This window comes from Kribbella sp. CWNU-51 (assembly GCF_054073265.1).
This window is the reverse complement of the sequence record NZ_JBSXMZ010000022.1, coordinates 1-113,802: the sequence shown is the minus strand read 5'-3', so window position 1 is coordinate 113,802 and position 113,802 is coordinate 1. Positions and strand designations below refer to the sequence as shown.

The following is a 113,802-nucleotide window of genomic DNA, read 5'->3' as shown; positions in this document are numbered from 1 at the left end:
GAGCCGCGGTTCCTGCACAGCGTTCGCGGAGTCGGGATCAAGCTCGCGGCGCCCGAGGGTGGCTGACCATGCGCCGCCGGATCCTGTTGCTATCGGTCGGTATGACCACGCTGGTCGTGCTGGCGTTCGCCGTACCGCTGATCATCTTGTTGCGGAGTTCGACGGCCAGCGAGGCGAAGGACGAGGCGCGGTACCGGGCTGAGGCTGCCGCGTACTACGTCGGCGACCCGAACCACACGGCCGACGACATCACGGCGTACATCGACGGCCTGACCAACAACGGCCCGGGGACGATCTCGGTCCGGCTACCGGACGGCACGACGCTCGGCCAACCCCCGCCCGGCGGGGTCCCGACGCCGAAGCCGCTGCCCGCCGACTACAACGACGGCGATGACGACAGCCGGAGGGGACCGCCGACGGTCGGCGACGCCGACTACCGCGAGGTCGGCGGCGGGATGGCGGTCGACGTCGCCGTCGGCACCCCGGCCGGCCCGGCGTCGGTCTGCCTCTTCCTGACCGCCGACGAGCTGTACGCCGGCCTCGTCCCACGGGTGCTGATCCTGATCGGTGTCAGCCTGCTCGTTCTGTTGCTCAGCATCGTCGGCGCCGAGCTCGTCTCCCGGCGGCTGGCCCGCCCCTTGGAGGAGACGGCCGGTACGGCGGAACGCCTGGCCAAGGGGGACATGGAGGCCCGCGCCCCGACGACCGGTCCGGCCGAGGTGGCGAAGGTCGGCGCCGCGCTCAACGGTCTCGCCGACCGCATCGACGAGGTGATCGCGGTCGAACGCGAAGCCGTCGCCGACCTGTCCCATCGACTCCGTACGCCGTTGACCGCGCTCCGGCTGCAGGTCGAGGCCTTGCCGGACCGGGAGAGCGCCGAGGAACTCAACACGCAGGTGACCAGCCTGGAACGCACGCTCACCGCGGTGATCAGCGCGGCCCGCCGACCGCAGCGTGAGGGGCGGGTCCCGCACTGCGACGCCGTCGAGGTCACCCGCAACCGCGCCGCCTTCTGGGAACCGCTCTTCGAGGACCAGGGCCGGGAGCTCTCCCTCGACCTCCCGACCCCGCCCGCGATGGTCCGCTCGTCGGCCGAGGATCTCGCCGCCGCACTCGACGCGCTGGTCGAGAACGTCGTCGCCCACACGCCCGACGGCACCCCGGCCCGGATCACGCTCACCCGCGAACAGAACGGCGTACGGATCGTCGTCGCCGACAAGGGCCCAGGTATCCCGCTCGGCGCGGGGGAGCGCGGCCGCAGCGACCGCGGCTCCACCGGGCTCGGCCTCGACATCGCCCGCCGCTGCGCCGAAGCCGCCGGCGGTGACCTCACCATCCACCGCAACGAGGTCGTGCTGACCCTCGCCGCGGGTTAAGCCCCTGTCTGCGCGGTCAGCTCGACGCGTCGCGTCGTACGGCGAGGAGCTGCAGGCCGAGCTCGGACTCCAGCATTTCTCCATATCGGTCACTCCGGCCTACCGTCGAAGGCATGAGCGACGTGGTGATCTGTGAGCCGGAGGCAGCCCGATGACCGCGATCGCGCACCGTCAGGAGAACGCATGAGTGTGGACAAGGTCGTCGCGACAGCGGCCGAGGCGGTCGCCGACATCGCCGACGGGACCAGCCTGGCGGTCGGCGGCTTCGGGCTGGCCGGCATCCCCTGGTTCCTGATCGAGGCGCTGCTCGAGCAGGGCGCCGGTGATCTGACCGTGGTGTCGAACAACTGCGGGGTCGACGGCGCCGGCCTCGGCCTGCTACTGGAACGAGGCCGGATCGGTCGCGTGATCGCGTCGTACGTCGGGGAGAACAAGGAGTTCGCCCGTCAGTACCTGGCCGGAGAACTGCACGTGGAGCTGACACCGCAGGGCACCCTGGCCGAGCGGCTGCGGGCGGGCGGGACGGGCATCGGCGCGTTCTTCACCCCGACCGGCGTCGGCACGGTCGTCGCCGAGGGTGGACTGCCGTGGCGCTATGGCCCCGACGGCACCGTGGCCGTGGCGTCGCCGGCCAAGGAGGTCCGGACGATCGACGGTCGCGAGATGGTCCTCGAGGAGGCGATCGTCACCGACGTCGCGCTGATCCGGGCCGCGGTCGCCGACCGGGCCGGCAACTGCGTGTTCCACGCGGCCGCGCGCAACTTCAACCCGGTGGCGGCGATGGCCGGCCGGTTGACGATCGTCGAAGCCGAGCAGGTCGTCGACGTCGGCGTACTCGATCCGGACGCGATCCACCTGCCCGGTGTCTTCGTCCAACGCGTCGTACCGCTCACTCCGGAACAGGCCGCGCGCAAGAGCATCGAGAAGCGCACGACCCGGCCGCGGTCCGACGCCTGACATGCCCTGAGCTTCGCGATGGAACTCGATTGACCGTCGGTCGGGTGGGTGTGAGACTCCGTGTCGTGTCCGAGGTCGCGAAGCTGCACGATGACGAGGTGGACATCGACGCGTCGTTGGTGGCGCGTCTCCTGGCCGAGCAGTTCCCGCAGTGGGCCGGTGCCCCGGTTCAGGTCGTCACGTCGTCGGGCACGGACAATGTGACGTTCCGGGTGGGTGCTGACCTGGCTGTCCGGCTACCTCGAACCGAGTCGACGCAAGGCCAGGTAGAGAAGGACCTGACCTGGATGCCGCGGCTGTCCCCGCACCTTCCGCTGGCGGTGCCCGAGCCGCTGGCGCTCGGTGTGCCTGGTGCGGGCTATCCCTTCAGCTGGGGCGTGTACCGGTGGCTGGAGGGCGAGCCCTTCCAGTTGGATCAGCTCCCCGACCCGATGACCGCGGCGCGCGAGCTCGCCGAGTTCGTGCACTGTCTGCAGACGGTCGACACGGCCGGGGCTCCGGTTCCACCGGACGACCCGTTCAGCCGGGGTACGCCGCTGGCGCCGCGGGACACGCTCTTCCGCGAGGCGCTGGAGGAGTTGCGCGACGAGTTCGACACCGGACTCGTGCTTTCCGCGTGGGAGGCGTCGCTGGCCGCGGACACGTACGACGGTCCACCCAGGTGGATCCACGGCGACCTCATGCCGGGCAACGTACTGGTTGCTGATGGCAAGCTTTCCGCGGTCATCGACTTCGGTACGGCGCGGGCTGCCGACCCAGCGGGGGATCTCCTGGCGGCGTGGTACTTGTTCGAGGGCGACTCACGACAGGTGTTCCGGGACGCGATGGACGTCGACCACGACACCTGGGCCCGCGCCCGCGGTTGGGTCCTGTCCCTGGTCATGATTGCGATCCCTTACTACCGGACCCGCAATCCCGCCATGGTGCGCGACGCCCAGCCCTTCATCGCCGAGATCCTCGCCGACTTCGCTGCGGAGCAGTGACCTACGTTTAGGTCATGATGCCGGTTCGGTCGCCGTACGGCGTGGCAGACAAAGCTGCGCGGCGAGCAGCCCGGCAGCACCGACCAGGATCCACAGCGCCCAGGGGCCGATCGCGTACACGGCGCCGCCGATGAGCGGTCCGGCGCCCGTGCCGATCGTGTATGCGACGCCGTACAGACCCTGGTAGCGCCCGGCCATCCGCGGCGGAGCCAGACTTCCCAGGTAGGCGGCGGCGACTGAACTGGACATCATCTCGCCGAGCGTCCAGATCAGCACCGTCGCCGACAGCAGGACCATGCCGTTCATGAACCCGGTCAGCGCAAGACCGGCACCGATCAGCAGGTTGCCGATGGCCAGTACGTAGTCCGGCCGGTACCGGGAGACCACGCCGGTGGTGGGCAGCTCCAGCACCAGTACCACCAGACCGTTGAGCCCGATGAGGAGACCGAAGTCGCGCGCGCTCAGACCCACGTCGCTGACGTGGAGGGGCAGGCCGACGGTGGACTGGATGTAGACGAACTCGCCGACCAGGGTCATCACCAGGAATCGCACCAGGGCGCGGTCGGCGAGCGCCTGCCGGTACCCCACCACCTGGTCCGCCTGTTCTTCCGCATCGTCATGGCCGGACCGCGGGTGGGGCGCATCACGCAGCAGCACCGCCACGACCACGCCGAACAGCAGGCACGCGGCGGCATTGCCCAGGAAGAGCTCCACATAGGAGGTACTGGCCAGCACACCGCCGATGACGCCGCCCAGGGCAGCGCCGATGTTCATCGCGAACCGGAACACCGCGAAGGCGGCGAGCCGTTGCTGGTTGGTCGAAACGGAGTCGAGCAGCACCGCGGCCGCGGCCGGCCGGTAGATCTGCGACGTCACGCCGATGAGACCGACCACCGCGACGATGGCCGGTAGTGGCCCGAGGGGAGGCACGATCGCCGTCAGCGCGGCGGTGGGTACGGCGGACAGCACGATCGTCCACCGCCGGCCGATCCGGTCGGCGAGGTAACCACCGATGGCGTTGCCGAGCACGTTGCCCAGACCGGACACGCCCAGTACCAACCCCGCGGCGCCGGCGGAATAGCCGCGCTCGGTCAGGTAGAGCACGATGAACACGGGCAGGAAGTTGCCGACCCGGTTGACGAGGATGCCGAGGCTGATGATCCACACCCGGCCGGGCAGGCTGCGCAGCGCGTCGCGGAATCGCGGCTCGCCGACGTCCGACCGGTCCGGCGGCGCGGAGCTCACGCGATGGGGTCGGTGCGCACGCGGATCGCCGCGGCCAGCCGCCTGCCATGGGCGATCGCTTCGGTGGCGGTTGCACCGCGGGCGACGACGTGACCGACCTTGTCCTCGTTCCCAGGTCAGCGGCGGTACTACGTCGCCCTGCCCCACCTTCAACTGGAGGTCGACGAACGCCGGGTCCGCGCGTACGGCGTCGACGCCGTACACCTCCACGACCCGACCGGGCTCCGGCGTGAGGAACCGGACAGCCGCCCCGCCTCGAGCCTCGGGCGACGTGGTCAGTGGCTCGACGAGGCCGAACCCGGCGCCCAGCGCGTACCGCTCCATGTCGACGCCGTAGGCGATCTCGGCCAGGTCGTTGATCCGGTCGCCGCCGATGCGGTTGTGCGACTCGACGATTCGTGGGCCGCGCGAGGTCAGCTTGACCTCGGTGTGCGCTGGTCCGTTGCGCAGTCCCACCGCGTCGAGGAACTCAGTCACCAACCGGGTGACGTCACCCAGCGTCTCCGCCGAGCAGGCGCTGGGCTGCGAGTGCCCGATCTCGACGAAGCCAGAGCCGCCGATCTCCTTGTCCGTCACCGCCACGACCACGTGCCGGCCGTCGAAGGACAGGGTTTCGACGCTGATCTCCGGGCCGTCCAGGAACTCCTCCATGATGAACTCGTCGAAGGATTCGGCGTCGGACAGGTCCCCGATGACCCAGTGCCCGTCGTCGAGGGACCGGTACCGTTCGGCGACGACGTCCACGTCGGCCTGGTCGCGGACACGGAACACCCCGAGGCTGCCCGATTCGCGGATCGGCTTGACGATGATCGGGAGCCCCTGCGCCTGGACGAACTCCCGAACGTCCCGTCCGGACCGGCCGACCGCCGAGGCCACCGGACTGATGCCTCTCGCGGCCAGGTGCCGGCGCATCCGCCACTTGTCCAGCAGGAGTTCCACGGTGGCGACGGACTCGCCGCCGAGACCGAGCGCCTCGTTGATCCGCGCCGCCGGCAGCAGTCCGAGTTCGAACAGCGACACGGCTGCCTGGAACGGGTACGTCTCGTGCAACGCGCGGACCAACGGCAGGAGCCGGTCGATGTCGCCGTAATCGAGTAGCAGCGTCTGATCGACGTACGACGAATGCTCGAACGCGTCCGGGAACTGGACGAGAACCACCTCCAGCCCGAGCTCCCGAGCCTTCCGCAGCTGCGCGAGCTTGCCGCCGACAACCAGAACGCGAGGCCGTCCGGTGCTGACCATCTGCTTCCTTCCGCTACGGGTCTACCTGCCGATGCCCCCGAATCTGCTGCTCTGAGGTAGGCCCACACATCGGAAGTCCTCCCTATCCGTGCTCGTCAGAAGGTCCCTAGGGAGTCCGGGGAACGGCTCATGGCGCATGGTGGGGACATGGATCTTCACTTGAGTGGTAAGACGGCACTCGTCACCGGTGCGAGCAAGGGCATCGGATTGGCGACGACACATGCGCTCCTGGCCGAGGGCGCCAAGGTCGTCGCGGCCGCCCGGACCGTCGACGGAGAGCTCGGCTCGTTACCGGTCGAGGCCGTTGCCGTCGATCTCAGTACGGCGGAGGGCCCGGGACGTCTCGTGGACGAGGCGATCTCGCGGGCAGGCGGTTTCGACATTCTGGTGAACAACGTCGGCGCGGTTCGGCCACGGCCGGCCGGAGTCACCTCGGTGACCGATGCGGACTGGCTCGAGACGCTGACTCTCGACCTGCTGTCGGCGGCCCGGACGACCCGGGCCGCAGTACCCGTCCTGGTCGAGCGGGCGGGCGCCATCGTCACCGTGTGCTCGGTGAACGCGACGCTTCCGGATCCTCTGGTGATCGACTACAGCGCTGCCAAGGCCGCCTCGCTGAGCTTCTTCAAGTCGTTGTCCAAGGAGCTCGCGCCACGCGGCGTCCGCGTGAACACGGTCAGCCCCGGCCCGGTGGCGACGGATCTGTGGCTGGGCACGGGAGGCGTCGCGGAGACCGTCGGCGGTGCGGTCGGCGCACAGCCGGGTGACGTCGCGGCCCAGGCCGCGGCCGCGTCCCCCTCGGGTCGGTTCACGCGGCCCGAGGAGGTCGCCGACGTGGTGGTGTTCCTGGCCAGCGATCGCGCCGGCAATCTGATCGGCGCCGACATCATCATCGACGGCGGTCTGACACCCACCATCTGAGGCGTGCGTTCGTTACCGGTCCGGCCAGGTTGCCTCGGTGACCTGGCCGCCGAGTACGTCGACGGTGAGGCGGACGGGTCCGTCCGGCAGGACGTACAGTTCGTAACGGCCCGTGGGGACGTCGGCGAAGACTGCCGAATGGACGAGGCGCCCGTCGGGGGATGACCGGGGAACCACCGCCACGTGCGGAAGACGATGGCCCCCGTGCGCGCGCCCGTGTCCATGTCCGTGGGTGCGCTCTTCGTCTTCGTATGCGGCTGGTGGATCCCCGGCCGGGCGGCGTTCGATCTCGGCGTCGTCCAGGTCGGCGGGAGTGGTGACGACGATCGCGCCGACGCCGTCACCGATATCGAGCAGGACCGAGGAACCCTTGCCGGCGTGGGGATTCTCCTCGGCGTTCGTGAGCGGCCTGGTCATGACACTGCGGGCAGACCGGGCGTGGACGAGTAGCCGCCGGCCGGCGTACCGAGGTACGGGAACCAGGTGAGGTAGTCGGAGTTCGTGTTCGACGTACCGTCCTTGATCGCCCCGGCCGCGTCGTCGGGCTTGAAGCCGGGATCGACCAGCGGAATCGTGAGGCCGGCGATCGCGCGGAGTTCGACGGTGACGACGTCGTCGAAGACCCGACGCCCGTTGGGGAAGCCGGCGGCGTCGCCTGCGACCAGGCCCAGCGGATTCGGCTTCTTCGCCGGCGGTACGGCGACGTTCAGCCGCAGCATGTCGGCTTGGACCGGGCCGGTGAAGTTCTGGAAGCCGGGAACGACGCCCTTCGGAATACCGGTCAGCAGGATCGCGGCCAGATCGGCCCTGGCCTTCTTGTACGCCGCCAGCCGCGGGAACACACCCGGGTAGAGCACCGGCAGCAGTCCGGCGAGCTCCGGCTTGGTGACGTACTGGGCGAAGGCCTTGTCGTCCTTGGGGGCGCGGGTGTTCCACTTGTCCTTCGCGGCCATCGGCACGATGACCTCGTTGAACAGTGGGTTGCCCAGCCGGGAGATCTGCTTGAAGGGGCCGTGCCAGATCGGAGCGCCGCCCAGGTCGTCGAGGATCCGGGACTGCTGACGGCTCGCGGTGGCGTAGACACCGATGACGGCTTTCGGATCCAGCACGTCCTTGGGAGTCTTGCCGTCGCGGGTCAGATCGCTGATCGGGACCTGGAGCGCGATCGTGTGCACGTTGGATCCCTGCAGCCCGTTCACACCCATCGCAGCGGCGGACGGGATCAGGTGGGCCATCTGGAACGGCCGCAGCGTGCCGAGGTCGAAGATGCTCCCGAGGTCGGCGAAGAACCCGTCGGCGCGCTGACCGGCGAAGACCTGGCGGTTGCGGCCGATGGTGTGGATCGCCGTCCGCGCCAGCTTGGCGTAGTTCGGCGTACTGCGGACTCCGACGTTGACCGGGGGAGCGGCCAGGTCACGCGCGAGGATCCGGGACCGGCCGTTCTCGACACGGGTGACCGAGTAGAACTGCGGGCGGTTCCAGGTCGGGTCCTTGAGCGAGGTGATCGGGCCGGTGTTGTACAGGAACGTCTTCTTGTTCCGGATCTTGGCCTGGAAGCGGAACTGGTAGCTGATGTCGGCGTGGCCCGTGCCGCTGTTGGAGATGTGTAGCTGGTAGAGCACGTCGTCGCCGAACTCGTAGAAGTTCGGGCCGCCGTACGGGTTCTGGAACGGGATGAAGTTGGCGATGATCGTGACCGTGTCCGGCTTGTCCGGGGACACGAACGCGTACACGTCGGTGTTGTCGGCGACCGGGTCCTTCGAGATCTCCGGCGCTTCGCGGTGCGAAGACATGACAGTTTCCTTCCTCAGGCTGTGGTTTTGCCGGCCAGGCGAGCGGCGAGCTCGCGATCGGTGACCAGGACCTCGCGCTGGTCGACCAGGATCGCCAGCTGTCCCTTCTGCACGTCCTTGACGTGGACGACGAACGACTCCGCGGTGGCCAGCTCGGCCGGCTCCAGCGGCTTCGCGGCATCCGCGGAATGCTCACCGAAGATCTTGGGTGCTGCGACCGCACCGACCGCGGCCGCGGTTCCGGCGCCCGCGAACACCAGGAATCCGCGGCGTGTGGCGTCACTCATGACTGTTCCTCCTTGTCCAGTGACCACCGGCATCCACCGGCCGTCGAGTGTCCTTCGACGCGGTCCGCCGCCTGGATAGGCCTGGAGGAGAAGGCAATCGCCACGAACCCTTGACCGTCCAAAGGTCAGGGTTCGTGAAGCGATCGTTTGTGTTGGTGCTGTGCGGTCAGTTGGTGGTGGTCACTGCCGCCCGTGGGGTGTCAGGGCTGAGGTTCGCGGCGTGGATGATCAGGAGGTTCGCGGCGACCGTGAGGACGAAGGTGGCGGCCACGACCCGGTGGTCGAGGCTCCACAACGCCAGGCCGGCCAGGCCGAAGAACGCGATCTTGACGATGGTCGTCACCACTGGGCTGCCGTAGTCCGCAGTCGGTGCGGCGAACAGGCCCCACACGATCGCCGCGGTCACCGGCAGACCGATCGTCAGCAACACCCGCAGCGCGAGGTGGTCGCCGGTGCGCCAGCCCCACCAGGCGAAGATGCCGAGGCCGGCGAGCTCCATCCCGAAGGCCACGCCGAGATTGCTCCAGCGCCAGATCTCGTCCATCGTCGTACGCTCCTCACATTTCCGAGAGCGGTGCTCTCTCTTGCTTCCAGTGTGGGCGATTCCAGCTGAGAAAACAAGAGCACTGCTCTCGAAAGTTGCCACCGCTCTCGGCCGCGACGACAATGAGGCAATGACGGAGACCGCACGGCAGCGCCAGCACCGGCAGACGATGGCCGACATCCTCCGGATCGCGCACCAGCAGCTCGCCAGGGAGGGCGCCGCCGCCCTGTCCCTGCGGGCGGTCGCTCGCGAGCTCGGCCTGGTCTCGTCGGCGATCTACCGCTACGTGCCGAGCCGGGACGAGCTGCTGACACTGCTGATCGAGGAGTCGTACAACGCCTTCGGCGACGCCGTGGAGGCGGCGGAGTCCCGCTGCCGCCGCGACGACCTGGGTCGCCGCTGGCTGGCCATCGGCCGTTCGGTACGCCGTTGGGCGGTCGCGAACCCAGCCGAATGGGCCTTGCTCTACGGCAGCCCGGTCCCCGGCTATCACGCGCCCCCGGAGCGGACCACAGCCGCCGGAAGCCGCGTACCCCTCCTGGTACTCCGCCTGCTCGCCGACGCAAAGCTCAAGCCGACGCCCGAGGATCCCCCGATGACAGCCGCACTCCACCGCGAACTGGACCGGCTGCGCCCAGGCTTGCCCGGCGACCTGGCCCCAGAGGTGCTCGCCCGCGGTCTACTGGCGTTCTCCTCGCTGTGTGGCCTGGTGAGCCTCGAACTGTTCGGCCAGTTCACCAATACCGTCACCCAGTTCGCCGGCCACCTCGATCACCAGCTAGCCCGCCTCGGCGCCGTGCTTGGCCTCCCCGACCCAGCCTGACCAGGCGGCTCATTCATATGCGGCGGCGTCCAGGACCGCGCGGGCGAACGCTTCCGGAGCCTCCTGCGGCGGGTTGTGCCCGATGCCTGACAGTTCGCGCCGATCGAAACCGCCGGTGAACAGCGGCGCGTCGACACTCGAGTCGTCGGCGCCGAGGCCGTCGGCGAGGGCGTCGAGCGCGATGGTCGGCACGGTGATGGCGGGCGTGGTCGCCAGCAGCTTCTCGAGGTGGTCGTAGCGGGGGTCGCCGTGGGCCGCGCCGCGACGGTGCTGGTAGGAGTGGATCACGGTGGCGACGAAGTCGGCATTGTGCAAGCTGGGCGAGGTCGCAGCAAAGGCGGCGGCACAGTTTGTCCAAGTGGGCGACCACTGCCGCCACAAGAGCCCGCAGAGCTCGTCGGTGTAGCGTTCCAGTCCGGCGCGTCCGCGTTCGGTGAGGAAGTAGTGCGTGTACCAGGCAGCGCTCTCGGCTTCCGGCGGCGCGGGCTCGGCGGACCGGGCGATGTCCTGGATGTTGTACCCGCCCACGGTGACCAGGCCGGTGACCCGCTCAGGCGCCACGGCCGCAGCGATGCAGGCCGCCCGGCCGCCCCAGTCGAAGCCGCCCACGACGGCCCGTTCGATCTCGAGTGCGTCAAGCAGGTCGAGCAGATCCTGGCCGAGCGCGCCCTGCTGACCGGAGCGCATGATGTCCGCGCTGCGATAGCGGGTTGGCCCGAATCCCCGGAGGTACGGGGCCACAACGCGCATCCCCGCATCGGCGAGGACCGAGGCCACCTCGTCGTAGCAACGCACGTCGTAGGGGAAGCCATGGAGGAGTACGGCGGTTGGACCGTCTGCCGGCCCTGCTGCGTCGTAGGCGATGTCCAGAACCGGTGTCGAGACAGTTCCCGACTTGTTCACACCGCTCGGATCCATCGAGGTCCTCCTCGTCGATCGACTGCTGCCCCAACTCCATCAGCCTCTCACTGACACCCGACCGGGAGGGTGGCCAGGTCGTGTCAGGCTGGCGGCGGAGTGGTGTCAGGGCAGACCGGGATGGTTGTCTGCATGACGAACAACAGCACTCCCTCGATCACCCTGACCGACCAGGACAAGCTCACCCTGGCGACCGCCGCGCACGGCGCTGTCGCGCTCATCGCCGCCGCCGGCGTGAAATCGGCCGGCAAGGTCGCCGTCGCCGGCGCCCTCGCCCTGGCCTCCGCGACCGGCCCGGTCGGGCACGCGCTCGCCGAGAAGCAGAAGGGCGTGAAACTGAACGGCAAGTCCACTGCCGAGCTGGCCGACAAGGTACTGCCGGCCCTGACGACATCCATGAGCCTGCTCAAGCAGCAGGACCCGGCCGAGGCCGCCAACTTCCGCAGCACCGTCATCACCTCGATCGACGCCGGCGCCCGCGCCGAGCGCGGCGGAACCGGCCCCGCCATGACCGAAATGATCCGCAAAATCACCCAAGCCCTCGACGCCGCCTGACGGCAACCCTCCCATGCCGGCATCCAGCACTGAAACCGATTCGGGGGCAGCTCCTCGAGCTGCTCCCGACGACCTTCGCGATGGTTGCGTTCGGCGTACTGGCGCCCGCCTCGACCGGCACTCTCACGGCTGCAGGAACCCCGATTCGAGGGTCGCGACATATATCCGGTGAGAGCCCCTCGTGGGGGACGATCTGGAGGTGGCGGAGTGACGGTGGTGGTGCTGGGGGGATCGGATGGGTTGCCGGCGACGATGAGCGATCGCGAGCTGTGGCGGCGCGCGGTGGACGGGGAGTCGGAGGCCTTCGGCGTCCTGTTCGACCGGCACGCCAGGACGGTCTACAACTTCGTCTTCCGCCGGATCGCCTCCTGGAGCGATGCCGAAGACCTCACCTCGTCGGTGTTCCTGCACGCGTGGCGCCGACGCGGTGACGTGGTCCTCGTCCACGACTCCGCGTTGCCATGGCTGCTGCGGACGGCCGACTACGTGATCCGCAACGAGAAACGCAAACAGCGGTTCCGATGGCTCAACACCTCCCGGCAGGTGCCGGCGACGGACGAGCCCGACCATGCCGACCGGGTCGCGGCGCGGATCGACGACGAGCGCGAGGCCAGGCAGTTGCGGTCGTTGTTGCGCAAACTGCCGCGGCACGAACGCGAGATCGTCGAGCTCTGCTTCTGGACCGGCCTCGATCCGCAGTCCGCGGCCGTCGCCCTCGACGTACCGCTCGGCACCGTGAAGTCGCGGCTGGCCCGCGCGCGCAAACATCTTCGCGAGCTCAGCCTCGCTGTCCCGGACGAGGCCGTGCGGACCGAAGCCTTGGAGAACCTGCCATGACGGATCTGCTCACCCGCCGGCCCGACCGGCCGCTGCCACCCGGGCAGCACGAGAAACGCCGCGCCGACCTGCTGGCGGCGATCGAGACCGAGGAATCCCGTACGCCGCGCCGCCCGTGGGTGCCGCTGACCGCGGCCGCGGCGGTGTTCACGGTGGTGGCCGGCCTCGCGGTCGGCGTACAGGTACTGAAGCACGACGACGCCGTCACGCCGGCCGGGTCGGCGCACCCGCAGCCTGCTACCCGGGAGCTGTCGACCGCCGAGACCAAGGCACTGCGGGCGCAATGCGAGGCCGAGGCCAACCGGATCACCGCCAACGGCATCAAGCACCCGTTCCAGGACTACAAGACGGTGCGGGCCTTCGAGATCACCGGCGTGAAGGATCCGAAGATCGTCACCACCTGGCTGATGGGGTCCGGCGAGCAGGTCTACAACAAGGGGCCGAAGAACATCAAGCCCAGGAGCGAGCCGGCCTACTGGTTCTGCAGCCGCACCGCGGGCGGGGTGATCAGTGAGTCGAGCGTCAGGTTCGGAACGAAGGCCATGCTGCTGGGCGGACCCGTGTTCGGGTTCGCCCGCAACGGCGGCGTCTACACGGCCCCGGTGGTCCGGGTGACGGTCCAGCCGAAGGGAAAGCCGGAGGTCGAGGCCGTTCTCCAGGACGGGTTCTGGTTCGCACCCACCGAGGGCCGCACGAAGTGGGGTCCCTACGACGCGGACGATCCCGCGCGCAAGGACTACGTTGTCCGCGGGTACGACGCGAACGACCGGCAGGTCTACGCGACCACCGATCCCCCGGACACCCGGGAGTGCACGCTTCCGTACACCAAGACCTCCCGCGACGGCACGACGACGACAGTCACCCCGACGGTCGCGCCCGTCTGCAAGTACTTCACCTGGCCGTCCTGATCGACCACTACGCGAGAGTCGCCGCGGTGGGCGGCGCTGGGATTCGCCGCAGGACGACCAGCGGGATCGGGCGGTCTGTCCGCGAGCCGAACCGTCCGACATCCGGGTAGCGGGCCACCACCTCCTGCCAGAGGTCGTCGCGCTCGACCCCGCCCGCTTCTGCCGCGTGCACCGCAACGACGTCGGAGCCGATCTCGACTGCGGCGTCCGGATGCGTCCGGAGATTGTGCAGCCAGGCGGGATCGCTCGGCTCGCCTCCGTTGGACGCGACGACGACCACGCGGTCGCCGGCATGGCAGGAATACACCAAGGGCGTGACCCGCCGCGTACCGGTTCGCGCCCCCACGTGGTGCAGGAGCAGGACGGGCGTACCAGCCAGGGGCCCGCCCAATCGGCCGCCGTTCGCGCGGAACTCGGCGACCACCTGGCTGTTGTCCGCAGCTGTCATGAGGCGAATCCGTAGGTCAGTGCCACCTTGCCACGGTCGAGCTGCCGTACGTCGAGCAGCTCGGCACTGCGGCGTGGTGAGGTCGCGAACAGCGCGGTGCTGTCCGTACCGGCGACGAGCGGGTACGTGATCAACCGCAGCTCGTCGACCAGGCCGACGTCGATCAGGGACGCCGTGATGCGCGCTCCACCGACGAGGTAGATGCCCTTGCCCGGTTGCTCCTTTAGTGCGGCCACGTCGTCGATCGAACGCAGGAACTTCGTGTTCGGCCACGACGTGGTCTTCGGCGTGCTGGACAGCACGTAGTGGGGTGTCTGCTTGATGAGGTCGGCCCAGTCCCGCTCGGCCGGCGTCGGCGGCTCGCCGGTGAGCCACACTGGCGTCTCCGGCTTGGTCTGGATCCCGGTCCAGTACGTCTCGTAGCCGGGGTACATACCTCCGCCGAGCAGGCAGGCGTCGATCTGCGGCGTCAGGCCGTAGTCCTCCGACCATGCCTCGACCCAGTCGGCGGTGCCGTCCGGGCCTTCCACCTTCGCGTCGAGCGACATCTTCATGGCGGCGATGAGCTTGCGCATTGCGTCCTCCGTCTGCTGTGCGGCCGCCCGTCGTCGGACGGCCCACACAGACAGACCCGCGCCGGTCCGCCGATTCGTCGTGCGCAGCGAAACTTCTATTCGGACGGCAGTCCGAACGCCGGGAACAGGCCGGGGTCCTGGAACGCGACCATGTGCGTGATCCCGGCGGGAGAGACGGTCAGCACGATCACCGCGTGCGCGCGGTGGACGCCATCGGGACCGCGTGAGTACACGCCCAGCGCGTCCTGATCGTTGGCCCGGGTCCGGACGGTGCGCAGACCACCGGGCTCGAGCAGCAGGTTGGCGCCGAGGAAGCGGGCCACCGGATCGCGGCCGGCGAACCAGGTGAGCAGTGGCGGCATCTCCAGGGTGGCGTCCGCGCGCAGCAACTCGGCCACCGCGGCGACGTCCGCACGCTCGATCGCTGCCGCGAACCGCTCGACGAGTCCACGCCGCTCCGCCTCGCCCGGCTCCGCGACGTCGTCGACGACCGGCGTCGACCGGGCCACATCGGCACGAGCCCGCCGCAGCGCGCTGTGCACGGCGGTCGGGGTTATCCCCAGCAACTCGGCAACCTCGGCAGCCGACCACTGCAGGACATCGCGCAGGATCAGTACGGCGCGGGACCGGGCCGAGAGATGTTGCAACGCGGCGACGAACGCGAGCCGGATCCCCGCTCGCGACATCGCCACCGCCGCGGGGTCGTCGGGGAGGTCACCGAGGAGAACGTCCGGGTACGGCTGAAGCCACGCCACCTCCGGTCCGGCCACCAATGGCACGTCCGGGTCGGTGCTCGGTGCGCCGAGACCCGATGGCAGCGGCCGGCGGCCCCGGCGCTCGATCGCGGTCAGGCAGGCGTTCGTGGCGATGCGATACAGCCACGTCCGCGCCGATGACCGGCCCTCGAAGCCGTCGTACGACCGCCACGCCCGAAGGTAGGTCTCCTGGACCACGTCCTCGGCCTCGTCGATCGAACCGAGCATGCGGTAGCAATGCGCGAGCAACTCGCGGCGGTACGTCCCGGTGAGCTCGGTGAACTCGACACTCGTCGTCACAGCTTCCCAGGCTACGTCGCGACTTGGTGGGCATGGACCGACCGGTTCGAGGGCAACTCGGCGAGCTGCCCTCGGACTTGTGTTCTACAGCGTCGGCTCGAGTTTGAAGTCGTGCTTGCGCTTGGTGAGCCAATCCTCGAAAGACTGGCGGGCGGGGTTGAGGTCGCGGACCATGTTGAGGTTGCGGTCGCCGGTGAAGCGGGCGGAGTCCAGGCTGCCTGCGCTGGTTGCTCGACCGCTACAGGGCAGTCCCCGCGCGTGTGTCCGATCTGGCGCCTTCGGCGCGCGGGCCGGGCTGCGGGGAGCGCATCGCAGGCACGGGTTGGCGAGCTCACTGTCCGCCGTGCATCAGCTTCGACTTCGACGGCCGATAGCCGCTGATCCGTCCGTGATGGCGTCATCCAGGTCGGCAGCGGCATGATGCGTAGCATGCGAGGTCCCTCAGCGCTCGGGCACGTGTCCTTGAGGCGTGCGGTGACGGAGACGTACCGCCGTGTGTTCCGGCCGCCGTGGGAGCTGCCGGCCGCGCTGATCGGCAACGCGCTGCTGATGACGGCGGCCTGGTTCCTCCTGCCGCCTCAGGTTCACGACTGGCTGTTTGCCTTGCACGGGCCGCTGGCCTTTCCGGTCCTCTTGGCTACCTGGATGCTTGCGGATACGCCGTCCACAAACGTCGTGGGCCAGGATCGCAGCAAGGCGATGTCAGTCCTGAACGATGGCGCGGCGTTCCGGACTGGGCTCACCGCCCGCTGCCTCGTGCTCGCATCCCTCGTTGGGCTACCGTGCGCTCTGATCGCTCTCGTCATCGGCGTCCAGGGCCAGCACCCCGTCAAGGTCGTCGCCGCCTCCGTTGTTCTGGTGATCCTGCCGCTCGGGATCCTGCCCGTGGCAGCCTGGCTCGGCCTCGTGTTCCCGTACAACCCGCGACCGCTGCGATGGCGCCGGCAGCATCGAAGCGATCGGCGGACGACGATACGCTGGGGGATCCTGTTGGTCGCTCCGTACCTGGTCGTGCCGGCGATCGCGGCGACGCTCATCCTCCCGTCGATTGTCGCGGCACGGTGGCTTTTCGAGGCACCCGAGCGTCAGCTGACGCAGCCGCAGTTCGTCGCAGACGCCCTGATGATCTGCGCGACGGCGCTCGTGGTCGGATGGCTCGGATTGTGGGTGGCCGGCCGACTGCGGCAGCGGCGCCACGACCGGTTGACGACATACCTGCTCGACTCCAACGCCGGCTGATTGATCACCAGCCAGGCGTGGAAGTCTCCACGGTTCCAGGGGCTGCGAGTTGCCGCCACATGGTCGTTTCATCTGCCGTTGGCATCGGCGGCCTGCTCCGTCGATTCGTGGTGCGGTTCGTGGTGCGAGATGGAGTCAACCTGTGGGCGCGCCGGCGCCGCCCGAGCCGCGTCAGCTGCATTGCGCCGAGCAGGGGCATGATGCATGTTGTACTTCGACAAGTAGCCGAGCAACGACGGTCAGCGTCGCGATTTCGTGAGCACGGGCGACTGGTTCGAGGGCAGCTCGTCGAGCTGCCCTCGCACCAGTTGGCTTAGAGCGTCGGCTCGAGCTTGAAGTCGTGCTTGTGCTTGGTGAGCCAGGCTTCGAGGGACTGCAAACCAGGGTTCAGCTCGCGGACCTTGGTGAGGTCGCGGTCGCCGGTGAAGCGGGCGGAGTCCTCGGCGTAGAACTGGAACTTCTCCGCGAAAATTGTCCGGAAGCATGCTCGGACGTCCTTCGTGATGCCTCTGCTGAGGCACGTTTCCGCAGGTCAGAGGTCAAGTTGGTGCTCTGAGTCCGGGGGCTGCAGGTCATGGTCCGCGAGGTGCTGCACCGGGGCCTGCTCCGTCACTGCTCCGTGAGCCGCGATCGAGAACAGCCGGCTCAAACGAGAGTCGATGGCCTTCCGCGATCGGTCATGTGATGACGGCAGCATGTGGGTATAAAGCCGAAGGGTGAACCCAGGGTCTCCGTGGCCGAGATACTCGGCGAGTTCCTTGATGTTGACTCCGTCCGCCAGCGAGATGCTCGCGTAGTAGTGGCGCAGTGCGTGGATGCCGGTGTCCCGGTTGGTCAGGTACTGGAGCTGTCCTCGCGCGTTGCGAGTTGGCGGCGGGATCACCCCGACTTTGGCGAGTATCGGCTTCCAGGCGCACTCGTCCCAGGCCCGTGACCGGATGTGTTGGCCATTCCGCCGGCTGAAGAGGATCTTCGCGGCCAGCGGCTTCCCGTCAGACTTCTCCCACGGCAGGGTGTATGGCCGCGGTCCGGTGGCGTCGATGTGGTCTCGGAGCGTCTGCGCCGCGCCTTCGGACATCGGCACGGTTCGCTCTCTGTCGTTCTTCGGTAGAGCGAAGACGAAGTGCCTCCCGAGCATCTTCACCTGTCGTCGCACGTGGATGACCATCTCGTCGAAGTCGATGTCCTCCTCAGCGAGCCCGAAGAGCTCGCCCTGACGCAACCCCGTCGCTGCGGCGACGATGGGGATCGGTCGGTACTGCACCGGATGGTGCTCGACAATCCTCTGCACCGTCTCGTCGCTCCAAACGGTGACCTTCCCGCCCTTCGGTGATGGCACCTTCACCACTCGAGCCTTGGCCGGATTGCGCTTGATCGTGTCGTCGTCCACGGCAAGCTCAAGCGTGCCGTGCAGTACGACGAACGCTGTACGCGCCGTCGCCGGACCGAACCGCCCGTCGAGGTCCGCCAGCCAGCCCGCGATCTCGGATGGCTTGATACTGCTCAACTGCCGGCGCCCAAACACCGGATCGACATGCAGCCGAAGTGCCGTCTCGTATCTGATCAAGGTGCTCGGATCAGCGATGCGCGACGTCAACCATCGCTGGGACAGGGGACCGAACCGAGCTTTCCCAGCCTGCGGATCGATGTACTCCCCACGCGCGATGTCGGTCTCCATCGCGTTGGCATACCGGGTCGCCTGGACCTTGGTGTCGAAGGCCTTCGACCTCTCCACCCCGCTCGGGTCGAGCCAGACCCCAAGCCACCGCTTCCCACGCCCCCACCGCTTCTCATTCCGCTCCCGCTGGACCGTCCCATCGGCCTGCTTGACGGCTCTCGTCCACTGATCTTTCGCAAACGCCACCTGTCGACCTCCCGGCTCGCTGACACCACCAACCGTGGTCAACGTGCGGGGACATGAGCGTTTGCGGCCGGTACCTGGGTGGACAACCGCAGCAGATGGTCGCCAAGGCTACGACCGGTGCTTACGTGCGCCGCCAGGAACTCGACCCCTGAATCCGCTGATTGGCAGGCTGCGGGTCGCTAGCCGCCGGCCGTCGCCCCGTCCCAGCAGGTCGAGCAAAAGCCAGGTCTTTGGGCCAGTGTGCGCCTCGTTCCCATTGCGACGACGCCTAAAGAGCACGACCGAGACGGTCTTGGGCGCGACCAAATGAGCAACCTGAACAGAAGCGACCTGGTCGTATACCTGCATGTGTCGCCTAATCGGTGGCGTGGACTGTGCCGGGCCAGGAAAACAAGGTCGACACCACGAACGTGCCCTCCGCCACGTGGTGGGAGACCTGGAATTCGAGGTGGACGAAGCCGACATCCTTGGGCGTGAACACATGGGTGCTGTAGCTGCGGTCGGTTCTGACGCGGCGGTCCACTCCGGCACGCCAATCCGTTGCAGCGGTGGCGGGGAAGCCCCACTCGGCTGCGTACTCGGCGATGAGCCGCTGGGTGGCATCGGGGTCGAGACCGGTCGCCGGTGGCTGCACCATCAGCCGGTCGGGATCGCTCACCGCTGTCGAACACAGCATCACCGCCTCCGCCGCCCGCGCGCGGTACACCCGCCCGCCTGGCAGCAGCACGCTGAGATCAAATGGCTGGCGGTTTGGATTCATCCAGACCCGGCTGTCCGCGTCCGCGTCGAACCCGGCTGAGTCGCGGCTAGGTGGGCTCCTCAGATCGATCGTCCGATCCTCGGTCAAGGCCTGAGTCAGTGGCTTCGTCGGTGGGATCGCGGAGACGTCTCCAGTTCGTCCGGCGCTGACGTCCACGTCCCACCGTGTGAAAGCGCCGGCGATGAGGCGGCCGGCGCGTTCGAGGAGCCGCTGGCCGACCGCGCGCTCGGACACCGGGGTGCTGGCCAGCTTGCGTGCCTCATCCGCATGGTCCCGGACGAACGCGAGGTACTTCGGCAGCGTGTCGTCCTCGATCAGCTTCCAGCGGTTGGCGAACACGGCGATGTTCCCGTTGGCCAGCGGTGTCCGCAGGCTTATCACGCCTCGCGGCAGGCGCGCGACCAGCGCGAATGGGAACCGCTCGGGGAAGGAGTGGACGCCGGGTATCGATGGTGCCCCGGCGAGCGTCAGCAGATACGTGAACAGCGCGCCCTCCGGCCGATCGTGCCGCAGCATCTGGAGGTAGAAACGGTCGATGATGTCGAACTGCTCGCGGAACAGCAGGGTGCGGTTGCCGCGATCGATGAGCGTCGCATCGTTCGTCGCCTGACCGCGGTCGATGTCCCGCCAGGCCTCGAGAGTGGCCACATCGATGATGCGCAGCTGGTAGAGCTCCTGGATCTTGGGCAGACCGCCGGCGACGTATGCCTCGTGCATCGTCGCCTGGTCCTCGAAGATCTTTCGCTGCATCCGGAGGAACGTCGTGGCATAGAATCCCAGATCGGCCACGCTGTGCTCGGTGAGGCGTCTGATCGGCCGCCCGAACAGAGCCATGGCCATCTTGCGGGCGGTATCGGGAAGAAATCCGAGATCCTTGAATCCGGCGTAGAACGACGGGCCGATCAGGCTCGCCATCCCAGCCCACTCGAGGTGCGAGTGCTCGACGAACAGTTTGCCGTAGTAGTCATAGACAGCCTCGACCGTCCGCCGGTTCGCGGCGAAGCCACGGGCCGGCCGCCACGTCGCTCGATCGATCCCCGCGCTCTTGAGCGCACGATCGAGCCAGGCCTCCTTCACCACATGGGCTTCCACAGACATTCCGTCCCCCGGACGTCACACGCCGACCAGACCCGCACCACCTCACGCACCCGATGATCCGGCATGACAGCCACCCGCCGGCCACCGCCCCAACGGCGCGCTACATCATCCAAGTCTCTCTGCCCCTACCTCAGATCCTCCTCCCGAGCCGCAGACCTGTGAAGGATCTGAACCACCCCGGGTTTGATGCACACCTCCTTCATTGCTGTCGACGCCCATAGCTGGGGCAGCACTAGGACGAGTTGGTTGGCCGGCCAATGCCGCCAGCATGGGCGGCTGTTAGCTGGCGGCGTTGGTTGCCCGCGGGCGCTCCTCCAGTTTGTCGGGGGCGGTCGCGCGGGTGAGGAGTATGAGGTTGATGATGATTCCGGGGAGCAGCACGATCCAGATCGGGATGAGCGCGTCCCTGGTGATCGAGGGTCCGGTTGACAGCTCACCCCAGCGTGCGATGGCGATCGAGGCTGCCAGCGACGCCCACAGGGCGGTCTCCAGACTTGCCAGCCACTCGCGGTTGCGAAGGTGGAAGCCGCTGGCCTGCAGGAAGACATGGCCTGCACACTGATCAAGGAATACACAGCGATCTGGACGCGGCGCATCACGCTGGCCGCCCTCTAACCGCTCCGCGAACTCGCAGACGTCTTCGCGAGCACCAAGATGGCCAGAATCCAGCGAAACGGACCTCATGGACTTGAACCTGACTGGACGCTGTGCGGGGCGCCATTGACGATCAAGACTCAGAACCTGCGCCGTGGTCACTACGGGTTGGGAGTCGACGCCGCGCCGGTTTCGGGCTGGCCAGCGCATTCGAGGAGCTCGGACTCGCGAGCTGATTGAGCCGACTATTCACCCCCGGGCCTGTATGCCCGGCGATCGTAGAACGCAACGGTGCCCTGACAGCTGCCCAGAGCGATTCCGGTCGGATCAGCTCTCGAGGGCGTGCGCCTCGTCGGGCTCCTCGATTGTGTCGGTGGCGCGGTCTCCGTGGCCGGGCCACCACGCGGCGTGTCGGATGAGTGCGGTGAGCGCCGGGGTCAGGAAGAGCGCCATCACGAACGCGGCCATGGCGATGCCGATGGAGAAGGAGAAGCCCAAGGATTTGAAGAACGTGCCCTCGGCGAGCATCAGCGAGGCGAAGGTGCCGGCGAGGATCAGGCCGGCGGCCGCGACTGTCGGACCGGCATGCTCGATCGCCTTGGCCGCTGCGGGCCGTGGCTCGAGCCCCCGTGCCTCTTCCCGCAGGCGCGCCACCATCAAGATGTTGTAGTCGGTGCCCAGGGCCACCACGAAGAGGTACCGGGCACTCATGCGCCTATCGAAGAAGTCCTCGTAGCGACGTCCCTGGCGATCTGACAGATTGGCTGAGATCGTCCGGTAACGGATCCGGCGCGCTCGGTGTGGCGCCAGTCGCTTGCCGAAGGCAACACTGGGCGGGTGGTTGAGCTGGCAGCCGATCTGCTCGGGCCGTTCGGGCCGGAACGGCGCGTTTGGCGGTGGCCTCGCGGTGCAGTTTGCTTGCTGTCTGCCCACGAACCAGTGGCCGCCACCGTTGGGGATGTTAACGAACTTGGGGTGACATCGACGTGCAGCAGCGAGCCGGGGTGGTCATGTTCGTAGCGGCGCAGCGGTTCGCCGGTGACCCGGTCGATCACAGACAGCCGGTTCAACCGGCACCGGACCAGGACGGCGTGGACGGTGGAGGCCGCCAGACCGAGCCGGCCGGCGATCTGCACGGTCCGAGCCGCTGGCGCCACCGTAACCGCACGATCCGGCGCACCACCTGCGGCGGAGTCTTGGCCGGGCAGTGCCGCGGCCGCGAACTGCGTTCAGCCGTCCCGCCCGCGCATTCGGGCCGCTACCGATCAGCCCACCTGCGGGCTGTCTTCGGGGCGACCATAAACATCACCGCCGCCGCGGAGTACGTCCAGCCCTGCTCGACGATCAGGCGCGCCAACCGCAGGTGTGCCACGGAGTCGAAGGCCGCGTCAGCGTATGGCACGAAGGCCTCCTGGTCGGTGAAGCGGTTCCTTAGACAGCTCCACTTCACAACCGGAGGCCTTTGCCTCGAAGCAGTGTGATGTGACGCATAGTTACGGTCAGATGAAGGTCGAAGAGGCGACCTGGTCGAGGCCGAAGAGGGACGGCGCCTGCTCATGCTGGGGCGCCGCAGTGTCAAAGAGGGACGTAAAGGGGACGCTGTAGACACGACGAAGCCCAGGACACTGTTGTGACCTGGGCTCTTGTGCGCCGCCAGGGACTCGAACCCCGAACCCGCTGAATTCCAACCCAGGTTAACCATCGATTGCCATTAGCAATCAAAATCTCTTGTAGATAATCGATTCAGCGGTTTCGATGGACGCATCAGCTCTCATCGGTACGCGTCGTTCCGTGCTGATTGAGGTGCGTAAAGAGGTGCGCAGGAGCCACACAGCGGTCTGCTTTGTTCGCGGCTGTCACGCCGCAGAAGCCCAGGAATTGGTGCTGGGCCGTGATGCGCGTCATCCGTTGGGACGACCAGTCGCAAAGATGACCTCGACCGCACTGTCGCCGCGTGGCTGGATCAGGCGGCCGCTGCAGGATCCAGGTGGATCCCGGTGCAGTGATCCGTCCTCGGTGTGCAGATCCTCGTCACACTGCCGGACACACGTCGTACATTGATCCACGCCGGCGAAAGTCGGGTGGTTGTCTTCGGCGAAACCACAGGCCGATGCCCGAGATGTTGAACAGGCTGTAGTTCTTGCTGACCACCGTGCCGGGGCTCGCCGACAGGTTGTAGACCGATCCGCCGTCGGCGAAGCGCGCCTTCGTGTTGTGCACGAGGTTGCCCTCGACGCGGTTGTCCTTGAGCGTGGTGGGTGTCGTGTACAGCGGGTTCCGGTTGTAGTAGCCGCGGTCCACGTAGTCGTTGGACCCGCCGGCGTCGTTGATGCCCCAGCCGTAGCCGGTGTCGATGCCGTCGTACGGGACGTCGGAGATCTCGTTGTGGAGGATCCTGGCATCGGTGACGTAGGCGTCGATACCGTGGAACAGGGTTGGCATACGTATGATGTTTGCGACAAGAGGTCGTACGCCGTGGATGTGCCTAGCTCGTCCGGGCGGGATCTGGTGCGAGACCGCTCGAGTGCAACTCCTCCCACAGCGCCTCCGGGATGTCCTCCCGGTACCGGTTCGCCGTACTCCGCGCGTGCTGCTCGGTGCGCATTCCGGTGACTACCGACACGACCGCGGGATGACGCAAAGGGTACTGGACGGCGGCCGTGGGAAGGCTGACACCGTGCCGTTCGCAGATCTCGGCGACGCGGGTGGCCAGTTCAACGACGGCTCTCGGTGCAATCCGGTAGTCGTAAGGCGCCGAGCTGTCCACCGTCGCAGTGCTCAGCAGGCCCGAGTTGTAGACCGCCGCAGCGACCACGCCGACACCGCGCTGCTGGGCGAGGGGCAGCAAGTCGTCAAGCGCTGACTGATCGAGGAGTGTGAGCCGCCCGGCGACCATGACGACGTCGACGTCCGTCTGCCGGACGAACTCGGCCAGCATCGCCGACTGGCTCATGCCCGCGCCGATCGCGCCGACAACTCCTTGGTCGCGGAGCTCAATCAGGGCTGTGATCCCGCTGGAGGAGGCCGCCTCCCAATGGTCGTCCGGACCATGCAGATAGGCGATGTCGATGTGGTTCCTGCCGAGTCTCGCGAGTGACTGCTCGACGGAACGGAGGATCCCGTCGCGACTGAAATCCCGGACCCGCCGCTTCGTCGCAGGTACGACGAACCCGTCGTCGTCGAGCCGATCTTCCGTCTCCGGGCTCTCTACCAGCAGGATCCCCACTTTCGAGGAGACGAGGACGTCAGTGTTGGTGTCGTCCAGGGCCTGTCCGAGGCGGTGTTCGGAAAGGCCCAGGCCGTAGTGGGGTGCGGTGTCGAAGTAGCGGATCCCTTCGTCGAGCGCGGCCTTGACGGCGCGCGTCGATCGCTCGTCGGTCGTCTCCGTGAACAGGTTGCCGAACTGCGCGGCGCCCAGGCCCAGCTCTGTGAGGTGGTGGCCGGTGCGCAGGCTACGGGTGGGCATCGGCTGCGTGAACGCGCCGGGAAGGTGGTCGCTGTGCATAGACGCGGAGTCTATCGCTTCAGCATACGTCTTATGTTTGCGCGATTCTGAGCTAGCCGCGCAAACCTGGCACCGACCTGCACGTGTTCCACGGTGACATGGGCGGCCGTGTCAGCAAGCCGGCGACCATCGGCCACGAGATGTCGGAAACGCGCACATCCGCCAGCATCTGGACTTCAACGGCATCGACAGCCCCGGCGCCCTAAGGCAGAACTATACGTTTGGTCTTACCGACACCCCGGTCGCGCGGCCGGTCGTTGGCCGGGCCGCGCGTACGGGGGGCGAGACTTGTTCGGCTCGGGTCAGGCTCGGGTGAAGGAACGGATCTCGACGCTATACGGCGCCGCGGACAGGACGTTGGCGCGGGTGTCGAAGGCCAGCTCGGCGACCGTTACCTGCGGTGGCTGGCCGACCCTGTTTGTTGCGTCGAGGGTGGTGCCGGTGAGTCGCCACAGCTTGCCGTTCGGGCGGGCGTTGAAGCCGTTGAACGAGAGGTCGATGTCCTGGGCATCGGCGGTCGCGTTGACGGTTGCCACGGTCAACGTACGGCCGTCGGCCGAGAGAGTCGCCATCATGTCGACCGGATAGGTCGGACTTCCGGCATTGACGCTCGGCTGGTCGCCGCCCGGCGGGAAGTTGGGCGCGGGCTCCGGCGAGCTACCGGTGATGTCGACCGGCGTGACTCCGAACCTCTCCCGGTAGAGCTTGAACAGCACACCGGCAGCGCTGTACGTCGAGTCGGTCTTGTTGTACGACAGCCACGACACCCCCATGGTGTACGCCGCCATCGTGATGAAATCGCTTGCCCGGAACATCTCGTGCAGCATCATTGCCAGGCCGAACAACTGCTTCATCCCGCTGGCCTTCTGGAAGCCCCACTCGTCGATGCTGACCTTGATCTGGTTCTGCTCGAGCTCCGGGAAGTCCTTCGTGTACAGCTCCCAGTTCTCACGCACGGACTTGATGTAGTTGGCGCCCCGCCGGCAAGAGTCCACCATCGACTCCGCCGGGCTCACGTCGACGTACTTGCCCTGCTCGAGGTCGAAACGCTGGGTGGTCCCGTAGCAGTGCTCGGAGATGACGTCGAACTTGCCGGAGCTGCTCGTCAGCAGCCGGTGGTTCCAGTCGGTCAATGAGCCGTACTCGACTTTCACCGGCGTGGGCTGCACGATCTGCCGGGTGCTCGGGTCGATGTAGTAGGGCAGTCGGTGGACCGTCATGCTAGCCGGGAAGGCGCCGACCGCGACGATGGCGATCGACGGGTCGACCTTCTTCATCGCGTCCGCGAAAAGGTTGTGCTTGATCATGTAATGCGCCGGCGTCATGTAGCCCAGCTGCCAGAAGCCGAACATCTCGTTGCCGACGGCCCAGTACTTCACGCCGTATGGCTTGTGGTGGCCGTTCGCGGCGCGCCGCTGACCCATCGGGGTGTCGGGCGCGCCGTTGACGTACTCGACCAGCAGGGCCGCCTCGCGGGCGGATCCGAATCCGGTGTTGACGCACGGGTACGGCTCGGTGCCGAGCAGGTCGCACATCGCCAGGAACTCGTCGGTGCCCACGTCATTGGACTGCGCCTGGTTGCGGTCGGGGTCGAACGTGGTCGGTCGCAGGTCGGAGTCACCGATCGCGTTCTGCCAGTCGTGGCCCGAGACGAAGTTTCCACCGGGGAACCGCCAGAAGCCGCCGAGACCGCGGAGCAGGTCGATGGTGTCCTTCCGGAAGCCCTTGACGTTGTCGCCGGGCATCAGCGACACGGCGCCGACGCGGAACGTGCCCGTACCGGTGCCGGAGATCTCCAGGCTGCCGGTCGTCGTCGCGGCGCGGCAGACGAACCGCAGCGGAACCGTTGCCCAGCCCTTCTTGACCGTGAGAGCCACGCTCTGGCTCTGTCCTGGTCCGTCGCCCCACGACAGCGTCGCGACGACGTGCGTGCCCGGGTCGCCCGCGATCACCACCCGGCCGACGTACGCCCTGGCGGCGAGGCCTAGTCCGGTCTGCTTGATGCCGCGGGTCTCGGACCGGCTCAGCGCGACCTTCGGCGACTGCTCGCCGACGTACGGGTCCTTGGTATCCATGGTGACATCGGCGGCCGGACCCACCGGCCGCCACTTCCTGGTGTTGGGGCTCTGCGTGTCGACCGCGAGGTAGAACTTCCGATCTGCCAGCACCTCCGACCAGAGACTGTCGTAGACGAGCGTGCCGATGTGCTCGATGAACGCGCCGTAAACGTACGGGAGGATCGGGGCGGACTTCTTCGTGGCGTCGATGCCTGCGCTGATCGCCGGATCGGCCGCGTACGCGGTGGTGCCGGTGGTGGCCGACAGTCCGGCCAGCAGACCGGCTGCCATGGAGGCCTGGATCACGGTACGGCGGGAGATCTCGCTGCTTTCGGTAGACGTGCTGTCCATCTGGTCCTCAACCTTCCCTCAAAGCTGGTATGGACGGGTCAATCTGTGCTGCTCGGACCACGTGACTGCTCATCGGAGCCGTACCGCGGTGGCGAGCCGATCGCGGGTCAGGCAGCGATCGAGCCGAAACGAGTCGGCGAGCTCTTGGACCTGCTCGATCCCGAGGCCGGCGAACGAGCGGGCGAACTCGTCGACCAGCGGTTCGGCGAGCAGGATGTGCCGGACCAGCGTCGCGATCCACTGGCGGCGGCCGAACGGAACCGGATCGAAGTCCGGGAACTCCCCGTCGAAGGTCTGCTCGATCGGGTCGAGCAGGTGCCGGACATCGGTGTCCACGGATCCCCACGCGTCGACGCCGAGTCGTGCCTTCTTGGCCAGCAGCGGCGCGATCTGCCGCAGGTACGGCGATTCGGGCGCGGCGTACGCGAGTCCCTGGAGTCCGATGTCCTTGTACGTCCACAGACTCCAGCCGGCGCCGTACCGGTCGTAGACCGCTAGTTGGTCATGAAGCAGGCGGTACCGGGACTCGTCCCGCACCTGGTTGCCCGAGTAGACCGGGCCGAACTCTCCGACCCAGATGGGTGTTCCGGTCTCACGCATGTACTGTGTGCGCTCCAGAAACTTCGCCTCGATCGTGTCCCGGTCGACGTAGCGGCCGCGTGAGATCCCCGGGTAGTCGCCGGCGTCGGCAAAGCCGGCCAGGGCGTAGTCGTGCACGCTGTACACGGTGTTCGGCCAAGGCTCGCCGAACAGACCGAACTCGGTCGCATGGCGGTTTCCGTCCAGGAACAGCACCGTCTCCGGGTCGATCGCGCGAACCGCCGTACGGAGACGTGTGTAGAACGCGCCGACGACCTCGCCGCTCGGGTCGGCCGGTTCGTTGAGCAGGTTGTAACCGGCCACCCAGGGGTTGTCGCGGTACCTGTCCGCCATCGCCTCCCACAAGTGCACCACTCGGTCCTGGAAGTCGCGGTGACGCCAGAACAACGAGATATGGGTCGGGTTGTCGCTGTGCCAGCGCTGGTTCTGGAAGCCAGGTGCGGCGTGCAGGTCGATGACGACGTACAGCCCGTGCCGCGCGCAGATGTCGACGGCGCGGTCGAGCAGCCGGAATCCTTCGTCCTTGAGGTGTCTGGGCCGATCGTCGTCCTCGAAGTGCCGATAGTTGATTGCCACGCGCACACAGTTGAGGCCCAATGACGCCAGGTACGCCGCATCGGCGTCGGCGAATAAGGTCTCGTAGAAGCGGTCGAAGAACGCGTCGTTTACCTTCTCGCCCAGCACCTCGCGAAGCGCCTGACGCTGGAGTTCCTCGGTCGCGGGGTACCCGGTGATGAAGCTCTCCATACTGAGCCATCCGCCCAGACCCACGCCGCGAAGCCGAATTGCTTGCCCCGCCCGCGTCACCAACTCGCTGCCGGACACGCTCAGCGCGACCCGGTCGCCGGGGATCATCGGCTGAACCCTGCGGTCAGGCCGGTGACGAGGGACCGCCGCCCGAGCACATACAGGACGACCATCGGCAAGGTCGAGAGCACGACGGCGGCGAGGATGCCCGGAATCTGCACTGTGAACTCGCCCTGAAACGCCCACAACGACAAGGGGAGTACGCGTCGGGACTCGCTCTGCGTCAGGATCAGCGGGAAGAGGAAGCCGTTCCAGGCATTCAATCCGTTGTAGATGGCCACGGTTACCAGGGCCGGCCGGACCAGCGGTAGCGCGAGGCGAATGAGCGTCTGCCATTCGGAGGCGCCGTCCATCCGCATCGACTCGAACAGTTCTTGCGGTACGTCGGCGGCGAAACGACGATTCATGACAAACCCTCTCCAACTGCGTACCGCGCTGCGGCACGGCCAACGGGAGAACTGCTGACGGCGGGCAGGCGCACATCGGGTGGTGCGCCTGTGTTGCGGGGCGCGGACGGAGGATGGGCCCGCGGAGCCGCGTCAGATGATCGGGGTGAAAGTTTCAGAATCTTTCGACTCGAACGCTAGGGTTCGGTTCGATCCGCGTCAAGATCTCGGCCGCGCCAAGGTGCGACCTTCGGCGGAAACGCGGCGACACCGGGCGCGTGTAAAATGTCGGAACGGGCCCCGAAAATTTCTGTTGGGAGTCACAGTGGCCAAGGCGGACCGCGTGAAGATCGCCGACATCGCCCGAGCCGCCGGCGTCTCGGCTCCGACCGTGTCGAAAGTTCTGAACGGCCGCGCGGAGGTGGCCCCGGAGACCCGCGAGCGGGTTCGTGAGGTGCTCCGGTCGCACAACTACCAGCGGCGGCCGAGCGGGAAGCAGCCTCGGGCAGGGCTGGTCGACCTGGTCATCAAGGAGTTGGCGACGCCGTGGTCGGTCGAGATCATCCGGGGTGCGGAGGATGCCTGCCGAGAAGCCGGCATCGGCCTGGTGGTCTCCGCGGTACACAGCGCTCAGGCTGACACTCAGCGTTGGCTGGACAACCTCGCCGGCCGGCACTCGGACGGCGTCCTGCTGGCGGTATCCGACCTGGGGAGCGCCGAGCGCGAGCGGCTGGACGCCTTGGGTGTTCCGCTGGTGCTGATCGATCCGATCGGCGATCCGGACCCGGACATCGCCTCGATAGGGTCGACCAACTGGGCCGGCGGCCTCGCCGCGACCGAACACCTGGTCCAGCTGGGACATCGGCGGATCGCGATGATCGCCGGCCTGCCGAACCTGCTGTGCACCCAGGCCCGGCTGGGCGGCTATCGCGCCGCGCTGGAACGAGCGGGGATCACCCCGGATCCCGAGCTCCTGCGCTTCGGCGACCACTTTCCGCCGAGCGGCCGGGCCGCGGCGCTCGAGTTGCTTGACCTGGCCGAGCCGCCCACCGCGATCTTCGCCGGAACGGACCTGCAGGCCTTCGGCGCCTACAAGGCCCTGCAATCGCGCGGTGTGCGCATCCCCGACGACATCAGCGTTGTGGGTTTCGACGATCTGGCCGCCTGCGACTGGGTGACGCCGCCGCTGACGACCGTGCAGCAACGCCTGGTGGACATGGCACGGATGGCGGTGCAGGTGATCATCGACGGTGGCGGCGAATCCGGCGAGGCCAGCCGCATCGAGTTGGCCACCTCGCTGACCGTCCGGGAGAGCACAGCACCTCCTCGGGCGTCATGACCGTGTCAGGCGCAGTACTCGAGCGGAGGGTTCGGGGCTGCTGGCGGTGACGGTGAGGGTGTCCTCGTTCCAGCTGTAGGTCCAGTCGGTGTCCTCAGTGGGGAAATGGGGCTCGATCCTCGATCGGGGGAGAGAAAGCGTGATGGTGGACGGGCCTGGGGTGCGGTGCCAGACGGTCAGGTAGGAGATATCTGGGCCGTTGAGGGACAGGGCGATCCAGTCATCGGTCCAGGTCGGGAGTCCGAGCGGCCAGGCGGGGACGAGCGTGTCGAGATCGTCGAGGATGGCGCGATGCGCGGCCAGGGCGGATCGGATCAGGTCGATCTCGGTAGCCGTCATGTGGTCGAGGTGGCCGGACAGGTAGAGGCGGCCAGGGATGCCGTTGACGAGAGCGAAGGTGAATTCCTCGCGGGTGCTGCCGCTGATCGGGTAAGCCCAGTGGCCGGCTTGTTCGGGGAGTACGGCGGCCGGCGCGGCTGCGGTGATCGGTGCGTAGAGCAACGGATGTTCCTGGTCCGAGGTCGATTGCAGGTGCAGCCGGGACAACATCGCGTAGTCCATCCGCATCGCCCCCGACGCACAGTTCTCGATCAGCAGGTCGGGGTGGCGCGTCTGAAGATCGTCCAGCCAGCGGAGAAGTGCTCGTTGGTGTTCGAGCAGTCCGTGGCCGAGCGACGTACCACGCTTGTCGGTGCCGGGACCCGTCATCGTGTTGTTGTCGAACTTGAAGAAGCCGATGCCGAACTCGCGGACCAGCCGGTCGACGGTCTGATCGAGGTGCGCCCGGGCGGCGGTGCTGCGCAGGTCGAGCAGATAGCGGCCGGATTCGGCGACCCGGACGCCGCGCCGGGTGAGGAACGCGTCGTCGGGTAGTTCGTGGCCTATCGGCGAGCGGACGCCGATCACCTCGGGCTCGAGCCAGAGGCCGGGAACCATGCCGTGGGAGTGGATCCGGTCGATCACCTCGGCCAGCCCGTTCGGGAAGCGGGTGGCCGACGGCTGCCAGGCTCCAACGGTGTTCCACCAGTCGCCTTCGGCGTACCAACCGGCGTCGATACAGAAGTAGTCCGCCCCGACCTCGGCCGCGGCATCGATGAGGGGGAGCAGCTTCTCCGTCGTCGGATCGCCCAGCAGGGTGTTCATGTAGTCGTTGAAGACGACCGGCGCCCGGTCGTCCACCGGGCGCCGGTGACGTATCGCGCGACGTTGCCGGGTCAGGGCAGCGAACACACTGTCCCGGTCCGTCCCGGCGACGAGCGAGACGGGCACTGTGGTGAACGGCGTGTCGGCGGTGAGCACGACACTCCATTGGTGCTCTTGGTCGGTCGGACCGCTCAGCAGGAGGTAGCCGCCGTACCGGCTTTCGCCGATCTCGTAGTGCCACGGTCCGTTGTGCTCGATCTGCCACCCGAGGGCGTACGGCGTGCTCCGATCCATGAGAACGCCCACGGGCAAATGCTCCCCGGTCGACCATGAGCCGGCGTTCGTCACCGTATGCCGGCTTCTGGCGACATGATTGTGCGCGTCGCTGACGATGTCCGCCAGCGTCTCAGAGCGCAGCGATCTGGCTGACCATCGGTTCTCCGCCATCCAGCTGTTGGCAGCGGAGTGCAGCTCGGCATCGACCGATGGGAGGCCGACGACCAGGGACGACAGGAACGTGAGCTCGAGCGTGCCCGGGCCTGTCATCGAGGCTTCGGACCAAGCACGTACGCCGGCCCGCGCCTCGAACACGCTGGTGACGCGCAGACCCGTACCTGGATCGTCCTGGACGATGCGCAACGTCGCCCCGGTCTCCTCGTGGCGGACGTAGCGCAACTGTTGCCCGAGGGTGGTGTCGACATGCCGGTAGGTGCTCGGCGAGAGTCCGTGTCCGACGGCGGACACCTCGACCAACGGCTGGCTGGGAACAAGATCCTCGCTGTCCGGCCGGGATGCTTCGCGTACGCCGATCAGTCGCACCGGACCGTGGTCGAGAGCGAAGGTCAGGGTCAACTCAGGGCTGCTCCAGCGCAGGAGATTCATCCACAGCTCTCGTCTTGTCGTCGGTTCCGCGGCGGGTCTCGAGGAGGTAGTCCTCGACCGTGAACAGGTGGGTGGCCATGCGGATCCGGGCCCGGTCGGGGTCGTGCGCCGTCAGCGCGGCGAGGATCGAGAGGTGTTCCGCGTGGGCCGTCTCGTCGGCGCCGGGCTGCGTGATCGATCGGCGCAGCCGGTCGCGCATCGTCCGTCCACCCAGCGCGTTGATCAGCGCTGCCAGAACCGGATTGTCAGCCGCGTCCGCGATGATGCGGTGAAAGGCGATGTCATTCTCGATCACGGTCTCGTGATTAGGCTCCTCGAGCCTCAGCTCGGCCTCGTTGTGACGCAACAGCTCGGCAGCGGCCTCGAGCTCTGCCAGTGCGATCTGTTGCGCTGCCAGCGCGGCGGCCTCCATCTCGAGAACGCGGCGTACTGCGTGCAGGTGATGCGTTCCGCTGCCGTCCTGCAGGTCGATGACGAATCCGATCGGTGCGAGCAGCATCGACGGATCCAGCTTGGTGACGTAGGTACCGTCACCTTGCCGGGTCTCGAGAACTCCCATCATCGACAGCGCGCGGACCCCTTCGCGCAGCGGATTCCTGGAGACCCCCAGTACCGCGGCGAGGTCCTTCTCGACGGGAAGCCGGTCGCCTGGCCGGAGCTGGCCGTCGATGATCATCTGCCGGATGCCCTCGACGACGACATCGGTCTGCGAGACGCCAGGTGTGCGAGATCTCTCGGCCAGCTTGCCGGGGGTCATGGAAGCGGGTCCTGTTCCGCGCGTGCCGACCAGTAGGTGCCGTCCGGAAACCGGTAGGTCTGAAGTGACTCCCTGTGCATCTCGGCACTGTAACCGGGGGCGGTCGGAAGCACGTACGCTCCGGCCCGGACCACGCAGGGGTCGACGAAGTGTTCGTGCAGGTGGTCGACGTACTCGGTGACGCGGCGCTCGAGACTGCCCGACACGGCGATGTAGTCGAAGACCGCGAGGTGCTGGACGAGTTCGCACAGACCGACACCACCCGCGTGCGGGCAGACCGGTACGTCGAACCAGGCGGCGAGGAGGTAGACCGCGAGTACTTCGTTGACGCTGCCGAGGCGGGCGGCGTCGAGCTGGCAGTAGTCGATGGCGCCGGCCTGGAACATCTGCTTGAACAGCACCCGGTTCATACCGTGCTCGCCGGTGGCGACGCCGATGGGTGCCACGGCCTTGCGGATCGCGGCATGACCGAGGATGTCGTCGGGACTGGTGGGCTCCTCGATCCACAGCGGGTCGAACTCGGCCAGCGCCTTGACCCATTCGATCGCCTCCGGAACGTCCCATACCTGGTTCGCATCGATCATCAGGTGACCGTCCGGACCGAGCACCTCACGGGCGATGCCGCAGCGCCGGATGTCGTCGTCCAGGTCGGCGCCGACCTTGAGTTTGACGTGTTTGTAGCCTGAGGCAACGGCTTCTTCGCAGAGCCTGCGCAGCTTGGCGTCGGAGTATCCGAGCCACCCGGCGGAGGTTGTGTAGCACGGGTAACCGGATTCCTCGAGCTGCTCGGTTCGTTGCTTTCGGCCCGCTTCTTGCCCGGCCAGGAGGGTGATGGCCTGATCGGGCGTCAGGACGTCGCTCAGGTAGCGCAGGTCCGCGACCTCGACGAGTTCCTCGGGTGACATCTCCGACAGCAGTCGCCACAGTGGTACGCCGGCCCGTCGGGCGGCGAGGTCCCAGACCGCATTCATCACCGCGGCCAACGCGAGATGGACGACACCCTTGTCCGGGCCGAGCCACCGCAGTTGGCTGTCCGACTGCAGCTCCCGGTAGATGCCGCCGAGGTCGCCGCAGAGCTCGTCGACGTCACGACCGACCAGCGGCTGGGCACGTTGCCCGGCCGCCGCGACGCACAGGTCGTTGCCCCGTCCGATGGTGAAGGTGAAGCCGTGTCCGGACAGGCCCGGAGCGTCGGTGTGCAGGAGGACGTATGCCGCTGAGTAGTCGCCGTCCTTGTTCATCGCGTCCGAACCGTCGAGGGTCAGTGACGTCGGGAAGCGGACGTCGACAACCTCGACCGAGGTGATGCGTGGCATGGCGGCCCCTCACTCCGTCCCATAGAGATGGGATCTTTCTGCTGGTTCAATAGCGTTCAGTATGGACCAATCGCGGCGACAGCGCTACGATCCCGGCAATTCGTGGGATTAATACCTCGTCTTGTCGACGGAGGACTGCAGTATGGGCAACCTGGTGAGCTCGGACCGGTCCGGCGTGCAGCGCTTGTACTACGACCGGCCCGCCGGATCGTGGTTGGAGGCGCTGCCGCTCGGCAACGGCCGGATCGGCGCGATGTGTTTCGGGGGTGTCGGCAGGGACCGGATCGGGCTGAACGACGAGACTCTGTGGTCGGGCGGTCCGGAGACCGCGCGGTTGTTGTCGACTCCGCTCGGTGCGACCGGCGCCGAGGCGGTGCAGACTCTGCGCGACGCGCTGAGGGCCGGCGACATCCGCCGGGCGCACGAGTTGGCCGGCGGTTTTCACTCCGGCTACTGCCAGGCGTACCTGCCGTTGGGTGACCTCCTCCTGGAGGTTCGTGTCGATGGCACGACGCCTGCGCCCGGCGATGTCGCGCAGTACCGGCGGGAGCTCGATCTCGACGCCGCGACCGCAACGGCGGAGTTCGAGGTCGGCGGAGTGGTGGTGCGGCAGGAGGCCTTCGTCAGTGCGCCGGACGGTGTTCTGGTTGTGCGAATGACGGCGTCCGAGCCGGTACTGGCACTGACGTGCCGGTTGACATCGCAACTGCAGTCGCGAGCACACGCAGTCGAGGACGGGCTCGGAATGTTGCTGCAGGCTCCGGCCGATGTCGCTCCTCCGCATCGCGATGTCCCGGAGCCGGTTCGGTACTCCGAGGGCGCGGATCGCGGCATGGCAGCGGCCATCGCGCTGCGGGCGTCGAGTGACGGGGAGATCCGCGCCGTCGAAGCCGAGCTCACGGTCGAGGACGCCACCGAAGTCACCCTGATCCTCTCCACCGGCACCGGGTACGCCGGGCCGTCGACCTCACCGACTCGATCGGCGGCGGAGTGCTGGGCCGCCGCGGATCAGACGGTGCTCGCGGCGCGCGATCGCGCGTACGGCGAACTCGTGGCTGATCATCGCGAGGATCACCAGCGCCTGTTCCGTCGTTCGTCGCTCGAATTGGCCGGCCCGGCGGGGCATGGTGAGCTGCCGACCGACCTGCGGGTCGCGGGCGCGGCCGACGTCGAGGACCCTGCGCTGGCTGCGCTGCTGTTCAACTACGGCCGCTACCTGATGATCGCGAGTTCGCGATCGGGTGGCCTGCCGACCAACCTGCAGGGGATCTGGAACGACATCCTGCGGCCGCCATGGAGCAGCAACTACACGGTGAACATCAACACCGAGATGAACTACTGGCCGGCGGAGACGACCAACCTGTCGGAGTGTCATGAACCGCTGCTCCGCTACATCGGTCAGCTCGCCCAGGCGGGACGGACGACAGCCGGCGAACGGTACGGCTGTGGTGGATGGACCGCGCACCACAACGCCGACGCATGGTGCTGGTCGTTCCCGGTCGAGGGGGATCCGCGGTGGTCGAACTGGCCGATGGCAGGTGCATGGCTGGCCCGCCATCTGTGGGACCACTACGCGTTCACCGGCGATCTGGAGTTCCTCGGCGAGTCGTGGCGCGTGCTGCTCGGGGCCGCAGAGTTCTGCCTCGACTGGTTGGTGGAGCTACCCGATGGCACCCTCGGTACGGCGCCGTCGACGTCACCGGAGAACGACTACATCGCCGACGACGGACAGCCGGCATCGGTGACCTGGTCGGCGACCATGGACCTGGCCCTCATCTCGGACCTCTTCCAGCGGGTCGAGCAGGCGGCCGAGCTGCTCGATGTCGTCGATCCCCTTGTCGGTGAGCTGTCCACTGCCCGCAAGCGGCTGCCCGAGCCATCGGTCGGTGCGCGCGGACAGCTGCAGGAGTGGGCGGCTGACCTGCTCGAAGAAGATCCCCATCACCGGCACATGTCGCACCTGGTCGGTCTGCATCCAGGCGATGCGATCACGCCGGACAGCACACCGGTCCTTGCGGCCGCGGCGACACGGACGCTGGACCTGCGGGGCGACGAGGCCACGGGCTGGTCGCTGGCGTGGAAGATCAACCTGCGGGCACGTCTTCGCGATGCGGTAGCGGCACACCGCCTGGTCCTGGCGTTCCTGAGGCCCGCGGACGACTCCGCGACCGGGAGACCTGGCAGCGGCGCGGGCGTCTACCCGAATCTGTTCTGTGCACATCCTCCCTTCCAGATCGACGGCAGCTTCGGTGCGACGGCGGGAATCGCGGAGATGCTGCTGCACAGTCATACCGGCGAGATCGAACTGCTGCCCGCTCTGCCCGCCGAATGGCCGAGCGGGCGGGTGACGGGTCTGAGGGCTCGTGGCGGGGTCACCGTCGACATCGCCTGGACGCCACGCGGCGTCGAAGCAGTCCTGACCGCGGATCGGGACCAGGAGCGGGTCGTACGCCACGGTGACGACCGGGTGCCGGTCCGGTTGAGCGCCGGAATCGGTCACCGCATGAGCGCGATCTGATCGCCGGCCCGGACGAGGAGATTTCATGGCAACCCTGACAACCATCCGGCCACCGGCCGGTGAGACACCAGCTCGGCCCAGGCGACGACGAGGGCGGGAGCGCCCCGGTGTCAAGGGGCTGCGGCGCAGCCTGCGACGGCACTGGACCCTGTACCTGCTGATGGTCGTGCCGCTGATCTGGTTCGCGGTCTTCAAGTACATCCCCATGTCGAACGCGGTCCTGGCGTTCAAGAGTTTCAACGTGATCAAGGGCATCTGGGGAAGCCCTTGGGTGGGCTGGCAGAACTTCGACCTGTTCTTCCACAACCCGGTGTTCTGGACCCTGGTGAAGAACACCTTCATCCTGTCGGTCTACACCGTCGCGGCGAGCTTTCCGATCGCGATCATCCTCGCGCTGGCACTGAACGAGATCCGCACCGGCGTGTTCAAGCGGACTGTGCAGATGGTGACGTACGCGCCGTACTTCATCTCCACGGTCGTGGTCGTGTCGATGACGATCCTGGTGTTGTCGCCGCGGTTGGGCATCGTCAACGAGGGGCTCGGGTTCTTCGGCGTTCCCGCGATCGACTTTCTCGGGAACCCGGACTACTTCCGGCACATCTATGTCTGGTCCGACGTGTGGCAGACCACCGGGTACTCCGCGGTGATCTACCTGGCCGCGTTGTCCGGCATCGATCCGGCGCTGCACGAGTCGGCCCGGATCGACGGTGCCAGCCGCTTGCAGCGGATTCGGCACGTGGATCTTCCGGGCATCATGCCGACGGCTGTGATCATCCTGGTGCTTGCCGTCGGCAACATCATGGCGATCGGCTTCGAGAAGGCGTTCCTGTTCCAGAACCCGCTGAACCTGAGCGAGTCCGAGATCATCGCCACCTATGTGTACAAGACGGGTCTGCTGAACGCGGACTTCAGCGGCGCCACCGCGGTCGGGCTGTTCAACTCGGTGATCAACCTGGTGCTGCTGCTGATGGTCAACACGATCGCCAAGCGGATCACCGGGAACGGATTGTGGTCATGAGCGCTCAGACTGAAGCGAGAACGCTGCCGAGCAAGAGAGGCGAGCGCCGTGCGGCGCGGGCACGCCGGATCCGCGAGCCGCGGACCGACCGGATCTTCCTGTTCTGTGTGTACCTGCTGCTGGCGGTGTTCTTCGCGGTCGTCCTGCTGCCGCTGCTGTACATCGTCGCCAGCTCGTTCAGCAGTCCGGCGGCGGTCTCGTCGGGGCGGGTGCTGTTCTGGCCGGTGGAGTTCTCGCTCCGTGGGTACCAGGCCGTGCTGAGCAACCCGCAGATCCTCCAGGGGTACGCGAACTCGTTGTTCTACACGGTGGTCGGGACGATCGTCAGTGTCACGCTGACGATCGCGATCGCCTATCCGATGTCGCGGCGCACACTGGTCGGCCGGAACGTCGTGATGACGCTGATCCTGTTCACCATGCTGTTCACCGGCGGCCTGATCCCGACGTACCTGGTGGTCCAGTCGGCCGGCCTACTGGACACCCGGTGGGCGTTGATCATCCCGCAGGCGATCGGGGTCTGGCAGGTGATCATCGCCCGGACCTACTTCCGGACGGCGATCCCGGAGGAGCTGGTCGAGGCCGCGGAGCTGGACGGCTGCGGTGACCTGCGGTTTCTCTGGTCGGTGGTGATCCCGCTGGCCAAGCCGATGATCGCGGTGGTCGCGTTGATGTACGCGATCATGCAGTGGAACTCGTACTTCGACGCGCTGATCTATCTCAAGAACCCGGACCTGTTCCCGCTCCAGCTGGTCCTGCGCAACATCCTGATCCTCAACACCACCGGCGGTGGGGCCGTCGACGCATCCGTCATGCTGCAACGTCAGCAACTGGCCGATCTGCTCAAGTACTCGCTGATCGTGGTGGCGAGCGTCCCGGTGCTGCTCATCTATCCGTTCGTCGCGCGCTATTTCACCAAGGGAATCATGATCGGCGCCGTCAAGGGCTGATCCTCCGCATCACCTCAACCCCTGTGAGGGACCTAATGTCTGTACAGTTCACAAAGCGGAGGCGTGCCGCGATCGCCGGCCTGAGTCTCCTGGCACTCACGCTCGCCGCCTGTTCCGGTGGCGGCGGATCGGACGATCAGCAGGGTAAGCCGTTGCCCACGATCACCGGGAATCCTGCGGTCACCCTCGATGTGTTCGCGCCGCAGTCGGCCGACTGGAACCTGGCCACGAACGACTTCACGAAGGCTGTGAAGGAGAAGTTCAACCTCACCATCAAATGGCAGAACACGACGTTCGACGGCGGCCCGGCCAAGGAGAAGCGGCAGATTTCGCTGGCCAGCGGTGACTATCCGGACCTGTATCTGCTGATCCCGTGGGTCGACCAGTTCACCCAGACCGACCTGCTGAAGCTCTCGACCCAGGGTGTCGTCGTACCGCTGAACCAGTTGATCGATCAATACGCGCCGAACATCAAGAAGGCGCTGGACGCCACGCCGGAGTGGAAGGCGATGGCGACCGCGCCGGACGGCAAGATCTACGGGATACCCCAGTGGGTCGACTGCTTCCACTGCACGTACCAGGACAAGCTGTGGATGAATTCGGCCTGGCTGAAGAAGCTCGGCCTGGAGCAGCCGAAGACCACCGAGGACATGCGCAAGGTCCTGCAGGCGTTCAAGACCCAGGACCCGAACGGCAACGGCAAGGCCGATGAGATCCCGCTCAGTGCTGACGTGCGGGACGTGCTGATCCCGTACTTCATGAACGCGTTCATCTACGACCCGCAGGGCACCAGCGGGAACAACAACTCGACACTGGTACTGAACGACGGCAAGGTCGACATCCAGGCGAACAAGGATGGCTGGAGGGCCGGTCTGAAGTACCTGAATTCGCTCTACAAGGAAGGCCTGATCGACAAGGGCGCCTTCACCCAGAACCCGGACGCCCTGCAGCAGCAGGGCAATCACGCCGGAACGGTCGTCCTCGGCTCCGCGACCGTGCTGCACCCGGGCATCTTCGTCACGACCGGTTCGCCGGACGGACGGGACAAGCAGTACGACGCCGTACCGCCGCTGACCGGGCCGGACGGCGCGAACTTCACCGGCTACAACTTCCCGAGCGCGCCGGGTGCGACGTTCGTACTGACCAGCAAGGCGACGCAGGAGGAGCAGATCCAGGCGATCAAGCTGCTCGACTACATCTTCACCGACGAGGGTCAGATCAACGGCCAGTTCGGCACCGAAGGCAAGACCTGGACCAAGCCGGCGACCGGCGATGTCGCGCTGGACAAGTCGCTGACGCCGATCTTCAAGCAGATCCCGCAAAAGGTCGGAACCAAGCCGCCGAACTCGGGTTGGGGCGCGCTCGCGCAGTACAACAACACGGCCAGGTTCCGGAACTCCGAGGCGATCAGCACCGACCTCTACTCCCAGGCGGGCTACGAGCGACGGCTCTACGAGGCGACCAAGCTGTACGCCGGCCACGAGGACAAGGCCAAGATCTACCCGTACTGGAAGGTGTGGATCGATCCGTCCCTGGCCAACGAGGTCGCGACGATGCAGACCAACATCGACAGCTACGTGCAGCAGAACGCACTCCAGTTCGTCACCGGTTCGAAGAACATCGACACCGACTGGGACGCCTACGTGAAGGGTCTCGACGGCCTCGGCCTCAAGCGCTACCTCGAGATCCAGCAAACCGCCTACGACAAGATGCCCAACAAGTAGATCAATCCTGGACCGGCCGGAGCACTCCGGCCGGTCCGCCCTCCCATCACCCACGAGGAGCGATCGGTGCCGTTCGACCCAACCTTCGAGTCCCTGGCCACGTTCGAGTGCCCTGAATGGTTCCGGGACGCGAAACTGGGCATCTGGTCGCACTGGGGACCGCAGTCGGTGCCGCGGTACGGCGACTGGTACGCGCGCCACATGTATCGGCAAGGATCGGACCAGTACCGGTATCACCTGCGAACGTATGGACACCCGTCGGAGTTCGGGTACAAGGACGTCGTACGGCTGTGGAAGGCGGAGCGGTTCGATCCGGGTGAGTTGATGGACCGGTTCGTGGCGGCCGGTGCTCGGTACTTCGTGGCGCAGGCGGTCCACCACGACAACTTCTTCAACTATGAGTCGTCGGTGAATCCGTGGAACTCGGTCAAGGTCGGGCCGGGCAAGGACATCGTAGGTTTGTGGAAGGCCGCCGCCGACGAGCGCGGGCTGCCCTTCGGGATCACCGAGCATCTCGGCGCCGCATCGACCTGGTTCGCGGTCAACAAGGGCAGCGACAAGCACGGACCGCTCGCCGGCGTGCCGTACGACGGGACCGATCCGGCCAACCGGGATCTGTACCTCGACAACAGCAGTCTGCTGCCTGCGGAGGACCACTGGCTCCAGGACCCGTGGTACTCCCAGGATCCTGCCTGGCACACCCACTGGCTCGAGGCAGTCACCGAGATGATCGACCGGTACCAGCCGGATCTCCTGTACTCCGATGGCCCGCTCCCGTTCGACGAGGCCGACTACAAGCCCGGTCTGAGCGCGGTTGCTCATCTGTACAACACCAGTGCGCGGATCCATGGAACGAATCGTGCTGTGTACCAGCAGAAGGATCGTCGGCCCGAGGTGAGCCGGGTCGGTCTGATGGACATCGAACGGAGTCAGACGCCTGGCATCCAGTCCTTGCCCTGGCAGACCGACACGTCGGTGGGCGACTGGTTCTACAACGTCCGCGATGTCTACAAGACCGCGGGACACGTGGTCGAGATGCTCGTCGACATCGTGTCGAAGAACGGCAACCTGTTGCTCAACGTACCGCAGCTGCCGGACGGCACGCTGGACCTCGAATGCACGCAACTCCTCGACGAGATGGGTGCCTGGATGCGGGTGTGCGGAGAAGGCATCCACGGCACGCGACCGTTCCGGGTCTTCGGCGAGGGCCCGTCCAGTGTCGTCATCGACGGATTCACCGAAGACCGGGTGGGGTGGACAGACTCGGACGTCCGCTTCACCAGCCGGGACAACACTGTCTACGCATTCCTGATGGCCTGGCCGAAGGACGGACGCGCGGTGATTCGCAGCCTTGCAGGTCACGAGACAGTGACCGGTGTCCGGCTCCTCGGCCACGGCCAGCTTCCCTTTGAACAGGTGCACGGCATTCTGGTCGTCCGGCTGCCTGACGCCTCTCCGGTCGACGCGGCCAACTGCCTGGCCATCGAGCTCGCCGGCTGACATGCTGCGCACGGTACGTGCCTCAGGCGGTCGAACGACACTGTCGGACGGATCGGCCAGGGACCGATGGTTGCTGAACGCTCGCTACCTGCGCAGCCTGACGGCAGACAACCTCCTGCGGCCCTATCGGGCCGAGGCCGGTCTGTGGAGCTATTCGGGCTCCTGGGGCACGACTGTGGGCGGCGGCTCGCCCGATGGTCCGGAGACCTGGCACTGGGGATGGGAATCGCCGACCTGCGAGCTGCGCGGCCACATCCTCGGCCACTGGCTCTCGGCGGCGGCCCGGGTCGGTGAGTACGACCGCGAGGTGGCGGCCCGGGCGGCCGTGATCGTCGACGAGCTCGCAGCCTGCCAGCGGGCGAACGGCGGGCAGTGGGCGGGTTCGATTCCGACGACGTACTTCGATCGCTTGGCCGCGGGTCGCGCGGTGTGGGCTCCGCACTACGTCCTACACAAGACCTTGATGGGCCTGCTCGACCAGTACCGGATCGCCGGCAACGAACAGGCGCTCGAGGTCGCCTCGGCCTTCGGAGCGTGGTTCCACGCCTGGACCGATGGACTGTCCCGGCAGCAGCTCGACGACATCCTCGACCGCGAGACGGGCGGCATGCTGGAGGTCTGGGCGGATCTCCTGTCGTTCACCGGCGATCAGACCGCCGCGGATCTGTTGGAACGCTACGACCGGCGCCGATTCTTCGAACCTCTCCTCGCCGGCGCCGACGTGCTGACCAACAAACACGCCAACACTCAGATCGCGGAGATTCTCGGGGCCGCCAGGGCATGGGAGGTCACGGGTGAGCGACGCTGGCGCGACATCGTCGAGACCTTCTGGGACTCCGCGGTGACCGCCCGCGGAACGTACTGCACCGGGGGCAGTAGCTGCGCCGAGGTGTGGCAGCCGATCGGCGAACAGTCCGCGCGTCTGCACGCCGTTCAGGAGCACTGCCTCGTCTACAACCTGATGCGCCTCGCCGCCGTTCTGTTCCGCTGGACCGGAGACCACCGCTACGGAGACTACTGGGAGCGAAATCTTGTCAACGGGATCTGGGCTCAGCAACACCCGGACACCGGCATGCCCGCGTACTTCTTGCCTTTGGCAACCGGAAGCCACAAGCAATGGGGGCGGCCGACCGAAGACTTCTGGTGCTGTCACGGAACCCTGCTGCAGGCGCACAGCGCAGTCGACGAGGCGGCGACGTACGTCGATGACCGCGGAATCACGATCTGCCAGTACCTGGAGTCCGTCACGTCCTGGACCGACCAGTTCGGCGGCCGCATCGAACTCGCGATCACGGCGGACACCGACGAGGGCGTCGCCCTCGGTCAACGACAGACCGCCCACGCTGCCGCCGGAATCCAGGAGCTCTTGTCGCGGCCGTTGCCGCCCCGTCGGCCGGACGACCACGTTCACGTCGTCGACCTACGGTGCGAGCGACCGGTCAGTTTCGAAGTGCGGCTCCGGGTGCCGCTCTGGGCAACGGGTTCGCCGATGGTCGAGATCGACGGGAAGCCGGTTTCGGTCGAGGTCCGGAACGGCTGGATCGTGTTGTCCCAGACATGGAGCAGGCAACGCATCCGGCTGACTGTGCCGTCGGGCTTGCGCACAGTGCCATTGCCCGACCGGCCGGAGATGGTCGCTCTGCTCGACGGCCCGGTCGTGCTGGCCGGTCTGACTGAACAGGAGACCATGCTGTCCGGCGATCCCGCGGAACCGGCGTCGTTCCTGACCCCTGACCGGGAGAGGCACCACAGTTGGTGGCAGCCCGGAAGATACCGGACCGTCGGCCAACCTACCGGCCTGCGCTTCATGCCACTCGCCGAGATTCGCGACGAGCCGTACACCGTGTACTTCCCTGTGCACCGATCAACCTCTCAGTGAACCCTGTGGCCCGAACCGGCGGGCGACGATCGCGACACCACGCCGGTCCGGCCCACATCCCTGTCGGGGACCCTAGCTTCCGTTTGATGCGTTGCCGGCAGTCGCTTCGACCACGTCGGAGGTGCGGTACTGGTTGGGCGTCGTGCCTGACCTGACCAGGACGATCTTCTCGCCCTTGTCGGTCTTGAACTTCAGCAGACCGTTCTCCGGAGCGATCAGCGTTTCCGCTTTGCGGCCGTTGCGGTACAGGACCACGTCGGAATTCCACGGGTTTCTGATCCGGGCAGTCTCACCGAGCTGCGATTCGATCTCCACGTACTGGATATCGCCGGACTGCATCGACGAAGACACCAGGAACCCGTCCTTGGCCAGCAGTTTGTACTTGGCGTCCCAGGCCTTGGGCCAGGCCGGGAACACGCGGATCACCGGGTCTGCTATCGGGGTCGGGCTCAGGCTTTGGTGAAGCGCCTGCTGCAGCGCTTCGGCAAACGTGCCGTAGCCTTCGGCCGAGTAGTAGTCCAGCTGGTTGAAAAGCAGGTTGGGGAACACACCGTAGGTGCTGAAGACGCCGTACTGCGTATTCAGGATCTGCACCATGTCGTCAGCCCGCCCGAGCTTGGCGGCGTCGACGTGGAAGCGGCTGGAGCCGTTCCGGTCGATGACCTGGTTTTTCACCTGGTTCAGGTAGCCGGGAGAGTGGAGGTACGTATTGAGTGCGATCTCCCAATCGCCGTTGTCCAGACCCTGATCTCTCGTCTCCAGGTTCAGCACATCGAACTTCTCGAGCATCTTGAAGATCGGGCTTTCGGTTCCGTGCAAGTCCCTGATGAGGTATGCCGGCCGCAGGCCCTGGGCCCATGCGGGCTCATCTGTCGCGAGTTGCGTAGCCAGCGGCGGATTTGTGCTGGCGGCCCAGAGGGCATTCGGGTCGGAGCGCAACGGGTACGCTGCGAGGTTGTCGCGGATGTCTTTCCACAGCGGCCGACTCGGCTTGTCGACGCCCAGTAGCTCCGAGGCCTTGACCGCGGCCGCGAAGACGCCTCTGGCCATGGACAGGTCATCGATCACGTCTTTGCCGGCCCAGATATGCTCGTGCAGGTTGGTGTTGTAGAAGTGATACTTGCCGTCGCCTTCTTTTCGCAGACCATCATAGGACTGGTAGAGATCCGCTGCGCCCTTGATGAAGGGGTAGGCAACTTTTCGCAGCCATTGGAGATCCTTGGTGTAGCAGTAGACACGCCAGTAGTACTCGGCGGTTTCCTGGGTCGCCATCATGGTGTGCGTGACATAGCTCGCCTGGTTGTTGCTGGTGCCGAACACGTTCCAGTTCCACGGGGGCAGGAACCTGTTCCGCCGCATGGTGAAGTCGGTGAAGTCCTGTGTGCGGGTGCTGGTTTTGAACGTGTAGTACTGCTGCATGGCGTCCGCGATACCGTCCGGCAGCGTCTCCCAGCCCAGGATGCCGTTCGTCTCGCCGATGAAGATGCCCTTGCTGCCCCACATCTGCCGGGCGGCCGTCGCGTACTGCTCGTAGCTGGCCTGCCGCATCTTGAACAACGGTTCCATGAGATCCAGGTGGTTGGCTGCCCACAGCGGCTGATACAGGCAATCCTGGTTCCAGTTCCAGTAGAAGCTGCCCCAGTCCCGGCGGTCTTCCTCGCCGATCCAGATACCGCCGTTGTACTTCGAGGGGTAGGAGCCCCGGCTCGATATGGCGGCCAGGTACATGTAGTAGTTACGGCGCTGTTCATAGTTGAACTGCGTTGGGAAGTAGACGTACGACCCGTTCCAGAAGTCGCGCCACCAGGCCTGACTCCGGGTCTGGATCTTGGCATAGTCCACGGACTTGGTGACGTTCGCGACGGCCTTGGTCTTCGCAGTACGACGCGCGTCCGTGGTGGTGTCGCCGCCGACGACGACGGTGAAGGTGCCTTTTTGTGCAGGTAGACTCAGCCGCAGTGTGGCCCGGTTGCCGATGGTGTTGTTGGTGACCCCGGAAACCTGCCGGCCCCGCACGGTGGCTGCAACGGCTGTGTTGACGTAGTGGTCATTGGCGGTGATACCGGTGTCGCACTTTTCCTGAACGACCTGCTCCAGCACGATCGTGTCGTTTCGAGACGACGGGCGTCCCTTGCCGGCGACCGTGGTGAGGGTGGATATCGCGCTGTGGGCGCCCCAGATCTGGTTCGCGTCGCGCAGCATCGCCAGGTCGACGGTGATCGCCTGGGGCGTGGCGCGTTCATCGGTTATCTGGATCGCGATGACATCTGAGTCCATGTCGGAGATGACGTCGACGCGAACTCCGGTGCCGTCGATGCTCAGTTTGCCGTCGTACAGCGACAGATGTTGCTTCGTCGCACTGTCGAAGACGGTATCCGTCCCGAAGCCGACATGGATCCGCCCGAGGGCGCCGCCGCCGGAGTTCTGGTGGTCCTTCGAGGCCGCGGAGGCATCGTTGAACATGAACATGTCCGTGTGGTTCAGCTGCATGACGAGCGTACTGCTGTTGCTCTGCCAGACGGGCCCACCGAACCGTCCGTTCGCGACGGACATTCCTTGGGTGCCGGTGGTGATTCTTCCCGTGTAGGTGAGATCGGACCGACCGATCAGCTTGCTGTAATCCGGATTGAAAAGAGGGGCTACAGCTGGGTGGCCGTTCGTCTGCGCCGGCAGCGGCGCAGACGTCTGCGATGCCATGGCCGACAACGGTCCGACCGATGCTGCCGACAGTCCGAGGCCCACCGTGCCGACGAACCGGCGTCGCGAGATGCCATTCGTTGAAAAAATGTCTGGTGCCATGTCGTGTTCCTCCGTACCGGAAGGGTGTCTGTCAGGGCCCGGCCGTTTATCGGCACCGGGCCCGGCGATCGCCATGACGAGGCGGCATGACGTCCTGCGTCGCACCTGGACCAGCCGGTCATCTTCTACGCGCCCGCGATGACGGGTGAGCGCCGAACGCCGCGGTCCTGCGGAACGCAGGCGTCATCGGCTCAGCGTTCGTTCCGCTGACTGTGCAGGTCGACGTCCGCGCCCCCCGCGCGTGGTCATCGAGTCTCGCGATTCCGACGTACATGTCATCTTCGATCGCTTCCTGTGACAGGGGCGTCGAATGCCCTCGGAAGAGGGTTTATCATACGTATTATGTTTGCGGCAAGAAGTCGGATGGCCGGCTCGGGAGCGGTCCGCGGTGGTCCGCGGCCTGCTTCTGGGAGTCGGGGGTGGCCCTCGTCGCGGACATGACGGCGGGCAGAACCAACGGACGACCGCACCGGATCTCAAGGAGACCTACATATGAAAATCACCGGATACCGCAGCCTCAGCACCGTCCATGACTGGGGGAGGGTGACCGGCGACGTCAACGGCGTACAGAGCGGCCAGACGACACCGGTGCCGGTCCTCGTCGTCGAGACGGACATCGGCATCGAGGGAATCGGCCTCGGCGCGCATGCCGATGTGGCGCGGGTCTTCCCCGCCATCGAAGGCGAGGACCCCCGATCGGTCGTGGCGCTGTACGACCGGATGCTCGACTGGGTGTTCAAAGCAGGTCATTCCGGCTCGACGTTCGGCGCGATCGGGGCCATCGACATGGCGCTGTGGGACCTCAAGGCCAAGGCGGCCGACGAGCCGCTCTGGCGGACTCTCGGGGCGCGTGAGCGCTTTGTCCCGGGGTACGCGTCCGGCCTCGAGTACGGCCTGACCGACGAGGAAGTCGCCGAGCTGTACGGGCAGTTCGCGGATCGCGGGTTCAAGGCCGGCAAGGTCAAGGGAGGCCGCGATCTGGACCGTGACCTGCCCCGACTGGAGATCGTCCGCGAGGTGCTCAGCCGCAATTCCCGCCGACCGGCGCTCATGTTCGACGCCAACGAGTCCTGGAACCAGGCCCAGGCCACCCGGTACGTGGCAGCCATCGAGGAGCGGATGGACCTTACCTGGGTGGAGGAGCCGCTCCGCCGGTGGGATGCCGCCGGAATGGCCGCATTGCGCGGCAAGGTCCGTGCGGCGATCGCGAGCGGCGAGAACCTGACCGGGCTCGAGCAATACCGTCCGCTGCTCGAGGCCAATGCGCTCGATATCGTCCAGGTGGGCAACGTCTGGGGGATCACCCACTTCCTGCGGGTGGCGACCCTGGCGCATGGTCACGATTTGCCGGTGAGCCCTGTTGCCTATAACGCGAATCCGGTCGCACACGCAGCCGCCGCGGTGCCCAACCTCCTGACCTACGAGGTCCAGGATCTCCATTTCGCGGTCGGTCTAGATGTCGATCAGGAGTTCGACGACGGCGGGATCATTCTGGGCGACCGACCAGGCATCGGCATCCTGCTGGACGAGTCCCAGTTGTCGCGGGTCGACTCTGTGGCGCCCGTCCCGGCATCGACCGGACCGCACATCCGGCCTGAGCGCGCTGCTCTGAGGCTGGTGGCCGAGCCGGACGTGATCGATGATCCTGCCGCACCGCTGAGGCCGGTCTCGTGACGCCGAGCCTGTCGATTGCGAACGTTGCACTCGATGAGCTCGTTCGAGGACTCATGGAGTGCCAAGACCTACATCTTCTTGCGACCGCGCGCTCGGCCGCGTGCGCGGGGAGCGGGGTCGGACAGCCGGCGACGCTTCCACGACCCGTGGATGTGATCATGCATCGACTTCTCGGCCGCGGCGGTGTCGTTGCGCGCGATGGCGTTGACGATCGCCTGGTGTTCCTTCAACGTCAGCGCGACTGCATCGGGCGGATCGATGCCTTGATAACGGCTGGACTCCACGGCTCGTTTGTAGAGCTGCTTGGCGATGTTCTCCGCCAGCCGGTTGCCGGAGATCTCCATGAGCGCGTAATGGAAGACCACATCCGCCTGCCGGAACGAGTCCGTCTCCGACTCGCTCTCTCGCATGGTGGTCAGCGCGTTCTCCAGTCGCCTGAGCTCGTCCGTGCTGTGAGATCCGGCCACCGCGCCTGCCATCGCCGACTCCAGGCTCGCCCGCACGATCGTCAGCTCGTCGAGGACGCCGACGCTCTCGTCGTTGTCGATGAGGGACGAGAGCACCACTGGGTCCAGCATGTTCCAGTAGCCTGGCGCCCGCACCTGCGTCCCCCGGCCCTGCGAGACGGTCACCAGACCCTTCTCCTCGAGCCGCTTCACCGACTCACGCAAGACCGTGCGACTCACGCCGAAATGCTCGCTCAGCGGTCCCTCCGGAGGCAGCAGATCACCCTCTTGCAACTGCCCTGTGACGATGAGGTCGACGAGTTCGGCGACGACTGCAACACCGAGCCGGCCCGCCGGAAGACGTCGCGGGATCAGACGGGCTACGGGAATCGGGGCGTTCGCCATACGTATGATCTTACTCTCGGTCACGTCGCGACCGGCGCAGCCGTTGTCACCGGTGGATGTGAACCTGGTCGGCGGGTGCCTGGAACTACCGATGCCGCTCCTTTCCCGCGACCGGGAGATCGTCCTCGACTGGAGGCAAGCTCATGATCGTTGCTTTGCACTCCGTTCTGCACGAAGGTGCGGAGGCGGACATCGGCCGACATGTGGCCTACTTCATCGGAGAAGAGGAAGGTGCGGCCGGTCAGGTGTTGCCGCTGGTGTACAGCCTGCAGGCCCAAAGATCCACTGATCGGGAGAAGCCTTGACCACCGACGTGCGACTGGCATACGGCGATAGCGGGTTGCCACTGGCAGTAGACCCGGAAGCGACGACGATTGTCGAACCGGTGCACAGTGTGGCGGCACCCGACCAGTTGAAGGCCCTTCGCGCGGCGCTGCGAGAGCCGGTGGCCGGCCTGCCGTTGCGTGATCGGATTCGCCCCGGACAGTCGGTGGCTATCTCGGCCTGCGACGGTACCCGGCCACAGCCGCGGCAGTTGATGATCCCTGCCATCATCGAGGAGCTGGACGGAATCGTGGCCCCGGGTGACATCGTCGTCCTGGTCGCTACCGGCACCCATCGCGGCAACACGGAGGCCGAACTCCGGCTCATGTTCGGCGACGAGGTCGTCGACTCCGTGCGCGTCGTGAACCATGACGGCCGGGACTCGTCGCAGTTGGTCTGGCGCGGCACGCACGGCAACGGCGTACCGGTGTGGCTGAACCGGGAGTGGACCGAGGCGGACGTCAGGATCACCACCGGTTTCGTCGAGCCGCACTTCTTCGCGGGCTTCTCCGGAGGTCCGAAGCTGGTGGCGCCAGGCCTCGCCGGCCTGGAGACGGTCCTCGTCCTGCACGACGCGTCGAGGATCGGTGACTCGAGGGCGACCTGGGGTGTCACGAAGGGCAACCCGGTTCACGACGACGTCCGAGCCATCGCCGAGGCGACCGGAGTGACGTTCGCGCTGGACGTCGTACTGAATCGGGACAAGGACATCGTCGCGGCCTTCGGCGGTGATCTGCTCCCGATGCACGCGGCCGCGGCGTCATTCGCGCGGCACATCGCGATGCGGCCCGTGGACAGACGGTTCGACGTGGTCGTGACCACGAACTCCGGGTTCCCGCTCGACCAGAACCTGTACCAGGCCGTCAAGGGCATGTCGGCCGCATATCAAGTCGTCCGGCCGGGCGGAACGATCATCTGTGCGGCCGAGTGCCGGGACGGCTTCCCGGACCATGGTCTGTACCGTAAGACGCTCGAGACGGCTCAGTCGCCGCAAGCTCTGCTGGCAGAGATCGCGTCCCGGTCCGTCACGGTTCCCGATCAATGGCAGATACAGATCCAGGCCAAGATCCAGTCGGCGAATCGAGTCGTCATGCACACCGGATTCCTGAGCGACGCGGACCTCGCCGCAGTCCAGCTCGAGCAGACGCACGACATCTCGGCAACTGCCGCCGAGGCTCTCGCGGCGGCGGGGCTGGGCGCGACGATGTGCGTTCTTCCGGAAGGGCCGCAAACGATTCCGTACCTTGCAGGAGAGCACTAGGCCCTTGGGACCGCCCGAAAGCGCCGGCGCTTGGTGTCGATACGGCTATCAGGTCTACGAAGGGGAGATTTGCCGTGTCGACCACTATGCGTGCAGTTCAGTACGACGATTATGGAGGGCCAGGAGTTCTGCGAGTCCGCGAGGTGCCGATCCCGTCGGTGCCTGCCGGGGTCCGACGCCACGCCGTACCTCAGACGAAGTTGAGCTGTAGACACCGAGCGCGGGCCAGCCGTTGGCGCGGCCGCATCCGCCGTAGCGGCCCCCGTCCATGCGGGCAAGCGCGGCCTCGGTTTCGGCCAGCGCGGTTTGTGCGGCGACTGTGAGTTTATGACGGACCTCGCTGTGCGCCGCGGTGTCGTAAGAGCCTGTCGTATCGACGACGTCGGCAGCGCTCGGGGCCATGTCTTGAAGTTGCTGAAGCCGGAACTCGCGATCTTCGTGCAGGCTCGCCCGGAGAACGGCGAGTTCCGCGGGAGTGAGTTGGTGGTTGTCGACTGCCGAGGCCTGATGGGTCACGACGGGATCTCCTCGAGTGGAGGCGAGCGCGTAGCTCGATCGGAAGGCGGGTGCGGACCCCGCGTGTTCAACTGACGCGCTGCTGGCACCCGACACAGAAGCGCACGTACGGCAAGATCTCGAGGCGTTCGACGGGTATGGAGGACCGGCAGCTCTTGCAGGTTCCGTAGGAGCCATCCGCCAGACGCTCGCGGGCAGCTTCGATCTCCTCGAGCACACGCTCGATCTCGGCGGTTTGAGCCTCCTGCAGATCTTTTTCCGCGTGCGGTGCGGACTCCTCGATCGCCCTGAGTTGGGCAAGGCGGGAGTTGCGCTTGTGTTCGAGGCGCTGGCGGGCGTCGTGCTTGGTGAGATTCGGCGCGCGGCCCAGGTGGGTGGTCACTTGCATCGGATCCTTCAACGGGGACGGCGATGGGAGGCCGACGTACGCGTTTGGAGGTATCGCGTACGCCGGCGGTCTTGAGTCGCCCGTCTTGAGGCTCGTGAGTTGGTTCTGTCTCCAACACCCATTTCGTGCGCGCGGAGACCTGCAGGTAGCGGTCGACAGATGAGTGTCAGGCCGGATCGACTTGCGGTGCGGTTGCAGGCAGGCTGGATGGTGTGTCACGTCTACTGATGGCCCGCACACCGCCTGCGGCACTCGCGGGGGTGAGTATCGAGTACTACTCCAAGCTCGAACGCGGCGCTCGGCGGCGTCTCCGCGTCCGTCGTCGACGCGATCGCCCGCGCCCTGCAACTCGATGACGCCGAACGGGCTCACCTGTTCCACCTCGCGCAAGCCGCCGACGGCACCAGCGCCGGGATGCGCCCGCGTCGCCGACAGGGCAAACGGTGGACACCCCGGCCGAGCCTGCAGTGGGTCCTCGACAAGTTCACCGCACCGGCGATCGTCCGCAACGGCCGGATGGATCTGCTCGCCTGCAACCACCTCGGCCGGGCCATGCACGCGTCCCTGTACGACGCGATGGCCGGTGCGCAGCCCAACTTCGTCCGGTTCACCTTCCTCGACCTCGACGCCGCCCACGACTTCTATCCCGACTGGGACGGAGCGGCCGACACCTGTGTCGCCATCCTGCGCAGCGAGGCCGGCCGCGACCCCCACGACAAGGAACTCCACGATCTGGTCGGCGAACTGTCCACCCTCAGTGCTGAATTCCGCCGCCGCTGGAGCGCCCACAACGTCCGCTACCACGGCGCCGGCACCAAACACTTCCACCACCACGACGTCGGCGACCTCGAACTCGCCTACGAAAGCGTCGACATGATCTCCGACCCCGGCCTCACCCTCACCTTCTATGCCGCCGAGCCCGGCTCGCCGACCGCGCAGGTGCTCGACCTCCTGGCCTCCTGGACCACCCAGCCGATCCATACCCATCCCGACACCTGACTCATGTGGCAGTCATCGCGCACCGGGTGCTTGACTAGCTTCGCGCCGGGTACCGGCGGTGCGTGAATGATGAGCGGCTCCTGGACCTTGCCCAGCGGATGGCGAAGACACTGACACCCGGTGACCTCGACCACACGCTGAGCGGGATCACAGCAGCCGCGGTGGAGGCATTGCCGGACACCGACTACGCGAGCATCACGATTCTCCACAACGACGCACGTCTGGAGACGGCCGCTCCGACCGATGAACTGCTGTGGGGCCTCGACGCCGCGCAGTATGAGCTGCGCGAAGGTCCGTGCTACCCAGGCCGCGGCCGATACGGTACACATCGCGGCACCTGATCTGGCACGTGACGAACGATTTCCGCGGTACGCCGCGACCGCGGTGGCTGCGGGTATTCACGCGCAGGCGGGGATTCGGCTCTTCGACGCACCCAAGTCCCGTGGGGCACTCAACCTGTACGCTCGCGACCTTGGTGCGTTCAGTGACCTCGGCGCGATCGGCGAACGGTTCCGGCACCAGGCCGCGCTGGCGATCGACTATGCCCGGGAGATCCACAATCTGCGCGAGGCGGTCCGGACTCGCGGCACGATCGGTACCGCGGTCGGCATCGTGATGGAGCGCTACCACCTCCGCGACGACCGCGCCTTCGCGTTCCTGACCCGGCTGTCGCAGGACGGCAACGTCAAGCTGAGAGAAGTGGCGGAACGTCTGATCGCAACCACGCACCGATAGATCGGCCCAGCGATTTGCGGGTGTGTGACGTGGGTACCGCGATCACAGGAGCCTGGGACATATCTCGCCGCGGTCAAAGATAGGCCACTTCCGGCGATGACGCCCCAGATCGACCGTGATGACTAGTCGTTCTCCATCCGAAGCGTCCGCACCCTGCGAACATCAACACGCACTGACCGAAGCCCTGCTCCGCGAAGCCGCCGAGGAGGCCGGCGCCCGCCGTGAGGACCTCTTGCGGGAAGCCGTCGTACAGGGCGCTGCGATGGCAAGGTCGCTCGCGTTGCGGTACGACGGCCGTGGTGTGGAACGGGAAGAACTGTTCCAGGTCGCGTATGTCGGCCTCGTCAAAGCCGTCAAGGGATACCGGCCGGGCCCGGGCACGGACTTCCGCTCGTACGCGTTCCCGACCATTCAGGGTGAGATCAAACGGCACTTCCGGGATTACGCGTGGAGTGTTCGCCCACCGCGCCGGATCCAGAACCTGCAGGCGTCGATCAATGCCGTCGAAGCCGAACTGGCCGCACAGTTGCACCGCTGGCCGACCGATCAGGAGTTGGCCGACCGCATCGGGGTTCCGCTCGAGGACATCAGGGACGCGCAACGGGCCGTCGGCTGCTTTCACCCGGCATCGCTGGACGCCCCGCTGTGGATCGACTCGTCGATGTCACTCGGCGGCACAGTTCCGGACCGGGGGGACACCTACGAGCTCGTCAACCAGCTCGAGACACTACGCCCAGCCGTCGAGAACCTAGGCCCCCGGGACAAACTGATCCTTCGCCGGCGGATGGTCGATCACTGGAGCCAGGCCGAGATCGCTTCCGAGATCGGGGTCAGCCAGATGCAGGTTTCACGGCTCCTCAGCCGGATCATGGGCGTCCTGCGGTCCGCACTAGCTGCCTGAGCTTCGAGCGTTTTCAGTGGAACTGCAGGGGTACCCAGGCCGCATGGGGCACGCACATGTGGTGGTCACAGGTGGGGCAGGATTCGTGGGAAGTCACTTGTGCGAGCGGTTGCTGGCCGACCGGCATCGGGTGACCTGTCTGGACAACCTGTTGACGGGTGCGCCGGCCAATGTCGCGCACCTGATGGAGCATCCAGAGTTCACCTTCACGCGCTGCGATCTCACCGAGTTCGTCCATGTTCCGGGCGACGTCGACGTCGTGCTGCATTTCGCCAGCCCGGCCTCGCCGATCGATTATCTCCGGCTGCCGATCCAGACGCTGAAGGTCGGCGCCATCGGAACCTGGCACGCGCTCGGCCTGGCGAAGGAGAAGAACGCCCGCTTCGTGCTCGCCAGTACGTCGGAGGTCTACGGTGACCCGCAGGTCCACCCACAACCCGAGTCGTACTGGGGCAACGTCAACCCGGTAGGCCCGCGCGGTGTATACGACGAGGCGAAACGGTACGCGGAGGCACTCACGACCGCCTACCGGAGCAGCGAGGGCGTCGACACGGCGATCGTCCGGATCTTCAATACCTATGGGCCGAGGATGCGTCCGGACGACGGCCGGGCGATTCCCACGTTCATCCGGCAGGCGCTGGCCGGAGAGCCGTTGACGGTGGCCGGTGACGGGAGCCAGACGCGATCGGTCTGTCATGTTTCCGACACCGTGGACGGCATCCTCCGGCTTGCTTTCGGCGATCACGCCGGTCCGATCAACATCGGCAATCCTGATGAGCGGTCGGTGCTCCGGATCGCGCAGGACGTCATCGCCGCGACCGGTTCGGGGTCGAGCATCGACTTCGTGGATCGTCCGGTCGACGATCCCGGCGTACGACGCCCGGACACGACCCTCGCTGAACACGTGCTCGGCTGGCAGCCCCGGGTCGACTGGCGCGACGGACTCACGTCGACGGTTGCCTGGTTCCGTGAAGCTGTGCGCGTGCCGCAGTCAGCACTTCGGTGACACCGATCCGCAAGAGCGCCGGGTCCGGCCGGTCGGCATGCGGATCGCCCAGCCGGCCGCCGTGGTGGAGCACGGTATGCCGATCGAGGTCTATCCGAGGACCCCACCGAGCCGGCGGAACCGGGCCGAACAGCACCACCGACCGCACGCCCAAAGCTGTGGCCAGGTGCGCGATTCCGGTGTCGCCGCACAACACGAGTGCCGCCGATGCGACGCGTTCGGCGAGTTCGGGCATGGACAGCCGGCCGCTGAGGTTCTCGGCCCCTGAGGCAGCCGACAGCGTCTGGCACAGCTCGGTCTCGGTGCCGGTTAGGACGACGCGATGCCGCTCGGCGTGCAACTCCGCGATGACGTCTGCCCATCGCTGCACCGGCCATCGTCGCGCGCCGCTGGCAGCACCGGGATGGACCACGATCGCGCCGTCGCAGGCAACGTTGATCGCCAACCGCAGATCTGAGATGTCGCACGGCCCACCGGCCGTGGACACGAGCCGGCACCATCGATCGACCTCATGCTCGTCGTCCGACCATCGGCAACCCGCGCGGTGACCGGCGGCCGGGGAGTCGAAGGCGATCAGCTCGCGCGGTGCGGCGGCTTGCAGCAGCCGATGACTCTGCGGCCCACATCCGTGCAGGTTGACGGACAGATGTGGCCCCAGGCCGAGCCCCGGCGGGCGTCCGGACAGACCTGTCGTCGTCACGACGTCGTCGACCAGTCCGAGACTGGCGAACCAGCTGGACACCGCCTCGGGCCCGGCGAGAAGAAGTGGCCGGTCGGCGAACAGGCGGCGGAGCCCACGCAACGCCGGCACACCGGTCAGTCCGTCGCCCAGCCCGAGGGCCCGCAGTACGAGGACCGGTGTCACGGCCAGGACGGCTCGATGGACGGACAGACGACGAGCTCACGGATCTCGACGCCGGCGGGTTGGCCGAGGGCGTGAACGACGGTCTCCGCGACGGCTTCCGGATCGTTCAGCATCGCGTCGTCGCCTGGTTTGTACTGGTCTGGTCGTCCGTCGAAGAACGAGGTGCGCATTCCGCCCGGCACCAGCATCGTGACCCCGACCCGGCCAGCCGTCTCGACGGCCAGTGCCCGGCTGAGTCCGACCACTCCGAACTTGGACGCGCAGTACGCGGTCGCGTCGCTCAGCGCTCGTAGACCGAGGGTGGAGGCGACGGTGACGATGCGCCCGTGGCTACGTTCCAACCGCGGCACCGCGGCCCGCGCGATCGCCGCCGTACCGATGAGGTTGACCTGGATCACCCGGACCCAGTCGTCCAGGGACACGTCCTCGATGCGCCCACAGGCATCGATTCCGGCGGCCGTCACCACCCCGGTCAGCGGTCCGATCGCCTCTTCGGCCGCGGCGAGCGCCGGCTCGGCGGCAGCAGGATCGGCGAGGTCGACATCGATCCACGGCACGTCATCCGTCGCCGGTCGCCGCCGGTCCAGCGCGATCGCCGTTCCACCGTGTTTGCGCACAGCTGCGGCCACTGCGGCTCCGAGTCCGCTGGCTCCACCGGTGACGGCAACTCTCTCCAAGCTCATCAGCTACTTCCTTCCAGAATCGCGGTTGTCGATCGTCCAGACAGGAACGGGACCAGGACCACCCGGCCGCCCCAACCTTTCACGATCGGTGCTTCCGGCAACATCTCCTCGGCGTAGTCGCCGCCCTTCGCCCAGACGTCGGGCCGCAGCCGGTCAAGCGTCTCGCCCGGATCGTTGCCGTCGAACACGATGGTTGCGTCGACGCAGCGCAGCGACTCGAGCACCCGGCAGCGGTCCTGCTGCGAGTTCACCGGGCGACCGTCGCCCTTCAGCCGATGCACGCTCGCGTCAGAGTTGACCAGCACGATCAACGCGTCGCCCAGCCGTCGCGCGGCCTCCAGGCTGACGATGTGGCCGGCATGCAGGACGTCGAAACATCCGCCAGTGGCGACCACAGTTCCGCCGGCGGAGTGGACCCGGCGGATCACCTCGGCGGCATCCCTTTCCGGTGCGGCGGCGCCGATCATCGTCCGCGCGTTCACACCCCCGGCGGCGAGCCAGCCGGCCGTGTCGGCGACCGCGGACTCGACGGCGGACCGTGCCGTAGCACCGGCGCCGAGTTCGGCAGCCGCAGTGCCGGCGAAGCGATCGCCGGCGCCGCAGGTGTCGCCTCCGTGGTTGAACGGTGCCGGTGTGAAGAACGGCGGCGCGCCGCCGGCTGCCGTGAAGACGCCTCGTCCACCGTCGGTGACCGCAACGGCCGATGCCTGCCACTGAGCCCGCAACCTGGTCGCGAGCAGGTCGAGCGGCGCAGCTGGGAGACCGCTGAACCGATTGGCCTCCGCCCGGTTCGGCGTCGCCAGAGTCACTCCGGGCACGAGCGGGGCACCGCGGGGATGCGGGTCCCACACCATGGCTCGCCGGGAGGCCCACCGGCTCAGCACGTCACGGACGATCGGATGACTGACCACACCGCCGGCATAGTCCGACACCAGTACGGCCTGGGCCAGCTCGAGCTCCTCCTCCAGCGCCGCGACATCACACACGTCGTCGATCTCGCCCGGTGCTTCCACATCCAGCCGTAGTAGTGACTGCCCGGCACTGCGTACTCGCGTCTTGCACCGGGTGCCGGCCGAGGTGAGTACCGCCGTCACCGGAACCCGCTCTGTCAACAGCGAGCTCAAGCGCTTGGCGGGCTCGTCGTCGGCGAGCGCCGTGACCAACCGGACGTCGATGCCCTCCCGGGCCAGCAGCACCGCGGCGAGACCTGCGCCGCCGGCTCGCTCGCTCGTTCCTTCGATCTGCACCACTGGAACGGGCGCGTCGGGGCTCACCCGGTGTACGTCGCCTTCGATGTCGCGGTCGAGCAGCACATCCCCGACCACCAGGACCCGGACCGTCACCGGATCACCTCCTCGAGCTCGGACGGACGGACGGTTGGCAGGTACTGCTCCACCGCGGCACACAAGGCATGGACAGCGACCAGGTGGACTTCCTGTACTGCCGTCGGCGCCGCTGACTGCACGGTGATGGCCCGGTCCGCTGCCGCTGCCAGCGGATTCGGCTCCGGCCCGGTCAGGGCCCAGACCTGAACGCCGGCAGACCGGGCTGCCGCCGCAGCCGTCAGGAGATTCGCGCTGCGGCCGCTGGTCGACAGCAGGAGGAGAACATCGCCCGGACGTCCGTGCGCGCGAACCTGACGGGCGAAGAGCTCGTCCGATCCGAAGTCGTTGCCGATCGCAGTCAGCGTCGAAGTCTCGGCGTGCAGGGCGATCGCCGACAACGGTGGGCGGTTCGGAGCTTCGAACCGGCCGACCAGCTCCGCGGTCAGATGTTGCGCCTCGGCCGCGCTACCCCCGTTGCCAGCGGCAAGTAGTCGGTGACCGCCTGCCAGGAGTCCCGCGAGCTCACAGCCCCACGCCTCGATCATGGCACCTTGCCGTTCCAGGCTTCCCAGGCCGGCGCGAAGGTGGACGAGGTGGTGGGGCAGCGAACCGAAGGCGGCCATCAGGAACTCCTGCCCGTCGTCGTCAACGTAGCCTTGATCCGTTCGTAGACGTCCTCGGTGTCGGCCGCCACCTTGGCCCAGGTGTACTTCCGTTCGACCCTCGCCAGGCCCGCACGGCCGAGCTCTTTGCAGAGCGCCGAGTTGTGGAGCAGATCATTGAGTACGGCGGCCAGTCGCTCGGGATCCTTCGGCGGCACGTGGATGCCGGTGACGCCGTCCACGACGGTGTCCAGGAGCCCGCCGACCGCGGAGGCGACGACCGGCTTGCCACACGCCATGGCTTCCAGCGGCACGATGCCGAACGGTTCGTACCACGGGGTGCACACGACCAGATCAGCAGAGCGGATCAGCGCCGCGACGTCTCGGCGGGGCACCGCGCCCACCAGATGGACGCGATCCGCGACGCCCAGATGCGTTGCCTCCGCGCGCAACCGTCGTACCTCGGGATCGTCGTCGAAGGCCTGGATGGGGCCGCCGGCAACGACGAGCTCCGCGCCAGGAACCCGGCTCACGGCCTGGACCACGGTGTCGACACCCTTGCGTTCGACCAGACGGCCGAGGGACAGGATGCGGCCGCCACGACGGTGCCACCACTGCTCGTGCGGCGGTGAGGGTTCGAAGATCTCAACGCCACAAGGGACGACGTGCAGCGAATGCGCCGGTGCTCCGAGCGCCAGCAGTTCGCGGACCTCGTCGGTGGCGGTCGCGATCACGGCGTCCGCCTCGGCTGCCAACCGGGTCTCGATACCTCGTCGTTGTGGTGGGCTGGTGTCGGCGGCGCCCTGGTGGCGGCGTTTCACCACGCCCAAGGCGTGGAACGTCTGCGCGAACGGGACAGGAACCGCGCGACGCACCTCCAGGCACGCGAGGCCGGACATCCAGAAATGGGCGTGTACGACGTCCGGCGGTGCTGCGGACCATCGCCGTCCGATCCATCGCCCGAACGTCCGCATGTACGGCAAGAGGTTGTCCTTTGCCATCGGCTGGGCAGGCCCGGCTGGGACGTGGACGACGTCGACGCCTGGGCCCAGCGGCACCCGTTCCGGGGTACCGGGATCGTCGCGCCGGGTGTAGACGTCGACCCGATGGCCGCGGTCGGCGAGTGCTTGCGACAGCGCCGCTACATGGACGTTCTGTCCACCGGCGTCAGCACCGCCGAGAACGGCCAGCGGGCTGGCATGCTCGGACACCATCGCGATTCTCATCGGCAGACCTCCTTGAGCATGCGATCCCATTCGTCGAGGAACTTCGGCAGCCCGAAGTGGGCCAAGGCGTGGGCTCTGGCCGCGAGCCCGCGTTCGCGGGCCTCGGCTGGGTCCGACAACCAGCGACAGGCTGTCGACGCGAGCAGCTCGAGGTTCGAGCTGACGACCCCTGCCTCGGCCGGCATGGCCTCCGGCGCGGCCGTCGCCGCGACGACGAGGACCGGAACGCCTAGCGTCATCGCTTCGATCAGGGACAGACCAAGGCTGGTCCAGCGGTACGGGTGGAAGTACGCGAAGTGGCTCGCCATTCGCCGGTGCAGCTCGTCCTGCGACACCGCGCCGGTTCCGGTGAGGCCGGTGCGGATCATTGCGGCGAGTTCGTCTGTCCCGAGTCCAAAGACGCTGACCGGCACGTGTTCGCCGATCTTCGCGACCAGATCCATGCCCGCGACCCTCGACCGTCGCACCGGTTCGTTGACCGAGACGAGAAGCGAGCCGACGGTTCCGGTGTACTGGTAGCCATAGTCCGGGACGCCGTGCTCGATCACTGCCGCCGGCGCGAGCCCGTTGTCCCATATGGTCCGGTTGAACTGGGTGACGTGCACGATCGGGATGTCGCCGCGCGCGGCCAGTGGATGTCGCCAGTCGTCGACGTCACCGCGAGGTGTGTTGTGCTCGACGTACACGGCGGGTACGCCGCGCAGGCCAAGTGCACGCCCGGTCCACCGCTGGAAGAGCTCGAGTTCGTGGTGGCGCTGGAGGACGACCACATCGAAGTCGGTACTGCGCAACTGTTCGGGAGTCAGCTCCTGTACGGAGTCCGGCCACGGATACGTCTGCGCGCGCCCCTTGCCGTCCGGGCCTCGATCGGGCAGGACCGGGACGTAGTACTCGTGGGGGCCCTGTACGAACGACGTCATCCAGGCTGCGTGCACATGCCACGCCAGGATCCTCATCGGGCAACCTCCTTGATCAACGTGCGTACGGCGGCGACCACGTCGTCCGGTGACACCTGGTCCAGGCAGGGATGCCCCGGCACCGGGCAGACCCGCGCACGAGTGGCACGACACGGTGCCTGCTGGTCGCCGAGGGTGACCGAGGGCACCCGCCACGGTGCCCACTGGGCGGCCGGGACGACGGGTGAGAAGAGCGAGACCACCGGCGTACCCACGGCGGCGGCGAGATGGGCCGGTCCGGTGTTGCCGACGATCACGACCTGAGCGGTCCGCAGCAGCGCGGCCAACTGCCGGTAGCTGGTGCGGCCGCCGAGGTCGGCGGCGTTGCTCCCGGCGACTTCCGCGGTGAGGGCCCGTTCGGTCGGTGAGCCGGTGACCAGGACCCGGTGACCATCGGCCACGAGGGCCTTCACCGTTGCCGTCCAATGATCCGCAGACGCGGTCCGCGCGGGCACCGAGGCACCAGGATGGGCGACGACGAACGCCTGCTCGTCGACGACGGGCAGGATCTCCTTGATCCTCAGCCGGCCGTCGTCACCGTCGGGAAGGTGATAACCGGCCGCTGCCACCAGGTCGAGCGCGCGCTCGACCTCGTGCCCGGACACGGACCGGTGGCGCAGGTCGAGGAGTGATCCCGGATAGTCCTCGGAGGCCGCGGCGACGTACTTGATGCCTGCCATCCGCAGGAGAAGAGCCATCGGCAGCGGGCTCTGGTGGTACGACGTGAGCACGATCGCGGCGCCGAAGTGCTCGAGCGCCAATGTGTCGATCAGCGTGTTCACGCTCCGCCGGTCGACCGATGGTGGATCGAAACCCGTCCACGGACAAGGCCACGCCAGCACGTCGCGTACGCCAGGGAGCAGCCATGCGGCCTGTTCGCCCGACGGCGCCACCAGCAGCACGACCCGATCGGTTGCCGCGACCGCCCGGATGGCGGGACCGGCCAGGAGAACATCGCCGTCATTGTCCATCCGGGCGATGAGCACATTCCTCATCGACGACCTCCGGTCCCGAGCACGTACTCGACCGCGGAGAGAAGGTCGGGTCGCACGGTGCCGGCCGCCCGCACCTCATCGGTACGAGTCGTCCCGTTGGGCACCAGGATGAAACGAGCCCGCGCGGCCTTCGCCGCCTCGACGTCGGAACCGATGTCGCCGATCACCACCACCTGGTTCGGCGGGACGCCGAGGTCGTCCGCCGCGGCCAGCACCATTCCGGGGGCGGGCTTGCGGCACGCGCAGCCGTCCGCCTCGGTGTGGGGACAGACCTGCCAGGTGTCGAATGGGCCGAGCAACTCGTCGAGCCGTTTGTTGACTGCGGCAACCTCCTCCGTGGAAACCAGTCCTCGACCGATGCCGGACTGGTTGGTGATCACCCCGACAGCCAGCCCTGCCTGTCTCAGCTTGCGGAGAGCTTCGTGAGCCTGGGGGACAGGGCGTACGCGCTCGGGGTCGCCGTTGTAGGGCACGTCGTGGACGAGAGTGCCGTCGCGGTCGAACAGCACTGCGCTGATCTTGTCCGTCCAGGCGACGCTGACGCGATGGCGCCAGGTTCCACGCGCACGATGCCAGACGGCGACGAACGGCAGGACGGCAGATGTCACCACCATCCGGACGACCTCGCCCGGAGTGCGGGGACCCTGGACGATGCGACGCCGAGCGAAGTCAGCCGTCAGCAGGGCCCAGCTGACGGCAGCCCTCTTGTGGACCAGCAAGGCCATGGCGGCGGACACCACCGTTGCGACGTGCCACTTGAGCCGACCTGGCGGACATTCGGCCATGCTGCGCCAGTGTCTGCCGTAGATGGCACGCATGAGCGCGTCGTCGGCATTTCCGCGCTGGGCCCGGACACTGATCCAGAAGCCTTCGGGGCGGACAGGATGGACGATGTATCGCTGTCCCGCGACGAGTCTCCAGCCGTGCTGCCTCATCCGCAGAGCCAGCTCGGCGTCCTCGCGGTAGGCCCTAGGGAACCGCTCGTCGAAGCCGCCTACCTGCTCCAAGGCCGTACGGCGGTAGGCCATGTCCGCGGTCGCCCACATGGCGCTGCTCAGGCCGGCCGTACTGCGCTCCCAGTCGGTCGGCCGGTCCGACACCGGGACCTCGATACCACCTTGGACACCGGCAACGTGGTCGCCGGCGCGCCGCACATCGTCGTACAAGGCCGAGATCCAGCCGTCAGGCAGTCGCACGTCGTCGTCCAGGAAAGCGATCCACTCGGTGTCAGCAGCCCTCCAGCCGACGTTGCGTGCCGCGGCCGGCCCTCGACCTCCGGACTGAAGCACCCGGTGACCGCAGACCAGTGACCGGTCCGGATCCGGGCGATCATCCACGACGTACACAGCCGCCGGTTGCGCCTGTTGCGCGGCCAGGTCAGCGAGAAGGTTCGTCAGACAGCTACGGCCGGCTGTCGGGATGACGATGGTGACGCCGGTCAACGGAACGCTCCCGCGCGTCGTACGACGTGCGGACCGATGGCCAACACGTCCGCGGGTGTCGACCCGAACAGCTCGAGTACGTCCGACGGGCTGTCGACCATGGGCCGTCCGGCGGTGTTGAGACTGGTATTGACCAGGACAGGCAGACCGGTGCGCCGTTCGAACTGCTCGAGAAGTCTGGCCAGGAGCGGTTCGTCTGCCGAATCGACGGTCTGGATGCGCGCCGTCCCGTCGACATGAACGACCGCGGGGATGCGCTCGTGCCAGGCAGGGACGACGTCGTGCACGAAGAGCATGTAGGGGCTCGGGAGCGGGCCGTCGAAGATCTCAGCCGCGCGCTCCGCCAGCACCAGCGGCGCGACCGGCCGGAACTGTTCGCGGCCCTTGATGTCGTTGAGGCGCTCCAGATTCTCCCTGCGTCCGGGGTGCGCGAGCAACGAACGGTGGCCGAGAGCGCGAGGCCCGTACTCCGACCTGCCCTGGTACCACGCGACGATCTGGTCGTCGGCCAATGCCTGCGCGACCACTTTCGCCAGGTCCGCGGGTGTTTCGAAGGGCAGCGCGGCCTGCTTCAGTCGAGCCGTCAGTTGATCATCGGTCCAGCCACGGCCGAGTGCGGGCGTGCGCATCTGGTCGGGACGTCCCCTGGCAGCGCTCAGGTGGAGTGCGGCCCCGAGCGATGTACCAGCGTCACCTGCGGCCGGCTGGACCCAGACCTCGTCGTACGGGCCCTTGCGGGCAAGGACCGAATTGGCCACACAGTTGAGCGCGGTGCCGCCGGCCATGGTCAATGCTCGTGCGCCGGTCTGCTCGTGCAACCAGACGGCCAGCTCCAGCATGATTTCTTCCAGCCGTCGCTGCACACTGCAGGCGAGGTCCGCATGGGCATCGGTGAGGTCGTCGCCGGGCATGATCTTCGGTGCGTAGCCGGACCAGTCGATGCCTGTGGTCCGGAAGCCGCCGTCGTCCGTCGTACGCACGAGCTCACGGAAGTCGGCGAGGTGGCGTGGCTTGCCGTACGACGCGTATGCCATCACCTTGTATTCGTCGCTGGAGCGAAGGAAGCCGAGGTGATCGGTCAGATCCTCGTACAGCAAGCCCAGCGAGTGGGGAAGCTCCTGCGTTGCCAGCACTTGCAACTCCGGCCCGTCGTAGACGCCCGCCAGATGTGACGCGCGCTCGCCCCGGCCGTCGAGGACCAGGCAGGCGCTGCGCTGGTACGGCGCTGCCAGACCGGCCGACGCGGCGTGGGCGACATGGTGAGGCACGAAGGTGACCTTGGCTGGATCCAGGCCGGGCAGGGCCGCGTTGAGGAAGTTGGGCGCCCGGCGTGCATAGTCGGTCCGGGTTCGATCGCCGGGGTCGGAGACGCCGAGTTCGGCGAGATCGACGCACAAGGCGGGGTCGAACGAGTATCCGACCTCGTCGAGGTCGTCGGGGCGAAGGCCGCCCTCTTCAAGGCACCACCGCATGGCCTGCTCGGGCAGTTCCCATGCCGACCACGGCACCGGGCGTTTGCCGTGTTTGCGCCTGCTGAACCGTTCTTCCTCTGCCGCTGCGACGATCCTGCCGTCGACGACCAGTGCGGCCGACGGGTCATGGAAGATCGCGTTCACCCCGAGCACTCGCATCGCATCCACCTCCTCGAACGAGGCGCGTAGGTACCCCCGAAAGTGCCTCCTACACGTGGAGTAGCGCTGTTCTTCGCAATCAGCCGAGAAGCGCTACGGCGCGTGAATCCGGCGTTCCGCGCGGTATTGGTGCACCGCAAGTCCACGCGGACAGGGACGTTTGCAGGGGGCAGTGTTGGGTTACCCAGGCGGCCACGCGCGCTGCGGTTTCAACGCGCGCAGCCTGGTGATCCGGATCCCGCGCGAGACCCGGCCACCGGATCCTGGTCACGCCAGGTTCCCCGCCAGACCGGCTGTACACGTTCTCAACCGCCGTACTACGTCCGAATGCGTGAGAACCACCTTGCCGCCAGATCGGGCAGATCGGTCAGCGGGGCCCAGCTGACCAGCGGGACGCTCGTCTGTCATCTCGGGGCTGCGAGGGAGGCGAGCACATGGTTCGCCGGGGGACTGGTGGCATATGCGGCGGAGGTCAAGTCAAGGTGCTGGACGTCGAGCCCTGCCCGGTCGGACATCCCGCTGCGCCGTACAGATGGCCAGACGCGCCGTGCGCCTGCTGGGAGCCGACCTCGCTGTCGCGGCAACCGGGGTCGGCTGCCCGAACCCGACCCGCCGGGACGGTCTACATCGCGGTCGACTCCGGCCGGGACGGCTCTGTCGTGCACCACCAGTTCGAAGGCGATCCGACACGCGTAGTCGGTCTGGCAACGATCGCCCTTCGGATGCTACCTGTGCCCGAGACGAAGCAGAACTCGTTGCCTTCGATATCTCTGATGACTTGCCAGCGGCCGCCATACCGCCGTGCAACTCCACGTCGCCGTGCTTGCCGCGACGCAGGACCCCGCCGATCAGTAGATCTCCGCACAAACTCACCCCCACACAGGCGGTCGCCTGACGGCCAGCGGTCAACTGCGAGCCCCAATGTCGAAGGGTGCGTCGTCGGATCCGGCGTGACGCCGACGAGGACGTCGTACATGTTGCCGTCTTCTTCGGCGCCCCGTAAGCCAGGACTCAGCGTGGATGTACACCGCTGGAGGCGAGGCGGTCGAGACGCCGGATCGACCGGCATTCTAACGATTCCCGATTCGGTCTGCCTGCTGTCAGGTGCCCGGCGTATCGGGCTGCGGTTCAGTTGGGGAGTTGGCCGGTGTCGAGCAAATGCTGGGCCACGTCGCGGAGCTTGGTGTTGCTGTCCTGGGAGTAGCGCTTCAAGATGTCGAACGCGTGGCTGCCGTCGATGCTGAATCTCTCCCTGAGGATGCCGATGGCTTGGCCGACGAGCTTGCCCGCCACGACCGCCTCCAGTAGGCATTCGCGCTCTTGTGCCGCTGCGATCACGATAGCGCCGTACGTGGCAACACGCGGTGCCCTGATGTCTGCCGCGTCGAAGATGTGGGGTCGTTCACTGGTCACGTTCAAGGCACCGAGCGTTGCACCGTCAGCGGCGACGTGATCGCCGTCGACGATCTCAGCGCCGACATCCGAAGTGGCCGGGTCACCGGCTTCCTCGGACCCAACGGCGCTGGCAAGACGACCACCCTTCGCATCCTGCTCGGACTGGCCCGTCCCACCTCCGGCACCGCCACCATCGACGGGGTCGCCTACCGTGACCTGTCCACACCGACCCGCCGCGTCGGCGCGGTCCTCGACACAGGCGTGTTCCACCCGGCACGCACCGGCCGGAACGCCCTGCGGGTCTACGCGACCGCCGCCGGCCTGGAGACCGCGAGGGTGGACGCCGTACTCGACACGGTCGAGCTGGGACGCGCCGCCGGGCGACGCGTCGGCGGCTACTCGCTCGGCATGCGACAGCGGCTGGCGCTCGCGGCCGCACTGCTCGGCGAGCCTGACGTACTGGTTCTCGACGAGCCGACCAACGGACTGGACCCGCAAGGCGTCCACTGGTTGCGCGGCTTCATCCGCACCTACGCCGCCGGCGGCGGAACTGTGCTCGTGTCCAGTCACCTGCTGGCCGAGCTGACCAACACCGTCGACGACGTCCTGATCATCAACCGCGGCCGGCTCGTCGAGCACGCGCCCTTGGCCGAACTGACCAACGCGACCACCAGCCTCGAGAGTCGTTTCCTCGAGCTCACCACTGAGAGACCATCATGACCGCACTGCTCCGGGCCGAGCTGATCAAACATCTCGGGCTGCGCCTGACCTGGGTGATGCTGACCATCGCGATCACCCTGTCCGCAGGCCTCACCACGGCGATCGCCATCGTGGCAGGCAGCCACGGTTCCGCACCGCTCGGCCGCGACGACCTTCGCGGCGTGCTCTCCGTACCCGGCCTCCTCGTCGCGGGCATCGTCTTCGTGCTCGGCGTGCTGTCGTCGGCCGGTGAGTACCGGCACCACACCATCACCGCATCGCTGCTCGTCACCCCGCGTCGTGGTCACTTCCTCGCCGGCAAGTACGCCGCTGCCGCCGTCGTCGGGACCGTCTTCGCCGGTGTCACGCTCATCGCGTCGTACGTCGCGACGGCGATCGTCGTGCTCGCCAAGGACCTGCCCGTCGACCTGCTGACCGCAGACGCCGCGGTCACCGCGCTCGGGGTCACGATCGCAGCCGGTCTGTTCGCCTCGGCGGGAGCCGGGCTGGGTGCGCTCGTGCGCAGCGAGGCCCTCGCACTCATCACGGCAGTCGCGTGGTGGTTCGTGATCGAGGGTCTGCTTCCTGGTGCGCTGCGCGAGCCCGGGCTGGCGAAGTACCTTCCGGCGGCCGCTTCAAGAGCGCTCATCCAGGCAGGTGTCCCAGTCGTGGACGGAACCGTCGCCGCCGCCACGGGTGGGCTGCTCGTCGCGGCATACGTCGCCGCCATCGCCGCACCGGCGCTGCTCCTGACGAAGCGACGAGATGTCGGCTGAGTTAGGGCGTGCTGAGGGGTACCGCGCTTCCACGATGCGACATCTGCTCATTGGCGTTGCCGCGAACCTCACCATCCGCAGCAAAGTCGGACGTTTCTGCTGAACCTCGTCGGGCTGAGGTTGATCCCGCTTCTGGCCAGGAGAAGTTCCCGACCTCTCCGGGAATTCGCCTGAAGACGCCGCGCGTCGCTGCGTCGAGGCTCTGTAGAGCAGTCGCGGTTCCGCGGCGCCGATCCAGGGAGGGATCATGACCCGGTCAATCGAACGTCCAGCAATCGAAGTCCAGGCTCAGACTCGACGGAATATCCCCGGTGGGCTGTGGCGGCTCGCGGGTGGTCTCGCGATCGCGCACGTTGTCCTCGTGCTCGGCGGCTTCAGCCAGGAAAAATCGGCGTTGTTGACCGACGGTGCGGATGTCGTCAAGCGGACCTATGCGGGCGCGAGCGTGAGCCGGGTGTTGGCCGGCGGCTATGTGGAGTCGCTCGGCTTCGTCGTCCTTCTGCCGGTCCTCGTCTTCCTTGCCCGAGCCATCGGCCAGCGGACCGAGGCCGGACGCTGGGCGACGCAGACCGCGTTGGCGGCAGGGGTCTGCTACGTCGCGGTCACTCTGGCGACTGGGCTGCCTGCCGGGGCTGCCGCCCTGTACGGCGCACACCACGGCGTCGCCGACGCCGCAACGCTGGCCATGGTCGGCAATGTGCGCAACTTCGCCTATTACCTCAGCCTCCTGGCCCTCGGCGCGCACGCGCTCGGAACCGGCATCGCCGCGGTCACCGACGGGACCATGAAGCGGTGGGTCGGCGTTGGCGGCATCGGGGTCGGGATCCTGCTGTTCGCCGGCGTCGCGACTCAGGGTCTCACCGACAGCGCGAACTACGCGAGCACGCTGTGGATGATCTGGTGGATCGGTCTGGGGATCACTTTGATCAGGCGTGGCTCCACCAAGGCCTGAACCCCGGAGAAGAAACCCGCCCGAGAAGCTCCTCAGTGCGGCACTCTTGATCCAAAGGTGAGGCGATGAGAACCAAGCCGAGGATGACTTCAGTCGCAGCGGTGGCATCGGTGGCGCTGGCAGGCGTCGCCGGTGCCGTCGTGGCCTTGGTGATCGCTGCCAGTCGGGGCTCGTCGGTGTTCATCAGCGAGGCGGTTGTCGTCGTCGTAGACCTTGGCTATGCCGCCGTAGCCGTCGTTGTCAGTCTCGCTAAGCCGGGGCACCTCGTGGGCCGATATGCGTTGATCGGGACCGCCGCGCTGGGCCTGGGCGAGGGCGCGGTTGCTCTCGGCGAGCGAGGTCTACTGGACCGGCCGGGCAGCGTTCCCGGCGCCGCGGCATTTGCCGCGTTCGGAGGGGCGGCGCGGGGGCTTGGCTGGCTGATGCTGGTGGTGGTGTTGCCGCTCGTCTTCCCCGACGGTGCGCTGTACGGATCTCGTGCGCGGCGACGGTGGTCGGCCGCTGCGGCGTCGGTGTGTCTGGCCTGCCTCGTCCTCGCAGCCGTCATCGCGCCGGAACAGGTCAACGACCGGCTGGCCACACTGGGTCGCCCGATCGTTCTCCCCGCGCCGTTCGGTGTTATCTCCGGCCTGCTCTCCGTAGCGGCGGTGGTGCTGGGAGTTTTCACGCTCGTGACGGCCATCGCGGGCCTGATCGGCCGCTGGCGAAACGGAAACGCGCTCGTTCGGCAACAGTTGCTGTGGCTGACCCTCGCGTTCCCGCTGCCGTTGCTACTTCTTCCGGTGATCGTCGCGGCGCAGGCCGACTGGCTGTTCGGCGTGGCCATCCTGCCTGTTCCGGTTGCGATCGGTGTCGGGATGCTTCAATACCGGCTCTACGACGTGCAGCTGGCCCTCAGCCGGACGTTGACCTGGGTCGCGCTCTCGGCAGTGGTGGCCACGTTGTATGCCGTGACGGTCGGCGGCGTCGGCGCAATGCTGAGAAGCCGCGGCGACACATGGCTGCCATGGTTGGCCGCAGGGGTCATCGCGGTCTCGTTCGCACCGCTGCGCAACGCCTTACAGTCCGGCGTGAACCGGCTCGTGTACGGACAGTGGTCCCAGGCTGCCGACGTGCTCGCCGGCACCGGTCGACGGCTCGCCGATGCCTCTGACGTACCGGCACTGCTGCACACACTCACCGACGAGCTTGGCGCGGGACTCGGGCTGCACCATGTGGATATCCGCGATTCCGACGGGCGGACCCTAGCGACCTACGGTGCGCCCGAGGACGAGCCTGTGGTGGTGCCGCTGACGGCCTACGGCGAGGTGGTCGGCGCGTTGCAGTGGAGCGGCCGGAAGCTCCGCGACGCAGACCACCAGTTGCTGGACGACGTCGCTCGTCAGCTCGGCGGCGTCGTGCACACGTCCCGACTGGTCGGCGAGCTCCGGGATGCCCAGGAGCGCCTCGTCGTTGCGACCGAAGACGAACGCCGACGGCTCAGACGCGACCTGCACGACGGACTCGGCCCAGCCTTGGCAGGGCTGACCCTGCAGGTCGACACCGTGCGTAACATCCTTGCCCAAGGCGGTCCCGACGTCGACGCGCGGCTCTTGCGGTTGCGTGCCGGCATCCAGGGGACGGTGCGCGACGTGCGCCGGCTGGTCGAAGGACTGCGGCCGCCCGCCCTTGACGAACTGGGCTTGGCGGGAGCGATCGATGAGCTCGCCCAGCAGCTCACCGACCGCCCGCATCTGCCCATCGAGGTGCACACGCCCGCGCTGATGCCGCCGCTCGCGGCAGCAGTCGAGGTTGCGGCCTACCGGGTCGCGCAGGAGGCGCTGACCAACGCGGTACGGCATTCGGGAGCAACCGAATGCAGCGTCGAGGTCGAGGCGACGAACGGCGAGCTCCGCGTCCGGGTGCGGGACAATGGGACCGGGCTCGTCCAAGCAAGGCCCGGAGGCATCGGCCTGGCCGGCATGTACGAGCGCGCGTCCGAGATCGGAGGCACCTTGCTGCTATCCGCCCAGCCCGGATCCGGCACGACGGTCACCCTCTCGCTTCCCGTTGACACAACACGATCCGGAGAGACGTCATGATCCGGGTGCTGGTCGTCGACGACCACCCGCTGTTCCGCGACGGGCTGACCGGGCTGCTACAGACGGTGGACGGCATCGAAGTTGTTGATTCGGCCGGTGACGGTGAGACAGCCGTTCGCCGAACGCTTGAACTCGGGCCCGACGTGGTGCTGATGGACCTGAATCTGCCCGGAACCTCAGGCCTGGAGGCGACCCGTCGCATCGTCGCCGGAGCCCCGGAAACCGCCGTACTCGTGCTCACCATGGTCGACGACGACGACAGCGTGATGGCAGCGCTGCGGGTCGGGGCGCGCGGCTACCTCCTCAAGGGCGCCGTTCAGGAAGAGGTACTGGCCGCCGTGCGAACGGTGGCGGCCGGTGGGGCGGTGTTCGGTCCGGGCGCCGCCGCACGGGTGTTGAGAGGCAGCAACCCACGCTACGGCGCCGACCTGACCGAACGAGAAAGTGAAGTACTCGCCCTGGTTGCGGACGGGCGCAGCAACGCCGAGATTGCGCGCACCCTCGGAGTCAGTGTCAAGACAGTCCAGAACCATGTCTCACACATACTCGCGAAGCTCCAGGTCCGAGACCGCACCCAGGCAGCACTACGCATCCGCGGACTTCAGTAGCGCCCGCACCTAGCCACGACCAAGATCCAGTACGAACGCACTCAACATGGCAGACCCGGACGAGTGCCGTAGGCATCAGTCTTTTAGATCGGGCCGGCAAGCCGGTTCGAGCATCAGGCGCGGCTGGGACTGCTGGCTACAGCCTCGGCAACAAGCCCAGTTCAGTCGACAGCGGAAACGGGCGGGTTTGCCGCGCTCATCAGTTCAGCCTGGGAACACCGTGGAACAAAGCGGCGATCCGAGTCAACTCGAGTCAAGACCAGCCGAACTGGAGTCGGCTGGCTACGCCTGGAGGGCGCATGTCGGTGGCGTGCGTCGGTTTCCTAAACCGTGCGTCGCCTGTCCGAGCTGAAAGTTGATTCGACGGGACTCGCGGCCTGATCCTGCAACGGCAGCCCGCAATGCTGCCTCGCGGCGTACTTCGAGCACAGCGTTCACGGCGGAGTCCACGGCGATGCGGTCGAGCAGTTGTTCGGTCACCTCGCGGGAGGTGACCCGCCCGGTACGGATCTCGGCGGCGAGTTCGCCGGCCGTGCTGAACTGGATCTCGGTCATACCGAAGGTCTACGGCCTGACACTGTGTCAGGGTCAAACCTTCGTGCCGGGACCGAGTTTCAGGAGACGACGCACGAAGTACGTCGGCAGCGCGATGAGCTGAGCCGGTGGCGTACTGGTCCCACGTCCGGGTGGGCGTGGGACCAGTGTCGCCTTTTTACTCAGGCGTGCGCCCGATCAGTGGTGCGAGTGCATGCAGATCGACGCCGGGTTGCTGGTCTTGCAGGAGTTGTCGCGGAACACGATGTTCGTGCCCGACCCGTCCCAGAGGATGTCCAGGTCGTTCTTCTTGAAGAAGTTGCGCACGACCGCGACGTTCTTCGGGGCGTCCGAGCCGGCCAGTGAACCGTTGAGGACCGCGACGCCCGCTGACGGGATGTCACCGGGCTTGGACGCGTTGTTGCCGATGATCTTGTTGCCCTTCACCAGCACGTGGTCGGCACCGAGCACGATGACACCATTGCCGGACACAGCCGGTCCCCCTTCTTCCGGATCGGCCGGGCAGAACCGGTCGTTGTCGGTGACCAAGTTGCCGACCAGGGACCACGCGCCGGCCGGACGGTTGACCCCGTCTGGTGTGGTGCCGTTAGGCCCGGTGTCGAGAACCAGGGCACCGATGCAGTTGGCCCGCATCACGTTGTGCGTCACCAGGCCATGCCGTGAGTCGCGCATGAACATGCCGAACGCCCAGCCCTTCAGCAGGTTGTGCGCCACGTACGCCTTCGCGTTGTCGGTGTCGCCGACATACAGGCCCGCCTCGCCGCCGTTGCCGAGCTCGGTGTTGTGGGTGAAGACGATGCCCGTGGACTCGAAGGCTGCCGCGCCGTATTCACCGTGCCTCAGCCCGGTGTGATGCGACACCTCGATCCCGTGCTTGGCTTCGAACGCCACCACGCCAATGCCCGGGTGGCCGTCCGTGGTGAGGTTGCTGACCTTGGACTTGCGGTCCGGGCCCGCGAAGGCGAAACCCGAGACCTCGGCCGGCGTCTCCCAGCAGGCGGTCTTCGTGAACTTCTTGGGTGGTTTGACGACCGTACGGCCCTGGCCGGCACCGATGATCGTCAGTCCCTTGCCGACGACGCAGACCGCGTCGTAGTACACACCCTTCTTCAACTTGATGGTGTCGCCTGAGCGGGCCTTGTCGACCACCTTCTGGATCGAGTGGCCCGGTTTCACCACCCAGGTGTGCGAGTGGTGCTTCCCGGTGGCTGACGCCGTCCCCGCGCTCGCGACGATCAGCCCGAGGATGGCGACCAACGTGACGACCAGCCGCCGACCTGCTCGTCCCGCCCGGACGCTACCGCGCGAGCTGCGACCTGTTCCTGCTGAAGCTTTCGACCAATGCTGAAAGCGCATGGTCCCTCCCTGTGCCTCGATGGGCATGGTGGCCGACCAGGCCCGAGCCCGGTGACCGCAGACGGATAGCCGCGTTGCGAACAGGTGGCGACCCCCGCCATCGCCCGGCCCTCGAGGCCGGGCGGAAGGGCGGGCACGGCCTACGCGTAGAAAGCCTGCAGTGTGCAGCCGAACAGTCCGACCCCCCAACACCGCGCAACAGCTACCCGCCCCACCGGGGACACTACGCAGGGAGGGCGCAAAGTCAAGTCCTGAAGGGATTCCGGCCCCGATGCGGTCGATGCGCAATGAATGTGAGTGACTCTGTGCTGGCGCTAGTCCGGCAGGCAGTCACCCAGCCCGAAGCCGGATCCGCCAGCGGATAGAACGAGCTGAAAGTGTCGTGCACGAACGAGGCGTCAACCTCCGTCGAGCTACGGACCGCGCCGCCGATCTCGTCGTTGGCCTCCAGCAGTACGACATCCCAACCGGCATCGACCAGCAAGTTCGCCCCGACCAGCCCGTTCGGCCCGGCACCGATGACAACCGCGTCGCTCACGGGGCTAGAGCTTTCTCGAGTTCGTGCCGGCACGTCGCCTAGCGAAGACGACTCCGCCGACGATGATTACCGGCACGAGCAGGACGAGGCTGAGCCAAGGGGTTCCAGACCAGTCATCACCGTCGCTATCGGCCGAGCCGGGCGGTTCCGGACTCGGAGTACTGGCCCTTTGGCTGATCGACGGAGGTCGGGGCCGACTGAATGAGTGCCTCGCCGCGGCTCGGTACTGTTTGAGATGCCATGGCCGATACTCCGAAGACCACGCAAAGTGTGATCGCGAGCGCAGCTAGGAGACCGAGCCGGTGGGCTTTGTTCATGCCTTGAGGTACCCGCGTATCTCCGACCGAACCTGTGCCGCGAATGACGCCGACTGCTCAGTCTGGCGGCCGGCTGCTCAGTAGCCGGGAAGGAACAGGCACAAGAGGTGTCCGTGTGGGTCGCGCACAACCCGCACGCCGTCGGGCTGTGGCTGATGGTGCTCCACGGTCGCGCCTAGGCTCACTGCACGCTTCACTTCACGGTCGAGATCGTCGACCTTGATATCCAGGTGAGCCTGCATCTGCTGCGTGTCCGGGGCTTGAGGCCAGACTGGCGGGACGTGGTCGGATTCCAATTGGAAGCTCAGTCCGGGGCGCTCGTGGTCAGGGTCGCGCAATCGAACCCATCCGGACTCTCGGCTCGTTTCGATCCAGCCGAGGAGCTCGCGGTAGAAGTCGGCGAGAGCGGGCGGATCGGGTGTTCCGAGAACGGGCGCAGCAAGACTCGCGGTCATCAAGGTTTCCTTTACTGGCGTCCGGCGTCGCTATAGCTGTGCGTCGCCTACCGGTACCCGCATCACGCGACCTGACCCGGGCGAATGTTGATGGGTACCTAGGGCGTGGCAAGTGACTGATCGGGAGGGAGCACGCGATGGCGGAGGCGATGTCCACCGGGGGTGATGAGCGTCCGGACCGGCCGTACCCAAGAGGCGAGATGAGCTTCCAGCGCGGTGACGAGGTAGCCGCGGCGACGGACCTCGGCGGTTTCTGGCAGGGCAAGATCCCAGCCGGCACACCGGGTGTGGTCGATGAGATCGACGAAACGGACGCCTCGACGCCGGCCTTCACCGTCACCTTCACCATCGAGCAGGACGACCTGCTCACCCCTCACCAAACGACTGTCACAGGCCTGACCATCACCGAGCTCAGCAAGCAGTGAGCTGACCAGCATGCAGTACGGCAAGAAGGTCGGCAGCTCCATCGGCTGCTCGGTCCAAGATGGCTCGCGTCGAACTGAGCGCGAACAACCGAGAGCTCAGTGGGGCTGAAAGGGGCTATAGATCATCGGAGCTGAGACTGCCTCAAGCAGGCCGGCGAGAGGCGTAGGACCATTCAAGGATTGACGTCTTCAGAATTGGGCGGTCCCTGGTGCTGTCGTCTCAACACCCGGAACCTGGGACGGCTCTGACCTCGAGATCCCGCCGTCCCTGGAGAGCATGTGCCCGCGGTGCACGCAGAATACTCAGTACCAGCGGGGTAGCTTTCGAGTGTCGATCAGCTCTTGGGCGACGTCGCGGAGCTTGCGGTTGTTGTCCTGGGAGTAGCGCTCCATCAGGATGCCCATCGCCTGGGCGACGAGTTTCTGGCGTCGATGGCCTGTGCCATGGACGCGCCGCTCCTAGCGGCCGCGATCGCGACCGCGACGTGCCTGGCAAGGTAACCACGTCCTGGCTCAGCAGTGTCCCTCCGGCTTCGATCACGGTCAGCACGGGTCCGAAGCCGGCAGCGATCTCCTGGTAGTAGATCGCGGCGAGATTCGTGTCATGAATGCAAGGACCTCTGGCTGCCGACCACGTGTGATGAGTACCACCGAGGCGTGCTTGCACCAGACCGCCTGGCGGGCGAACGGGACCACCGCCTCGACGGTCTCGTTGCCCCCTGAGGTCGTACAACTTGAGCGCAAGCCGACCGAAGCCTTCGGCCGAGGACTGATCCAGAGACACCAACCACTCCCGGGGTCGCCAACTACCGAGGCGCCCACCGTCTGGAGCGAACCTGCGACCATGATGCACCCCGCGGACCGGAATCGCGCGAGTCGAAGCGACGAGTCGCGATGTGCCAGGTGCGCCTGCCGACCGGCGTCCCAAAGGGGCCGTACCGGCGGGCCAGATCTACACCGGCCCGGGGTTCAGGCTCTGAACGTCACGGTCGCGCTCTGGAGATCTCCTCGCTGAGTGGGTCCTGGATATCGCGATCCTGGTTCTTCGGGGTGCACCACCCGGCGACCTTGACTGTCATGGGTATGGACACTGCTGTTGGCGGCGGCAACGCCGAGGATGATCCGGAGTGCGCACGGAGGCGCCAACCGCCTGCATGGTCTATCGCGAAACTGATTCAGCTGCTGGATGAGGCCATCGATTCTGCAGGCTCCCAATTGGCACGCTCGGCCGGCCTGTGGGACGACACACCTGATGCGCTAGTTCGCAGGAGACCTCGTTCGCCGCGACGCCATGCGCTGGGCTCATCGACGCCGTCTGCCGAGTCATTTGTCGAGGAGCGACGGACCGAGCTCGAGTTGCCCTGAGAGGTACTGAATCGTCCCGCTCAGCAAGTCCTGGAACTCGTCATCCGGGTTCTGCCCGTCGCACAGTCAGGCGATCTTCGAGGCCGGAATTGTTTCGGCTCGTTGGAGGTCTCGGTGAGTGATCCTGGGTTCGCGAGTTCAGTGGAGGAGCGGCGGCGGTTGCTGGAGGCGAATGCTTCGGCGGCGCGGTTCTTTCGGCGGGAGTTGCTTCGGGCAACGGGTGGGTGGCCGCTGCGGTACTTGGCGGTGACTGGTGTCGAGCAGGTGTTGTCGACGGACTCGAAGTGGAAGGTTGGCTACGCACCGGACACCTGGACGAGTCTGGTCGACCATCTGCGGTCAGAGGGATTCAGCTACGCGACGATGGCCCGGGCAGGTCTGATGAGATGGACCGACGGTGGGGATGCGGTCGATCGTCATCGGGACCGGCTGATGCTGGTGGCCCGCGATCATCGGTTGTCACCGGTGGGATTCGTCGGTATCGGCTACGACGGCGCATCTCGTTCGGAGAGTCCGGTGACGCCCATCACCGGCCGTCCAATGTTCTTGTCGGGGTAGAAGAGCAGCTGGACCTTCTCGGCGCCGGCGCGACTCCGGTGATCGTGGATGAGCCGGTTGATGCGATCGCTGTATCGACCGTGGGTCGGAGCATGGCTGGTCAATGGGCGGGGATTCCGGTATGTGGTGCGGGCTTGTCCACTGCGCAGGCGAGGATCCTTCGTCGGTTCAGCTCGAGCGAGAAGGTGATTGTCGCGTTGAGCGGCGATCAGGCTCAACGCAATCAGTCGGCCGGGTATTTGCTCGACTTGGCCTTCTTCTTCGATCGGGTGCGTGCCGTCGAACTTGCTGCCAGCCCTGGATTGCTCGCACTGGGGGAGGCCGGCCCACAACGTCTGCACGAGGCGTTGTCGAGGGCGCGTCCACTGATGACGTACCGAGCGAGCGGGAGTGGGTTCGGCTCTGCGCATCTCGCCGATCCGGATCCGCCTGATCGCGGACCAGGGCTATGAGCCAGCCGCTGCTCGAGGCCAATGCTGCGGCTGCCTCGTTCTACAGACTTCAACTGCTCAACAGACCCGATGGATGGGCGGCCAGGCATCTGCGCGACCGCGGGTTAGCTGCGATCTTGGACCCTGCCTCGAGTTGGCGGGTGGGCTTGGCGCCGGATGGCTGGTCCCGGCTGGTCGGTCACCTGCGTCGAGACGGCTTCAATGACGAGGTGATCGTGGCGGCAGGGCTGGCATCGGTCACGAAGACTGGGTACTTGCTCGACCGGTTTCGAGACAGGATTGTGTTCGTCGCTCATGACAGCGACCTGTGCCCGGTCGGATTCATTGGCCGTGCACGCGGCACTCGGCTCAGATATCTGAACACGCCGAACACCAACGTCTACTCCAAGACGACGACGTTGGTCGGACTCGACGGTCAGCTCGAACGGCTGCGGGCGGGAGCCGATCCGGTGTTCGTCGAGGGACCGATGGATGCATCAGCGGTCGACCTGGCTGGGGATGAGTGGGCAGGAGCGGCTTGTTGCGGTACCGCCGTCACGCGTGCGCAGGCGCTGATCGCGAAGAAGTATTCGCAGTTGAACACGGTCATCGTGGCTCTCGACGGCGATATCGGAGGCCGGACCGGTGCCGTACGGAGCATTGACGTGTTGTCGGAAGTCTTCGGCGAGGTGCTCTTCGCCCGTCTACCCGACCAGCAAGATCCGGCATCGCTCTACGCGGCCGACCGAAGCCGGCTGCGTGACGTGCTGAACTCAGCTCTTCCGCTGGTCGACTTCGCGATCGAGGTTGAGCTGGCGCGGTGGAACAACGTACTCGATCACGTCAGCGGACAGGTCAATGCGGTACGAGCTGTCGCGCCGCTTGTGGCCAGGCTGCCTGTCGGGCGAGTCGCTAGTGAAGTAGCCAGACTCGCGCGGGCTGTGCGCCTGGACCAGCAGATCGTGTCGCGTGAGGTCATCGCAGCGGTCGGTCAGCGCAACGCATGGCAGCGACGCCGGCCGCGGCGCTTGGGTTTGGAGCGTGCCGAGGTGGAAGTTGATCCTGCGGACTATTCCAGGAGTCCTTGATCCTGGAATCCAGGTTCTGGTTCGAGGCGGTGGCCAGCAGATTGATGGCATGGACGTTGACCTTGAGCAACTCATCGCGGAGGCGGCCCGATCGGAGTGGGCGCAGGAGCCGTCGCGACGGCTGGCCGAGGAGATCGAGTCCCACATCGTCTTCCCTCTATCGAGTCGGCTGCGTGCAGCTCTGGGCCGCGACGAGGCTGAACAGCTCGCTCGAGTGATCGCCTGGGAGCGGTGCCTCGAGCTGGCGACTAACCCGCCGCCGGCCGGAGTGTCATGGGGATACCTGGCCAACCTGGTTCGGTGGCGACTGATGGACGCGATCCGTGCTGACGTCCTGCGTGGCCAGCGGCAGCCGCTGACCCACCAACTCCCCGAGCTGCCGATCACGCACCACTGGTCACTCGGACCGCACCTCGAGCGGATCGCGTCCGAGCTGGAAAGCGAGGGGCTCCCGGCCGCGGTTGGTCGAAGGCTGATCCGGGTCGCGGCCGACGGACCGCCGTACTACCGCTCGGCGATCATCCTCAGGCTCCGTCGAGCCAATGCCACGACTTCGCAGGCTGAGGGCCTCGCATGGCTGCTCCGAGGTGGCGCAGGCCGGCCGTCTGCCTTGGCTCGGCTAGCTCTGGGGCAGCCGGCCGAGGAGATCTTCCACGACCCCGTCGTACGACGCTGGATTCGGGCCGCTGCCGGCCGTGACCTGCGGTTTTTCGGCCAACCAAGCCGCCTCGGCCACCGCCGAGAGGCCCGGGTGGAGTCGCTCAGAGCCGCCTGACGAAAAGTCGCCGGACCTCAACCGTTGAGGCCCGGTATGACGCAGAACCACCAGGACGTACGCCGCCATCACTGGCTCATCCGGTACTACCGCGCGCAGCTCAAGGTCGGGCTGCGCGTCCTCACCGCGGTGTGGATCATCCCGCCGCCTATCGCCGCTGCCTTGTTCGCGTGGCTGCGCCGTACCGAAGTACCCAAGAGAGGAACTGTCGTGAAGCAGTCGATCCGATCGAAGATCGTGATCCCCATCGTGATCCTGCTGGGCATCACCGCGCTGATCCTGACGCTGGTCGCCCGCCGGCTTGATGTTCCAGCGATGCAGTCCGGAACTCCGAGCAGCGGGAGCACCCTCCTTCCCGGCGAGAGCCGGCAGATGCAGGGAAGGTTGAACGCGTGGGCGCGCCCCACGACAAGTGACCCACATGAGTTCGCGATCGCCTATGCGCGTGCTATCTGGACCTACGACACCTCCCGCCACAGCTTGGAGGACTGGCAGGGCGCCGTCAGCGGGTACGCCGATCCGACCGGTGCTGCTCCGACGGTCGCGATGAGCCTGCTGCCACTGATGCCTGAGTGGGGGCAGCTCGAGCAGCGGAAAGCGTACGCCGCCGTCACGGACCTCGCGGCAGAGACGACACCGGCGCTGAAGCAGCTGGAAGAAAGCGACGATGCTCCGCACGGTTGGCACGCCTTCGTCATCAGGGGTAAGCAGACGACCGTCCACGACACCGAGACGACCGTCGTCGAGCGGCAGGCCGTGGTTGCCATCGTGTGCGCACCGACCTGCAAGTTCTGGTCCGCGACCAATCAAGTCGAGCCGTGATCGTCAAGCTGACGCTGACCGGCAGCCTGCTGCTGAGCGGCGTCAGCCTGGTCGCACCGCTCGCTATAGCTGCGGATGGACCCGACACCTGCGTGGCCACACCCACTGGGGCGTTACCGGCCGATTGCCAGGCACCGTCCATTGGCGATAGCGGCGGCGTGATTCCAGACGCTGAAGCGGCTGTTGCCCGCGCTCTGCGTCTGGCGGGCGGGCACGGCTATTACCAGCTGTGTGCCCGGCTGGCCGCGAACATCTGGGGCCGGCCACGCGCCGGATACATCTCCGCGGCCGAACAGTGGCGACAAATGGTTGCGACCGGCAACGAACATGTCGGCGACCGCCGGTCGGCGCCCTCGTCTTCTGGGAGACCAGCGGCCCTTACGGCCACGTCGCCGTGTACGTCGGGAACGGACGGATCGTCTCCAACGACATCGGCGATCGCGTCCCTGGCGAAGGCGGCGTCTATCTCGTTCCCTTCGAACTCATCGAATCCCGGTGGAACGCGACGTACCTCGGCTGGGCACCGCCGATTTACTCGACCACCTGACCAATGAAGGACATCCACGTGTTCATCCATGCTCAGCTCGCTCAGACCGTGTTCCTGCAGGACCCAGGAATCAGTCCGAACACCAATGGTCTGCCCGGCCTGCCAGCGCTCCGCCAGATGGTAGGCGCGCTGCTGACCTTCAGCCTCGTGATCTGTGTCGCCGCCTTCGTCATCTCCGCCGCGGCCTGGGCGATGGGCAGCTTCAACAACAACGCCCACTACGCGGGCAAGGGCAAGACCGGCTGCCTGGTCGCGGCCGGCGCCGCGATCCTCATTGGTTCGGCCAACGGCCTCATCCGATTCTTCAGCGGCATTCACATCAACTGATCGAGGAGCAGGTCAGTGTCTTGGAAAGGCTGTCTCTACAACCCCAAAGCCTGTGTGGTCGACCAGGGAGCTAATGCGATCACCGAGCACGCGTGGGACTCGTTCCTGCGCTGGATGGCGCACGGCCTGAGTGACTTCACCTCGTACGTGTTCCAGGCCTTCAGCCTGAGTACGTCGCCGCGGTTCGATCAACAGTGGTGGCGCGACAATCTCGGTCTGATGGTCGCGATCTCGCTGCCACTACTAGTCGCGGCGTTCATCTTCCAGTGTGTATCCGCCGCCGTCCGTCGAGAGCCAGGACGGCTTGGGCATGCGGTGCTCGGTGCACTGCTCGGCACCGCAGGGGTCCCTTTCGCGGTGGCGATCGTGACCACTTGCGGTGAGGTCGTCGATGGAATCTCGGCAGGGATTCTGGGTAAGACCGCCGCTACGACCGCGGGTCTTAAGCGGATGCTCGACATCACTGCTCTTCTGACTGGCGCGACCGCCGGCGGGTTCCTGGTCATGGCTGTCAGTCTGGGCATTCTCGCGACAGTGTCGCTGTACTTCGTCATGCTGATTCGTGAGGTTGCGATCGTGGCGTTTGTCGTCTTCGCGCCAGTCGCGCTGGCGAGTTGGACCTGGTCGGCCACCCGGCATTGGCTCCGTCGATGGATCGAGGTCGTTGGTGCCTTGGTGTTCTCCAAGATCGCGATGGCGGTCGTCTTCACGCTCGGTCTGGCGGCTACAGGCAACACCGACCAGTACGGCGAGACCAGCATCGGGACGTTCCTGACCGGCATCCTGCTCTTCGCGATGGCCTCGTTCGCGCCACTGGCCACCTACTCGTTCATCCACTGGGCCCGGCGACCAAGGACATGCGGTGACTCATGCATTGCAGCAGGGCACTGCGGGAACGTCCGCACTGAAGGATCGGTTCGAACAGGCACAGCAATGGGGCGCGCATCACTTCGGGGGATCGAGTCGCCAGGATGACGACAGTCCAGTAGTTGGTGGAGGCGAAGGGCCTGGCGACGACAAGGCGGCAGACACCTCGGCTGGAAGCGATGCCGCAGTTCAGGGGCAGTCGGTCGGACTCGACGGCGCGTTCACTCCGCCATCCGGGCCCGAGCCGACGGCGAGTGGTGCTGAGAGCTCGACTGCCATCGCAGTGGCCACGAGTCAGGTTTCGGTTGACGGGTCGAGTGGATCTGGTGGGCAGGCTGACAGCGCGAGCAACAGCGACGCCCAGGGTGGCGACCGCTGATGGCGGCTCCCAGCACACTCTCAACTCGATTCCCGCGGCCTGAGTGGAAGGCCGTACTGCTCGGCCTCCGGCCAGTTCAGGTCGCCCTGCTCTTGATCGCAATCGTCATCGTTATCCTCATCGTCGTCAGCCCCTTGCCCGCAGCATCCAAGTTCTGTGTTCTGCTGGTGGCCGGGGCCTGCGTTGTGGTGGCATTCGCCCGGGCTGAGGACCTGTCGCTGTACCGATGGCTGGTTCTGCGAGGTGTTCATGTCCTGCGGTCGTTGCGTGGGCAGCGATCCTTCCGCGCTCGGGTCATCGAACCGCGGCGGCATGGACAACTCCTTCTGCCCGGGGAGGGAGGCGCGTTGCGGATCCTGACGGCAGCGTCTGGGGTTGGCATCGTTCATGATCCGCGGCGCCGCAGGCTGATCGCGGTGGCCAGGATCGAGGGTCCTGCGCATCTGCTGCAGAACACTGATGAGCAGGACCGTCGGGTCTCCGCGTACGGGCGATTGATCGCCGGGCTGTGCCAGGGCAACCGGATCGCCCGTGCGCAGGTCCTCGAGCGGACGTTGCCCGACCCTGGCGACGAGTTGGGAGAGTGGGCCAAGGAGCGTCGAGTTGATCCGCGTACGCCGGCTGGCGCGATCTACACCGAACTGCTGGAACGCGCGGCACCAGCCGCCGCGAGGCACGAAACCTTGTTCAGCTTCGCGGTGAACCTGGACGCGGTCTCACGTGAGGTTCGCAAACACGGCGGAGGGATTGTCGGGGCGACGGCGGTGCTCGAGTCGGAGGCGCGGGCGTTCCAGACCACGCTCGCGGCTGCGGGTGTGGCCGGCTGCTGGCTCAGTGCAGGAGAGCTCGCCATGAGCCTCCGCGTGGCCTTCGACCCAGCCGCGACCTGCACAATCCCGTCTCCGGACACGTTGGACGCCTCCGAGGCTGGTCCGCTCGGAGTCGACGCCGCCTGGGACCACCTGCGCACCGACTCGTCATTCCACCGCGTCTATGTCATCACGGAGTGGCCGCGCGTCAGGACCAGTCCGACCTTCCTGAGCCCGCTCCTCCTGAAGCCCGGGATCCGCCGGACGTTCAGTCTGGTGCTGCAGCCGATCCCGATCGCCAGGGCGCTGCGCGATGCCCGCCGACACCAGGTCGAGCGAGTGACCGATCGAGCTACTCGCGCCAAGATCGGGCAGTTGGAGACCGAAGAGGATCGGCAGCTCGATGCTGACGTCGCCCAGCGCGAGCGAGACCTGGCAGCTGGGCATGGCGACGTGCGGTGGCTCGGTCTCGTCGTTGTCTCGGCCGACAATGAGGAGGCCCTCGAAGACGCCTGTATGGAAGTCGAGATCGCTGCCACTCAGGCTCTCCTTGACCTTCGTCGACTGGTTGGTCAGCAGATGGAGGGCTTCATGGCCGCGGCCTTGCCTTTCGGGATTGGGCTCTGATGGCGAGAGAGCAATCTGCGTTCTACGAGCGAGAAGGCACCGACCGCGCGACCCGTCGCGCCAACCGCAGAGCGCCGTACGCCGCGCCTCGAACGCCGCAGGCTGACTCGCTGGATCGAACCCCTCCGAGCCGTGGGCAGAATCCACGGCTACTGGTTGACAAGCATCGCGCCACCACCAGGGTGCTGCGGGTCGCGTACCCGTTCCTCGCAGAGGGCGGACTCGGTGCTGATGGCACCTACATTGGGTCCGACGTGTTCAGCGGAGGCTCGTTCGTCTACGACCCCTGGGTGCTCTATCAGGGAAGAGTCATCACGAACCCGAACGTCCTGCTCGCAGGGGTGATCGGCAGTGGCAAATCATCGACAGCAAAGGCGTTGATCACACGATCACTTGCCCTCGGCCACAAGGCGTATGTGCCGTGCGATCCCAAGGGCGAATGGACTCCCGTGGCTATGGCGATGGGTGGAGCTGTCATCAAGCTCGGGCCGGGCCTTCCGACGCGCCTCAACCCTCTCGACGCGGGCCGCCGCCCGACCATGGTCGAAACATCGGAATGGGAACGGGTCGTGTGGTCGCGTCGCCGGGCCTTGCTGGGCACGCTGGCCGAATCAACACTGGGACGACCGCTTGCCGCGATCGAGCACACTGCTCTCGACCTTGCGCTGGAGACGGTCTCCAGCCAGGTCGAGTCGCCAACCATCCCGGACGTCGTGGTCGCTCTCTTCGCCCCGACTCCGCACGAGCTGAGCGGGCCGGGTTGAAGACGACCAATCTCACAACCGACGGTCGTGAGGTCGCGCACGCGATCCGGCGGCTCGTGCATGGTGATCTGTCCGGAATGTTCGATGGGCCGTCGACGACCGAGTTCGATCCGACGTTGCCGATGGTGACGCTGGACTCGTCGTGGCTCGGCAGCGGTGGGAACGACCAGGCGCTGCGGCTGACGTTGGCGTGCGCATCATCCTGGCTCGAGGCCGCGGTCGCGGACCCAGCGGGTGGCAATCGCTACATCGTGTACGACGAGGGCTGGCGGGTGATGCGCGACGCTGCCCTGCTGCGTCGCATGCAGGAACAGTGGAAGCTCTCGCGAGCCTGGGGAGTGTCGAACATCTTGATCATCCACCGTCTGTCCGATTTGGCTGCTGTCGGAGATCTAGGATCCGAGGCCCGAGCCCTGGCCGAGGGCCTACTCGCGGACTGTTCGACCAGGATCATGCTGCGCCAAGAACCCGATCAACTCGAGCGGACGGCGAGCCTCCTTGGCCTCACCGATGTGGAGATCGCCACGATCGCCAAACTCCCCAAGGGCAGAGCCCTCTGGCGGCTGCCCAACCGATCCTTCGTCGTGCAGCTGGTCCGGCACGCCCGCGAGGTCGAACTCTTCGATACCGACGCCAGGATGTGAGCTCGATGAATCAACGACCACCTCGCGACCTGAGCGACATGATCCTCATCGCCGTGGGAGTGCTGTTCGGATGCGCCGGCATGCTCTATCTCGCCGGGGGTCTGGCGAGCCTGTTGACGACGGGGCGATGGGTCACTTCCCCGTGGATAGGTGCACTCCTTGTCCCGATGCACCCAGCCAACCCCGCTCTGGCCTTTGGACTGAACCGCACGCAGCTCGGAACGGTGACGTACTGGGGGTGCCTTGCGGTGCTCGTGGCGTTGCCGCTCGGCGTGGCCTATGTCGTAGTGCGTATATGGCAGGGCCGGCGGTCGACGGCAAGAAGTCGCGGCCGGGTGTTGGCCGGGCGTCCTGGACTCGCGAGCAAGGGCGATATCGAGGCCGCGGTCGGACGCCGACAGGTCGTACGGCGAGGTCGGTCAGCCCGCCCGCAGGCACCAACTGGAGTACCAAGTGAGGTCGGAACCTTGCTTGGCAGGTCGCGTGGCCGCGAATGCTGGGCCTCCGTCGAGGACTCGATCATTGATGTCGGACCACCACGATCCGGAAAGGGTCTACATCAGATCATCAGTGCGATCATCGACGCACCAGGCGCCGTCGTCACCACCTCTACCCGACCCGACAATCTCGCAGCCACCTTGGAATTGCGCCGCGCGATCGGCCCGGTCGCTATCTTCGACCCGCAAGGCCTCGGCCGCGTGGAGGGGATCCGGTGGTCACCGGTCCGGGGCTGTGAGAACCCGACGACAGCGATGGTCCGGGCTAGTGGTCTGGCCGCCGGTGCGGGCTTCGCAAAGGGCAATGTCAGCGATGGCGCCTTCTGGCACGGCCAAACTGAGATGGCACTACGCGGCCTCCTCCACGCGGCCGCCATCGACGACACCGGCATCGATCAGCTCTACCGCTGGGGCCTTGAGCCTGCCTCGGCCATTGAGGCAGTCACCATCCTCAACCGTTCCAGCGATGCCGCCGAAGGCTGGGGTGACACCCTCGACGGCATCGTCCGCATGGACGGCCGCACCCGAGACGCGATCTGGGCCGGCGTGCGCTCGGCCCTGTCCGCTCTCGCGGACCCCGCCGTACGCCGTTCCTTCGACCCACCGCCCTGGGAAGGACTCGAGCCGGCCAGCTTCATCCGCGAACGAGGCACGATCTACTTGCTCGGCACGGGCGCCGGCGCGAGCGCGACCTCTGCCTTCATCGCCGCGCTCCTGGAAGACATCACTGAGTCAGCCCGTCAGCTGGCTGCCCATAACCCCGGCGGCCGGCTCGAACCGCCGTTGGCTCTCGTCCTCGACGAGATCGCCAACCTCTGCGCCGTACCCTCGTTGCCGTCGCTGATGGCGGACGGCGGCGGATCAGGTATCTCCACTCTCGTCGTCATCCAGTCGCTGGCCCAAGCCCGTGAGCGCTGGGGCGAGCAAGCCGCAGCTGCCATGTGGGATGCGGCGACCCTCCGCCTCATCCTCGGCGGCTCCGCCCAACCCCGCGACCTCCAAGACCTCGGCGCCGTCTGCGGCGAACGCGACGAAGAGATCCGCAACTGGAGCCGCGGCGCCGACGGCGCCCGCACCATCTCCACCAGCACCCGCCGAATCCCCATCCTCCCGCCCGACGTCATCCGCACCCTGCCGTTCGGCACAGGAGTCCTCCTAGCCCGCACAGCCCCACCCATCCTTCTCAAGATGACGCCGTGGACCGATCGCCCAGACGCAGACCAGATCCGCGAGAGCATCGACCAGGCATCCAAGCGCAGATGAATCCGAACGACGACCTAGCGAGAGCTCTGGCCCTAGCCGCTGGCACCGACCCCTTTGTCATCTGCTGGCGCGACCTCGACCCCCCGAGGACCCAAGAAGAACTGGAACGCCTCGCCAACTGGGTCGCCTGGGCTGCCAATCGCTACCGGCTGGACCACAAGGTCATCCCACCTTGCTGGCCCGAACACGGAGCCGTAGTCGAAGAACTGTCCGCCCTCCGCACCTTCTGGGAAGCCTGCTACCAAGAAGACGCCGCCCCCTCAGACCCCCTCGCCTTCCACCGCGACCTAACCCTCGCCCTCCGCCGCCTCCGAGACTGGACCTCCCTCCTCGGCTGCACCCGAACCAATCACCGACCCGAGCAGCCCGGCTAAAGACGACTCCGCTGCGGTTCGGGTGTTACGGCGTGGGTACCGCGATCACAGGAGCTTGAGACACGCCATCGTCGTGGTCAAACCGAGGCCGGTGGTGACGATGACATCCCAGGTTGATCGTTATGACTAGTCGCTCTGTGGCTGCACCGTCCGTGTCTTGGGAAAGCCAACACGTAATCACTGAGACTCTGCTCCGCGAGGCATCGGGTGAGGTCGGTGATCGCCGCGAGGCTCTGCTGCGAGAAGCTATCCTCCAGGGAACGGCCATGGCCAGGTCGCTCGCGTTGCGGTACGACGGCCATGGGGTCGAACGCGAAGAACTCTTCCAGGTCGCGTACGTCGGCCTTGTCAAGGCAGCGCAGGGTTATCACCCCGGGCCGGATACGGACTTCCGGTCGTACGCCTTCCCGACGATCCGGGGTGAGCTCAAGCGGCACTTCCGGGACTACGCCTGGACTGTTCGGCCACCGCGCCGGATCCAGGACCTGCAGGCGTCGATCAACGCCGTCGAGGGCGAACTGGCAGCGCGGTTGCACCGCTGGCCGACCGATCAGGAGTTGGCCGATCGCCTCGGCGTACCGCTCGGGGAGATCAGAGACGCGCAAAGTGCCACTGGCTGCTTTCGTCCGGTCTCGCTGGACGCTCCGCTCCGTGCTGACTCGTCGACTTCGATCGGCACTATCGTGGCGGACCGGGAGGACACTTTCGAGCTGGTCGTCCAGCTCGAGACGCTACGCCCGGCTGTCGAGAACCTGGGCGCGCGGGACAAGCTGATCCTCCGTCGGCGGATGGTCGATCACTGGAGCCAAGCCGAGATCGCATCCGAGATCGGAGTCAGCCAAATGCAGGTCTCGCGGCTTCTGGGCCGGATCATGGGTGGCCTCCGCTCCGCGCTGGCCACTTGATGGACGCACGACGAAGCCGAGCTGCTGGGATTGCGCCGTCGATCTGGGGGTACCTGTGCGGCTCCAGACGGGGGCGCGCCATGGAGGACTCCTGTGACTGAGTGCGATGCGATCCTTGCCCGGTTTGAGGAGCTGACCGCCATCAGCGGTGGTGACCAGGACGTCGCGGTATTGATGGCCTCGGCCTGTCGGGAGATCCTCGGGGCCGATGGTGCCGCGATCACGGTCGACGATTCCTCGCTATGTCGTACGACACTGTGCGCGACCGATGACGTCGCCGGTCGTCTGGAGGACCTCCAGGATCTCACCGGAGAAGGTCCTTGCCGGGACGCCTACCGCCTTGATGAAGCGATAGTGATGTCGGTGGGCGAGGGATCTGCTGCTCGGTGGCCCGGATTCATCTCCGCTGCGCGTCAGGCCATCGGACAGGTCACGCTGCATTCGTTCCCCATGCACGCGGGGGCCGACACCTACGGCGCGATCAGCGTCTACGTCGCCGGCGGCAGGGCGCTGCGGGTATCACTCGATGCCGCACAGCGCCTCGTCGACGCCGTCGGCATCGCTCTCATGAACATCCCGACGAAGGATCTTCTCGGCAGCGTCGGGCAGTGGTCGTCACTCACGACGCTGCACCAAGCCACTGGCATGGTCATCGCTCAACTCGATATCGCCGCCGACGACGCACTGGCAGTTCTGCGTGCGCATGCTTACGCAGCGAATCAGTCATTGTCCGACGTGGCAGCCCATGTCGTCACTCGCCGGCTCGACTTCAAAGATCAGAGGAACAACGGCTGACACCACGCCCGTCCTCGACCCCGGTCGAGTTGATGACGCCGTCTGCCACCTTCGCGTGTCTGCTTTCGCGCGGGGCAACAGACGGAGAATCAGATCCAGTGGGGGTACAGCCTCCGTCAGCTCTCGGCCTCGCTTTGCAGCTTCTGCTGCAGTTTGTCCTTGCTCAAGCCGGATGTTCCTGAGATGTCCGCGTTGCTCGCCTGCTGTGCAAGTTGCTCGCGGGTGATGTCGCCGGGCTGTTCGCCGAGGTGTTGTTTGCGATTGGCCGCGAAGGCCTCGCCGAGCTCCGTACGGCGCTTGTCCGTCAGATTGGACCGCATTCCGGGAAGAACCTTCGTCTCTTCCTCCTCGACATGGTGCGACACCGCGTCGACCAGGTTCTGCAGCGCCTTGTCGAACTCCGGTGACGTCGGATCGGTGTTGGCAAGCTTCGCGAGGAGCTGGTCGGCCTCGATGTGCTCCTGCTGGCTGTGGGACACCTCTTCCTTCTCCCCAGCCTCCGCCGCGGCCGCCGGATAGACCTCTGCCTCCTCGGCTCTGCTGTGGGCGGTCAGCAAGGTGGTGAGCACCGGCAGCAGGTTCGGCCGCTTCTCCGGGTTCTCCTTGAGTTCGTCGAACAAGCGTTCGACCTCGCGGTGGTCCTGCATGATCAGATCGACGACGTCGCCGGGCATCTAACTGTCCTTTCGCGTGGTCTGGTGGCCTGCCGGTACCCACGTCGCCTGCTTGGCACCACGTCTGAACCGAATGAAGCCGGGCACCGGGAGTTCGGGCGATGGAAGGAGCCGAGATGCGCGGCGTGGTCACCAGAGCCGGAAGTTGCAGCTGGCAACAGGCGAGGCGAAGCGCGGGTCGTGTGGCGCGCGACAGCCGACTGCTGGAGCTTGTGCGGCAGGTTCGCGCTGATCGGATGGTGTTGTGATGCGTTGGGTTCGGTTGCGGGCCTTGTTGCTGGTGAATCTGGGGTTGTTCGCGTAGTTCATGGTGGGGGTGTTGCTGACCGGGCACGCGCACGAGAACGAGGACTTGTCCGATCACGGTCAGCCGGCTGAGTCACTCGTCGCGTATGCCGGGTCGTCGTCGTTCGGCGAGACGGTCTTGGAGAACTGGGAGTCGGAGTTCTTGCAGATGGGGATGTATGTGCTGCTCACGACGTTCCTGGTGCAGAAGGGGTCGGCGGAGTCGCGGCCGATCGGGGAGCGTGCTGAGCAGGATGAGGATCCGCGGGACCATCGCAACGATGCGAGGGCTCCGTGGCCGGTGCGGCATGGTTCGGAGCTGGTGCTGAGGCTGTACGAGAACTCGCTGGCGATCGCCTTCGGGATCGTGTTCTTCCTGTCCTTCTGGCTGCACGCCGTGACCGGCGCCGGTGCGTACAGCCAGGATCAGCAGTTGCACGGCGGCCAGGCCGTGACCGCCTGGGAGTACGTGCGTACGTCGCAGTTCTGGTTCGAGTCGTTCCAGAACTGGCAGAGCGAGTTCCTCGCGGTCGCGGCGATCATCGGCGGCTCGGTCTACCTGCGGCAGCGTTCGTCATCGCAGTCGAAGCCGGTCCATGCGCCCAACGACCAGACCAGAGACTAGGTCTCCGAAAGCTCGTGGGCGTGCCGGCGGCAGATCGGGTAATGACGTCCCGGCTTCAGCCTGCCTGTTGTACGGAGCGTGTACCAACCCGTCGCAGGAGCTTGTTGAGGTCCGCGTCGTACCGGCTGAGTTCCTCGCGGGTGTGCCGTCGTTCGTCGAGCAGTTCGGCCGCGATCGTCCGCAGACGGACGTTGTGGGCCTGCGAGTGCCGCCGCAACATCGCGAACGCGTCGTCGGCGCCGATGTCGAATCGCTCCATCAAGACCCCGACCGCCTGGCCGACCTCGGTGCGAGCGTCGATCGCTCGTTCGAGGGATCTGGCGGTCACCGTCGCCATGACCGCGACCGCGATGTGCGCGGCCAGTGGTTCGGCGAGCGCCTGATCCGCTGCGGAGAAGGCGTCGGGTCGGGTCGCGTAGATGGTGATGGATCCGCGCACGTAGGGCCGGCCGGGGAGGCCGGTAGTCAGCACGCTACGAAGTCCGAGCTCCGCGGCGACCAGTGGCGCCCAGCGAGGCCAGTGCGTCTCGGCGGCTGTGTCACGAATCAGTTCGGTGCGCGCAGGCACGTCGTCCGGGCCATCTGCGAGTTCCTGCCGCAATCGGTCGGCCTCCGTGGCCCGCCCGTCCGAGGCGGCGATTTGGCGCCGTTCGAGCCCGTGTCCCGCCAGCAGCACGATGCCCGCGCAATCACCGGTGATCGTGGCGAGTGCGCACGCCACGGCGCGCTCCAACAGCGTGCCGAGATCAGACGTCACGTCAAGGTCGCCAAAGGCGGCCGCCGCCGGGCGGATGTCTCCCGATTCGGTCATATGCCCACTCCCGATCTTCACAATGGCTACCGGGTCCGGGGCAACCTGACGACAAGTCCAGACGACTACAGCCTACTCGGGCCGCGATCCAGTGGCTGAACGATGTTTGTCATCATCCAGCGATGCCCGGTCCGGTGACGACCATCAGCTAGCGGACTGACCGGCATGTAGAGGTAGTTGCCGAGGTGGTCCGTGGCAGGCTGGTGGGTTCGGGGATGGTGGATCAGCCGGTAGATAGGGCTGTCCGGCGCGACGGCGAATTCCTCTGGTGGGTCGTCGTCTGCGATTGGCCAGCACTGGCCGTGGGCCGGGCCGCCGTAGGCACGTGCCAACGCGGTGGCCCTGGACCGCGCCCTCGGCCGGGTATGGGATGTTGTTGCCGAGGCCAAGGGATCTCCTCTGAAGCCGTTGTCACCTTGGGAGAGGTCGCCTTGGTCTCGGGCAAGCGGCGCGGTCGACGTCATTCTGCGAGCTGTCTACGCCTCCATTCAGGTACCCGCTGGGTTGACTGTCTAACTGTCGTGCGGCCTCGCTGTAGCGGTTACGGGTTCGTGTGAGGCGCGATCTGTTCGGCAGCCATCCATTCGGTCGTCTCGACGTGGTGCTCGTCCTGGTACTGGACGAGTCCGTGCCAGCCGGACGGTTGGTTTTCACAGGCGATGAGCCATCCGGGCTGCCAGCGGCCGTGCAACCACAGGTTCACGTGGGCCGGCAGTGGGAGGCGATCGAGTCGGTGCAGGTCTTGGTTTGGTCTGTCGTCCGTACTGTCCGGGTGTGCGTTCATGCGGCGTGAGCCGTTGCTGCCGACACCGTGTTCGCGCGGCGGAGTTGCTGGCCGACGTCATGCATGTGGCGCAGTCCCTGGGCGTAGGAGTCGATGATCCCGGTGGACAGGTACCGGAGTCCGACGCGTTCGCAGTACAGGCGGACGGCGGCCTGGGCGCGGCGCAGGTTGGCGCGGGGCATGTTCGGGAAGAGGTGGTGTTCGATCTGATAGTTCAGGCCGCCCATCATCCAGTCGGTCAGCGCGTTGCCGTTGACGTTGCGGGACGTGCGGACCTGCTTTTCCAAGTGTCCCCAGTTGGTCTCGCCGTCGGGCATCTCCATGCCCTTGTGATTCGGGGCGAACACGCTGCCGAGGTGGAGTCCGAACAGCGCATGGTGCAGTACGGCGAAGACGAGCGCCTTCTGCGGCGACATGACGAGCAACAGCCCACCGAAGTACGCCGTCATGTGGATCGCGATCAGGCCGAGTTCGAGCGCCGCCTTGCGGCGCGGCCGGCGGCCAAGCAGATAGCTGATGCTGGAGAGCTTCAGGCTGATGCCTTCCAGGCTCAGCAGCGGGAAGAAGATCCGGGCCTGATTGCGGCTGAGCCACGCATACAGTCCGGTGCGGCCTTCGGCTTGGTCGAGCGTCCAGACCAGTACGCCGGCAGCCACGTCGGGGTCCTTGTCGGAGTGGTTCGGGTTGGCGTGGTGGCGGTTGTGCTTGTCGTTCCACCAGTCGTAGCTCATTCCGAGCAGGACGTTCGCGTGCAACTGCCCGATAGCGTCGTGAAGCCGGCGGGATCGGCCGATCTGCTGGTGGCCGGCGTCATGGCCGAAGAACGCGGCGCGAGTGGTGAAGATCGCGGCCGGGACGGCGAGCAGGAGCACGAGCCAGGAATTGCCGAGCAAGACCATCCCGGTGCCCACGGCCGCCAGGCAGAGCAGGTTGACGGCGATGGAGACCAGGTACCTGCCGGTACGACGCTCCAGCAGACCGGATGCCTTGATCTCGCGCAGCAGCGGCGAGAAGTCGCTGCCTCTCGATTGATGGGTGGGGCGGTCCAAGACAGTACTGGGAGATGCCATGGGTTCCTCGAATCGTGACGGCCGGTAGGCCACAGTTCATGAATGGCACTCAGCGGTTGGCGCCGGATACCAGGGTGAGCAGCTCATCGAGCTCGCTCTGGGATACGCAGTTCCGCCGAGGCAGTTCCCGCGCGGGTCTTGGCGCCGGTCACGACAACGAGAAACGTTAGTCACTGAGGAGAACACTCGCAGGATGGGAGGCATTCCGGATGCCCCTTCCTGCTAGACGTATGCGACCGCGCCACCAGCGGGGACCGTGCGGCGCGATCGCACTCCCACCCTGTGACCGCCGCTCATCCTGGTGAAACCTGCCCGTCTCACCAGCAAGGGAAATCAGGCATGCACCAAGCGATCGCCGAACACCTGGCGGCAGCCGGTCACCTTGCAGACGTCTCAGCGGTGAGGCCGGAGATGGGCCGGGGTGGGGCGGTGACGTCCCAGGCGGTGAGGAGGTGCTCGGCGGTCAGGTTGTCGAGGCCGAGGGAGCAGGCGGCGCCGAAGATGATGTCGGTTGTGCTCTCGGGGTGTTGCGCAGCGTAGCTGTCACAGAGGTCGTGTGCGGCGATCTGTTCATGGACGGCGTCGGCCTCGATGTGTTCGGTGAAGTACTGCGTGGCCGTGGCGTCCGCACCTAGCCGGGTTGCGCCGGAGGCGTAGCGCCGGTTGGGGAGCGTGGAAGTCATCTCCAACGCGGCGAGGTGGCCGGTGAGTGCGCCGGTCCACCTGCGGTGCAGGGCGAACAGGGACATCACGTTGGAGTGAGCCAGCGTGACAGCCGGTACGTCGGGCACGTAGTACCCGTAGGTGTCGTCGAGGTCGAGCCATCGCATCGTCGCCCGGAACAGTTCCGCGTGCATGCGTTCAGGGCGGCCGCCGCCGTACTCGTCGGCCTGGATCTCGACCAGCGCGGCCTTCGCCGCACCGTCCAGCCGCGGGATGCCGAAGCTATGCGGGTCGGCTTCCTTCAGCTGGTAGACCGACCGATTCCTGACGAACTCGCGGAACTGGTCCAACGTCGCGCGCCGATACAGGTGGGCCGCCAGCGGCGGTCCGTCGTCGGAGTCCACCAGTTGTCTCAACAGCTGTGAGGGCTTGACCGTGGGATCCGCCAGCGACGGCAGGTACGCGCGTCGCAGCCAGGTCGACCACGGCACCTCGAGGGCGGCTCGCAGGGCCAGAACGGCAGGGTCCCATTCAGCTTCCGGGTCGATCCCGTCGAAGCCGCGGTAGTGGAGCTCGTAGCAACACCACAACGTCAGCTGGAGGTCTTCGTCGGACCACGGCTGGTCGTTGTCGACAGCAACCGCTGGAGGCGGGGACGTCGTGGTGTTCCGCAGGTACGCGATCAGCCAGCTGCTCAGCGGACCTCGCGACGGCGGGAGTTGCATGCTGCCTCCTTCAGAGAGGCCCTCGGTACCCCGATTTGATCCGTCCATTCCACTGCACGGAGGTGATTTGGCCTGGGGTACCGGACGGCATGAGCATGAACGAGGCGGACCAGCGCGACCGCGTGACGATCCGCGCCTATCCGGACGGCCCTTTGCTCGTCCGCGGCCCCTTCGAACTCCGCGACGAGCGCGGTGAGCCCATCGACGCAGGCCGCGCCACTATCGCCCTATGCCGATGCGGCCGCTCGGCAATCAAGCCGCTCTGTGACGGCACTCACGCCGTCACCCGCAAACGCAAGCCATAGCCACCAGCCACTGGAGTCGCTGCCTTGCCAGCTGTGTTGGACTCACGATGCCCGGGCCTCCTCACTCTGCGGTCAGCAACGACTCAAATGGTGAAGACCGAGATGTCAGTCGGGTGACCTAGGCACGTCCGGCTCTTTCCGATGATCGAGAGCGCGGGCGCCGCTGGCCAACGGTTCGATGTTGGCGGGGGTTCCGACGGCTAACAGATTGATAAGCCGGGCATGGTGGGCACGCTGGGCCAACGCGTTGGGCGTGGGTGTGTCGCCGATGATTGTGTGACCTCGGATGCTGTACCGCTCCCTGTATGCGGCGATCTCGCGAGCAAGCTCGTACGAGACGCCGTGTACGCGGACCGCGGCGTCACACCAGTTCGGCCGCTCGGCAAACGCCTTCTGAGCTAGCCAATCGGCGCGCTGCGCGATCTGGGATTCGATTTCGCGGAGTGGGGCGATCAGCGTTGGATCGCTGACACGCTTCGCTGGAGTGACCAGGCCAGCGATCATCGTCGGTCGGTGGCCAGAGCGGCGGAGAGCCCTTGAGACCAGGCGCTCGACCCTGCTGTGGACGACCGCGGCGAGGTCATTCGCATCGGTCAGCGATGACTGGCTGACCGCCTGGTGCAGGAGGTTGGGGAGGTCGAGGTTCGCATCCTCGGCCCGGCGCAGTTCGGCTACGAGGGCGCCGTACGCCGTGGAGGCTTGGAGAGCGACCTGGTCGGTGGCGTCGAGCCCGCTGGTAGCGATGGCTTCGCGATACCGGGTGCGGGCGTCGAGTTGGCAGAGGTGGTTGTGCAGGGGGACCAGGCGGTCGAGACGGGTGGCGTTATCCAGTTCCTGGCGCATGACTTCGTGGGCCGATTGCTCTACCCCAGGGTCTTCCAGGACTGCTCCCAGGACGTCTTGCATGGTCTGTTCTGGGTGGGCTTCGTGCAGGTCTGAGGGTGGCTGGTGGGTCGCAACGTACGCGCTGTTGGTGTGGCGGCCGCGGGTCATTCCGACGTACATGAGGGCTCGGGTGAGGTGGTCGGTGACGAGGATGTGGGCGGTGTCGACGGTTGCGCCTTGGGCTCGGTGGGCTGTGGTGGCGTACCCGAGTTCGACGGACTCCTGGACGTAGGTGCTGGGGAGTGTGACTGTGGCGTCCGCGTGGTTCCGGACGGTGAGGGAGCCGTCGGGCCAGCGGTGGATGACGGTCCAGTGGTCGCCGTTTTGGACGAAGCTGTTTGTGCCATAGCGCAGGCGGCGGTTGTTGAGGCGGGTGACGATGTGGTCGCCGAGGCCGACGTCGTTGCCGTTGTGGAGTTCGATGCCGTTGGGTTCGACTTCGCCGGTGGTGATTCGGTCGAGGCGGGCCCGGGCGTTCAGGCGCGCGACGGTGGCGTTGTCCGCGGCGATGAGAAGGCTGGTCTTTCCGCGGGTGGTGTCGGTGAGCCAGGCCTTGTAGGCGGCGTCTTCCATCTCGTCGCTCGAGCCGGCGGTCAGTCGGTCGTGGTCGACGTATAGGTCGATCGCTGCTAGGTCGCCGCGCCGGAGCAAGAGGCTTGCTTCGCGTTCCCAGGTGTTGGAGAAGCGCCAGACGTCGCTGAGCTCGGCCGCGTTGGTGTCGCGGGCGATGAGACGGAATGCTCCACCTGTATCGGCTGCGCCGAGTTGAGCGTCGTCGCCGACAAGGAGGAGTTTGGCTCCGGCCGTGCTCGCGGCGCGGGCGAGCGTGGCGAGCTCCGTGGTGCCAGCCATCGACGCTTCGTCAACGATGATCAGTTGGTTTGCGCGGAAGCTCCAGCGGTCATTTTCGGCGCGGAGCGCGGCCAAGACGGCGGTCAGACGCTGATGGCGGAGCCGGCGGCCGACCTGATGGGCGAGATGGGCGCCATACTCGGCTTGCTGGATCCGCCGGCGTCGTTCTTCGGCACCTAATCCGGCTGACTCATAGACCCATTTGGCGATGTTCTCGGTGGGTGTGCCGATGGCGTCGGACAGGATGGTCGATGCCGCAGAGGAAGGCGCGAGGGCGATGATCGAACCGTCGCCATGGACTGCCTGCCAGCTGGTCGTTAGGGCGGACAGCAGGCTGGTCTTGCCTGTGCCGGCGGGCCGATGAGGGCCTCGACCTTCTGCCCCGAGGCTGCGATTCGCCGCAAGGCTCGGACCTTGTCTGCACTGAGATCGGCATCGTGGAGCGCACGCTCGTCGATGGTTGGTCCGGCCGGATCGCGCGCGAGGTCGAGGAGCAGTGACTCCGCGCCGAGGATGACCGGCGAGGTGAAGATCTCGCCATTGTGGATCGTGAAGACACTCTCGCCGCTGTTCCTCGTGACTGGGACTGTGATGAGCTCGGGCGCGGTAAGGCTGATCGACTGCTGTTCGGCGCTCTCGACGATGGCCTGCAGTACGGCGAATCGGTCGCTGGGGGACACGAGTCGGAGCAGGCGGGTTTGGCGTGCGGCTTCGGCCAGGAGGTTCCAGCGGGTCCAGGTCGCGCGCTTGTTCTGCAGCGTGAGAACGGTGGCACCGCCGTACGCCTCAATCGTCTCCCGACTCAGATCGGCCGCACAGAGCGGGCGATCCCGCGCGTGATCGAGTGAACGCTGGATGGCTGTAACGGCGTCGTTGCCTATGGCCTGATCTGCGCGCATCTTCCACTGGGCCATCAGTGCCGCAAGCGGACGCGCCAGGTGTTTGGGTGGCCTGTTCAGGAGGGTTGCCTGTTGTCGGAGCACGTACATTTCGCGGCGGCCCGGTGGATGGATCTCGTCTCCACGCTCCTCGAGAAGCGCCGCGAGGTTGGCCTCGATCTGTTCCGTTCTGGCGGAGAACTCACGGATCAGTTCATCGGGTATGGCGTCGATCTCGAACGCCGGATTTCGCTGGGATCCACGTTCTCGAAGCTCCCAGTTCACACCCAGGCGTTCGGTGAGGTTGTCGGCCAGGAAGACGTTGTGGATCTCCGACATGGCGACGATCGAGCGGTACAAGACGCGGCCGTCGAGCGTTCGCCAGGCGCCATCCGGGCCCTGCAAACGGTTGGCGACGACCACGTGAGTGTGGAGCTGAGGATCACCGCTCCGGGTGTCCCAGTGATCGAAGGCAGCGGCAATCACGCCGCGGGTATCGATCTGGGCGAGACCGCCATCGCCCGTCCTGGTGAACGCGGCATGCTGTTCGATCAATCCAAGCACGTCGTGAACCGCGTCGTGATGCGCAGCAACGATCTGCTCCTGCACGCCGACGTGGGCCGTCGCCCAGAGCGCCGAAACCGACTTGGCGGGGGAGAAGGTGAGGTCGAAGCCCGCGACCGCCTGCCTCGTCTTCTGTCGCATCTCGGCCTTACGGATCTGCTCGATCGCATCCTGCCGATCGACGTCATTCAGGGTCGGATCGAGCTCACGGATCCGCTGTCGGATTCGCTCCGACGGACTCTTGAACACTCGATGCGGACGCCCCAGGATCCGGCCGGTCACCGGATCCTCGGCCCGACCGAAGAGAGCGGCCATCTGCGCCTCGGAGACCTCGCTTCCGGGCAAGAGCTGTCCTTGCCCCAAGCCACTAAGACCGCTCCCGATCCACCGCCCCGGCGGATATCCGAACGCGGTGTAGTACGCCGTGAGCGACGTAGCCATTCGGCGGTCGACGTCACCGGAAGCGATGTGCCGAAGCAGATATTTGTAGCCGTCTCCCGCAGTCAGCCGGTGGATACTCAGCACGACTGCACACGCCGCGAAGCGGCCCTTAACCGAGCTGTTGGAAGGTCCACAACCGATCAACGGTCGTCGGACTGCCGGCCCGATCCGCGCCGCCTTTAAAGCAGCCTCTCCTTGAATGCAAGATGTGTGACGGTGGCGCTGGCCGCGGTCCGGCGGGGGCGGTCCACCCTGCCAACTGGGAACGGCGGCAAGTCATTGAGCGTTCATCTATTGCTACGCGGTCCACCTTCGAGGTTCCACACCTTCGCAGCCAGTTTCGAAGCCACGTGGTGGGCGGTTGGGAAGGTGAGGCCCGTCGCTTGGCAGTTGGGTAATTGGGTCGCGTAGTCTCATGAGACCTGCGAGTGTTCTGTCAGCTTGTAGGAGGAAGCGCGATGAGCAGCCCGGTATCGGCCCCCAGCGGCGATGAGATCGATCCCGCGTGGTGGGAGAACATCATCGGCGCAGCACGTGATCTCGAACAGCCGGAGGCTCTGGCGACGGAGTTCTCAGCGCGGCTGAGACAGAACGACCTCGGGGAACTTGAGCGGCAGGTGATCGAGGCCCTCGCGGTTGCTACCGCGGCGATGCTCCAGCCTGACAACTGGCTGGAGCCGTTCAAGCCAGCGATTGTGTGGGGCGACAGGCGATCTGCGCTGCCGAGCGACCTGACGCCTGGTCAGATCGCGACGCTGGCCACAGTCGCTCCGATGATCCAGGAGACGACGCTGCGAGCCCGTGTCGCCGACGTCGCTTGGTTCTACGGCAACCGCGGAGCGGCCGAGCTACTCACCTTGGCGATAGATACCTACCGGTCATGTCCGCTCGACCGAGAGGACTGGGCGACCGTCGGGGAGGAGTCATGGCGAAGAGCCCTGCAGCTCGCCAAGAGGCTTGGGCGACGCGGGTCTGAGCCTGTCCAAGCGATGTGCAGCGCCATGCAGGAGAAGATCCTGAACGCCACGCTTGCGGACGGATACTTCATCACCTGGGTCTCACGGCTGCTCAACGAGAGCGTCCGCCTATCGCACGACGATGCGCGCCAGATGGCAGGCCGGCTCCTAGAGCTAGCTGCAGAAGCGCTGTCGACCAACCCGCGTCTGTCTCGATACTTCGAACGCGAAGCATCGTCGTGGTTCGGACGCTGCGGCGAGGAGGCCAAGGCGCAAGACTGCGTAGCACGGATTGCTGAGACTTACGTCTTCGCTGCAGATGCTCGGATGGCAGCAGACGCCTCAAGTGCACTCGCCGCAGGACTGGAAATAGAGAAGGCGATCTCAAGGCTTCGCGGGCTGCCTCGGTCTTACCGACAGGCGCACGGTCTGGAGAGACGCATCGATGAGCTACGGGCTCGTCTTCACGACCTGCGGCAGGCGACCCTCGAGGAAATGGTGACCATCGAAGGCGAGCCGATGGACCTCACCCCCTACGCCACGCAGGCACAAGCGATGGTGTCGGGGAAGCCTCCCTTCGAGGCGCTGGTTCGACTGGCGAATATTGCGCCGCTGAGCAACAAAGACGAGAGCTACGAACAGGTCAAGGAACAGACGACCGGAACCATCGCGGGCCTAATCCCACGCGCAACGTTCAGTCGGGACGGGCGGAAGGTTGCGGCCACCGGTGGTATTGATGACGAAGGTTTCTTGTGGGCGGAGGTCGTCCGGAACTTCCGGTTCCGGGTCGAACTCGTCACCGCCGGCCTGATACTGCCTGGGCGAGACGGCTGATGATCGAGCACCTGTACCGCCTCGACTTCTTGACCCTACTCTGCGTGGAGTCCCCCCTCGTCCCTCCTGGGCACGAGCGCCTCTGGGCGAGAGGCCTTTGGCATGGTCTCAACGACGACTTCCCGTCTGCTGTCTCGGTTCTCGTCCCTCAGCTGGAGCATGCAGTCCGATTCCGCCTCAAGCGGGTGGGCATGAGCACGATCGTTACCGACGAAACAACCGGGGTCGAGACAGAGAAAGGGCTGGGAACCCTGCTTGTGCAAGAGGGCGTCGAGCAACACTTCGGCGGTGGACTCACATTGGAGCTCCGCGCGCTCCTGGTTGAGAAGGAGGGTGCAAATCTTCGCAACGACATCGCCCATGGGCTCCTCACAGACGATGCCAGTTGGAGCTACTCGGCCGTCTACTGCTGGTGGCTGTTGCTGCGCCTCGTAGTGATACCTGTCTGGCTCATGCAGCAAGAGCCAGAACCGAACTCTGACTCCGACCACGGACCTGCGACGTCTGTCGACAGTGAAGGGAGCTGACCTACTGCCGGCAATGTGAATTGGCGGCTCGCCGCCTTCCGCATCCTCTGGGAGGGCCTCATACTTAGAAAAGGTGAGCTCGTCCGGTGCCATTGCCTTCCACCTCGACCTCCACCGTCGCCTCCGAGAGTGGACGTCCGGCCTTGGCTGCTCCAGAACTGCGCATCCGGCCGAAAAAGGTGACGCCGCGGCCAGATTGTTTCCGGGCCCAGACGAACTAGTACGCACCGTCCCGGCCGATGACGGCACGGAAAGTTTTCCACAGAATCAAGAGGTCTAGGACGATCGACCAGTTGTCCACATAGCGAAGATCAAGCCTGACTGACTCCTCCCACGTCAGATCGCTGCGTCCGCTGACCTGCCAGAGTCCGGTTAGTCCAGGCTTGACGAGCATGCGTCGCGTGTCGTCAGCGGCGTACATAGCAACCTCGGTCGGTAGCGGTGGGCGCGGACCCACCAGCGACATCTCACCGCGAAGGACGTTCAGCAGTTGCGGAAGCTCGTCGACTGAGAATCGGCGTAGGTACTTTCCGAGAGGAGTGACCCGGGGATCCTCTCGAATCTTGAAGAGCACGTTGTTGCCTTCAGTCAACGCACGGAGTTCACTCGCGCGCTGACCGGCATCGCGAAACATGGTTCGAAACCTGAACATCGTGAACTCTCCACCGCCGCGCCCCACACGAGTCTGTCGAAACAGGACCGGTCCCCTGCTACTCAGTCGTATCGAGATAACGACACCCAGCAGGAGCGGCGACAGCACGAGGATCATCAACGCCGCGACGACTCGATCGAAGACGCTCTTCAGCAGATGCGGCCCGGAGCTTGAGGACGGGCGCTCGAGACGGAATAGCGAGAGGCCCGCGACAGGATGGATCGAGATTCGTGGGCGTGAGACTTCGACGATGCCAGGTGACACCATGAGATCGATCCCGCGCTGATCGAGAGCCCAAGAAACACGTCGCAGGGACTGCCCAGCAAGCGACGGGTCCGCAACGATAACGACGAGATCAATCCCGTACCGGTCGACGGCGGTCTCGATCGCAGTCTCGTCAAGCGCTCCGTTCACCACGCCGGACTCGTCGGACTGCGGCTGAGATGCCCCATCTCCTCGTGTGCCCAAGGTCGCTACGACGCTGAAGCCGTCCGCAGGACGTTCCTCCAGATGCCGCCTCAGATTGCTAGCTGCCCTGCCTCGACCGACAACCAGCACTCGACGCATGCATTCGCCTCGGTAGCGCCGCCGGATGAGTCTCCTACGCAGCGTGGCGCGCACCAGTGCCGACAAGAGTACGGCAGATGGGATCGACAACTCGATGAAGCCATGCGCTAAGTCAGTTCGGGCCGAGTACGCCACTGCCGCAAGAATCCCAATCAGCGCAACGCCGGCCAAGAGGATCGAACGCGTCTCGTACGCCCCCTCACCGAGATATCGAGACTCGTATCCCCGCGCGATGCCGATGGCAGAGACCCAGAACAGAGGCAGGAGGCAACCGAAGATCAGAGAACCAACGCCCTGTCGATCGCCGAGGCCGACCAGCAGCGGGACGCACAGGGCTGCAGTCGCAGCCAGGAAGTCACCGCTCAGCGCCGCATTCCGGTACTTCTTCTCCCAACCGGAGCTATCGAAGGGAGCAGGTCGCGAGACAGGTGGGACCAAAAAGAGATGCGGCTGGCCAGTCTGCTGCGGTGAGACGATGGACGGTCGAGCTGCCGGCTGGGTCTCTGCTGACGGAGGAAGCAGGGTAGCAAGATTTGCGAGAGTCCTCATGGTCTCTGCGTGATCCTCGCCAAGCACCCGCTCCTGGACCGGCAACAGATGTCTGAGGAGATCCCGAGCGCCAGCCGGGTCACCTGCTCGTCCAGTAAACAGAGCGAGGCCCGCACGCACTGAAAGTGTATCGGGATGCTCACTGCCAAGCGCCCGTTCCTGTGCTGGCAGCAACTGTATGAAGAGATCCCGGGCGGCAGCCGGATCGCCGGCCCAGCCTGTGAACATTGCGAGGCCCGCACTTGCTGAGAGCGTCTCGGGGTGCTCGCTGCCTAGTGTCCGTTCCTGTGCTGGCAGCAACTGTGTGAAGAGATCCCGGGCACCAGCCAGGTCACCCGACTGCCCGAGCCACCTGGCCACTCGGGCGCGTGCCATGAGAACGGTGGGATCGTCCGAGCCGAGCTGAGCAGTAGAGATCTGTTCGACCGCCCGAGCCTGTGCGAGCGCCGCTGCGGCAAGGCCCGTGGCCGCGAGGTACTCGCTGGCGCGCAACGCCGAGACCGCGGCGTGGCGGACCGTCTCTCGAATGGGTTCGCCGCACTCTGCGGACGACACAAGCAAGTGCATCGTGTGCGGGGTGAGGGCTCGCCAGGTGGGCCAGCCCGATTCGATCGCGGGATCAATGCCGGGGCTGTTCGTGGCGCGTTCGAGAAGCAACGCCGCAAGGACTAGGAGCGGAACTTCTTGTCGGTCAATGGTCGCTGCATGGAGGTTGGCATCGCGCAGCAGGGGATGAAGCCTCAGCGTTCCGGCGACCTGTGCGGCGCTCAGCAACCCGACGGATTCGGATGCGAGCTCAAGCAGACTCTGGCCAGCTAACGCCTGGAGCAGGGCGCGTAACTCTTCAACGCCGATCTCCGAGAACAGCGAGCAGGCCGTGATTGCCCTTGGATCGAGGATCGCGGTATATGGGATAGGTGCGTCCGCAAACATCGAAAGAAGTCTCAACAGAGGGCGCGCGTTGCCATGACCGCGAGTCTCGAGCTGTGTGATCGACAGCTCATACGCGCTGTTGATGATTCCACGAGCTTCGGCGTTTGCTAGCGGTTCCGCGTCAAGTGCCGCTCGATAGCCTACGAAGGTTGTGATTCCACCCGGCAGAGGCACACTGTTTGCGTCAGCAAGATGCCGACCGACGAGTGTGAGTGCGAGAGGAAGTCCACCTAGGCGGACGGATAGTGCTTTGGCATCGCTGGGGCTGCCCGCGCTTTCTCCTGCGATGTCTAGCAGTACCTGTGCCCCGACAGCTGGAGGGAGCTTCTCGATCTCCTCTCGATGACACCAGTCACCCCAGACCTGCCGTCGACGATCTCGGCTGGTGATCAGCAGCGCTCCTTTGGCGCTAGTCACTGGACGAATCCAGCCTCGTTTGCCGGCTGGCAGTTCGTGCTCAGGGGCAAGCACGTGTACGTCATCGGCATTATCGATGATCAACATCCATTGGGACCCGCGATACCCGTTCAGGAGACGCCAAAGCGCATCCGGGGCGTCGTCTGCCCACCGGCGATCGAGATCTCGAGTCGTGACTCCAAGTTCAGGGGCCAATAGTTGAGCAAGCTGTCGCAGACCGGTCTGAAGCTCGGTCTCCTCGGCAGCAGAGATCCACCACACCCGGACTCCCTGCTGCTTCACCTCGTCGGCTACTCGGAGGGCGATTGCGGTCTTGCCGGACCCGGGCATTCCACAAATGATCCGCACCCGCGGCCCACCTCTGTTACGCCACGAATATAGGTCGACCAGCGCCTCGATCAGCTCAGCGCGGCCATGAACGTCACCGGCCATCGATGTGTCCGGGGGATCCAGCGAGTTCATCCCGGGCCGCGCAGCTAACGCGGTCCCGTCTGATATCTCTGCCAGGTGACGACCCTGCCGCGCCTGAATGATGGGTACAACGATCGCGACGACGAGAGACACGAGACCGACCGCTAGTCCCAGCGGGCTGCTGAGCTGATCACGGGTCGAGATGTCGGCTCCGAAGTACGCCAAAACGGCGGGAGCCAGCCAGCGCGACGAAACAGCCAAGAGGCCGACCAGCGCGAGGACACCCCACAACCAGCGCAACCGCCCGCGGCGCGCGGGCTTAGCGGCCCCCGTCAGAACCAACACCCCCTGTCACCCGGTCGTCCGCGTCAGCCGACCAGTGGACGCAGCCTGACGAGGTCCCCTCTTCGAATGATCATCCCCAGATTGACCGGAGATGTTACAGCCGTCTGATCAGGGGACCTCTATCGACTGCGGTGGTTGGCGCCTACGGCGCGCCACAGATCATACTGGGTTGACCTGGGGTTGGGACCGGTGGGACCAGGCTGCATCGGCGGCGACAGGTTAACAGGATGCTCGTCGAACCTGGTTCATTGCATGGTGTCCAGCCAGTGTCCCCGCTGAGCTATCTGCAACTCGATCTCCTGGAGTGCGGCCTTGCAGGTGCATCGCGCCTCGAAGGCCCGGCGCAGCCGACCTAGGTGGCCGGCTCCAACGGCAGGTGTTGCGCTGGTGCTTCGCTGGCAGCTGCGTCGGTTCGGGGGGCGCTGGTCGCGTGCCGGGTGGATGGCGGCTCTTTGCGACCAGCCGCCGAGTGAGGTTGAACGCCTTGGTCCAAGGGTTGTCGAAGCTGCGTCGTCGGCAAGTCAAAAAGTTGTCTGCGGCATCCGTTGAGTAGGCCGTGGTTAAGACGCCTTCGGCCACTGCGACGTACGTCGCGTTGGTCGAGCGTACGACTGAGCGGTCGTGCCGGGCCACGTTGGCGAAGCTTGCGACGGAAGGAACCAATGTGCACAACAACCTGCCCAACAGCGACGAGGTGCGCCGTCGAGTGGTCGATCTGGTCACTCGGGCTGAGGCGATTGTCGAGGTGATGGAGGACAGAGCGGTCGACGGCCGGTGGGCTATGACAGCGTTCAGCCGGTATCGGCTGTGCGGGTTGCTCGACATCACGCCGTACGGGCCGTACGAGGGTGACGTCGATGCCGAGCCGGCCGAGCTGCTCGACGAGGCGGCGCTCGCAGCCGACAGGCTCGATGTGCCGATCGAGGAGCTCAGTTGGCGGCTCGCTCTGGGAGACGCGTTGCGAACCGCCGCCGCGGAAATCCGGATGGCTCAAGATGCGCGCGACGTATGAGGACCTGCTCCGCACCGCCCGACGCATGGCCGTCAACGCTCATCGCAGCACCTATCGAGACGAAGCCGAGCTGATGACCGATTGGCGGACGGTACTCGCAGCCACAGTCGCTCACCTCCGCTGGCTACGAGGACGTCTTAAGACGGTCAGGTACACGACCAGGGGCAGATCATCCGAGAACTCGCTGGGCCGGCTGGCCCGGGCAATTGGCGCCGGCGCCGACCTACTCGCTGCGCAGGATCCGACGACAGCGAGGGCGCTCGACGATCAAGAGGATCTGCTCGCGGCCAGGGCGGAAGTCGCGGCCATCGCACTGATAGGCGCGAGAGTCGTACTGCGTGACAGCCGCACGAGGTCCGCGGAATATCACTACTTGCTTACCGTGATGGGGGAGCTCGAGTGGGTTGCTCAGTCCGACCTACGCCGCTCTGGACTTGGGCCGCTGGGCGGCCTAACAGCAGGAGCACCACCTGTCGCAGTCGACGGAGTGTCGGTGCTCGCCCGCAACGCGGTGCGGTGGGAACGTGCACACGGTTCAATGCCGCCGCGAACACTGCTCACTCGCGATCTTCGCTCTGCGACTGCGCAGTTGCGCACTGTGTGTGGGGCGGTATGGCAGTTCGCCGACCACCTCCTCGCCGCGCCTGGCGCCGCCCTCGAAGCCTGGCAGATACTTGACCTCAAGACCCTCAAGGCGCGGTTGCGTGCCTTTGACGCCGGTGCCATCAGAGTTGGAGAGTCCTGGCAGCGACGGGTGTCCGACGTGAGCGGCCAAAGCAGCACGCCCGGTGAGGCCGCATTTCTCGATCTGCGCGCCGCGCTCGACCAAGTCACGAGCGTTGAGGGTCGCTTGCTGCGGCCGGCAGAATTGGTTCAGAATCCACGCATCGCAGCACGCTGGTTAGATGCGATGGACGAGCTTGTCTGGGCTGCAGATCGAGTGGCGAGGAATCAGCAATACGCAGTTGCCGGACTGATCCTCGACGGACGCCTGTTCGTTCCACGGCGTGATGTTGCGAAGCTCAATCTCATCTATCTGCGTCGCCCAGGAGGTGGATCGAGACCTTTGCAGGCTCACTGGGTGCGCACCAACCTCGCAAACTGCTTCGACGATCTGACGGATGCTCTGGCTTGGAGTGCTGGCCATCTGACGGCGGCGTCCGACGTCGCGCGTCGTCTGGCCGGGACGTCACACCAGTCCCGCCCAGGCGGAGAGGAGCACACGCGCATCCCAGCGCCGTACATCGAAGCGCCGAGTAGGCCGCGCCGGACCATCTTCTCCGAGACCGGGATCACGGATCCAGGACAGGTACCCGAGGAGCTCGACCGTTGAGCGACTGTCGGCTGAATCTTCGGGAGGTTGCGATGGGCAATGATCGAGTGACCGCCGAGGACCTACATCAGGTGCTCGAGGTGGAGGTCAGCAAAATGAAGACGGGTTCGGACTGGGCCAGATGGTTGGATGTCGCGGCACTGTTCCCCAGCTTTGGTTTCGGGAACGTTGTCCTCATCAACCTACAGATGCCGCAAGCCAACTGGGTCGCGCGCGCCCATGCATGGGAGAAGCTTGGACGACGGGTCGTGAAGCAACGCGGCATCAGGATTCTGGAACCGATTCGGTCCCAGACGGCGACGGGAGACAACAATCCCGCGGCCGACGGCCGGGTACATCACGACATCATCGGGTTCCGGGTGGCAACTGTCTATGACGTAACCGACACGGCCGGCCCGCCGATATACCTGCCTCGTACATCAGTTCCTGGCAGCCGCGATGTGTCGAACCATCTGTGGAGCGCCCTGGCACAAGAGGTTTCCGCGGAGGGGTTCACGATCGATGTTCGGCCGATCGGAGACGCTTCCGAAGGCTTTACCGACTACGACGCCAAGCAGATCGTGATCGCCGATCATCTGGACGACTTCACTGCGGTCGCGCGATTGGCCCACGAGGTCGGGCACATGCGCATGCACTCAGGAGGAGACGTCAGCGGCGCTGGGAGTGTGATGTGCCGGGGCGCCCGCGAAGTAGAGGCAGAGTCGATCGCCTATATCGTGCTCGCGCACAACGGCCTCAGCGTCGAAGCTACTTCCTTCGACTACGTCGCGGGGTGGGCGACCCTGGTCGATCCAGACGATCCCGGGAGTGTGATCAAGGCAACCGGCGCCCGAGTCGTCAATGCGGCCAGACAACTCATCGACTCGACCGACAAGTATCTACAGGCCAGTCGGACGCCGCTTCCGACGGTTCCGGCGAGACCTCTCGACTCTCTCTTCCTTCCTCCCGACGTCGACGGCCCGGCGCTGTGACCATCGAGGGGCTGAGTAGCCGATGGGAGCCAGCGAGAGGGTCGCCGCACTGCAGCGAGCTCGTCAACGACAGTCCAGGATCGAGGCCGCGACGGCCCGCACGATCAAGGCACATGAATCCCTGGCTCGTGCCATCGAAGCCAAGGCCCTCGCGATTCAGCGATACGACGAGCGCGTCGCCAGCGCCGAAGCGATGTCCGCCACTGAAACGGCCGAACTTGCCAGAGCCTGTGGATCCGCGGAGGCGGCCGCAGAGATCCTCGGGTGTTCTGTTCGCGATCTTCGACGAGTGGTCAAGGCAGAGCGTGAACGGCGAGCGGGCGGAGGATCTGATGTCGGCGGGCCTTGAGCCGGATCCGCTCTGGGACATCGATCAACTGTCCGGCTACCTCAACATTCCGAAGCGAACCCTCTACCGCTGGCGGACACTGAAATACGGGCCTCAGGGCATCAGGGTCGGGCGGTATGTGCGATACCGCCGGAGTGTCGTTCTCGACTGGATCGACGAGCAACAACATCGCGATGGCGAGTAGCAGCGGTTCGATCTGGTCCCGACCGAGTCGCCGGCGCAAGCGTCCGCAAAGGGCCTCAGCTGATACGCAACGGCGCACCGAGGTGGGCTGGCAGCTCGAGTACGTCGAAGCGCCACGTAAGTAACGCAATTGTCCACCTGCCGCTGGCGAACGCGGCGTGTATCGCGTGGGCGTGGTGAAGACCGCGAGATGGGCGATCGGCAGGTGGGGCTCGATGCACTCGAGGAGGCCGCGTGCACAGCGCCCACCGCGCTGGGCTGCGAGTCGGGCGATCGGCCAGCCCATTTTCGACGTGCCGAACGGCAGCCCGCTGCAGGCGGTGGGTACGGCGCTTCGTAGTCCAGATGAGCAGATCAGACACGCCTGTGTTCCGTCAATGAGTGTTGAGATGCCAACGCCGCCTCTCGCCGGGCGATGGCCAGGGAAACGACGAGAGGCGGCGGCCACTCCGGGACTCGCCCCGTCCTGGAGGTGGAACGGCCGACGAGCGCAGGTGCGTGACCGAACGCTCGCCTGCCGGCCATAAGACGGAGACCTCACCCGCGAGACGCGCAGGAGATCATCGGGGATCTCGCGAGGGAGGACTCCGTGAAGCGCGCCCGGCTCATGCAGGTCTGGGTTTTCTGCGGACCAGCACGAGTAGGGGATCCGGACGCGCTTGATCAGGAGTCGGCGATGATGACTTCGGTCTTCACGATCTGTTGAAGTCGGTTGTACTTCGAACCCGCGAGATCCCAGCGTCCAAGGTGTGCCTTGGACGGAACGATGACCGCAGGCATGTCGAGCTCGTTGAGCGCCGCTAGGAGCACCTCGAAGGCCTGCGGATCCGTAGGGAGCTCCTCCACGTACACCGTGCCCAGCGTGCGGCCGTGCCTCCTCGCGACCTCGGCGAGCCGCTGCTGGAGTTCACCCAGTTCTCGATCATCCATCCCCGGATAGCGCCGGACATAGCCAGGAGCCACTGGCAGCCTTCGGCCGATCACCGGTCGGTGCCCCGTCGAGGTGCGGTGACTGGATCGACCGTGACCGGGTGTCCGAAGAATCGCCTACCCATCGCCTGCGCGAAGTCCACGGCCACCTCTGTGCCCGCCGTACGGTCGACGATCGCGAGTCGACCGAACCACACTCGCACCCGAACCAACTCCTCATCGACTGTCGTCTGGCTCACCGTTGGCACTCCTCGATCAACAGCCCGCCGACGTGGTCGAGCCGTGCCCCCAAGACTCGTTGCACTGGTCTGGACAGGAGAACCCCAGACGCGGACATTTACGGACATTTCGTGGTACTGTCCGAACCGACATTTACCGACATCTACCGATTGGTCAGGTTGGCGATCCAAGTGAACGAGGTGCTTCGGCGGGCGATGTACGACGCAGACCTCACCGAGCTGGACCTGTCAGTGAAGCTGTCCGTCGACCCGAAGACAGTCCGGAACTGGATGCGCGGTCAAGTACCGCATCCAAGGCGCCGAGCGGCACTGACCAGACTGCTCGACCTCGATGAGGAAACGATCTGGCCGGAACTGCGGTCATTTGCCGCAGGCAACAGCAGGCCGTCCGAGCTCGCTGGCGTCTATCCCCGCCGTACGGCGATCAGTCAGAGGGGCTGGTTGTCTCTCTTCCACGCAGCCAACTCCGAGATCGGCGTCCTGGCCTACAGCGCCCTCTTCCTTGCCGAGGACGCCCGCATCGTCCGCCTGCTGTGCGATAAGAGCGCCGATGGAGTGCGAATCAAGCTCGCCCTCGGGACTCCGGATGGGAAGAACGTCACCCGAAGGGGTGCCGAAGAGGAGATCGGCGAGGCGATGAGTGCGAAGATCCGCAACTCGCTGGCCCTCCTGCGGCCACTCCTCCAGCAGGACGGCGTTGAGCTGAGGCTGCACGACACCGTCCTGTACAACTCGATGTTCCGGGCCGACGGCGAGCTCCTGGTCAACCAACACGCCTACGGCGTCCCCGCAGCCCAATCGCCCGTGTTCCACTACCGCCAGTCCGATGACAGCGAAATGTTCAACTCCTACCTGACAAGCTTCGACGCAGTGTGGACGAAGGCCGTCTACGTACGCGGCGGTCGTGAGTCGCTGCCGGGCTGATCGGTTTCGGGCACTCGTTGACGGTTACGTGCCGAATACGTCGATGGGCCGATCGCCACCACCCGGACGATCGGTGCCGACGACAACAAGTCGTGGCCGGTAGTCGGACACATCGAACTGACTGGCGGCCGCACGTCGAGGCCCTGCATCGCGCTCAGTCTCCACCTCACCAAGTACGCCACCTGGGAACGCTGACGTCCGACGAACTGGACCGCCTTGGGGATTTCCGGTCACGATCCAGAAGCAACCTTCGCCGAATCACTGGTACCTGCCTCCCGCGAGGATCGCGAGCTTCCTCGATGGCGTCGGCTGGCGCCGAGCAGACCCGATATGTGATTGACCGAGTGCTCGGGCTGAGCGAAGTCCGGTACCGCGGACAGGCTGGTGCGGGCGACGCGTCTCCGCGGCGTACCGGAGCTCGAGCGGCGGTACGGCGGACTTTCGACCGGATCTGCGGAACGCCGGGGCCACGCGGGTCGATCAGGAGGTCGCCACCGACGAGAACTTGATCACTAGCCGGAATCCGGACGACCTGCCCGCATTCTCGCAAGCGCTTCTCGACGCCCTCAGCTGAGTGTGCTGAGGGTTATCCGTTGATCAGTTGTGTGAATGCGGGTTCGTTGCGAATCGGGTCCAGGTCGGAGTCGGACTTTGCGGATGCGCGGAACTCCGCTGACATACTGATGGCGTGCTGGAGGTGCTGGAGCGCGTCACTGGTCCGGCCGCAGCGGCTCTCGCAGCAGGCGAGGTTGAAGAACAACATGGGGTACTGCGGACTGGCTGCGACAAGATCGCCGAGGTGGTCGGCGACCTCGGCGTATCTGCCAGCCTGATAGAGCGGGGCAAGCGGAGCCCACAGTTCCCATCCTCGTGCGTCGTACGGCCGCCCTGGCGTGCCTTCCAGTGCGATCACAGTCGTCCCTGCCTGCTTGGCGGTGGCGGTTCGCCTCGTGCGGGGAGGGGCGGAGACGAGAGTGCCGGCCGGGGCGTCGACGTGGTCACCGTCAATCTCGAACACGGCGTGGCCGCGCAGGACGAGAAAGAGCTCCTGATCGGCGGTGGGGTCGTCCTCGTCATGCTCGTTGATGACGACGTCGCCAGCGGCATGCGCCGTCCAAGCAGTCACGCCGAACGCGGAGATGCCTAGGTGGTGCCGGATCGGCTGATAGTGACAGCCTGCGTCGTCGAATTCCTCGATAGTGTCCAGATGCGCAACCATGTAGCCGGCCATGGGTCCCTCCGTCCTTCTCGTCAGCACCGGAAACTCGCCTTCATCCTAGGGGCGGTTCCGGACGTTCTACGTCCGGTTGACCACCGAAGATCGCGACGACCGGGCCGTTCCAGTTCGCCTCGGTTGGCTGACGGGTGGTGGGAACCGAGCGGGCATGGTTACCGAGAAGGAGAAGTCGGCTGCGCGGGGCGGTGAAGGCAGCGAAGGTACAGAAGACGATCGCCAAGATACCGAAGAAGACCTGTACGGCGTTGGGCAAGCAGGGTGCCGCGCACAGCGGAAGAAGTCCGGTGAGTCCGAGCCGAGGACGCGTCAGGAGATGTACCGCGAGGCACAGAAACGCGGGATTCCGGGCCGATCCACCATGTGACGTGACGAACTCGAGCGCGCGCTGCGCCACTGACCTACTCCACCGTGACGTCGCCGGGTCGTTCGGGGCGTGGCGTTTCGCTGTGTTCCACAGTCGTTCGACCTCACGGTGGTCCTGCAAGATCAGATCGGCAACGTCGACGCGCATTTCGGTCTCCTTCGTCGTGTTCGGTGACCGATCTGGTACCCATGAACGCGCTAGTGGGACGACCAGCGGATGGTGATCGCGGTGCTGCACAACAACGACCTGAACCAGGGGACCTGGGAGCTCCGTGCGATGGATGGTTCGCCGCAGTTCCTGCCATCGCAGGAGTTGCCCGACTTCCCGTACGCGGCCTATGCGCGCAGCTCGGACGGCGTACTCGCCGGGAAACCGGACGAGGTCGGTCCGGCGTGGGACAAGGCCTGGGATGCACGCCGGCCGTGCGTGGTCCAGTTCCTCACCGACCCGGCCGTGCCGCCGATCCCGCCGCACGCCACCTGGGACCAACTGGAGAAGGCCCTGGAATCAGTCGTCCGCGGGGACTCCGACCGCGTCGACGTGATCAAGCAACGCGTGAAGTCGAAGAGCCGGGAGTTCCTGCCGGGCGCCCAGTAGCTCGACGGCCACGAGCGAGGCGGCGGCGAATTGCCGAGCGATAGCTCGTTGCTGGCTGACGGTGGCCGCGTATTTCGCCGCTAGCTCCGGGCCTCGGCGGTCTTTTGGCACGACCGCCGAGGCTGATGGCCCAACTTGCGCGGTCCCAGGCTCGGTGGAGGCCGATGGCGGCGAAGAGTTCGGTGGTGTAGGGCTTGGCGATGGTGTCGCCGAGGATGATGCCGGGGGCGGTGGTGTCGATGCCGGCCGCGGTGAGGGCCTTGGCGCCGTCGCCCCAGGCGCCGATGACCTTACAGTGGCGGAAGAGTTCGCCGAGCAGGACCGTCAGCTTGATGTCGCTCAGTGCAGGGTTGCCTGCGGCAACTACTACGGCGTCGTACTCGATCGAGCGGGTGGTGAGGAAGGTGCGATCGACGGTCTGGGTCGAGCGGCCGCGTTTGATCGTGCCACCGGACGGTGCGAGCAGGCGGAGTACGGCGCCCTGGGCCTCGACGGCTCGGCGGAGTTTGGTGATGCCGGCGAGGTCGGCTCCGTCGGTCGCGACCACGCCGATCACGCGGCCGGCGATCGGTCCGGGGGTGGTGACGATCTGGGACAGCGCGGGGGAGGGGACCGGATCGGTGACCGGAGTGCCCTTCGGTGCGGGCAGGCCGAGGCCGGCGGCGACCGCCGTACACAGGCCGGCGTCGACGTTCGCGAGTACGCCGAGCATCCGCTCGCGGATCGATTGCTCGTAGCACTTGCTGAGCTCGAAGGTGAAGGCCTCGATGATGTGCGCGCGTTCGATCGCGGTCATGCTCGCCCAGAACAGCGTGGCCTGGGAGAAGTGGTCCGAGAACGACGCGGGATTCGCCTGCACCTTGGGCCCGCTGACCTCACGCGGAACGTGGACGAAGGCGGCCTCATCCACCTCGGCCGGGACCGGCTCACCCTCCTGCCCGAGGCTGTTGGGCAGGTACGGCGCAACGCCGCGATGGACCGCGGTC

101 protein-coding genes and 5 pseudogenes (1 of these 106 only partly in view) are annotated in these 113,802 nt (G+C 66.3%); 55 read left to right on the top strand and 51 right to left on the bottom strand.

Annotation, left to right across the window (positions count from 1 at the left end):
• The 4 genes from ACXC9Q_RS23330 to ACXC9Q_RS23315 all read left to right on the top strand — a co-directional run.
• Positions 1-66, top strand: partial view of a response regulator transcription factor gene (locus ACXC9Q_RS23330; RefSeq protein ID WP_457058764.1) — the 3' portion only. Its footprint begins 624 nt before the window's first position; 66 of the gene's 690 nt are visible here — the last part of the coding sequence; its start codon lies beyond the left edge, outside the window; it ends in the stop codon at positions 64-66.
• A 2-nt stretch (positions 67-68) separates the two neighbouring features.
• On the top strand, positions 69-1,376 hold the full coding sequence (locus ACXC9Q_RS23325; protein WP_457058763.1) for a sensor histidine kinase: 1,308 nt from the start codon (positions 69-71) through the stop codon (positions 1,374-1,376).
• Positions 1,377-1,559: 183 nt separating this feature from the next.
• On the top strand, positions 1,560-2,333 hold the full coding sequence (locus ACXC9Q_RS23320) for a CoA transferase subunit A (protein ID WP_457058762.1): 774 nt from the start codon (positions 1,560-1,562) through the stop codon (positions 2,331-2,333).
• A 65-nt stretch (positions 2,334-2,398) separates the two neighbouring features.
• Entirely contained in the window at positions 2,399-3,316 is a 918-nt protein-coding gene (locus ACXC9Q_RS23315; RefSeq protein WP_457058761.1) for an aminoglycoside phosphotransferase family protein, read from the top strand.
• Positions 3,317-3,328: 12 nt separating this feature from the next.
• Here ACXC9Q_RS23315 and ACXC9Q_RS23310 read toward each other — a convergent pair whose 3' ends face one another.
• Complete coding sequence (locus ACXC9Q_RS23310) at positions 3,329-5,803, bottom strand: MFS transporter (protein ID WP_457058760.1); 2,475 nt, start codon at positions 5,801-5,803, stop codon at positions 3,329-3,331.
• Between the two features lie 147 nt (positions 5,804-5,950).
• Here ACXC9Q_RS23310 and ACXC9Q_RS23305 point away from each other — a divergent pair, with 147 nt between their 5' ends.
• A complete protein-coding gene (locus ACXC9Q_RS23305; protein WP_457058758.1) occupies positions 5,951-6,724 on the top strand; it encodes an SDR family oxidoreductase in 774 nt (257 codons plus the stop codon).
• Between the two features lie 12 nt (positions 6,725-6,736).
• Here ACXC9Q_RS23305 and ACXC9Q_RS23300 read toward each other — a convergent pair whose 3' ends face one another.
• The 4 genes from ACXC9Q_RS23300 to ACXC9Q_RS23285 form a co-directional block, all read right to left on the bottom strand.
• A complete protein-coding gene (locus ACXC9Q_RS23300; protein WP_457058757.1) occupies positions 6,737-7,141 on the bottom strand; it encodes a hypothetical protein in 405 nt (134 codons plus the stop codon).
• Complete coding sequence (locus tag ACXC9Q_RS23295) at positions 7,138-8,517, bottom strand: DUF4331 domain-containing protein (protein WP_457058756.1); 1,380 nt, start codon at positions 8,515-8,517, stop codon at positions 7,138-7,140. Before ACXC9Q_RS23295 ends, ACXC9Q_RS23300 begins: the two co-directional genes overlap by 4 nt.
• Before the next feature lie 14 nt (positions 8,518-8,531).
• The gene (locus ACXC9Q_RS23290) at positions 8,532-8,804 is read right to left on the bottom strand and encodes a twin-arginine translocation signal domain-containing protein (RefSeq protein ID WP_457058755.1); all 273 of its coding nucleotides are present in this window, start codon (positions 8,802-8,804) and stop codon (positions 8,532-8,534) included.
• A 166-nt stretch (positions 8,805-8,970) separates the two neighbouring features.
• Positions 8,971-9,348 carry a YrdB family protein gene (locus ACXC9Q_RS23285; RefSeq protein WP_457058754.1) on the bottom strand — a complete coding sequence of 126 codons (378 nt, stop codon included), beginning with the start codon at positions 9,346-9,348 and terminating at the stop codon, positions 8,971-8,973.
• A gap of 130 nt (positions 9,349-9,478) precedes the next feature.
• On the opposite strand from ACXC9Q_RS23285, the gene ACXC9Q_RS23280 reads away from it, so the two are divergent.
• Complete coding sequence (locus ACXC9Q_RS23280) at positions 9,479-10,171, top strand: TetR/AcrR family transcriptional regulator (protein WP_457058753.1); 693 nt, start codon at positions 9,479-9,481, stop codon at positions 10,169-10,171.
• Between the two features lie 9 nt (positions 10,172-10,180).
• On the opposite strand, the gene ACXC9Q_RS23275 is transcribed toward ACXC9Q_RS23280, so the two are convergent.
• The gene (locus ACXC9Q_RS23275; protein ID WP_457058752.1) at positions 10,181-11,089 is read right to left on the bottom strand and encodes an alpha/beta fold hydrolase; all 909 of its coding nucleotides are present in this window, start codon (positions 11,087-11,089) and stop codon (positions 10,181-10,183) included.
• Positions 11,090-11,221: 132 nt separating this feature from the next.
• On the opposite strand from ACXC9Q_RS23275, the gene ACXC9Q_RS23270 reads away from it, so the two are divergent.
• From ACXC9Q_RS23270 to ACXC9Q_RS23260, 3 genes are all read left to right on the top strand, one after another.
• Positions 11,222-11,644, top strand: coding sequence for a hypothetical protein (locus tag ACXC9Q_RS23270; RefSeq protein WP_457058751.1), 423 nt, complete (start codon positions 11,222-11,224; stop codon positions 11,642-11,644).
• A 252-nt stretch (positions 11,645-11,896) separates the two neighbouring features.
• The gene (locus ACXC9Q_RS23265; protein WP_457058856.1) at positions 11,897-12,481 is read left to right on the top strand and encodes an RNA polymerase sigma factor; all 585 of its coding nucleotides are present in this window, start codon (positions 11,897-11,899) and stop codon (positions 12,479-12,481) included.
• Positions 12,478-13,389 carry a hypothetical protein gene (locus ACXC9Q_RS23260; protein WP_457058750.1) on the top strand — a complete coding sequence of 304 codons (912 nt, stop codon included), beginning with the start codon at positions 12,478-12,480 and terminating at the stop codon, positions 13,387-13,389. Before ACXC9Q_RS23265 ends, ACXC9Q_RS23260 begins: the two co-directional genes overlap by 4 nt.
• A 7-nt stretch (positions 13,390-13,396) precedes the next feature.
• Here ACXC9Q_RS23260 and ACXC9Q_RS23255 read toward each other — a convergent pair whose 3' ends face one another.
• The 3 genes from ACXC9Q_RS23255 to ACXC9Q_RS23245 all read right to left on the bottom strand — a co-directional run bounded on the left by ACXC9Q_RS23255 (position 13,397) and on the right by ACXC9Q_RS23245 (position 15,467).
• Positions 13,397-13,837 (bottom strand): nitroreductase family deazaflavin-dependent oxidoreductase, encoded by a 441-nt coding sequence (locus ACXC9Q_RS23255; protein ID WP_457058749.1) that lies wholly within the window; start codon positions 13,835-13,837, stop codon positions 13,397-13,399.
• On the bottom strand, positions 13,834-14,412 hold the full coding sequence (locus ACXC9Q_RS23250) for a dihydrofolate reductase family protein (RefSeq protein ID WP_457058748.1): 579 nt from the start codon (positions 14,410-14,412) through the stop codon (positions 13,834-13,836). Before ACXC9Q_RS23250 ends, ACXC9Q_RS23255 begins: the two co-directional genes overlap by 4 nt.
• Positions 14,413-14,507: 95 nt before the next feature.
• Positions 14,508-15,467, bottom strand: a complete 960-nt coding sequence (locus ACXC9Q_RS23245) for a sigma-70 family RNA polymerase sigma factor (RefSeq protein ID WP_457058747.1) — start codon at positions 15,465-15,467, stop codon at positions 14,508-14,510.
• Positions 15,468-15,896: 429 nt separating this feature from the next.
• On the opposite strand from ACXC9Q_RS23245, the gene ACXC9Q_RS23240 reads away from it, so the two are divergent.
• A complete protein-coding gene (locus ACXC9Q_RS23240) occupies positions 15,897-16,706 on the top strand; it encodes a hypothetical protein (RefSeq protein ID WP_457058746.1) in 810 nt (269 codons plus the stop codon).
• A 532-nt stretch (positions 16,707-17,238) separates the two neighbouring features.
• On the opposite strand, the gene ACXC9Q_RS23235 is transcribed toward ACXC9Q_RS23240, so the two are convergent.
• The 10 genes and pseudogenes from ACXC9Q_RS23235 to ACXC9Q_RS23190 all read right to left on the bottom strand — a co-directional run bounded on the left by ACXC9Q_RS23235 (position 17,239) and on the right by ACXC9Q_RS23190 (position 28,749).
• Positions 17,239-18,570, bottom strand: coding sequence for a tyrosine-type recombinase/integrase (locus ACXC9Q_RS23235; RefSeq protein ID WP_457058745.1), 1,332 nt, complete (start codon positions 18,568-18,570; stop codon positions 17,239-17,241).
• Positions 18,571-18,925: 355 nt separating this feature from the next.
• Positions 18,926-20,428: a hypothetical protein gene (locus ACXC9Q_RS23230; protein ID WP_457058744.1), complete on the bottom strand. Its 1,503-nt coding sequence runs from the start codon at positions 20,426-20,428 to the stop codon at positions 18,926-18,928.
• Positions 20,429-20,707: 279 nt separating this feature from the next.
• Positions 20,708-21,112, bottom strand: coding sequence for a hypothetical protein (locus ACXC9Q_RS23225; RefSeq protein ID WP_457058743.1), 405 nt, complete (start codon positions 21,110-21,112; stop codon positions 20,708-20,710).
• Positions 21,113-21,349: 237 nt separating this feature from the next.
• Positions 21,350-21,721 (bottom strand): annotated as a pseudogene (locus ACXC9Q_RS23220) (MMPL family transporter); the annotation flags it as partial.
• Positions 21,722-21,859: 138 nt separating this feature from the next.
• Positions 21,860-22,424: pseudogene (locus ACXC9Q_RS23215) on the bottom strand (leucine zipper domain-containing protein); the annotation flags it as partial.
• Between the two features lie 629 nt (positions 22,425-23,053).
• Positions 23,054-23,464: a hypothetical protein gene (locus ACXC9Q_RS23210; RefSeq protein WP_457058742.1), complete on the bottom strand. Its 411-nt coding sequence runs from the start codon at positions 23,462-23,464 to the stop codon at positions 23,054-23,056.
• Positions 23,465-23,507: 43 nt separating this feature from the next.
• Positions 23,508-24,488, bottom strand: a complete 981-nt coding sequence (locus ACXC9Q_RS23205) for an aldo/keto reductase (protein WP_457058855.1) — start codon at positions 24,486-24,488, stop codon at positions 23,508-23,510.
• A 341-nt stretch (positions 24,489-24,829) separates the two neighbouring features.
• Positions 24,830-26,935: a hypothetical protein gene (locus ACXC9Q_RS23200; RefSeq protein WP_457058741.1), complete on the bottom strand. Its 2,106-nt coding sequence runs from the start codon at positions 26,933-26,935 to the stop codon at positions 24,830-24,832.
• A 69-nt stretch (positions 26,936-27,004) separates the two neighbouring features.
• Positions 27,005-28,390, bottom strand: coding sequence for a glycoside hydrolase family 5 protein (locus ACXC9Q_RS23195; RefSeq protein WP_457058740.1), 1,386 nt, complete (start codon positions 28,388-28,390; stop codon positions 27,005-27,007).
• A complete protein-coding gene (locus tag ACXC9Q_RS23190; protein ID WP_457058739.1) occupies positions 28,387-28,749 on the bottom strand; it encodes a carbohydrate ABC transporter permease in 363 nt (120 codons plus the stop codon). The genes ACXC9Q_RS23195 and ACXC9Q_RS23190 overlap by 4 nt, the downstream gene beginning before the upstream one ends.
• Positions 28,750-29,053: 304 nt before the next feature.
• On the opposite strand from ACXC9Q_RS23190, the gene ACXC9Q_RS23185 reads away from it, so the two are divergent.
• Positions 29,054-30,067, top strand: a complete 1,014-nt coding sequence (locus tag ACXC9Q_RS23185; RefSeq protein ID WP_457058738.1) for a LacI family DNA-binding transcriptional regulator — start codon at positions 29,054-29,056, stop codon at positions 30,065-30,067.
• Here ACXC9Q_RS23185 and ACXC9Q_RS23180 read toward each other — a convergent pair.
• From ACXC9Q_RS23180 to ACXC9Q_RS23170, 3 genes are read right to left on the bottom strand one after another with little or no spacing between them, the layout of a single operon-like run.
• The gene (locus tag ACXC9Q_RS23180; RefSeq protein ID WP_457058737.1) at positions 30,062-32,092 is read right to left on the bottom strand and encodes a glycoside hydrolase family 36 protein; all 2,031 of its coding nucleotides are present in this window, start codon (positions 32,090-32,092) and stop codon (positions 30,062-30,064) included. The genes ACXC9Q_RS23185 and ACXC9Q_RS23180 overlap by 6 nt on opposite strands.
• A complete protein-coding gene (locus tag ACXC9Q_RS23175; RefSeq protein ID WP_457058736.1) occupies positions 32,064-32,849 on the bottom strand; it encodes a FadR/GntR family transcriptional regulator in 786 nt (261 codons plus the stop codon). Before ACXC9Q_RS23175 ends, ACXC9Q_RS23180 begins: the two co-directional genes overlap by 29 nt.
• On the bottom strand, positions 32,846-34,165 hold the full coding sequence (locus ACXC9Q_RS23170; RefSeq protein ID WP_457058735.1) for an L-fuconate dehydratase: 1,320 nt from the start codon (positions 34,163-34,165) through the stop codon (positions 32,846-32,848). Before ACXC9Q_RS23170 ends, ACXC9Q_RS23175 begins: the two co-directional genes overlap by 4 nt.
• Before the next feature lie 142 nt (positions 34,166-34,307).
• Between ACXC9Q_RS23170 and ACXC9Q_RS23165 the strand changes: the two genes are divergently transcribed.
• The 6 genes from ACXC9Q_RS23165 to ACXC9Q_RS23140 all read left to right on the top strand — a co-directional run bounded on the left by ACXC9Q_RS23165 (position 34,308) and on the right by ACXC9Q_RS23140 (position 43,751).
• Positions 34,308-36,683: a glycoside hydrolase family 95 protein gene (locus ACXC9Q_RS23165; protein WP_457058734.1), complete on the top strand. Its 2,376-nt coding sequence runs from the start codon at positions 34,308-34,310 to the stop codon at positions 36,681-36,683.
• 25 nt (positions 36,684-36,708) lie between these two features.
• Positions 36,709-37,701, top strand: coding sequence for an ABC transporter permease (locus ACXC9Q_RS23160; protein WP_457058733.1), 993 nt, complete (start codon positions 36,709-36,711; stop codon positions 37,699-37,701).
• Positions 37,698-38,648 carry a carbohydrate ABC transporter permease gene (locus tag ACXC9Q_RS23155; protein ID WP_457058732.1) on the top strand — a complete coding sequence of 317 codons (951 nt, stop codon included), beginning with the start codon at positions 37,698-37,700 and terminating at the stop codon, positions 38,646-38,648. Before ACXC9Q_RS23160 ends, ACXC9Q_RS23155 begins: the two co-directional genes overlap by 4 nt.
• A 35-nt stretch (positions 38,649-38,683) precedes the next feature.
• The gene (locus tag ACXC9Q_RS23150) at positions 38,684-40,372 is read left to right on the top strand and encodes an ABC transporter substrate-binding protein (protein WP_457058731.1); all 1,689 of its coding nucleotides are present in this window, start codon (positions 38,684-38,686) and stop codon (positions 40,370-40,372) included.
• Between the two features lie 66 nt (positions 40,373-40,438).
• A complete protein-coding gene (locus tag ACXC9Q_RS23145) occupies positions 40,439-41,872 on the top strand; it encodes an alpha-L-fucosidase (RefSeq protein ID WP_457058729.1) in 1,434 nt (477 codons plus the stop codon).
• Between the two features lies 1 nt (position 41,873).
• The gene (locus ACXC9Q_RS23140) at positions 41,874-43,751 is read left to right on the top strand and encodes a beta-L-arabinofuranosidase domain-containing protein (RefSeq protein ID WP_457058728.1); all 1,878 of its coding nucleotides are present in this window, start codon (positions 41,874-41,876) and stop codon (positions 43,749-43,751) included.
• A 72-nt stretch (positions 43,752-43,823) separates the two neighbouring features.
• On the opposite strand, the gene ACXC9Q_RS23135 is transcribed toward ACXC9Q_RS23140, so the two are convergent.
• Positions 43,824-46,550, bottom strand: coding sequence for a glycosyl hydrolase family 95 catalytic domain-containing protein (locus ACXC9Q_RS23135; protein ID WP_457058727.1), 2,727 nt, complete (start codon positions 46,548-46,550; stop codon positions 43,824-43,826).
• Between the two features lie 492 nt (positions 46,551-47,042).
• Between ACXC9Q_RS23135 and ACXC9Q_RS23130 the strand changes: the two genes are divergently transcribed.
• On the top strand, positions 47,043-48,224 hold the full coding sequence (locus tag ACXC9Q_RS23130) for a mandelate racemase/muconate lactonizing enzyme family protein (RefSeq protein ID WP_457058726.1): 1,182 nt from the start codon (positions 47,043-47,045) through the stop codon (positions 48,222-48,224).
• Positions 48,225-48,292: 68 nt separating this feature from the next.
• Here ACXC9Q_RS23130 and ACXC9Q_RS23125 read toward each other — a convergent pair whose 3' ends face one another.
• Positions 48,293-49,075 carry a FadR/GntR family transcriptional regulator gene (locus ACXC9Q_RS23125; RefSeq protein WP_457058725.1) on the bottom strand — a complete coding sequence of 261 codons (783 nt, stop codon included), beginning with the start codon at positions 49,073-49,075 and terminating at the stop codon, positions 48,293-48,295.
• Between the two features lie 143 nt (positions 49,076-49,218).
• On the opposite strand from ACXC9Q_RS23125, the gene ACXC9Q_RS23120 reads away from it, so the two are divergent.
• Positions 49,219-49,380 carry a hypothetical protein gene (locus ACXC9Q_RS23120; protein ID WP_457058724.1) on the top strand — a complete coding sequence of 54 codons (162 nt, stop codon included), beginning with the start codon at positions 49,219-49,221 and terminating at the stop codon, positions 49,378-49,380.
• Positions 49,377-50,660: a nickel-dependent lactate racemase gene (gene larA, locus ACXC9Q_RS23115; protein WP_457058723.1), complete on the top strand. Its 1,284-nt coding sequence runs from the start codon at positions 49,377-49,379 to the stop codon at positions 50,658-50,660. The genes ACXC9Q_RS23120 and larA overlap by 4 nt, the downstream gene beginning before the upstream one ends.
• Positions 50,661-50,744: 84 nt before the next feature.
• On the opposite strand, the gene ACXC9Q_RS23110 is transcribed toward larA, so the two are convergent.
• Entirely contained in the window at positions 50,745-51,176 is a 432-nt protein-coding gene (locus ACXC9Q_RS23110) for a hypothetical protein (protein WP_457058722.1), read from the bottom strand.
• A 67-nt stretch (positions 51,177-51,243) separates the two neighbouring features.
• The gene (locus tag ACXC9Q_RS23105; RefSeq protein ID WP_457058721.1) at positions 51,244-51,564 is read right to left on the bottom strand and encodes a TraR/DksA family transcriptional regulator; all 321 of its coding nucleotides are present in this window, start codon (positions 51,562-51,564) and stop codon (positions 51,244-51,246) included.
• Positions 51,565-51,803: 239 nt separating this feature from the next.
• Here ACXC9Q_RS23105 and ACXC9Q_RS23100 point away from each other — a divergent pair.
• From ACXC9Q_RS23100 to ACXC9Q_RS23080, 5 genes and pseudogenes are all read left to right on the top strand, one after another.
• Positions 51,804-52,563: pseudogene (locus ACXC9Q_RS23100) on the top strand (helix-turn-helix transcriptional regulator); the annotation flags it as partial.
• Between the two features lie 62 nt (positions 52,564-52,625).
• Entirely contained in the window at positions 52,626-52,904 is a 279-nt protein-coding gene (locus tag ACXC9Q_RS23095) for a hypothetical protein (RefSeq protein ID WP_457058720.1), read from the top strand.
• 43 nt (positions 52,905-52,947) lie between these two features.
• Complete coding sequence (locus ACXC9Q_RS23090; protein ID WP_457058719.1) at positions 52,948-53,298, top strand: ANTAR domain-containing protein; 351 nt, start codon at positions 52,948-52,950, stop codon at positions 53,296-53,298.
• A 118-nt stretch (positions 53,299-53,416) separates the two neighbouring features.
• Positions 53,417-54,199 carry a sigma-70 family RNA polymerase sigma factor gene (locus ACXC9Q_RS23085; protein WP_457058717.1) on the top strand — a complete coding sequence of 261 codons (783 nt, stop codon included), beginning with the start codon at positions 53,417-53,419 and terminating at the stop codon, positions 54,197-54,199.
• Between the two features lie 43 nt (positions 54,200-54,242).
• Positions 54,243-55,205, top strand: coding sequence for a UDP-glucuronic acid decarboxylase family protein (locus ACXC9Q_RS23080; protein WP_457058716.1), 963 nt, complete (start codon positions 54,243-54,245; stop codon positions 55,203-55,205).
• Here ACXC9Q_RS23080 and ACXC9Q_RS23075 read toward each other — a convergent pair.
• The 10 genes from ACXC9Q_RS23075 to ACXC9Q_RS23030 all read right to left on the bottom strand — a co-directional run bounded on the left by ACXC9Q_RS23075 (position 55,144) and on the right by ACXC9Q_RS23030 (position 66,343).
• Positions 55,144-56,070: a glycosyltransferase family 9 protein gene (locus ACXC9Q_RS23075; protein WP_457058715.1), complete on the bottom strand. Its 927-nt coding sequence runs from the start codon at positions 56,068-56,070 to the stop codon at positions 55,144-55,146. The two genes, ACXC9Q_RS23080 and ACXC9Q_RS23075, sit on opposite strands and share 62 nt — an antisense overlap.
• The gene (locus ACXC9Q_RS23070) at positions 56,067-56,753 is read right to left on the bottom strand and encodes an SDR family oxidoreductase (protein WP_457058714.1); all 687 of its coding nucleotides are present in this window, start codon (positions 56,751-56,753) and stop codon (positions 56,067-56,069) included. Before ACXC9Q_RS23070 ends, ACXC9Q_RS23075 begins: the two co-directional genes overlap by 4 nt.
• Positions 56,753-58,096, bottom strand: a complete 1,344-nt coding sequence (locus ACXC9Q_RS23065; RefSeq protein WP_457058713.1) for a PfkB family carbohydrate kinase — start codon at positions 58,094-58,096, stop codon at positions 56,753-56,755. The genes ACXC9Q_RS23070 and ACXC9Q_RS23065 overlap by 1 nt, the downstream gene beginning before the upstream one ends.
• The gene (locus ACXC9Q_RS23060) at positions 58,093-58,704 is read right to left on the bottom strand and encodes a D-sedoheptulose-7-phosphate isomerase (protein ID WP_457058854.1); all 612 of its coding nucleotides are present in this window, start codon (positions 58,702-58,704) and stop codon (positions 58,093-58,095) included. Before ACXC9Q_RS23060 ends, ACXC9Q_RS23065 begins: the two co-directional genes overlap by 4 nt.
• Entirely contained in the window at positions 58,701-59,906 is a 1,206-nt protein-coding gene (locus ACXC9Q_RS23055; protein WP_457058712.1) for a glycosyltransferase, read from the bottom strand. Before ACXC9Q_RS23055 ends, ACXC9Q_RS23060 begins: the two co-directional genes overlap by 4 nt.
• Positions 59,903-60,862, bottom strand: coding sequence for a glycosyltransferase (locus ACXC9Q_RS23050; RefSeq protein ID WP_457058711.1), 960 nt, complete (start codon positions 60,860-60,862; stop codon positions 59,903-59,905). The genes ACXC9Q_RS23055 and ACXC9Q_RS23050 overlap by 4 nt, the downstream gene beginning before the upstream one ends.
• The gene (locus ACXC9Q_RS23045) at positions 60,859-61,857 is read right to left on the bottom strand and encodes a glycosyltransferase family 9 protein (RefSeq protein WP_457058709.1); all 999 of its coding nucleotides are present in this window, start codon (positions 61,855-61,857) and stop codon (positions 60,859-60,861) included. Before ACXC9Q_RS23045 ends, ACXC9Q_RS23050 begins: the two co-directional genes overlap by 4 nt.
• Positions 61,854-63,299, bottom strand: a complete 1,446-nt coding sequence (locus ACXC9Q_RS23040; RefSeq protein ID WP_457058708.1) for an HAD-IIIA family hydrolase — start codon at positions 63,297-63,299, stop codon at positions 61,854-61,856. The genes ACXC9Q_RS23045 and ACXC9Q_RS23040 overlap by 4 nt, the downstream gene beginning before the upstream one ends.
• Positions 63,296-64,930, bottom strand: coding sequence for a carbamoyltransferase family protein (locus tag ACXC9Q_RS23035; RefSeq protein ID WP_457058707.1), 1,635 nt, complete (start codon positions 64,928-64,930; stop codon positions 63,296-63,298). The genes ACXC9Q_RS23040 and ACXC9Q_RS23035 overlap by 4 nt, the downstream gene beginning before the upstream one ends.
• 1,128 nt (positions 64,931-66,058) lie before the next feature.
• Positions 66,059-66,343, bottom strand: coding sequence for an ANTAR domain-containing protein (locus ACXC9Q_RS23030; protein ID WP_457058853.1), 285 nt, complete (start codon positions 66,341-66,343; stop codon positions 66,059-66,061).
• A 36-nt stretch (positions 66,344-66,379) separates the two neighbouring features.
• On the opposite strand from ACXC9Q_RS23030, the gene ACXC9Q_RS23025 reads away from it, so the two are divergent.
• From ACXC9Q_RS23025 to ACXC9Q_RS23005, 5 genes are all read left to right on the top strand, one after another.
• Positions 66,380-67,045, top strand: coding sequence for an ATP-binding cassette domain-containing protein (locus tag ACXC9Q_RS23025; protein ID WP_457058706.1), 666 nt, complete (start codon positions 66,380-66,382; stop codon positions 67,043-67,045).
• Entirely contained in the window at positions 67,042-67,800 is a 759-nt protein-coding gene (locus ACXC9Q_RS23020) for an ABC transporter permease (RefSeq protein WP_457058705.1), read from the top strand. Before ACXC9Q_RS23025 ends, ACXC9Q_RS23020 begins: the two co-directional genes overlap by 4 nt.
• 247 nt (positions 67,801-68,047) lie before the next feature.
• Complete coding sequence (locus tag ACXC9Q_RS23015; protein ID WP_457058704.1) at positions 68,048-68,752, top strand: hypothetical protein; 705 nt, start codon at positions 68,048-68,050, stop codon at positions 68,750-68,752.
• 65 nt (positions 68,753-68,817) lie between these two features.
• A complete protein-coding gene (locus ACXC9Q_RS23010) occupies positions 68,818-70,833 on the top strand; it encodes a sensor histidine kinase (RefSeq protein WP_457058703.1) in 2,016 nt (671 codons plus the stop codon).
• On the top strand, positions 70,830-71,441 hold the full coding sequence (locus ACXC9Q_RS23005; protein ID WP_457058702.1) for a response regulator: 612 nt from the start codon (positions 70,830-70,832) through the stop codon (positions 71,439-71,441). Before ACXC9Q_RS23010 ends, ACXC9Q_RS23005 begins: the two co-directional genes overlap by 4 nt.
• A gap of 282 nt (positions 71,442-71,723) precedes the next feature.
• Here the strand turns inward: ACXC9Q_RS23005 and ACXC9Q_RS23000 are convergent, their stop codons facing one another.
• The 4 genes and pseudogenes from ACXC9Q_RS23000 to ACXC9Q_RS22985 form a co-directional block, all read right to left on the bottom strand.
• Positions 71,724-71,996 carry a hypothetical protein gene (locus ACXC9Q_RS23000; protein ID WP_457058701.1) on the bottom strand — a complete coding sequence of 91 codons (273 nt, stop codon included), beginning with the start codon at positions 71,994-71,996 and terminating at the stop codon, positions 71,724-71,726.
• A gap of 177 nt (positions 71,997-72,173) precedes the next feature.
• The gene (locus tag ACXC9Q_RS22995) at positions 72,174-73,352 is read right to left on the bottom strand and encodes a hypothetical protein (RefSeq protein WP_457058700.1); all 1,179 of its coding nucleotides are present in this window, start codon (positions 73,350-73,352) and stop codon (positions 72,174-72,176) included.
• A 352-nt stretch (positions 73,353-73,704) separates the two neighbouring features.
• A pseudogene (locus tag ACXC9Q_RS22990) lies at positions 73,705-73,890 on the bottom strand (NAD(P)-binding protein); the annotation flags it as partial.
• Positions 73,891-74,284: 394 nt separating this feature from the next.
• A complete protein-coding gene (locus ACXC9Q_RS22985) occupies positions 74,285-74,662 on the bottom strand; it encodes a VOC family protein (protein WP_457058699.1) in 378 nt (125 codons plus the stop codon).
• Between the two features lie 137 nt (positions 74,663-74,799).
• On the opposite strand from ACXC9Q_RS22985, the gene ACXC9Q_RS22980 reads away from it, so the two are divergent.
• The 14 genes from ACXC9Q_RS22980 (at position 74,800) to ACXC9Q_RS22915 (ending at position 88,924) form a co-directional block, all read left to right on the top strand.
• The gene (locus ACXC9Q_RS22980; RefSeq protein WP_457058697.1) at positions 74,800-75,087 is read left to right on the top strand and encodes a hypothetical protein; all 288 of its coding nucleotides are present in this window, start codon (positions 74,800-74,802) and stop codon (positions 75,085-75,087) included.
• A 1,479-nt stretch (positions 75,088-76,566) separates the two neighbouring features.
• Positions 76,567-77,010, top strand: coding sequence for a hypothetical protein (locus ACXC9Q_RS22975; RefSeq protein WP_457058696.1), 444 nt, complete (start codon positions 76,567-76,569; stop codon positions 77,008-77,010).
• 448 nt (positions 77,011-77,458) lie between these two features.
• On the top strand, positions 77,459-78,529 hold the full coding sequence (locus ACXC9Q_RS22970; protein ID WP_457058695.1) for a toprim domain-containing protein: 1,071 nt from the start codon (positions 77,459-77,461) through the stop codon (positions 78,527-78,529).
• Positions 78,530-78,578: 49 nt separating this feature from the next.
• Positions 78,579-79,304: a hypothetical protein gene (locus ACXC9Q_RS22965; protein WP_457058693.1), complete on the top strand. Its 726-nt coding sequence runs from the start codon at positions 78,579-78,581 to the stop codon at positions 79,302-79,304.
• A gap of 36 nt (positions 79,305-79,340) precedes the next feature.
• Positions 79,341-80,126 (top strand): hypothetical protein, encoded by a 786-nt coding sequence (locus ACXC9Q_RS22960; RefSeq protein WP_457058692.1) that lies wholly within the window; start codon positions 79,341-79,343, stop codon positions 80,124-80,126.
• 229 nt (positions 80,127-80,355) lie between these two features.
• Positions 80,356-80,673 carry an NlpC/P60 family protein gene (locus ACXC9Q_RS22955; protein ID WP_457058691.1) on the top strand — a complete coding sequence of 106 codons (318 nt, stop codon included), beginning with the start codon at positions 80,356-80,358 and terminating at the stop codon, positions 80,671-80,673.
• An 18-nt stretch (positions 80,674-80,691) separates the two neighbouring features.
• Entirely contained in the window at positions 80,692-81,000 is a 309-nt protein-coding gene (locus ACXC9Q_RS22950; RefSeq protein WP_457058690.1) for a DUF6112 family protein, read from the top strand.
• A gap of 15 nt (positions 81,001-81,015) precedes the next feature.
• Positions 81,016-81,975: a hypothetical protein gene (locus ACXC9Q_RS22945; RefSeq protein WP_457058689.1), complete on the top strand. Its 960-nt coding sequence runs from the start codon at positions 81,016-81,018 to the stop codon at positions 81,973-81,975.
• A gap of 270 nt (positions 81,976-82,245) precedes the next feature.
• Positions 82,246-83,682, top strand: coding sequence for an SCO6880 family protein (locus tag ACXC9Q_RS22940; RefSeq protein ID WP_457058688.1), 1,437 nt, complete (start codon positions 82,246-82,248; stop codon positions 83,680-83,682).
• The gene (locus tag ACXC9Q_RS22935) at positions 83,682-84,446 is read left to right on the top strand and encodes a hypothetical protein (protein ID WP_457058686.1); all 765 of its coding nucleotides are present in this window, start codon (positions 83,682-83,684) and stop codon (positions 84,444-84,446) included. Before ACXC9Q_RS22940 ends, ACXC9Q_RS22935 begins: the two co-directional genes overlap by 1 nt.
• Positions 84,443-85,090 (top strand): hypothetical protein, encoded by a 648-nt coding sequence (locus ACXC9Q_RS22930; protein WP_457058685.1) that lies wholly within the window; start codon positions 84,443-84,445, stop codon positions 85,088-85,090. The genes ACXC9Q_RS22935 and ACXC9Q_RS22930 overlap by 4 nt, the downstream gene beginning before the upstream one ends.
• Before the next feature lie 5 nt (positions 85,091-85,095).
• On the top strand, positions 85,096-86,850 hold the full coding sequence (locus ACXC9Q_RS22925; RefSeq protein ID WP_457058684.1) for a type IV secretory system conjugative DNA transfer family protein: 1,755 nt from the start codon (positions 85,096-85,098) through the stop codon (positions 86,848-86,850).
• Between the two features lie 640 nt (positions 86,851-87,490).
• On the top strand, positions 87,491-88,129 hold the full coding sequence (locus ACXC9Q_RS22920; protein ID WP_457058683.1) for a sigma-70 family RNA polymerase sigma factor: 639 nt from the start codon (positions 87,491-87,493) through the stop codon (positions 88,127-88,129).
• A 93-nt stretch (positions 88,130-88,222) separates the two neighbouring features.
• Complete coding sequence (locus tag ACXC9Q_RS22915; protein WP_457058682.1) at positions 88,223-88,924, top strand: GAF and ANTAR domain-containing protein; 702 nt, start codon at positions 88,223-88,225, stop codon at positions 88,922-88,924.
• Positions 88,925-89,040: 116 nt separating this feature from the next.
• Here the strand turns inward: ACXC9Q_RS22915 and ACXC9Q_RS22910 are convergent, their stop codons facing one another.
• A complete protein-coding gene (locus tag ACXC9Q_RS22910; protein ID WP_457058681.1) occupies positions 89,041-89,598 on the bottom strand; it encodes a hemerythrin domain-containing protein in 558 nt (185 codons plus the stop codon).
• A gap of 307 nt (positions 89,599-89,905) precedes the next feature.
• Between ACXC9Q_RS22910 and ACXC9Q_RS22905 the strand changes: the two genes are divergently transcribed.
• Complete coding sequence (locus tag ACXC9Q_RS22905) at positions 89,906-90,508, top strand: DUF6766 family protein (protein ID WP_457058680.1); 603 nt, start codon at positions 89,906-89,908, stop codon at positions 90,506-90,508.
• A gap of 55 nt (positions 90,509-90,563) precedes the next feature.
• On the opposite strand, the gene ACXC9Q_RS22900 is transcribed toward ACXC9Q_RS22905, so the two are convergent.
• From ACXC9Q_RS22900 to ACXC9Q_RS22890, 3 genes are all read right to left on the bottom strand, one after another.
• Positions 90,564-91,319, bottom strand: a complete 756-nt coding sequence (locus ACXC9Q_RS22900) for a GAF and ANTAR domain-containing protein (protein WP_457058679.1) — start codon at positions 91,317-91,319, stop codon at positions 90,564-90,566.
• Positions 91,320-92,099: 780 nt separating this feature from the next.
• Positions 92,100-93,173, bottom strand: a complete 1,074-nt coding sequence (locus tag ACXC9Q_RS22895; RefSeq protein ID WP_457058678.1) for a fatty acid desaturase family protein — start codon at positions 93,171-93,173, stop codon at positions 92,100-92,102.
• 377 nt (positions 93,174-93,550) lie between these two features.
• Positions 93,551-94,561, bottom strand: coding sequence for an iron-containing redox enzyme family protein (locus tag ACXC9Q_RS22890; RefSeq protein ID WP_457058677.1), 1,011 nt, complete (start codon positions 94,559-94,561; stop codon positions 93,551-93,553).
• 95 nt (positions 94,562-94,656) lie between these two features.
• Here ACXC9Q_RS22890 and ACXC9Q_RS22885 point away from each other — a divergent pair, with 95 nt between their 5' ends.
• A complete protein-coding gene (locus ACXC9Q_RS22885) occupies positions 94,657-94,866 on the top strand; it encodes a CDGSH iron-sulfur domain-containing protein (RefSeq protein WP_457058852.1) in 210 nt (69 codons plus the stop codon).
• Between the two features lie 105 nt (positions 94,867-94,971).
• On the opposite strand, the gene ACXC9Q_RS22880 is transcribed toward ACXC9Q_RS22885, so the two are convergent.
• Together ACXC9Q_RS22880 and mobF are read right to left on the bottom strand one after the other, a co-directional pair.
• Positions 94,972-96,933, bottom strand: coding sequence for an ATP-dependent DNA helicase (locus ACXC9Q_RS22880; protein ID WP_457058851.1), 1,962 nt, complete (start codon positions 96,931-96,933; stop codon positions 94,972-94,974).
• Entirely contained in the window at positions 96,921-98,570 is a 1,650-nt protein-coding gene (gene mobF, locus ACXC9Q_RS22875; RefSeq protein ID WP_457058850.1) for a MobF family relaxase, read from the bottom strand. Before mobF ends, ACXC9Q_RS22880 begins: the two co-directional genes overlap by 13 nt.
• A 374-nt stretch (positions 98,571-98,944) precedes the next feature.
• Here mobF and ACXC9Q_RS22870 point away from each other — a divergent pair, with 374 nt between their 5' ends.
• Positions 98,945-100,276 carry a DUF7380 domain-containing protein gene (locus ACXC9Q_RS22870; protein ID WP_457058676.1) on the top strand — a complete coding sequence of 444 codons (1,332 nt, stop codon included), beginning with the start codon at positions 98,945-98,947 and terminating at the stop codon, positions 100,274-100,276.
• Complete coding sequence (locus ACXC9Q_RS22865) at positions 100,276-100,803, top strand: DUF4209 domain-containing protein (protein ID WP_457058675.1); 528 nt, start codon at positions 100,276-100,278, stop codon at positions 100,801-100,803. The genes ACXC9Q_RS22870 and ACXC9Q_RS22865 overlap by 1 nt, the downstream gene beginning before the upstream one ends.
• Before the next feature lie 217 nt (positions 100,804-101,020).
• Here the strand turns inward: ACXC9Q_RS22865 and ACXC9Q_RS22860 are convergent, their stop codons facing one another.
• On the bottom strand, positions 101,021-104,677 hold the full coding sequence (locus ACXC9Q_RS22860; protein ID WP_457058674.1) for an exopolysaccharide biosynthesis polyprenyl glycosylphosphotransferase: 3,657 nt from the start codon (positions 104,675-104,677) through the stop codon (positions 101,021-101,023).
• A gap of 556 nt (positions 104,678-105,233) precedes the next feature.
• On the opposite strand from ACXC9Q_RS22860, the gene ACXC9Q_RS22855 reads away from it, so the two are divergent.
• The 4 genes from ACXC9Q_RS22855 to ACXC9Q_RS22840 all read left to right on the top strand — a co-directional run bounded on the left by ACXC9Q_RS22855 (position 105,234) and on the right by ACXC9Q_RS22840 (position 108,526).
• Positions 105,234-105,689 (top strand): hypothetical protein, encoded by a 456-nt coding sequence (locus tag ACXC9Q_RS22855; protein ID WP_457058673.1) that lies wholly within the window; start codon positions 105,234-105,236, stop codon positions 105,687-105,689.
• A 493-nt stretch (positions 105,690-106,182) separates the two neighbouring features.
• The gene (locus tag ACXC9Q_RS22850; protein WP_457058672.1) at positions 106,183-107,022 is read left to right on the top strand and encodes a hypothetical protein; all 840 of its coding nucleotides are present in this window, start codon (positions 106,183-106,185) and stop codon (positions 107,020-107,022) included.
• Positions 107,023-107,054: 32 nt separating this feature from the next.
• Positions 107,055-107,993, top strand: a complete 939-nt coding sequence (locus ACXC9Q_RS22845; protein ID WP_457058671.1) for an ImmA/IrrE family metallo-endopeptidase — start codon at positions 107,055-107,057, stop codon at positions 107,991-107,993.
• A 305-nt stretch (positions 107,994-108,298) separates the two neighbouring features.
• Positions 108,299-108,526, top strand: coding sequence for a helix-turn-helix domain-containing protein (locus tag ACXC9Q_RS22840; RefSeq protein ID WP_457058670.1), 228 nt, complete (start codon positions 108,299-108,301; stop codon positions 108,524-108,526).
• A 662-nt stretch (positions 108,527-109,188) separates the two neighbouring features.
• Here the strand turns inward: ACXC9Q_RS22840 and ACXC9Q_RS22835 are convergent.
• Positions 109,189-109,455 (bottom strand): hypothetical protein, encoded by a 267-nt coding sequence (locus ACXC9Q_RS22835; RefSeq protein WP_457058669.1) that lies wholly within the window; start codon positions 109,453-109,455, stop codon positions 109,189-109,191.
• A gap of 50 nt (positions 109,456-109,505) precedes the next feature.
• Positions 109,506-109,694 (bottom strand): hypothetical protein, encoded by a 189-nt coding sequence (locus tag ACXC9Q_RS22830; RefSeq protein ID WP_457058668.1) that lies wholly within the window; start codon positions 109,692-109,694, stop codon positions 109,506-109,508.
• 171 nt (positions 109,695-109,865) lie between these two features.
• Between ACXC9Q_RS22830 and ACXC9Q_RS22825 the strand changes: the two genes are divergently transcribed.
• A complete protein-coding gene (locus ACXC9Q_RS22825) occupies positions 109,866-110,618 on the top strand; it encodes a helix-turn-helix domain-containing protein (protein WP_457058667.1) in 753 nt (250 codons plus the stop codon).
• Between the two features lie 442 nt (positions 110,619-111,060).
• Positions 111,061-111,192, top strand: a pseudogene (locus tag ACXC9Q_RS22820) (DJ-1/PfpI family protein); the annotation flags it as partial.
• A 12-nt stretch (positions 111,193-111,204) separates the two neighbouring features.
• On the opposite strand, the gene ACXC9Q_RS22815 reads toward ACXC9Q_RS22820, so the two are convergent.
• Positions 111,205-111,849 (bottom strand): TPR end-of-group domain-containing protein, encoded by a 645-nt coding sequence (locus ACXC9Q_RS22815; RefSeq protein ID WP_457058666.1) that lies wholly within the window; start codon positions 111,847-111,849, stop codon positions 111,205-111,207.
• 586 nt (positions 111,850-112,435) lie between these two features.
• On the opposite strand from ACXC9Q_RS22815, the gene ACXC9Q_RS22810 reads away from it, so the two are divergent.
• Complete coding sequence (locus ACXC9Q_RS22810) at positions 112,436-112,816, top strand: hypothetical protein (protein WP_457058665.1); 381 nt, start codon at positions 112,436-112,438, stop codon at positions 112,814-112,816.
• Here the strand turns inward: ACXC9Q_RS22810 and ACXC9Q_RS22805 are convergent.
• The coding region (locus ACXC9Q_RS22805) for a catalase-related domain-containing protein (RefSeq protein ID WP_457058664.1) at positions 112,764-113,802 on the bottom strand (1,039 nt) is incomplete at its 5' end. The two genes, ACXC9Q_RS22810 and ACXC9Q_RS22805, sit on opposite strands and share 53 nt — an antisense overlap.

What these genes read in the sequence shown, in the direction of transcription:
- ACXC9Q_RS23325 (WP_457058763.1), top strand. Translation starts at nt 69, where the DNA reads ATGCGCCGCCGGATCCTGTTGCTATCGGTCGGTATGACCACGCTGGTC.
- ACXC9Q_RS23320 (WP_457058762.1), top strand. Translation starts at nt 1,560, where the DNA reads ATGAGTGTGGACAAGGTCGTCGCGACAGCGGCCGAGGCGGTCGCCGAC.
- ACXC9Q_RS23310 (WP_457058760.1), bottom strand. Translation starts at nt 5,803, where the DNA reads ATGGTCAGCACCGGACGGCCTCGCGTTCTGGTTGTCGGCGGCAAGCTC.
- ACXC9Q_RS23305 (WP_457058758.1), top strand. Translation starts at nt 5,951, where the DNA reads ATGGATCTTCACTTGAGTGGTAAGACGGCACTCGTCACCGGTGCGAGC.
- ACXC9Q_RS23300 (WP_457058757.1), bottom strand. Translation starts at nt 7,141, where the DNA reads ATGACCAGGCCGCTCACGAACGCCGAGGAGAATCCCCACGCCGGCAAG.
- ACXC9Q_RS23295 (WP_457058756.1), bottom strand. Translation starts at nt 8,517, where the DNA reads ATGTCTTCGCACCGCGAAGCGCCGGAGATCTCGAAGGACCCGGTCGCC.
- ACXC9Q_RS23290 (WP_457058755.1), bottom strand. Translation starts at nt 8,804, where the DNA reads ATGAGTGACGCCACACGCCGCGGATTCCTGGTGTTCGCGGGCGCCGGA.
- ACXC9Q_RS23285 (WP_457058754.1), bottom strand. Translation starts at nt 9,348, where the DNA reads ATGGACGAGATCTGGCGCTGGAGCAATCTCGGCGTGGCCTTCGGGATG.
- ACXC9Q_RS23280 (WP_457058753.1), top strand. Translation starts at nt 9,479, where the DNA reads ATGACGGAGACCGCACGGCAGCGCCAGCACCGGCAGACGATGGCCGAC.
- ACXC9Q_RS23275 (WP_457058752.1), bottom strand. Translation starts at nt 11,089, where the DNA reads ATGGATCCGAGCGGTGTGAACAAGTCGGGAACTGTCTCGACACCGGTT.
- ACXC9Q_RS23270 (WP_457058751.1), top strand. Translation starts at nt 11,222, where the DNA reads ATGACGAACAACAGCACTCCCTCGATCACCCTGACCGACCAGGACAAG.
- ACXC9Q_RS23265 (WP_457058856.1), top strand. Translation starts at nt 11,897, where the DNA reads ATGAGCGATCGCGAGCTGTGGCGGCGCGCGGTGGACGGGGAGTCGGAG.
- ACXC9Q_RS23260 (WP_457058750.1), top strand. Translation starts at nt 12,478, where the DNA reads ATGACGGATCTGCTCACCCGCCGGCCCGACCGGCCGCTGCCACCCGGG.
- ACXC9Q_RS23255 (WP_457058749.1), bottom strand. Translation starts at nt 13,837, where the DNA reads ATGACAGCTGCGGACAACAGCCAGGTGGTCGCCGAGTTCCGCGCGAAC.
- ACXC9Q_RS23250 (WP_457058748.1), bottom strand. Translation starts at nt 14,412, where the DNA reads ATGCGCAAGCTCATCGCCGCCATGAAGATGTCGCTCGACGCGAAGGTG.
- ACXC9Q_RS23240 (WP_457058746.1), top strand. Translation starts at nt 15,897, where the DNA reads ATGCGAGGTCCCTCAGCGCTCGGGCACGTGTCCTTGAGGCGTGCGGTG.
- ACXC9Q_RS23230 (WP_457058744.1), bottom strand. Translation starts at nt 20,428, where the DNA reads ATGTCTGTGGAAGCCCATGTGGTGAAGGAGGCCTGGCTCGATCGTGCG.
- ACXC9Q_RS23225 (WP_457058743.1), bottom strand. Translation starts at nt 21,112, where the DNA reads ATGAGGTCCGTTTCGCTGGATTCTGGCCATCTTGGTGCTCGCGAAGAC.
- ACXC9Q_RS23210 (WP_457058742.1), bottom strand. Translation starts at nt 23,464, where the DNA reads ATGCCAACCCTGTTCCACGGTATCGACGCCTACGTCACCGATGCCAGG.
- ACXC9Q_RS23205 (WP_457058855.1), bottom strand. Translation starts at nt 24,488, where the DNA reads ATGCCCACCCGTAGCCTGCGCACCGGCCACCACCTCACAGAGCTGGGC.
- ACXC9Q_RS23200 (WP_457058741.1), bottom strand. Translation starts at nt 26,935, where the DNA reads ATGGACAGCACGTCTACCGAAAGCAGCGAGATCTCCCGCCGTACCGTG.
- ACXC9Q_RS23195 (WP_457058740.1), bottom strand. Translation starts at nt 28,390, where the DNA reads ATGATCCCCGGCGACCGGGTCGCGCTGAGCGTGTCCGGCAGCGAGTTG.
- ACXC9Q_RS23190 (WP_457058739.1), bottom strand. Translation starts at nt 28,749, where the DNA reads ATGAATCGTCGTTTCGCCGCCGACGTACCGCAAGAACTGTTCGAGTCG.
- ACXC9Q_RS23180 (WP_457058737.1), bottom strand. Translation starts at nt 32,092, where the DNA reads ATGAATCTCCTGCGCTGGAGCAGCCCTGAGTTGACCCTGACCTTCGCT.
- ACXC9Q_RS23175 (WP_457058736.1), bottom strand. Translation starts at nt 32,849, where the DNA reads ATGACCCCCGGCAAGCTGGCCGAGAGATCTCGCACACCTGGCGTCTCG.
- ACXC9Q_RS23170 (WP_457058735.1), bottom strand. Translation starts at nt 34,165, where the DNA reads ATGCCACGCATCACCTCGGTCGAGGTTGTCGACGTCCGCTTCCCGACG.
- ACXC9Q_RS23165 (WP_457058734.1), top strand. Translation starts at nt 34,308, where the DNA reads ATGGGCAACCTGGTGAGCTCGGACCGGTCCGGCGTGCAGCGCTTGTAC.
- ACXC9Q_RS23160 (WP_457058733.1), top strand. Translation starts at nt 36,709, where the DNA reads ATGGCAACCCTGACAACCATCCGGCCACCGGCCGGTGAGACACCAGCT.
- ACXC9Q_RS23155 (WP_457058732.1), top strand. Translation starts at nt 37,698, where the DNA reads ATGAGCGCTCAGACTGAAGCGAGAACGCTGCCGAGCAAGAGAGGCGAG.
- ACXC9Q_RS23150 (WP_457058731.1), top strand. Translation starts at nt 38,684, where the DNA reads ATGTCTGTACAGTTCACAAAGCGGAGGCGTGCCGCGATCGCCGGCCTG.
- ACXC9Q_RS23140 (WP_457058728.1), top strand. Translation starts at nt 41,874, where the DNA reads ATGCTGCGCACGGTACGTGCCTCAGGCGGTCGAACGACACTGTCGGAC.
- ACXC9Q_RS23135 (WP_457058727.1), bottom strand. Translation starts at nt 46,550, where the DNA reads ATGGCACCAGACATTTTTTCAACGAATGGCATCTCGCGACGCCGGTTC.
- ACXC9Q_RS23130 (WP_457058726.1), top strand. Translation starts at nt 47,043, where the DNA reads ATGAAAATCACCGGATACCGCAGCCTCAGCACCGTCCATGACTGGGGG.
- ACXC9Q_RS23125 (WP_457058725.1), bottom strand. Translation starts at nt 49,075, where the DNA reads ATGGCGAACGCCCCGATTCCCGTAGCCCGTCTGATCCCGCGACGTCTT.
- ACXC9Q_RS23120 (WP_457058724.1), top strand. Translation starts at nt 49,219, where the DNA reads ATGATCGTTGCTTTGCACTCCGTTCTGCACGAAGGTGCGGAGGCGGAC.
- ACXC9Q_RS23105 (WP_457058721.1), bottom strand. Translation starts at nt 51,564, where the DNA reads ATGCAAGTGACCACCCACCTGGGCCGCGCGCCGAATCTCACCAAGCAC.
- ACXC9Q_RS23085 (WP_457058717.1), top strand. Translation starts at nt 53,417, where the DNA reads ATGACTAGTCGTTCTCCATCCGAAGCGTCCGCACCCTGCGAACATCAA.
- ACXC9Q_RS23080 (WP_457058716.1), top strand. Translation starts at nt 54,243, where the DNA reads ATGGGGCACGCACATGTGGTGGTCACAGGTGGGGCAGGATTCGTGGGA.
- ACXC9Q_RS23070 (WP_457058714.1), bottom strand. Translation starts at nt 56,753, where the DNA reads ATGAGCTTGGAGAGAGTTGCCGTCACCGGTGGAGCCAGCGGACTCGGA.
- ACXC9Q_RS23055 (WP_457058712.1), bottom strand. Translation starts at nt 59,906, where the DNA reads ATGAGAATCGCGATGGTGTCCGAGCATGCCAGCCCGCTGGCCGTTCTC.
- ACXC9Q_RS23050 (WP_457058711.1), bottom strand. Translation starts at nt 60,862, where the DNA reads ATGAGGATCCTGGCGTGGCATGTGCACGCAGCCTGGATGACGTCGTTC.
- ACXC9Q_RS23045 (WP_457058709.1), bottom strand. Translation starts at nt 61,857, where the DNA reads ATGAGGAATGTGCTCATCGCCCGGATGGACAATGACGGCGATGTTCTC.
- ACXC9Q_RS23035 (WP_457058707.1), bottom strand. Translation starts at nt 64,930, where the DNA reads ATGCGAGTGCTCGGGGTGAACGCGATCTTCCATGACCCGTCGGCCGCA.
- ACXC9Q_RS23020 (WP_457058705.1), top strand. Translation starts at nt 67,042, where the DNA reads ATGACCGCACTGCTCCGGGCCGAGCTGATCAAACATCTCGGGCTGCGC.
- ACXC9Q_RS23015 (WP_457058704.1), top strand. Translation starts at nt 68,048, where the DNA reads ATGACCCGGTCAATCGAACGTCCAGCAATCGAAGTCCAGGCTCAGACT.
- ACXC9Q_RS23010 (WP_457058703.1), top strand. Translation starts at nt 68,818, where the DNA reads ATGAGAACCAAGCCGAGGATGACTTCAGTCGCAGCGGTGGCATCGGTG.
- ACXC9Q_RS23005 (WP_457058702.1), top strand. Translation starts at nt 70,830, where the DNA reads ATGATCCGGGTGCTGGTCGTCGACGACCACCCGCTGTTCCGCGACGGG.
- ACXC9Q_RS23000 (WP_457058701.1), bottom strand. Translation starts at nt 71,996, where the DNA reads ATGACCGAGATCCAGTTCAGCACGGCCGGCGAACTCGCCGCCGAGATC.
- ACXC9Q_RS22995 (WP_457058700.1), bottom strand. Translation starts at nt 73,352, where the DNA reads ATGCGCTTTCAGCATTGGTCGAAAGCTTCAGCAGGAACAGGTCGCAGC.
- ACXC9Q_RS22985 (WP_457058699.1), bottom strand. Translation starts at nt 74,662, where the DNA reads ATGACCGCGAGTCTTGCTGCGCCCGTTCTCGGAACACCCGATCCGCCC.
- ACXC9Q_RS22980 (WP_457058697.1), top strand. Translation starts at nt 74,800, where the DNA reads ATGGCGGAGGCGATGTCCACCGGGGGTGATGAGCGTCCGGACCGGCCG.
- ACXC9Q_RS22970 (WP_457058695.1), top strand. Translation starts at nt 77,459, where the DNA reads ATGAGCCAGCCGCTGCTCGAGGCCAATGCTGCGGCTGCCTCGTTCTAC.
- ACXC9Q_RS22965 (WP_457058693.1), top strand. Translation starts at nt 78,579, where the DNA reads ATGGACGTTGACCTTGAGCAACTCATCGCGGAGGCGGCCCGATCGGAG.
- ACXC9Q_RS22960 (WP_457058692.1), top strand. Translation starts at nt 79,341, where the DNA reads ATGACGCAGAACCACCAGGACGTACGCCGCCATCACTGGCTCATCCGG.
- ACXC9Q_RS22940 (WP_457058688.1), top strand. Translation starts at nt 82,246, where the DNA reads ATGGCGGCTCCCAGCACACTCTCAACTCGATTCCCGCGGCCTGAGTGG.
- ACXC9Q_RS22935 (WP_457058686.1), top strand. Translation starts at nt 83,682, where the DNA reads ATGGCGAGAGAGCAATCTGCGTTCTACGAGCGAGAAGGCACCGACCGC.
- ACXC9Q_RS22925 (WP_457058684.1), top strand. Translation starts at nt 85,096, where the DNA reads ATGAATCAACGACCACCTCGCGACCTGAGCGACATGATCCTCATCGCC.
- ACXC9Q_RS22920 (WP_457058683.1), top strand. Translation starts at nt 87,491, where the DNA reads ATGGCCAGGTCGCTCGCGTTGCGGTACGACGGCCATGGGGTCGAACGC.
- ACXC9Q_RS22910 (WP_457058681.1), bottom strand. Translation starts at nt 89,598, where the DNA reads ATGCCCGGCGACGTCGTCGATCTGATCATGCAGGACCACCGCGAGGTC.
- ACXC9Q_RS22905 (WP_457058680.1), top strand. Translation starts at nt 89,906, where the DNA reads ATGGTGGGGGTGTTGCTGACCGGGCACGCGCACGAGAACGAGGACTTG.
- ACXC9Q_RS22900 (WP_457058679.1), bottom strand. Translation starts at nt 91,319, where the DNA reads ATGACCGAATCGGGAGACATCCGCCCGGCGGCGGCCGCCTTTGGCGAC.
- ACXC9Q_RS22895 (WP_457058678.1), bottom strand. Translation starts at nt 93,173, where the DNA reads ATGGCATCTCCCAGTACTGTCTTGGACCGCCCCACCCATCAATCGAGA.
- ACXC9Q_RS22890 (WP_457058677.1), bottom strand. Translation starts at nt 94,561, where the DNA reads ATGCAACTCCCGCCGTCGCGAGGTCCGCTGAGCAGCTGGCTGATCGCG.
- ACXC9Q_RS22885 (WP_457058852.1), top strand. Translation starts at nt 94,657, where the DNA reads ATGAACGAGGCGGACCAGCGCGACCGCGTGACGATCCGCGCCTATCCG.
- ACXC9Q_RS22870 (WP_457058676.1), top strand. Translation starts at nt 98,945, where the DNA reads ATGAGCAGCCCGGTATCGGCCCCCAGCGGCGATGAGATCGATCCCGCG.
- ACXC9Q_RS22865 (WP_457058675.1), top strand. Translation starts at nt 100,276, where the DNA reads ATGATCGAGCACCTGTACCGCCTCGACTTCTTGACCCTACTCTGCGTG.
- ACXC9Q_RS22845 (WP_457058671.1), top strand. Translation starts at nt 107,055, where the DNA reads ATGGGCAATGATCGAGTGACCGCCGAGGACCTACATCAGGTGCTCGAG.
- ACXC9Q_RS22835 (WP_457058669.1), bottom strand. Translation starts at nt 109,455, where the DNA reads ATGGATGATCGAGAACTGGGTGAACTCCAGCAGCGGCTCGCCGAGGTC.
- ACXC9Q_RS22815 (WP_457058666.1), bottom strand. Translation starts at nt 111,849, where the DNA reads ATGGCCGGCTACATGGTTGCGCATCTGGACACTATCGAGGAATTCGAC.
- ACXC9Q_RS22810 (WP_457058665.1), top strand. Translation starts at nt 112,436, where the DNA reads ATGGTGATCGCGGTGCTGCACAACAACGACCTGAACCAGGGGACCTGG.